Raw genomic sequence first — 112917 nt, forward strand, 5'->3', positions numbered from 1 at the left:
CCGCGACAACAGCTCGTCCGGGCCCATGGCCTGCTGCAGCCAGGCCCTGGACAGCGGCGGGCGCAGGTAGGGCGGCAGGTCCTCGCCTCCGACCACAGTGATCGGGCCCGGGTGGCCGTACTGGCGCAGCAGGGCGGCCAGGGTGCCACCGGCGTGTCCGGCGCCGATGATGACGGCATGGCCTTGGGGGTGTTGGGCGGGGTTCATGCTGCACCTTCGCAGGAGGCCCGGAGTACGGGGCGGTCGCAGATCTCGTCCCAGGCTTGCCGCATGAAGCGCGCGGCCGCCACGTTCTGCTCCAGCAGGTCATAGCCTGCGCCCAGGCCGTAGTCGGGGAGATTGATGAATTCGGTGGTGAGGTAGCGCAGCGGGCTGTGCGGCTGCGCATGGTGGCAGGCCAGCACCTTGCGGATGGCCTCTTTGGAGGGCTCCAGCAGGTAGGCATGCCAGGGCGAATGCCATTCGCCGGGTCCGGGCCGCAGCATGGGGTACTGGATGCCCCGGCCCGGGCTGCCGTCCTCGTCGCGGTGCCACAGGTTCAGGGGCTGGTTGGGGCCGGCCGCGCGCAGCTGGGCCCAGCGCACGATGCCCATGTCCAGCCATTGTTCGCACAGCGAGCCGGGCTCGAACGGGTCCAGCACCAGTTGGCCGCGCTCGAGCAGCCCGCGCACGCCCGACCGGTCCAGCTCGGCCGGGTTGCCGATCTTGAAGTTCACATGGCTGTAGTCCAGCGTGAAGTGAAAGGGCACGCCGCGTGCCTGCACGCGCCCGGCCACGCTGCGCACGCGCAGGAAGTCTTCGGTCCACGTGTTCACATGCAGCGCGAAGCTGGGCTCCACGCCCAGGCCCATGGCGTCGTCATAGACCCGCAGATAGTGTTCGGCAATTTCCACATCGGACAGCACATGGCCGTCGCGGTGGTGCTTGAAGGTCATGATGTTGTGGCAGCGCACGCCGATCTCGCGGCAGATGCGAAGGTTGCCGGCCAGCAGGACCTCGTCCTCGCCCAGGCGGTAGAACCAGCTGGCGGTGTGCACGGGCAGCTTGAATTCGGCGATGGCCGACTCGTAGTCGGCCAGCTGGTGGCGCAGCGGCAGGCGGTCGAAGCAGTCGAACACGCCGGTCTCGCTGACGAGGCGGAACTGCTCGCGTATGGGCAGCTCCTGCAGGCCGATGGGCTGGTGGCGCGAGGAGCGCTGCACGCCACGGCCGTTGCAGCCGATGGGCGGGAGGGTGGGGCGGGGGGCTTCGTGCATGACCTGCTCCTCAGCCGCCCGTGGGCGCGCCCACGATCATGCGGTCCGCCGACAGAGGGTGGCCCGCGTTGCGCGACCCGGTCAACGGGGACCAGGTATCGAGTACATCGGTTGTCATGGATCTGTCTCCTTGTTGAGTGTGGTGTTGCGCCCCGGCCGCTGCTCAGCCCCATAGGCGCTGCGGGCCAAGAAGGCGTCATCGGCCAAGCGGCTCCCGGCGCCGCTGCCCGCACGGTGGAAGGCCTCCAGCGCGAACACTGCTTTCAGCCTGCTGCCCAGCGCCTGCGTTTGCCGCAGGGGCCAGAAGCTGGCCTGCATGCCGCCTGGCGCGGGCTCGCCATGCCCTGTCTTCGAATGCAGTCTGGGCATGGGATGTCTCCTGGGCTCCGATCGCGGCTCTCGACCCATGGCTGCTGGGTTGATGCGGAAAATCAAGGTGTATGCACTCGAATTAAGTCGGATTGCCTACAAAGAAACACCAAGGCTTTCCATGGAGCAATGCCTCTTTTTCCCCGCGTACAAGGATTGTGAATTTTTCGATTTGACTTGACTATCGGGAAAATACTTTATTTGTTTTTGACTATTGAATTGGGTGTTTGAGCGTAGGCGCTTGAAATTCCCACGGTGGACGGATGTTTCCACCGGGGCCAGCGTGGCGATGCAGGACCCTGGACGGTGGCAATGCACCGCAGGCAGCTGAAATGTCAGCCCACAGCCATGCAGGCAGCGGCGGCATGCAGGGGCAGGAGGTCCATGTCGGGGGAAGGAAAAGGAGAAGGAGGAGGAGCGGAGCCGGCTGCGGATCGCGCGCAGCTTGCGGCTGCTCACCAGCGTCCGCGAGGCTGGCGTCAGGAGCACGGCGCAGATCGGCCTGCTCACGGCCATTCCCGATGCCTCCGCCGACCTGGGCGGCTTCGCGCTCGCCCGGCGCGTGCCCTGCCCAGGGCGGTGGTCAACCGCCGAAGGCAGGTGGTGCGCGCCGTTCAGCGCATGGTCACGAACTCTTCTGCCGCCGTGGGGTGGATGGCCACGGTGTCGTCGAAGTCGCGCTTGGTGGCGCCCATCTTGAGCGCCACGGCAAAGCCCTGCAGCATCTCGTCCATCCCCAGGCCGATGCCGTGTATGCCCACGATGCGTTCCTCGGGGCCCACGCAGACCAGCTTCATGCGCGCGGGCTGGCGGTGGCGCGTGACCGCCGTGTACATGGCGGTGAAGGCCGACTGGTAGATCTTGACCTGATCGTCGCCAAATCGCTCGCGCGCCTGCGGCTCGGTCAGGCCCACGGTGCCGATGGGCGGGTGGCTGAAGACCACGGTGGGCACGTTGTCGTAGTCCAGGTGCTCGCCGGTCTTGCCGTTGAACAGGCGCTCGGACAGGCGCCGGCCTGCGGCCACGGCCACGGGCGTGAGTTCGATGCGGCCCGTGATGTCGCCCACGGCGTGGATGCCGGGCACATTGGTGTCCTGGAACTTGTCCACCGCGATGTGGCCGCTGTCCTGCAGCGCCACGCCTGCGGCCTCCAGGTTCAGGCCCGAGGTGTCGGGCCTGCGGCCCACGGCCCAGACCACGCAGTCCACGGTGTGGCTGCTGCCGTCCTGCAGTTGCAGGTCCAGGCTGCCGTCGGCATTGCGGACCACGGCCTTCGGGGTGGCCTGGCGGTGCACGGCGGGGCCTTCGGCCTCCATGATCTCCATCAGGGTCTGGCTCAGCAGCGGATCGAATCCGCGCAGTGCCGAGTTCTGGCGCAGGAACAGATGGGTCTGCGAGCCCAGCGCGTGCAGCACGCCGGCAATCTCCACGGCGATATAGCCGGCACCCACCACGGCCGTGCGCGCAGGCAGGGCCTTGAGGGCGAAGAAGCCGTCGGAGTCGATGCCCAGCTCGGCGCCAGGTATGTCGGGCCGTGCCGGGCGCGTGCCCGTGGCGATGAGGATGTGGTCGGCACTGAGCCGCTGGCCGCCCACCTCCACGGTGCGCGCATCCACGAAGCGGCCAAAGCCCTGGATCAGCTCGACCTTGTTGCGCGCCAGGCCGCTTTCATACGAGGCATGGATGCGGTCGATGTAGGCGCTGCGGCTGTCCAGCAGGCGCTGCCAGTCCAGGCCCTCGACGGTGGCATCCCAGCCGTAGTCGGGGCCGTAGCGGTGCATGGCCTCGCCGATCTGGGCCGCATGCCACATGACCTTCTTGGGCACGCAGCCCACGTTGACGCAGGTGCCGCCGATCTCGCCGGCTTCGATCAGCGCGCAGTGGCGCCCGTGCATGGCGGCGCGGTTGGCCGATGCAATGCCGCCGCTGCCGCCGCCGATGACGATGTAGTCGTAGTGCTTCATGGAGATTCCGTGCTGTGTCTGAGCGGCCCGAATGCCGCAGCCGGCCATCTTGCCCTGTTCGCCGGCCAGGGGCCTGCGGCGGGGGCAATGCCGCCATCTCCGCGCCCAGACGACGGCCCGGTTGGCCGGCATATCGCCGCTTTGCAGGGCCGGGGGCAGCAGGCGTTTGGTGGCGAATGAACGGACGGTGGCGCGGCAGCCCGCGTTGCGCAGGGGGCGGGACGCACTGTCAAGAAAAGCGCAACGCGCAGTCAAGGCGCGGGCAGGTGCGGCCGCTAGGCTCCTGCATTGCCGGTACCCCCGGCACGGACCAGAAGAACAGCAAGTTGAAACGGGAGTGCATGTGAGAGAACGAGGCAGTCGCCTTCAGGCGGAATTTTCCAGGGCCATGATGCCGTGGGTGGTGGTATTCGGAGCCGGCCTGCATTGCGTCGCGGCCGTGGCCGCGCCGGCGCAGGGGCTGGTCATGACGGGCTACCAGACGCAGTACAACGCTTTGTATACGACCATGGTGACCGAATACACGTTCAGCGTGGGTGGGGTGGTGCAGCAAGGCGGCACGCCACCGGCCACAGCGGACTGGGCCACCCCTTCCAACTACTGGGATGGCGGCTGGGCTCGCAACAGCTGGAACGAGCGCTACACATACAGCTACCAGGGCCAGATCCTGCAGACGACCAACCCCCTGGACATTCCTGCGGCGGCAGCCTGGGCCACGATCAGCTCCTTCCAGGTGGAGAGCTCCTCCAACACCCGCCCCATCGGCAACACGATCTTTCACTATTCGCTCGATGGCATCCAGACCCTGCTTGCCATGGACGCATCGTCCATCCCCGCCAATGCGGTCTGGGCGGGTCTGTCATCCATGTCCGATGGGTGGAATGCAACACAAAACCATGGGTTTGCCAGCTATGTGCTGGGCCGCCCGGTCTTCAGTCTGGCTCCCGTCGTCGACCCGCAGGCGGGCGGCGTGACGGCCAAGGCCCGCGTGGCGCTGGACCGGGACGGCACGGGCTACTGGCAGGTGCTTGCTGCGGCCGCAGCGGCGCCGGACGCCGCCGCGCTGCAGGCCGGCGGCTCCCCGGTCGTCATGACGGCAGGCGTGGTCCACGATATCGATATCGGGGGGCTGGCGGTGAATACGGCCTACAGGCTGCACTTCATCGCCAGGGATGGCGCAGGCCGCGTGCAGCCGGATGTGGCCAGCGTGCCCTTCACCACGCTCAGGCGGGAGCAGACCATCGACTTTGCGCAGCCGTCGGCGCAAACCTTCGGCACGACATTCACGCCCGTTGCAACGGCTACCTCCGGCCTGGCCGTGACGTTTTCCGCATCTGCGCCAGAGGTTTGCACCGTCGATGCCGCAGGGGTGTTCAGCTTCCATTCCGCAGGCACTTGCACGATGACGGCCCGGCAGGGCGGCGACGCGACCTATGGTCCCGCCCCCGAGGTGGCTTACCCGGTGACGGTGCAGCCTGCTGCGCAGAACATCGTCTGGAGCATGCCGGCGCCCCTGGTCGTGGATGCACGGGTGGCTCTGAGCGCCGCCGGCGGTGGCTCGTCCCAGGCCGTGCAGTTCAGTTCCCTGACGCCGGCGGCGTGCTCCGTCAGCGGTGCCGAGGTGTCCGGCAGGCTGGCGGGTACGGACAACTGCCTGCTGGCCGCCGATCAGCAGGGGGATGCCAACCATCTGCCTGCGGCCCGGCAAGTCCTGTCCCTGAGCATCGGCAAGGGCCCGCAGGCCATTGCCTTCACTTCCGTGGCGCCAGCGGCCGCCAAGGTGGGCGATACCTATGCCGTGGCAGCAACGGGCGGGGCTTCCGGCAAGGCGGTGGTGTTCTCCGTGGATGCGGCGACGGCTGCCCATTGCACCATCGCGGGCGGTTCTGTCTCCTTCATTGCGCCGGGACCCTGCCGCATCCTGGCAGACCAGGCCGGCGATGCGAACTACGAGGCGGCGGCAAGGCAGCAGCAAAGCGTGCAGATCGCCCAGGCCACAACCACCCTGGCGATCACCTCGACCCCCAACCCTTCCCGGCCCGGCGACGATGTGACCATCAGCGTGTCGGCCGTGACCGGGGCGCAGGACCGACGGGGGGCGCTGCGGGCGATGGCGGCGGCGCTCCCCTCGGGCAGCATCACGGTCTCGTACAACGGGGCGCAGCTGGGGTCGGCGCCCCTGGTTGGCGGCGCCGCCAGCATCACGGTCCGGCTGCCCGTGGCGGCCGGATCCCACGGCCTTGTGGTCGACTACAGCGGGGATGCAGTCCACGCCCCGATGAGCCAGGGCTTCACACAGGCCGTGGTGGCGGCGCCGGTGCCCACGCCTGTGCCGGCCCTGCACACCGTGGCGCTGGTCATGCTGAGCCTGCTGGCGGCCGGGATGGGGGCCGGCAGGCTGCCCAGGGGCAGCATGGGCCGCATAGGCCGGTAGGCCAGGCTGCCGGGCGGCATGAACCCCGGCGCGGCGCCTCAGGCGGCAGCGATGCGCCGGGCGATGGCCTGGCCCACCTCGGTGGTGCTGGCCGTGCCGCCCAGGTCGGGCGTGCGCGGGCCGCTCCTGATGACCTCCTCGATGGCCGAGACGATGGCGTCGTGCGCCGCGCGGCCTGCGCCCTGGCCGTGGGTCAGGAAGTCCAGCATCAGCGCCGCCGACCAGACCATGGCGATGGGGTTGGCGATGTTCTTGCCGTAGATGTCGGGCGCCGAGCCGTGCACGGGCTCGAACAGGCTGGGGAAGCTGCGGTCGGGGTTGAGGTTGGCCGAGGGGGCCAGGCCGATGGTGCCCGTGGTGGCCGGGCCCAGGTCGCTGAGGATGTCGCCGAACAGGTTGGTGGCGGCCACCACGTCGAAGCGGCCCGGCTGCAGCACGAAGCGCGCGGTCAGGATGTCGATGTGCTGCTTGTCCAGCGTGACTTCCGGGTAGGCCTTGGCCACGTCCTCGGCGCGCTGGTCCCACCAGGGCATGCTGATGGCGATGCCGTTGCTCTTGGTGGCCAGGGTGACGTGCTTGCGCTCGCGGCTTTGGGCCAGGTCGAAGGCGTACTTGAGCAGGCGCTCGGCACCCTTGCGCGAGTAGACCGATTCCTGGATCACGATCTCGCGGTCCGTGCCCTCGTACATGATGCCGCCCAGCGAGGTGTACTCGCCCTCGGTGTTCTCGCGCACCACGTAGTAGTCGATGTCGCCGGGCTTGCGGCCGGCCAGCGGGCAGGGCACGCCCTCGAACAGGCGAACGGGGCGCAGGTTGATGTACTGGTCGAACTCGCGGCGGAACTTGAGCAGCGAGCCCCACAGCGAGACATGGTCGGGCACGGTGGCGGGCCAGCCCACGGCGCCGAAGAAGATGGCATCCATGCCGGACAGCTGCGCCTTCCAGTCGTCGGGCATCATTTTTCCGTGGGCCAGGTAGTAGTCGCAGTGGGCCCAGTCGAAATGGTGGAATTCGAGCTTGATCGCAAAGCGGCTGGCGGCAGCTTCCAGGGCGCGCAGGCCTTCGGGCATGACTTCCTTGCCAATGCCGTCACCGGCGATGACGGCGATCTTGAATGTGTCTTGCATGGTGTCTGTCCTTGGATCGAATGGATGGATATGAAGCGGCGCCGCTGACAGCCTGGCCGCATGCATGGCATTGTTGGCTGCGCCAGGGCTAAATACAATCGGCCAACTGTGGTTCCATTATTTACAGATCGTGAATAAACAGCCGTCTCCCGAAGACCTGCGCGTCTTCACCGTGGTGGCCCGCAAATCCGGCTTTGCCGCTGCGGCCGAGGAATTGGGGGCTTCGCCCGCCTATGTGAGCAAGCGCATCCGCCTGCTGGAGGAAGAGCTGGGCGTGAAGCTGCTGCACCGCACCACGCGCCGCGTGGCCGTGACCGAGGAGGGCGAGCGCGTCTTCCACTGGGCGCAGCGCATCCTCGACGACATGGACCAGCTGATGCAGGAGGTGGCCATCACGCGCAGCGAGCCGCGCGGCCTGCTGCGCGTGAGCAGCAGCTTCGGTTTCGGGCGGCATGTGATCGCGCCCGCGCTTTCCAGGCTGGTGGAGCGCCATCCGGGGCTGCAGGTGCGGCTGGACGTGTTCGACCGGCTGGTGGATGTGGCGGGCGAGGGCTTCGATCTGGATGTGCGCGTGGGCGACGAGATCGCGCCCCACCTGATTGCGCGGCGCCTGGCCGACAACCACCGCGTGCTGTGCGCCGCGCCTGCCTACCTGGCGCGCCGTGGCACGCCGCGCACGCCGGCCGAGCTGTCGGCCCATGACTGCCTGGCCATCAAGGAGCGCGACCAGGCCTTTGGCGTGTGGCGGCTGCGCGCGGGCGCGGCCGAGCAGGCGGTGAAGGTCACGGGGCCGCTGTCGGCCAACAACGGCGAGATGGTGGTGCAGTGGGCCGTGGACGGTCGCGGCATTGCGCTGCGCTCGCTATGGGATGTGGGCGCCCATCTGCAGGCCGGGCGCCTGGTGCAGGTGTTGCCCGAATGGCGGCAGGAGGCCAATGTCTGGGCTGTGTATCCGACGCGGCTGCAGCTGTCGGCCAAGGTGCGGGTGTGCGTGGAGTTCCTGCAGGAACACTTCAAGAAGGAGTGGATGGCAGCCGCTCCCTGAGCGGGGCGGCTGCTGCAGCGGACTGGCCGGGGATCAGCCTGCCAGGGCGGCCTTCACTGCGGCGGAGACCTGGCCCATGTCGGCCTTGCCTGCCAGTTGCGCCTTGACCGCGCCCATGACCTTGCCCATGTCGCCGGGGCCGGATGCGCCCAGTTCGGCCACGATGGCCTTGACGGCGGTGGCCACTTCCTCGGCCGACATGCGCTCGGGCAGGTAGGCGGTCAGCACGGCCATCTCGGCCTTTTCCTTGTCGGCCAGGTCCTGGCGGCCCGCGCCCTCGAAGGCGGCGATGCTGTCCTTGCGCTGCTTGATCAGCTTGTCCACGATGGCGATGACGGCGGCGTCGTCCAGCTCGATGCGCTCATCGACTTCCTTTTGCTTCATCGCTGCCTGCAGCAGGCGGATGGTGCCCAGGCGCTCGCTGTCCTTGGCGCGCATGGCGGTCTTCATGTCTTCGGTGATCTGGGCCTTGAGGCTCATGGCTTTTCTCCTGAGGTGATGGCGTCGGAAAACACGGAACAAAAAACAAAAAACCCGCGCCTGGCGTCCCGAGCGCGGGTTTTGCGGCTGACGAGAGCCGGCTGGTCAAGGGCTGATCAGTACAGCTTCTTGGGCAGCTGCATGCTGCGAACGCGCTTGTAGTGACGCTTGACGGCGGCAGCCTTCTTGCGCTTGCGTTCGGCAGTGGGCTTCTCGTAGAACTCGCGAGCGCGCAGGTCGGTCAGCAGGCCGAGCTTTTCGATGGTGCGCTTGAAGCGGCGCAGGGCAACTTCATAGGGCTCGTTTTCTTTTACGCGGATGGTGGTCATTAGCTAGATTTCCAGATATCTGTGCTGACAGCGGGTTCCCGGGAAGATCGGGCCTGAGAGCCATGTTCAGCGGTTGGTCCCCGTCCAAAGTTAACTAGTATTGGCCGACGGGGCGATTGCCAGCAAAGCGGGCGATTATACGCGAGACGAAAGCGGTCTGACAAATCAGGCAGAAGGCAAGGCCTGCGCACAGGCGTGCCCACTGGCCCAGGCCCATTGGAAGTTGTATCCCCCGAGCCAGCCGGTGATATCCACCACTTCGCCAATGCAGTACAGGCCCGGCTGGGTCTTGCATTCCATGGTCTGCTGCGAGAGCGCCCGCGTGTCCACGCCGCCCAGCGTCACTTCCGCCTTCTTGTAGCCTTCCGTGCCCGTGGGCACGATCTCCCAGCGTGACAGGCGCTCGGCCAGCTGGTTCAGGGCCTTGTCGGAGGCTTCGGCAATGGGGCGCTGCCAGGCAGCATCCTGCTGCACCCAGGCATCGGCCAGTCGCGAGGGCAGCCACTGCGCCAGTTCATTGGCGATGAGCTTGCGCGAGCGCGACTTGGCCCTGAGCAGCTCGCCCTGCAGGTCCACCTCAGGGGCGAGGTTGATGCACAGGGGCGTGCCGGGCTTCCAGTAGCTCGAGATCTGCAGCACGGCGGGGCCGGACAGGCCGCGGTGCGTGAACAGCAGGTCTTCCATGAAGGCCATGCGCTCTTTCTTGCTGCCGGTGCTGATCTCCACGGGCAGGGCCAGGCCGGCGAGCTGGGCGTAGGGGGCCCAGGCATCGCCGTCGAAGGTCAGCGGCACCAGGCCCGGCACGCGCTCGACCAGGGGCAGGTCGAACTGCTGGGCCAGGCGGTAGCCGAAGTCGGTGGCTCCGATCTTGGGAATGGACAGCCCGCCCGTGGCGATGACCAGGCTGGGCGCCTGCACGGCGCCACGGCTGGTCTGCAGGCGGTACTGGCCATCCGCATGCGCGACGGAATCGACCTTGCAGGGCTGCCAGCGCTGCACGCCGCCGGCCTGGCATTCGGCCAGCAGCATGGCGATGATGTCCTCGGCCGAGCGGTCGGCGAACAGCTGGCCCTTGTGCTTTTCATGGTGGGCAATGCCGTGCCTGTCCATCAGCGCGATGAAGTCGGCCGGCGTGTAGCGCGACAGGGCCGAGCGGCAGAACTGCGGGTTGCCGCCCACGAAGTGCTTGTGGGGCGCGCGCACGTCCAAGTCGCGGTTGGTGAAGTTGCAACGGCCGCCGCCCGAGATGCGGATCTTCTCGGCCACCTTCTCCGCGTGGTCCAGGAGCAGCACCGACAGGCCCCGCTGTCCGGCCTGGGCCGCACAGAACAGACCGGCCGCGCCGGCGCCGATGACGATGGCGTCGAAAGAGAGGGAAGAGGTCACAAAAGCGTCACTCGGGGGGCAAAAGGGGCGCCCATTCTCGCGCACTTGAGCCAGCCCTTCGCGTGCCCTGTGAAACTGGCGTGTCCTGAAGCCAGGGACACCGAGGAAGGGCCGCCCCGCACCGAGGGTGTCGTCCCCCTCTGGGGGAAGGCGCGCAGCGACTCAGGGGGGACCTAAAATCCAGCGATGAATTTCCCATCGCACCAGCTGAGCATGACCGTGCTCATGTCGCCCGACATGGCGAACTTTTCGGGCAACGTCCATGGCGGCGCCGTTCTCAAGCAGCTCGACCAGGTGGCCTATGCCTGCGCCAGCCGCTACGCGGGCCGCTATGTGGTCACGCTGAGCGTGGACCAGGTGATGTTCCTGCAGCCCATCCACGTGGGCGAGCTGGTGACCTTCCTGGCCAGCGTCAACCACACGGGCAAGTCGTCGATGGAGATCGGCATCAAGGTGGTGGCCGAGGACATCCGCACCCAGGTGGTGCGCCATGTGAACAGCTGCTTTTTCACCATGGTGGCCGTGGACGAGAACAAGCAGCCGGCCGCCGTGCCGACGCTGGTGCCGTCCAACGACGAGGAAAGGCGCCGCTGGCAGGCTGCGCTGATCCGCAAGGACCTGCGCCGCGAGCTGGCCCAGCGCTTCGAGCAAAGCCGCGTGACGGCCAGCAGCACGGTCAGGCCGGGCTGAGCGTGGAGGGCGCGGCGGGCGGCGGATGCCAGGTGCCGGGCGTGCCGCCCTGCAGCTCGTTCCGCACCTGTTCGATGACGCGCCTGAGGTCTTCCATGGCAGCCGGCTTGGACAGCACCTCGTCGGCGCCGGCCTGCAGGTAGCGCAGCGCTTCGGAGGCTTCGGGGCTGGCGGTCAGCGCGATCACGCGGCAGCGGCGCAGCTGGTTTTCGGCCTCGCGCTGGCGCAGGCGCCGGATGAACTCGAAGCCGTCCATGAGCGGCATGCGTCCATCGGTGATGATGAGATCGAAGGACTCGACCAGGCAGCGTGCCCAGGCTTCCTGTCCATCGCCGGCCAGGCAGATGCCGTGGCCCAGCGCGGCCAGCTGGCTCTTGAGCAGCTCGCGGTTGAACAGATAGTCTTCCACGGCCAGGATTCTGAGGTCGGACCCGGACCCGGGCTGTGATGCGGGCAGGGGCTCGGCACTGGCCTGGGGCTTTCCTTGCAGCGCCACCGAGGCGGGCAGGACCAGGGGCAATATTCCCTCTGACGCGGGCGTGACGTCGGCCTGCATGCGGTGGTCCGGCTCCACCAGTGGCAGGCTCAGCCTGACCGTGAAGCGCGAGCCACGGCCCGGTGCGCTGTCCACCGTGATGGTTCCCCCCATGTGCTCCAGCAGGCGCCGCGTGATGCTCAGGCCCAGGCCGCTGCCAAAGGCCTTGTCCTGGTGGGCGCCTTCCACCTGCGAGAAGGGCTGGAACAGCCGGGCCTGGTCCTGCGGCGCAATGCCGATGCCCGTGTCCTCGACCTCCATCTGCAGCAGCAGGCGGTCATGCCGGCTGGCGCCATGCGCGCGCAGGGTGACGCTGCCGCGCTCGGTGAACTTGATGGCATTGCTGAGCAGGTTGAACAGCACCTGCTTGAGATGCAGCGGGTCGGCCGTCACGCTGTGGTCCACGCCGCTGCCCACTTCGGTGCGCAGCGACAGCCGCTTGCCGTGGGCCAGGCCTTGCAGCAGCGGGGCCATGTCTTCGATCAGCGGGCGCAGTGCCACGGGCTGGAGCGTGGAGTCGATATGGCCAGACTCGATGCGGTGCAGATCCAGCACATTGCCCAGCAACAGCAGCATGCCCTGGGCGGCCTTGTGGGCGGAGGCCAGCATATCGCGGTGGGGCAGGCCGAGCTTTTCCCGGTCCTGCGCCAGTTCCAGCAGGCCGATGACGGCGCTCAGCGGCGTGCGTATCTCGTGGCTGGTGGTGGACAGAAACAGGCTCTTGGCCTGGTTGGCGGCCTCGGCGCGCCGCTCGGCCCGGCGTGTCCTGCGCATCTGGCGGCTCAGGTAAAAGCCCCAGACCAGGGAGATGACCGTGACCAGGGCCAGCGCCCCGGCCAGCAGCAGCAGGCGCTGGCGGTGCTCGCGCCAGAAGCTCGCGCCGTTGCCGTTATGGTGCGGCGCCCAGTGGTGGACGATTTCGGCCACCTCTTCGGGTGCGATGGACAGCTGGGCCTTTTCCAGGATGCCCAGCAGTTCAGGTTCGGCGGCGTGCACGGCCAGGCTGATGGGGCGGGTGTAGTCGTCCAGGATGCCGGTGAGCTGCAGCCGGCTGCCCAATTGCTGGGCGTTGGCATAGCGCGCCGCGTAGTCGTTGCCCACGAAGGCATCGCTGTCATTGGCCGCCACGCTGGCCAGGGCCTGGGTCAGGTCGGCATACAGCTGCAGCCGTATGCTCGGATGTTCCCTGCGCACCGTGCTTTCGAGAAAGAAGCCCGCCACCATGGCCACGCGCTTGCCCTCCAGTCGCTGGAGGTGGTGTATGGGCTTGTCGCGCGGGGTGCCTGCGTTGGCCTCGGGCCGGGCCATCACCACGACCGTGCTGCGCAGATAGGGCGGCAGCAGCCTGATATCGGGCGAGGCCGTGGGCGGCGAGGTGTACGCCGGGGTGAGCAGGGCCTTGCCGGAGCCCAGCATGGTTTCGAGTTCGGAATAGTTGCGCGCGGCGATGTACTCGAACTGCAGGCCGGCGCGGCGGCTGATCAGGTCCAGGTAGTCGGGGCCGATGCCCTGGGCCTGGCGGTCGGCATCGAGCTGTCCCAGCGGACCCAGCGAGCCGTTGAGGACCACGGGAATGCGCGGATGGGCATCCAGCCACTGCTTTTCCGAGGGCGTCAGCGCCACGCGGTCGCCGCCCAGCAGCGGGCGGCGGCTTCCACTCCAGCTGCGCAGGATGTCGTCGCCGTGCTGCACGGTGATGCTGGGCAGGGCCTGGTCCAGGTAGGCCTTCAGCTGTGCATCGCCATGCCTCACCAGCATGCCGAAGCCACGGCTTTCTATGGGCGCAAAGCCCTGCACGCGCAGGTTGAGCAGGTAGTTGGCCTGGATCAGGTAGTGCACCGTGACCGTGTCGCCGACGAAGCCGTCGATCTCGCCCAGGCTCAGCGCCTCCAGCGCGCGGCGGGGTGTTTCATAGGTCAGCAGCTCGCTGAGGGGATAGGCGGCAGCCACCTGGGAGCGCAGCAGCTGATCGGGCGTCATGGCCAGCCGCGCACCCCGGCGCCGGGCGTCGAAGGGAGCATTCGACGGGGAGACCAGCACGGGCTGGCTGGGCAGGTAGGGCACGCTCAGGGCCAGGTCGGCGCGCTCGGCTTCCAGCTCGGTGCCGCCGCAGGCCAGGTCGATCTCGCCGCGGCGCAGCGCATCGAGCACGGCCGCACGCGATCCATAGGACTTGAAGCGCACGGGCGTGGGAAAAAGCAGGCCCAGGTGGTCGGCCGTGATGCCCTGGAAGCGATCGCCATCGATCATGCCCAGCGGCGGATGGTCCGGCGTGGAAATGCCCAGCGTCAGCGGCCCGCGCGCCTGCAGCCATTGGCGGTGCGCAGGCGTGAGCCAGGGCTTGGCGCCTGCCGTGACGCGCGTGGCCAGCACCATGTCGGCGCCGCTGGCCAGGCCGGGCATGGGCATGGCCATGCCAAGTGCGCAGCCGGCCAGCAGTTGGGCCGCCAGGTGTCGGCATGCCGGCCACCATGCCTGCGTCGCTGTGGAAGTGAGAGTACGGCTTGATGTTTTCATTGAATCCCCCGGTGGCGCTGCCGCCGTCCGGCGCAGCTGACGGCCTGCGAAAACGGTCTAGACGCTGTTTTCGGCAACCAACAGGGGATTTTTAATGAAAACTAATGATTTTATCTATCGATAGATTTTTTCTTTTTTGCAGCTCGGCACTCAGGCGGCAGCAACCGCAGGGTTGGGCTGCCCCTGGGGTTCGGCCATTGCCCGAATGCCATGGACCACATCTCCAACGACGATGACGCTGGGGCTGCCCAGTCCGGTGTCGGCAATGCATTGCACGAGCGTGTCCAGCGTGGCCAGTGCATGGCGCTGCTGCGGCAGGCTGGCGTGCTGGATCACGGCCACGGGCGTGGCGGCGGGCAGGCCGTGCAGCAGCTCGGCGCGGATGTGTTCCACGCTGCTCACGCCCATGTAGATCACCAGGGTGAGCCGGGCATCGCGCGCGGTGGCGGCCAGCTGGCGCCAGTCCGTGCCGCTGTCGCCGGGCTTGGCGTGGCCGGTGATGAAGACCACGCCGTGCGCCCGGTCGCGGTGCGTGAGCGGCGCGCCCAGGCTGGTGAGCCCGGCCAGGCCGGCCGTGATGCCGTTGACGACCTGGACCTCGACGCCGGCCTCGCGCAGATGCTCTACCTCTTCGCCGCCGCGCCCGAAGATGAAGGGGTCGCCGCCCTTGAGGCGCACCACCGTCTCGCCATCCTGCACGGCGGACAGCATGAGCTTTTCGATGAAGGCCTGGGGCGTGCTCTTGCAGCCGCCGCGCTTGCCCACGTAGACGATGCGCGCCGTGGGCGAGGCATGGGCCACGATGGCATCGCTGACCAGGTCATCGACCAGCAGCACGGTGGCCGCCTGTATGGCCTTGAGGGCCTTGATGGTCAGCAGCTCCGGGTCGCCGGGGCCGGCGCCGACCAGGGTGCAGCTGCCGCGCCGGGCGGTGTTTGCGGGGGGGTGGGACGGGGTCGTCATGGCGGGGCTCCGTTTTTCTGGGGTGTTCAGCGAATCTGATCGGCAAGGTGGACGATGTGTTCCACCTGGCGCGTGAGCGCCGGCGGCACGGGCAGGCGGCCCGCAAGCACGTCCTCGGTGTAGCGCGCCGTGGTGTCCACGTCGATCTCGGCGGGCAGGCCCGGGATTTCGGAGGCCGTGCCGCTTTGCTGCTCGGCCAGCAGCTGGTGGGCGCCTGCGACGAATCCGTCGTAGCGCGGCAGCCGGCGCGGGTCGGCCGCGACCTCGCCTTCCAGCCCGCGCGAGAGCAGCACATTCATGCCCAGCGTCCCGAAGGTGCCGTGCAGCATGGGCAGGTACTCGGGATGGGTGTAGGCCGTCACCAGCAAGGACGGGCCGTCGCAGGGCGCCAGCAGCTTGACCACGCTGTGGCCCGGATTGCGCAGGCCGATGACCTCGCGCACGGACAGCAGCCGGGCCAGTGCCGGATGCAGGTGTTCGGTATGCAGATGGGCCACCTGGCCGCCATCGAGTGCCTGGGGTGCCTGCAGCGGCGCAATGCCCAGCGCCTGCAGCACATCGCTGGCCAGGATGCGCCGCGCCTCGGTGCGCATGCCGTGCAGCAGCACGGGCAGGCCTTCGCGCGCCAGCAGCAGGGCCAGCAGGGGCGTGAGCACGGGCAGACGGCGCGCGCCGTTGTAGCTGGGCAGCACGATCACGGGGCGGCCATGGGCCGAGGCGGGAAAGCGCGCGGCGCGCGCATGCACGGCATCCAGGAAGCCGCTCATCTCCTCGACCGTCTCGCCCTTGATGCGCATGGCGATGCAGAAGGCGCCGATCTCCAGATCGGTGACGCCCCCGTCCAGCACCTGGCCGAACAGGTCGGCGGCCTGCGCGCGCTCCAGCGCCTTGGCTCCGCGTGCGCCGCGGCCTATTTCCTTGATGTATTGGCTGATGCCCATGGCGTGGTGATCGTGGGTGGAATCCTGTGGGCGCATATTTTCCCGCAGGTTTCATTACTTTTCGCTATATATGCAAACCTGTCGTTCCATGGCCTCTTTCATGCCGCCTGCGGGCTGGGCGCAACGGGGATGTGGCGCACCAGGCGCTTGAGTTCAGGCAGGCAGGAGCCGCAGTTGGTGCCGCAGCGCAATTGGCCTTGCAAAGCGGCCAGGCGGGCATCGTCGCTGCCCTCGCAGCGCGCAAGCACGCCTTCGATGGCGGCCTCGTCCACGTCGAAGCACGCGCAGACCTGGCGCGTGCGCTGCGCCAGGGGCAGCGGTGCCGAGGCCGAGGACATGAGCAGCAGGCGCCCATAGTCCTGGGCCGGCAACTGGTCCTTCAGCAGGGTGCCCAGCCAGCTGCCGGCGCGCGTGTCTCCGGCCAGCAGCAAGGCTTCGACCGTGGTGGACAGGCTGGTGCGGTCCAGCCGCAGCGCACGGCTGTGCTGGCGGCGGCGGTCGCTGTAGCGCAGGGTGTCGGCGGCATCCAGGCCCAGCAGGGACTCGATCTGCGCGATGAGGGCGTCGTCGGGCGCCTCATGCGCGGCGGCGCGCAGCAGCACGCCGTGGCGGGCGCGGGCGGCGTCCTGCAGCGGCACGGCATTGCCGAAAGGCACGCAGCTGGCAAAGCCGAAGTGCGGCATGAGGGCGGACAACTGCTCGCGCACGGCCAGCACGCGGTCCTCGGGCAGCCAGGCCATGGCCAGCAGGGTCCAGGGCAGAGCGGCCTTTTGCAGCTTGACGGCCGTGTGCTTGAGTTCAGGCTGCTTGGATGCGGGGCAGAAGGCCGGCGTGGTCAGTGCGTTGAGGCCCCCCGTGGCCGTGCCGCCCAGGTACTCGCCGCCCCAGTGCATGGCCATGAAGAGCTGGGAGGGCGCGAGCGTGGCATCGGGCTGCACCGGCACCAGCAGGGCACCGCGGCGGCTGCTCATCTGCACCAGGTCGCCCGCGCGCAGGCCGCGCTCGGCCATGTCCTGCGGATGCATCTGCACACTGGGCTCGGCAGCCTGGCCGAACAGTCGTCCCAGCTGGCCCGTGCGGCTCATGCCGTGCCACTGGTCGCGCAGCCGGCCCGTGGTCAGGCTGAAGGGGTAGCTCGCATCGGGCGACTCGGCCAGCGGCTGCCAGGGCAGCAGGGCAAAGCGGGCGCGTCCATCGGGCGTGGGAAAGCGGCCGTCTTCGTAGAGCCGTGCGCGGCCCAGGGCTGCGCCTTCGGGCAGCGGCCATTGCTGGGGGCCTTGCGCGTCCAGCAGATCCCAGGACAGGCCGGTGATGTCCAGGTCACGCCCGCGCGTGCTTTCGCGGTGCTCGTTCCAGATGGCTTCGGCGCCTGCGGCGGCGTCCTCGGTGTCGTAGGGGAAGAGGCTGGGCCGGCCCGGGCGCAGCCGCGTTTCCATGCGCCGCGCGCAGTCCACGGCGATGTGCCAGTCATGGCGCGCGGCGCCCGGTGCGGCCACGGCGGGGCGTACGCGCGAGATGCGCCTTTCGCTGTTGGTCACCGTGCCGATCTTCTCGCCCCAGGTGGTGGCGGGCAGCAGCAGGTCGGCGTAGGCGCAGGTGGCGGTGGTGGCGAAGGCCTCCTGCACGATGACGAATTCGGCCCGCTGCAGTGCGCGCCGCACCAGGGCCTGGTCGGGCATGCTTTGCGCGGGGTTGGTGCAGGCTATCCACAGCGCGCGGATCTCGCCCTCGGCGGCGGCCTCGAACATCTCCACGGCGGTCTTGCCGGGCCGTGATGGCACGGCGTCCACGCCCCATAGGGCGGCCACTTCGGCGCGGTGGGCGGGGTTGGCCAGGTCGCGGTGGGCCGACAGCAGATTGGCCAGCCCGCCCACCTCGCGCCCGCCCATGGCATTGGGCTGGCCCGTGAGCGAGAACGGTCCCGCGCCTGCGCGCCCGATCTGGCCCGTGGCCAGGTGCAGGCCGATCAGCGCGGCGTTCTTGGCCGTGCCGTTGCTGCTCTGGTTCAGGCCCTGGCAGTACAGGCTCAGCGTTGCGCCACGGGCGGCGCCGTCCCGCGCATCTCCTCCCAGCGCGAACCACTGCGCGGCCTGGAAAAGGTCGTGGCGGGGCAGGCCGCAGACCTCGCTCACGCGCTCGGGCGTGGCCTGTCCGAGCAGGGCCTGCAGGTCGGCAAAGCCGCTGGTGTGGCGCGCGATGTAGTCCCGGTCCAGCCAGCCTTCCAGCTCCATGATGTGCAGCATGCCGTGGAACAGCAGGGTGTCGCTGCCGGGGCGCAGCGGCAGGAAGAGGTCGGCCATGCCGGCCGTGTCGGTGCGGCGCGGATCGGCCACGATGATCTTCATCTGCGGCCGCGCAGCACGCGCCTGCTCTATGCGCCGCGTGAGCACGGGATGGGCCCATGCCGCGTTGCTGCCCACGATGAACAGGCAGTCCGCATGGTCCACGTCCTCGTAGCAGGCCGGTGGCGCGTCGGCGCCCAGCGTGGCCTTGTAGCCCGCCACGGCGCTGCTCATGCACAGGCGCGAGTTGGTGTCGATGTTGTTGGTGCCGATCAGGCCCTTGGCCAGCTTGTTGAAGACGTAGTAGTCCTCGGTCAGCAACTGGCCGCTCACATAGAGGCCCACGGCATCGGGGCCGTGCTCCTGCACGATGGAGGCCAGCCTGCCGGCTGCCAGGTCCAGCGCGGCATCCCAGCTGATGTCCCGGGGCGCTGCCCCGCGCGTGGTGCGCAGGGCGGGCTGCAGCAGCCGGGTCTGCCGCGCCAGGGCGGGCGAGGCCGTCAGATGCAGCGTGCTGCCCTTGGTGCACAGGCGCCCTTGATTGGCCGGGTGCGCCGGGTCGCCGCGCACGCCCGTGATGCGGGCGCCATCGCTTTCGATGATGACGCCGCAGCCTGTGCCGCAGTAGGGGCAGGTGGATCGGGTTTCTTGCATGGTGGGCCTGGGGTGGATGAGGGAAGGGCAGGGCACGGGGGCGGGCGCCGTCACGGGCCGCTGGCCGGGTCGGCCTGGCTGGCTTGACTTTCGCCGAACATGAGGCGGTCGCGCAGTTCCTGCACTGCCACGCCATCGCGCAGCAGGCGGAAGTACCAGCCGCCGTCCTCGGTGTCGCCATACAGGCAGGCGCCGACCAGTCTGTCGCCGCGCAGCACCAGCTTGCGGTACACGCCCGCGCCGGGGTCGCTGAGCACGATTTCCTCCGTGCCGTCGTCGCCGCGAAAGTCGCCTGCGCTGAACAGATGAATGCCCGTGACCTTGAGCTTGGCCGAGGTCTGCGAGCCCGGGTAGCGGCCGATGCCGATTTCGGCCAGGTGGTTGGCCAGCACCTTGCCCTGCTCGAACAGCGGCGCCACCAGCCCGTAGGCCACGCCCCGGTGCGCCGCGCATTCGCCCACGGCATAGATGCGCGGGTCGGTCACGGTCTGCAGCGTGTCGCTGACCACGATGCCGCGCTGCACGTGCAGGTGCATCTGCTCGGCCAGCGCGGTCTCGGGCCGGATGCCCACGGCCATGACCACGAGCGAGGCCGGCGCATCGCGCCCGTCCTGCAGGTGCACGCAGGCCACGCGGCCCTGGCCGTCGCCCGTCAGCGCGCGGGTCTGGGCCTGCATCAGAAAGCGCATGCCGCGCTCGGCCAGCGAGGCCTGCAGCAAGGCGGCGGCGGTCTCGTCCAGCTGGCGGTCCAGCAGGCGCTCGCCAGCATGCACCACGGTGACCTCCATGCCGCGCTTCATGAGGCCGTTGGCGGCCTCCAGGCCCAGCAGTCCGCCGCCGATGACCACGGCATGGCGGTGGCTGGCGGCCGCCGCGATCATGGCCTGGGTGTCGGCAATGTCGCGGTAGCCGAGCACGCCTTCCAGCTCGCGCCCGGGCACGGGCAGCATGAAGGGGCGCGATCCCGTGGCCAGGATCAGGCGGTCGTACCCGGCGCTCACCGGCTGTCCGGCCGCGTCCACGGCGTGCACCACGCGGCGCGCCCGGTCCACCGCATGCACGCGGCAGCCTGCATGCAAGGTGATGCCGTGCCGGGCATACCAGGACCAGTCGTTGAGGATGATTTCGTCCAGCTGCTGCTCGCCCGCCAGCACCGGCGACAGCATGATGCGGTTGTAGTTGGGGTGCGGCTCGGCGCCGAACACGGTGATCTCGTAGAGGTCGGGCGCGATCCTGAGCAGCTCTTCCAGCGTGCGCACGCCGGCCATGCCGTTGCCCACCATCACCAGCCTGGATTTCTTCATTGCGCCCCCGCATCGGTTCGAAAAGCAAAAAGGCGTCATCCCCACTGCGCGGCTGCTGCCTGCGCGCGGGTTGACGCCTTTGTCCCTGGGGCAGCGGCACCTCGTTGCGCCTTGCCCCCATGGCCTGCAATGGCCACGCATGGGATGAAGCAAGCGGCATGCCAGGGCGCGCAGCCCTGCGCGGGCGCTGTCCTCGGGGCTGCCGCCCGGCGGCCGAGCCATGGTGGTGCGTCGCATGCCTCAAGGCGGTGCGCCCGCTATCGAGAGCGCGCAATCAGATGTCTGAATCGAATGGAGGTTTTGTGGCGATTTGTTTCAAATGCGACGAATCGGGGTACAACAAGCCACCGGGTCCTGCAGTAAGCCAGGGCCGCAATGACGTGAAGGATTTTTCTTCTTCAAGGGACCACGCCTATGAGAGTGAATCTGCCAGTCAGCACGCGTGAATACGCATTTCCCAAGGGCCAGACCCTGGTGTCCACCACGGACCTGAAGGGGCGCATCCTCTACTGCAACCCGATGTTCATCGAGGTCAGCGGCTACGAGCGCGAAGAACTGCTGGGCCAGCCCCACAACATGATCCGCCACCCCGACATGCCCGAGGAAGCCTTCCGCGACATGTGGGCCACCATCTCGGCCGGCCTGCCCTGGTCGGCGCCCGTGAAGAACCGGCGCAAGAACGGCGACTTCTACTGGGTCATGGCCAATGTCACGCCGCTGATGGAAGGCGACCGGCCCTCGGGCTACATGTCGGTGCGCACCGAGGCCACGCGCGAGCAGACGGATGCGGCCGAGCGCCTCTACGCCACCATGCGCGCCGAAAAGGACGCAGGGCGCAAGGTCCACGTGCTGCGCGCCGGCCATCTGGTGCGCAACAACCTGCGCGGACGCCTTGCCAGCGCGCTGAGCCTGGGCCTGGCAGGCAAGCTGGTGCTGATCTTCTTCCTGGTGGTGGCGGCAGCCTTTGGCGCGGCGATGGCGGGAGGGCACACGCTGGATGCATGGTCCGCGCTGGCCTGGCTGGCGGTCTGCATCTTCACGGGGCTGGCCGGGGCCTGGGCGTACCGGCTGACCGTGGCGCCGCTGGCGCAGATGGTGCTGCAGGCCAACCGCCTGGCGGCCGGCGACCTGACGCAGACCATACGCATCACGCGCAAGGACGTGGTGGGCGATCTGCAGAAGGCGCTGAGCCAGCTCAATGTGAACCTGCTGTCCATCGTGCGCGATGCGCGCGAGGAAAGCGACAAGATGCAGATCTCCACGCGGGAAATCGCGCAGGGCAACCAGGACCTGTCCGCGCGCACGGAAACCCAGGCCGGCAACCTGCAGCAGACGGCGGCGTCGATGGAGGAGATCACGGGCACGGTCAAGCACACGGCCGAGTCGGCGCGCCAGGCCACGGACCTGGCCACCCAGGCCAGCGAGGTGGCCGAGCGCAGCAGCGGCGCCGTCGACGGCGTGGCGGCCACCATGAAGCAGATCCAGGCCGCGTCGGGGCGCATCGGCGAGATCACGCAGCTCATCGACTCCATCGCCTTCCAGACCAACATCCTGGCGCTGAACGCCGCCGTGGAGGCCGCGCGCGCGGGCGACCAGGGCCGGGGCTTTGCGGTGGTGGCGGCCGAAGTGCGCAGTCTCTCGCAGCGCACGCAGGCAGCGGCCAAGGAGATCCGCGAACTCATAGACGACTCCGCCGCCAAGGTGCTGGATGGCAATCAGCGCACCGAGGTCGCGCAGAAAACCATGACCGAATCGCTGGACCTGGTGCGGCGCGTGAACCTGCTGATCGGCGAAATCCACAGCGCCTCCAACGAGCAGCTCAGCGGCATCTCGCAGGTCAACGCGGCCGTGGCGCATCTGGACAACATCACGCAGCAGAACGCGGCGCTGGTGGAGCAGAACGCGGCATCGGCCATGGCCTTGCAGGCCCAGGCGCAGACCGTGTCGGAGACCGTGCAGGTCTTCCGGCTGGACGCCACGGCCCGGGCACCGGCGGCCGTGGCCGACGCAGTGGCGCTGCGCCGGTCCATGAAGGCGCAGGCGCCGCTGCCGCCGCTGCGGCCGCCGCGCACCCAGCCGCAGCCGGCGCTGACCACGGGCTGAGCGCGATCCGGGCGCTGGAAAACATCGTTGACACTTGGGGCGCTGCGCCGTCATGCCCGCTGCACCGGCCGGCGCTACCATGTGACTTTGTGTTGACCGGGCGACCGGATGAAGGAACGACCATGAACTCCAGCTCTTCCCTGGCCGCCGAACTGATGGCACAACTGCAGGGCGCGCCCATGCAGCAGATGGCAGACCAGATCGGCGCCAGCCCCGCTCAGACCGAAAGTGCCGTGGGCGCGGCCCTTCCCGTGCTGCTGGGCTCGCTGGGCCGCAATGCGGCCGATCCGCAGGGCGCGGCCAATCTCTTCGGCGCGCTGCAGCGCGACCACGGCGCGGCCAGCGGTGGCGCCGGCGGGCTGGATCTGGGAGGCCTGCTGGGCTCGCTGCTGGGCGGCGGCGCAGGCGCAGGCGGCAATGCGGGCGGCGGGCTCGACGGCGCAGCCATCCTGGGCCATATCCTGGGCGGCAACCAGCAGCGCGCGCAGGACGGACTGGGCCAGGCCACGGGCCTGGGAAGCGGCGGCGCGGCCCAGCTGCTGCAGCTGCTGGCCCCCATCGTCATGTCCTTTCTTGCACAGCGCGTGAGCGCAGGCGGCATGGATGCCGGCGGCCTGGGCCAGGTGCTGGGCCGCGAGCATGCGCAGGCGCAGCAGCAGGGCGGCCTGGGTGGTGGTTTGCTGGGCAGCCTGCTTGATCAGGATGGCGACGGCCAGGTAGGTCTCAGCGATCTGATGAAGATTGGTGGCAGCCTGCTGGGCGGTCGTCGCTGAAGGGCCGCATTCACTGAATCGGGCAGGGCCGGTGCGTGTGCATACACGCGCTGGCCCTGTTGCTTTTTGGGCGCAGTTCGGATGACACTAGAACCGAATTGGCGAACGACTGAAAGGCACCCATGACAGCAGTTGCAGACATTCTCAAGTCCAAGGCCACCAGCGCGGTGTACAGCATCGCGCCTACCGATTCCGTGCTCGATGCGCTGCGGCTCATGGCCGACAAGGGCATTGGCGCCCTGCTCGTGATGGAGGGCAGCGAGATCGCCGGCATCGTCACCGAGCGCGACTACGCGCGCAAGATCGCGCTGCTGGGGCGCACCTCCGGCGCCACCCTGGTGCGCGACGTGATGACGCGCGACGTGCTGTTCGTCGGCCCCACCCAGACCACGCAGGAGTGCATGGCGGTGATGACCGAGAACCGGCTGCGCCACCTGCCCGTGGTGGACGAAGGCGGCAAGCTGCTGGGCCTGATCTCCATCGGAGACCTGGTCAAGGACATCATCTCCGAGCAGAAGTTCATCATCGAGCAGCTGGAGCACTACATCTCGGGCCGGCACTGAGCCGGGGCTCGGCCTGCCCGCCATGGGCAGGGTCTCGAAGGCGGCAGGACCTGCGAAGGTTCAGGCCGCCTTTTCCACATGCCCCTGGCGGGTGTAGAGGAAATCGATCACGGCCTTGCGGCACTGGCGGTAGAGGTCGTCCTCGGCCAGCGCCACGCGGTTGCGCGGGCGGGCCAGGCCGACCTGCAGCACCTCGCCGATGGTGGCGGCCGGGCCGTTGGTCATCATCACGATCTTGTCGGACAGCAGCACGGCCTCGTCCACATCGTGCGTGACCATGACCACGGTGCTTTGCGTGCGCGCCACGATCTCCAGCAGCTCGTCCTGCAGCTTGGCGCGCGTGAGCGCATCGAGCGCGCCGAAGGGCTCGTCCATCAGCAGCACCTGCGGCTCCATCGACAGCGCGCGCGCAATGCCCACGCGCTGCTTCATGCCGCCCGATATCTCGCCGGGCCGCTTGTGCGCGGCATGGGCCAGGCCCACCAGTTCCAGCGCGGCCAGGGTGCGGGCCTTGAGCTGGGCGCGGCTTTCCGTGCGGCCATAGACGCGCTCCACGGCCAGGTGGATGTTGCCCTCGCAGGTCAGCCAGGGCAGCAAAGAGTGGTTCTGGAAGACCACGGCGCGCTCGGGCCCGGGGCCCTTGATCTCCTTGTTGGCGCACAGCAGCACGCCCGTGGTGGGCGTGGTCAGGCCCGCGATCAGGTTCAGCAGGGTGGACTTGCCGCAGCCCGAGTGGCCGATCAGCGAGACGAACTCGCCCCGCGCAATGGTCAGGTCGATATTGCGCAGTGCTGGAAACAGGCCCTTGGCGGTCTTGAAGCTCTGCTCCACGCCCTGGATCTCGATGAACTTGGACGATGCATTCATGCCTTCACCTCTTCGAACGTAAATGCCGTTGCCAGCTTGACCAGGGCCATCTCCAGCAGCAGGCCCACGATGCCGATCACGAAGATCGCGATGATGATGTTCTTGACGTTGAGGTTGTTCCACTCGTCCCAGACCCAGAAGCCGATGCCCACACCGCCGGTGAGCATCTCGGCCGCGACGATGACCAGCCAGGCCGTGCCCACGGCCAGGCGCACGCCGGTCAGCATGTAGGGCAGCACGGCGGGGAACAGGATGGTGGTGGCGATCTTCCATTCGCTGAGGTTGAGCACGCGCGCCACGTTCATGTAGTCCTGGGGCACGCGCTGCACGCCCACGGCGGTGTTGATGAGCATGGGCCAGATCGAGCAGATGAAGATGGTCCAGATGGCCGCCGGGTTGGCGCCCTTGAAGACTAGCAGGCCGATGGGCAGCCAGGCCAGCGGCGACACCGGGCGCAGCAGGCTGATCAGCGGGTTGAACATGCGCGACAGGAAGTTGAAGCGCCCGATCACGAAGCCGGCCGGAATGCCGACCAGCGCCGCCAGGCCGAAGCCCACGGCCACGCGCTGCAGCGAGGCCAGCACGTTCCAGCCCACGCCCTGGTCATTGGGGCCGTTGCGGTAGAACGGGTCGCTGAAAATCTCCACCGCCTGCTGCCAGGTCGCCAGGGGCCCCGGAATGCTCTGGCCGGAGCCCGCGGCCACCAGGGACCACACGCCCACCAGCAAGCCGAGGCCGCACAGCGGCGGCAGCACGGCCAGCCAGAAGGCGCGCGACAGCGCCGCCCAGTCGCGCGCAGGGGCGGGAGTCCTGGGCGTTGCCGGTGCAGCCTGCATGGCCGGGACCGGGGATGCAGCGGTAGGGGAAACCGGCGCAGGCGGGGCGGCGGCGGTGGAGGACTCTGCCGGGAAGTGGAAGACGGCGCTGACCATGGTGTGTTCCTCTGTGGGATGGGGCTTCAAAGGGGATCTCTCAGGCCTTGATGGCGAAGCTGTCCGCGTACTTGCGCGGGTCCTTGCCGTCCCAGACCGTGCCATCCATGAGCTTGCTGCTGCGCATCTCCGCCTTGGGCAGCGGGGCCTTGGCGGCGGTGGCGGCCTGCTGGTAGATGTCCAGGCGGTTGATGGAGCGGGCCACGCCCAGGTAGTCGGGGTGGTCCTTGAGCAGGCCCCAGCGCTTGTGCTGGGTCAGGAACCACATGCCGTCGGACAGGTAGGGGTAGCCCACGCTGCCGTCGCCGTAGAACTTCATGTGGTTGGGGTCGTCCCAGGTCTTGCCCACGCCGTCCTGGTAGCGGCCCAGGATGCGCTGGTTGATGGCATCCACGCCCGTGTTCACATAGGCCTTGCCGGCAATGGTGTCGGCCATGCGGGTCTTGTTGGCCAGGCTCTCGTCGATCCAGCGGCCGGCCTCGATGATGGCGGCCGTCACGGCGCGTGCCGTATTGGGGTTCTGGCGGGCAAATTCGGCCGTGGTGCCCAGCACCTTCTCGGGATGGTCCTGCCAGATGGCCTGGGAGGTGGTGGCCGTGACGCCGATGCCGTCCATGATGGCGCGGTGGTTCCAGGGCTCGCCCACGCAAAAGCCGTCCATGTTGCCCACGCGCATGTTGGCCACCATCTGCGGCGGCGGCACGGTGATGACCTTGGCATCCTTGAGCGGGTGGATGCCGTTGGCCGCCAGCCAGTAGTACAGCCACATGGCATGCGTGCCCGTGGGAAAGGTCTGGGCAAAGGTGTATTCGCGCTTTTCGCTGGCCATCAGCTTGGCCAGGCCTGCGCCGTTGACGGCGCCCTTGTCGGCCAGCTTCTTGGACAGCGTGATGGCCTGGCCGTTGTGGTTGAGCGTCATCAGCACGGCCATGTCCTTCCTGGCGCCGCCCACGCCCAGGTGCATGCCGTAGACCAAGCCGTACAGCACATGGGCAAAGTCCAGTTCGCCATTGGCCAGCTTGTCGCGCACGCTGGCCCAGCTCGCTTCCTTGGAGGGAATGATCCTGACGCCGTACTTCTGGTCGATCCCCAGCACCGAGGCCATGACCACGCTGGCGCAATCGGTCAGCGGAATGAAGCCGATGCGCACTTCCTTTTTCTCGGGCGCATCCGAGCCTGCCGCCCAGGCGCCGTGGTGGCCCAGCTGGGTGTAGAGCGCCGCGCCGCCTGCCAGCGTGCCGGCCTGGCGCAGAAAATCGCGCCGGGGCAGTGCCGGGCCGGAGGTGAGAGGGCCTGTGGTGGGCTGGGGCGTGGACGCCATGGCGGAACTCCTTCGATCGTCGGGAATGGAACACTTGCAAACCGGCATGTCCCAAGCAAAACGGCGTCCTCTCCGGCCGCGCTGCGCGGGGAGAGTGACGCCGTTGTCCTGGGGCCCTGAATCAAGACCGGGTTCCCGGCCGCCTTTGGCCGGGATTTGCCAGAGTCAATGCAGAAACCGTGCCAGGCGGCGTTCAAGGGGGACCATGCACTCCACCGGCCTTGCCGTCCGCGCCGGGCCACCTTCTGGTGCGCGACTTGCCGCAGCACTGCACCAAGTCGGTGCTGCGCTGCAACATGGCGCGCAGCGGCACGGGTTCATGGGGCGGGCGGCAGCAGATCGGCCATGGAAAGCACGGCCTGCGCCACTTCGGCCAGGCGGCGGTTCTGGTTCATGGCGGTCTGGCGCAGCAGCTTGTGGGCCTCGCCTTCGCTGAGATGGCGCCGTGTCATCAACAGGCCCTTGGCGCGCTCCAGCAGCTTGCGTTCCGTGAGCGTGGCGCGCACGGTCTCCAGCTCGGCCTGCATGGCCTGCAGCCGCTGGGACTGGTCCTGCACCAGGTCCATCACGGATCGGTCCAGCTGCGGGCCCAGACGCGCGGCCGGGGGCTGCAGCCCGCCCAGCGCCAGCGTGGCGGAGACGGGAGTGATCTCCATTGCCTGCGGCGCCTGCAGCAGCGTCTGCAGGGCGGCGCGCGCATCGACAATGCAGCGCTGGCACTGCTGCTGCAGCTCGGCCGTCAGGCGGGCCTCGACGGTGTGCAGCGCATCCATGCGCCGCGAGCAGCTGTCGAACCAGGGCTCGGCCATCTCCGGCGCCAGGGGAGTGCCCGGCGCGGCCGTGCAGCCCACGCGGCGCAGGCGTTCGATCACGGCCAGCGTGGCATCGGCCGCGCTGCTTTCTTGCCACAGGGCCAGGGAATGGGGCGGCGCAAACTCCGCAAAGACCTGAAAGCAGCGCTCCTGCGAGGCGATCAGGTGCAGCCAGTGCTGCTGGCGCGGCGCATCGCTGACGCCCGCACCAAAGGCGGCCACGCCCGTGGCACGCTCCTGGCCCGCGAATTCCTTGCCCTGCATGAAGTTGAACAAGGCCACCAGCAGGCGCGAGATACCGGGCTCGGGTGCGCTGTCGGCCGCCTCGAACACCACGGCCAGCAGGCCTGCCACCAGCTCGATGTAGATGGCGGTGGCCGCCTCCGGCGACAGGTCGTGGCTGGCGACGCGCTCGCGCAGCGCAGGCAGGGCGTCCAGGCACTGCAGCACATGGGCGATGCGGCTGAACAGTCGCGCGCCATGGCCGGGGTGCCCCGTGGAGTCTGTTTGGCCGGGCTGCATGTCCAGCCGGTCGAAGCCGTCAAGCGCCGCCGCGGCAATCCGGTCGCACTCGGCCATCTGCGCCAGCCGTGCCTCGCCGCCATGCGCGCCCGCGCTGGCCAGAAAGACGTTGGACAGGCCGCGCTCCTTTTGCAGCGCATGGATGAGGCGGCTGAGCAGATCCACCAGTGCGCTGGTGCGCTGCAGTTGCTCCAGTTCGCCGATTTCGCACTGGCGCGCGGCCACAAGAAAGTTGAGAGCGGTTTTCATGGGGGACGGGTCCTGTCTGCCTGCATTGATGCAATTCCCATGCCGGGCCTGCCGTGGCGCAAAAGGAGAAGTAGAAGCAAGGCGCAGGGTTTGATAGAATTTTTCTAACGTTTTGAAATCGTCGATACAAATTTGGACGCGTGAATGTGTCGAATATTTGCCGGGCGCCCTGCAGGAAAAAGCCCGGCTTTCCGGCACACACGACACCCATGGCATAGCCATCCACAAGATCGGGCTGCGCAATGCGGCAGCGAGGCTGAATCAGCATGAGCTTGCAATATCACGAGAAGATCGGATGTCCCCCGTGCGCTGGCGGTTCATGACCCAGGCGGTGTTGGGGCGGACTGCTGTGCGCCGGCGTGGCCCGTCCCTGGCTGCGCTGCTGCTGGGCCTGGCGCAGTGCCGGGCACTGGCGGGGGGCGAGGTCCTGGCCGCGTCGGCGCCATCCGATGGCCAGGGAAGCTGGGCCGCGGGGTGGAGCGCTTTCGGCCTGTGGGGCGCCATTCCCGTTCTGATATTCCTGCTGGTTTCGCTGGTGGTCCATGTGCGCCTGCGCGAGAAGGCTCAGCGCCTGACGCAATCGCTGCAGCAGACCAATGAAAAGCTGCTGCGCGCCAATGTGAAGCTCAAGCGCATCGCCTTCAGGGACCCGCTGACCGGCACGGCCAACCGGGCGCTGCTCGAGTACCGGCTTGGCCGGGCGATTGCGCGCGCCGACAGCTCGGTGGAGCAGCCAGGGCCCGGCGGACCGGTGCGCGTGGGCCTGCTGTACATCGATCTGGACGGATTCAAGCCCATCAACGACGTGGAGGGCCATGCCGCAGGTGACGCGCTGCTGTGCCAGGTGGCCGTGCGCCTGAACCGTATGACGCGCAAGTCGGACACGCTGGCGCGCGTGGGGGGCGATGAGTTCGTGCTGCTGCTGGGCTGCCTGGCATCGGAGGACGATGCCGTGGCCATGGCCGGCCGGGTGCAGAAGGTTTTGGGCCAGCCCTTCGATCTGCCGGGAAAGTCCATCTCCATCGGCAGCTCCGTCGGCGTGGCCATCTATCCCGATCATGGCCAGAAGGAAAAGCTCATGGCGGCGGCCGACCTCGCCATGTACACGGCCAAGCGCGCCGGCGGGAATTCCTGCGCCATCTTCAAGGAAAGCATGCGCAAGGATGTGGCCGTGCAGTTCGACCTGCAGCAAGCCCTGCGCCGCGCCGTGGCAAGCCAGCAGCTGGTGCTGTTCTACCAGCCCAAGATCGATGCCCGCACGGGCCGCATCCGCAGCGTGGAGGCGCTGGTTCGATGGAACCATCCCCGATTCGGCCTCATCAGCCCCCGCGTGTTCATTCCGCTGGCCGAGCGCTTCGGCCTGATCAGCGAGATCGGCGACTGGGTCATCGACGAGGCCTGCCGCCAGACTGCCCAGTGGACGCGCCAGCGGCGCTTCATGCGCGTCTCCATCAATATCTCGGGCTATCAGCTCTTTCAGACGCGGCTGGCGCAGTACATCGGCGAAGCGATCGAGCGGCACCGCATTCGGCCCGAGCAGCTGGTCTTCGAGATCACCGAGTCCGTGGCCATGGAGGACGACAAGACCACCATGGCCGTGATTGCCGAGTTGACGGGCATGGGCGTGCAGATTTCCATCGACGACTTCGGCACCGGCTACTCCAGCCTGGCCCTGCTGCGCCAGCTGGGCGCCGACGAGGTCAAGATCGACCGCAGCTTCGTGCGGGACGTGGCCATCAAGAGCGACGCGCGGGCCGTGGTCGATGCCATCGTGCGCCTGGCCCATGCGCTGGAGCTGCGCGTGGTGGCCGAAGGCGTGACCGACCAGCAGCAGCGCGAAGTGCTTCAGACGCTGGGCTGCGACGAGCTGCAGGGCTTTTACTTCGCTCGCCCCATGAACGCCCAGGCGCTGATCGCCAGCGAAATCTGGACCTCCGACGGCATCGAGCCCGTGCAGTTCTCGCGCTCGTCATACCTGGACAACCTGTAGCGGCCCGCCGGCCCCGCAACTGCCCGCCGGCCAGGGGCCATTGACGCGGGCGGCCGTGCGCCGCGCCCGCAGGTTCTACACTTCAGTCCCATGAGTTTGCTGATTCTGGGGATCGAATCCTCCTGCGATGAAACCGGCGTGGCCCTGGTCGAGGCCCCCGATGGCACGGGCGTGCCCAGGCTGCTGTCCCATGCGCTGCACAGCCAGATCGACATGCACCGCGCCTATGGCGGCGTGGTGCCGGAGCTGGCCAGCCGCGACCACATCCGCCGCGTGCTGCCGCTGACCGAAAGCGTGCTGGGCGAGTCCGGCCGCACGCTGGACCAGGTCGATGTGATCGCCTTCACGCGCGGCCCCGGCCTGGCCGGCGCGCTGCTGGTGGGCGCGGGCGTGGCCTGCGCCATGGCTGCGGCGCTGGACAAGCCCGTGCTGGGCGTGCACCACCTGGAAGGCCACCTGCTGTCGCCCTTCCTGAGCGCCGATCCCCCCGAATTCCCCTTCGTGGCCCTGCTGGTCTCGGGCGGCCACACGCAGCTGATGCGCGTGGACGGCGTGGGCAGCTACGCCATCCTGGGCGAGACCATCGACGACGCGGCCGGCGAGGCCTTCGACAAATCGGCCAAGCTCATGGGCCTGCCCTATCCGGGCGGCCCCGTGCTCTCGCGCCTGGCCGAGGGCGGGGACGCGCAGGCCTTCAAGCTGCCCCGGCCGCTGCTGCATTCGGGCGACCTGGACTTCTCGTTCGCCGGCCTGAAGACGGCCGTGCTGACCCAGGCGAAGAAGCTGGGCGATGACCTTGAGGCGCGCAAGGCCGACCTGGCCGCCAGCACGCAGGCGGCCATCGTCGAGGTGCTGGTCAAGAAGACGCTGGCGGCGCTGCAGCAGACCGGCATGAAGCGCGTGGTCGTGGCCGGCGGCGTGGGCGCCAACCGTCTGCTGCGCGCCCAGCTGGATGCGGCCTGTGCCAAGCGCAAGCTGCGCGTGCACTACCCCGAGCTGCACCTGTGCACCGACAACGGCGCCATGATCGCCATGGCCGCCGCCATGCGCCTGCAGGCAGGCCGCGAAATGGCGAACAGGCACTACGCGTTCGACGTCAAGCCGCGCTGGCCGCTCGATTCGCTGGCCTGATGGTCCGGGGCCGCGTGCCCGGCCTGCACGGCGGGCGCAAAAAAAGCCCGGCGCGGGCCGGGCTCTGGAAACGGGCTGTCACCTTGCCAAGAGGATGGAAGAAAGGATGGTTGACAGCCCGGGTGCACAAACGCGCTGACCGTGACCGGACTTACTGGATGCTCAGCATGGTGGCCTTGCTCTGGGGTTCCAGGCGGGCCAGGGACAGCGTGAGCACGCCGTTTTCCAGCTTGGCGCTGCTGGCGGCCGTGTCGATTTCATGGTCCAGCTCCCAGGCACGCTGCACCTGGCGGGGCGCGCCCTCGACGCTGGACAGACGGACCACGGCGCCTTCGATGCTCAGCTGCAGCTGCTCGCGGGACAGGCCGGGCACATCCAGCTGCAAGGTCGTGGCCTTTTCATCGCGCTGAACCTGCACCGACGAGAGCGAAGGGGCCGCGTTGCCCAGGGTGCCTTGCAAGAAGCGCTGCAGGGCCAGATCGGCGGCTTGGGGAGCGAAGGCGTTGCGGCGGAGAACAGGCGTGAAGATCATGGTGGGTTGGCTCCTATAAACTGCGCGGCTTCATCGAAGTTGTCGCCGCATGGAGCCTAGTTAAGCGGTGTTGAACGCATTTCAAGAGGAAAAAGCCATGAATAAATTGCGCCGCAAGGTCTTGAAAAGCGGCGCCATGGCGCTATTTGCGGCGCCCGCGCTGCTGGCCCGGGCGTCAAGCGGACACGACCGGCCCGTGTCGCCGCCGCGCGGCGAGCCGATACGGCTGGCGCTGATCGAAAGCCTGTCCGGCCCCTTTGCCAACACGGGCGAGGCCGTGTTCCGCAACCTGCTGTGGGCCGCCGAGCGCGTGAACGCGCGCGGCGGTGTGCTGCTGCCGGCCGCGCAGGGCGGCGCCCGGCCCCTGGCCATCGAACGCCATGACAGCAAGGGCCAGAACGAGGAGGCGCTGTCTGCGCTGCGCGCAGCCATCGACGGCGGCGCGCGCGTGGTCATGCAGGGCAATTCATCGGCCGTGGCCGCCGTGCTGGTCGACGCCATTGCCAAGCACAACGAGCGCGATCCGGCCCGGCGCGTGCTGTACCTGAACTACTCGGCCGTCGATCCCGCGCTCACCAACGAGCGCTGCAGCTTCTGGCACTTTCGCTTCGACGCCCATGCCGACATGCGCATGGCCGCGCTGATGCAGGTGCTGCGCGAGGACGGGGCCGTGCGCAACGCCTACCTGATCGGGCAGGACTACAGCTTTGGCCAGGCCGTGCTGCGCGAGGCAAGGCGCCAGCTGGCCGCGCAGCGGCCCGATGTGGCCATCGTGGGCGACGAGCTGCATCCCGTGGGGCGCGTCAAGGACTTTGCGCCCTATGCGGCCAAGATCAAGGCCAGCGGCGCCCAGGCCGTGATCACGGGCAACTGGGGCAACGATCTGATGCTGCTGGTCAAGGCCGCGCGGGAGGCGGGTTTTGACGGCCGCTTCTACACCTTCTATGGCAATGCGCTGGGCGCGCCCGCTGCCCTGGGCGAGGCCGGCGTGGGCAAGGTGCTGGCCGTGGCCGACTGGCTGCCCAACGTGCCGGGCCCCGACAGCCAGGCCTTCTACAAGTCATTCCGCGAGCGCTTTCCCAGGCCTGCCGATGACTATGTGCACATGCGCATGCAGCTGATGATCGAGGCCCTGGCCCAGTCCATGGCGCGTGCGGGCAGCACCGACACGGTGGCCGTGGCGCAGGCGCTGGAAGGCGCCGAGGTGGCGCTGGCCGGGCGCAAGGGCCGCATGCGCGCGGCCGACCACCAGTTCCAGCAGGCGCTGGTGGTCGGCGTCATGGACAGGCAGGGCGCGTCCGGCGTGCCCTTCGATGTGGAAGGCTCGGGCTACGGCTTCCGCGTGGTGCGAGAGATCGAGGCCGCGCGTGCCGAGCAGCCCGCGATGTGCCGCATGCGCCGGCCCTGACCACCTCGACGGTTTGGATGGACTGGATCAGCGGCCCATGGCTGCCGCGACTTCCTGGCCCAGCTCGATCACGGACAGCGCGTAGTAGCTGGACCAGTTGTAGCGCGTGATGGCATAGAAGTTCTCCGTGCCCGCGATGTACAGCGGCTGGCCCTGCGCGCCGTTTTCCAGCTTGACCAGGGCCAGCGGCCCCGGGTGCGCGGCGCCGTCGCCAGGCAACTGCACGCCGCGTGCGGCCATCTCGTCGGCCGTGAACTGGGGAAGGATGTCGGGCGCCAGCAGGGCGGCCAGGTCGGCGCCCTGGGCCTGCATGATCACCGGGTAGTGGGTGGGCATGCCGCTTTTCCAGCCATGCGCGACAAAGTAGTTGGCCACCGAGCCGATGGCATCGGCCGCGCTGCCGAACAGGTCGATGCGGTCGTCGCCGTCAAAGTCCACGGCCCACTTCACCCAGCTGCTGGGCATGAACTGGCCCATGCCCATGGCGCCTGCGTAGCTGCCGCGCAGCGAGAACGGGTCCGTGCCCGCACGGTGGGTGAAGCGCAGGAACTGCTCCAGCTCGCCACGGAAGTACTCGGTGCGCGCCGCAGCGCGCGGGTGGGTGGCAGGGAAGTCGAAGCTCAGCGTGGCCAGGGCGTCCATCACGCGGAAGTTGCCCATCTGCTGGCCGTAGATGGTCTCCACGCCGATGATGCCGACGATGATTTCGGCCGGCACGCCGTACTGCTTTTCGGCACGCGCCAGCGCGGCGGCGTTGGCCTGCCAAAAGCGTGTCCCGGCACGTATGCGCACGGGCTCGACAAAGCGGCTGCGGTAGACGCCCCAGTTCTTGGCCGTGCCCTGGACGGCCGGCGTCATCAGGCGCGGCACCTGGGGCAGAAAGCGGGCCTGGGCGATGGTCTCGCGCACCCAGTCCACCGGCAGGTCGTGGCGCATCGCAATGTCGGCGGCCATCTGCATGGCTTCGGGCCGTTCGCCGTAGGGCGTGCTGCCCTGCACGGTCCTGGCCACGGCGGCGCCGCCAGCGGCCGTGGCGGCGGCCGTAGCGGCCGTGCGCTTTTTCGTGGAAGGTTTGGCCGTGGACTTGGTCGTGGTTTTAGCCGAGGTTTTGGCCGTGGCTTGGGCGGCAGGGCTGGCTGCCGGCTTGCCGGCCAGCGCGCCGCAGGGCACGGCCGCGGCCGCGAGCAGCAGCAGGGCGCAGGGGATCAGTCGTTGCTTGGTCATGGTGTGCTTGTCGTGGGGCCGGCAGCGGCGGCTTGTGGCCGTGGCTGCGGATTGCGTGGCCAGTCCAGCGCCCGCCATTGGCGTCGCAGGGCGGGCAGGCCGGGGGTGTCGGGTGCGGATGAGGATGGGGATGGCCGTGCGTAGCGCTGGCGCTCCATTCCCAGGAGCCAGTCGTGAAGGGCCTGGGCCGCCTTGGCATCGTCCTGGCCCCAGCGGTCCATGACCTGGGCTGCCAGCGCACGAGGGGGCAGGCTGGTGTCGGCGTCCAGGCCGATGCGCCGCAGCCGGGCGCGGGTCCTGTCCATGAGGCGCAGCCATTCGTCGCGGCTGGTGCGCTGGGCGCGGGCCATCCAGGCCAGCCACGCCAGCGCGGCCACGCCGGCCAGCGCGCCCAGCAGGCGCAGCATGTCCACCCACGAGGGCGATTGCACGCCCAGGTTCTTGAGCAGGTCCAGCTGGCGGCTTTGCGTGTAGTTCAGCACCCACTGGTTCCAGCCGTTGTTGACGGCCTCCCACACGGCGCGCATCTGCTGCAGCATGCCCACGCCCACGAAGTTGCCCATGGCTCCGGCGATGGCGCCCTGCGGCGCGCGCAGGCGCTGGAACTCGCCCACGCGCGACGGGGCCACGGCGCCAGTGGGGTCGATGCGCACCCAGCCCTCATCCTCCAGCCACACCTCGGTCCAGGCATGGGCGTCGGCATTGCGCACGGTCCAGTAGCCGTCGACCGGGTTGCGCTCGCCACCCTGGTAGCCGGTGACGATGCGGGCAGGCACGCCCATGCCGCGCATCAGCACGGCGAAGGCGGAGGCGATGTGCTCGCAGAATCCCTCTTTGCTGTCGAACCAGAAGTCATCGGCCGTGTGCACGCTGTCCACCACGCCGGGCTCCAGCGTGTAGGTGTAGCCGCCCTTGCGCAGGCGCGCCAGCGCGGCCTGCACCCAGGCACGGGGCGCGGCATCGGCCAGTTGCGGGTCGGCGCGCATCTGCCGGGCCAGCTCCAGCGTGCGCGGGTTGCTGCCTTCGGGCAGCTGGGTGTAGCGGCGCAGGCCGCGCGTGGGCTTGAGCGGGCCGTAACTGAACTGCACATGGCTTTGGGCGCTGATGCGCACCACGTCGGTGATGGGGCGCCAGGTCAGCCATTGCAGCTGGGGCGTCATGCGGGCGGTGCCCATGCCCGGGGGCAGTTCGGGGGGCTGGGGCGTGGCGTCAAGCATGGTCAGCCAGGGGCGGCGGCTGGGCTCTATGGTCATCTGGTAGCGCACGCCTTCGCCCGAGACGCGCAGCTGGGCGCTGTCCAGCCCGGCCTCCGTGTCCATCTGCCATTCCTGGCCGTCGAAGCGCGACAGCACGGGGCCTCGGAAGTACAAGGTGTTGGCCGGTGGCGGGGCGCCGTCGGGCGTGTCGAAGCGCAGGCGCAGTGCGATGTTCTCGTCCAGCACCAGCGAGGCCATGGAGCCCACGCGCATGTTCTCCGACAGGCCGCTGCGGCCGGCCAGGTCGTTGCCCGGCACGCCCCACAGCGGGGCCATGCGCGGAAAGAACAGGAACAGCGCCACCATCACCGGCGTGCCCCACAGCGCCAGCAGGGCTGCCGTGCGCAGTGCCTGGGTCAGCGGCGGCCGGCCGGCGGTCATGTGGGCATTGACCAGGGCCGTGAGCAGGCCCAGCAGGCCCAGCACCATGGCCAGGGCCAGCAGCAGGGACTGCGAGTAGAAGAAGTTGGCCAGCAGCGCGAAGAAGCCCAGGAAGAACACCACCATGGCGTCGCGCCGGGCGCGCAGCTCCAGTGTCTTGAGCGCCAGCAGCAGCACGATCAGCGTCACGCCCGCATCGCGCCCGACAAAGGTGCCGTGCGAGACCCAGGTGGCGCCGAGGGCCAGCAGCAGCAGTCCGCCCAGCAGCCAGCGGCCGGGCAGGGGCTGGCCGCGCCAGGCCAGCAGGGCGCGCCACAGCAGCAGGCCGGCCACGAAGACCATGGTCCACCAGGGCGTGTGGGCGGCCTGGGGCATCAGCACCCAGGCCACCACGGCCAGCAGGAACAGGGTGTCGCGCGCATCGCGGGGCAGGGCGGCCAGGCGCTGGCGACAAGTGGCCGCAGGCTGCGCAATGGCTTGGAAGGAGGAGGGCATGGACGTGCGATTCATGGGCAGGCCGCCAGGGCTTCCAGGCAGAGCGTGGCATGGGCCGCGCCCTGGTCGGGGGCGATCTCGCGGCCGTCGGGCAGGCGCAGGCCCCAGGTCAGGTCCTGCTGGCGCGCGGCCAGCACCCAGGCGGTCAGGCGGCTGAGGCGGGCCTCGGGGTCGGCCAAGCCGGTGGCCTTGGCATCCAGCCACAGGCGGTGCTGCTGGGACAGCGGGCGGTCGCGGCTCACCAGCTGGTTGCTGCCCGTGGCAAAGGCCTGTGCAGCCTTTTTCCAGACCACCAGCTTGAGCGGATCGCCGCGGCGGTAGGCCCGCACACCGTCGAACTCGTCGCCGTGCCGCGTGGCAGCCGCGCTGCGGCCGCCGGCATCGGCGCTGGCCGGTGGCAGGGGCGGCGGATTGTGCTCGGGCGCCGGGTAGATCCAGGCCTGCGTCTGTGCGCGCCACAGCGCCCAGACGCGGAAGGTGCCCAGCGGATAGCGGGTGGCCGCCGTGATCGTGGGCAGCGGCTGCCGTCCCCGGCGCAGCGGCGTGAAGGCCAACTGTGCCGTGGTGCTGCCCTGTGCCGGTACATCGATCCAGGTCCAGTCGGTGGCCGGGACATCGCCCTGCACGGCCAGGCCTATGCCCCAGCGCGTGCTGCGGCGGCTGTTGTGCAGCACCACGTCGAAGCGGCAGGGCTGGCCGGCAAAGCTGCCGGCCGGCGGCACCAGGTGCATTGCCAGGCCGCGCAGGTTGCCGTGGCCGACCACCATGCCCGCAGCCGCGCTTCCGGCCAGCAAAAAGGTCAGCAGGTAGCCCAGGTTGAGCTGGTAGTTGATGGCTGCCACCAGCAGCACGCACAGCGTCAGCGCCAGGGCCCAGCCTGCGCGCGAGGGCATGATGTAGACATTGCGCTGGGTCAGCCTGAGGCTGTCGGTGCGCGGCAGGCGGGCATGCCACCACTGGCGCACGCGCCGCGCAGGAGACCAGCGCTGGCGCAGCGATGCCCCCGGCTGGGCGGCGCCGGGCGAGGACGCTGGAGCGGCCGGCATCAGCGCAGCGCCACGGCGTCCAGCATGGCGCGCACCTGCTCCACGGCACCCCGGCCGCTGGAGCCTATGGGCACCAGGCGGTGGGCGGCCGTCTGCGGCAGGATGGCCTGCACATCGTCGGGCGCCACGTAGTCACGCCCCTCCATCAGGGCCACCGCCCTGGCCGCGCGCAGCAGCGCAATGCCCGCGCGAGGCGACAGGCCCTGCACGAACCACTGGCCCGAACGCGTCGCCTCCAGCAGGTCCTGCACATAGTCGAGCAAGGCATCGCTGGCATGGACCTGCAGCACGGCGGCCTGCAACTGCTGCAGCTCGTCCGTGGCCAGCAGCGGGAGCAGTGCATCGGCCTGGGCGCGCCGGCCATTGCCGGACAGCAGGGAGCGCTCGGCCGCGCGGTCGGGATAGCCCAGGCTGATGCGCATCAGAAAGCGGTCCAGCTGGCTTTCGGGCAGCGGGAAGGTGCCCAACTGTTCCTGGGGGTTCTGGGTGGCGATCACGAAGAAGGGCTCGGGCAGGCGGTGCGTGCGGCCTTCGGACGAGACCTGGCGCTCTTCCATGGCTTCGAGCAGGGCGCTCTGTGTCTTGGGGCTGGCGCGGTTGATCTCGTCGGCCAGCAGTACCTGGGCGAAAACGGGACCTGGATGGAAGACGAAGGACTCGCTGCTGCGCTCATAGATGGACACGCCGGTGAGGTCGCTGGGCATGAGGTCGGCCGTGAACTGCACGCGCGAGAACTGCAGCCCGAAGCTGTGCGCCAGCGCATGGGCCAGCGTGGTCTTGCCCACGCCGGGAACGTCTTCCAGCAGCAGGTGTCCCCCGGCCAGCAGGCAGGCCACGCTGTCGCGGACCTGAGCCGGCTTCCCTACAACCACCGTGTTAAGCTGATCCAGAAGCGCCTTGATCTTGTGTGTAGCTTGCATGGCGCGACGTTATCCTAAAAAAAACATCGCGGAGACATCACTGTGGGCAAGACGGGTTATTTCACCCATAGGGAGTGCTGGCGGCATGAGATGGGGCCGGGGCACCCAGAGTGCCCGGCCCGGCTGGACGCCATCGAGGACCGGCTGCTGGTGACCGGCGTGGCCGATGCGCTGGAGCGGCACGAGGCCCCCCAGGCCTCGCTGGCCGACATCGAACTGGCCCATGACCGCATGCATGTGGCCGCGCTGCAGGGCCTGACCCAGCGCCTCATCGAGGAGCAGCAGGCCGGCGGCCCCGAGTACTCCCAGATCGACACCGACACCTCCATCAACAGCCACACCTTCTCGGCCGCGCTGCATGCGGCCGGTGCCGCGCTGGCGGCCACCGATGCGGTGATGGCCGGCGAGCTGGAGAACGCCTTTTGCGCCGTGCGCCCTCCCGGCCACCATGCCACCCGCCACCAGGCCATGGGCTTTTGCTTCTTCAACAACGTGGCCGTGGGCGTGAAGTACGCGCTCAGCCGCCACCACCTCAAGCGCGTGGCCGTGATCGATTTCGACGTGCACCACGGCAATGGCACGGAGGACATCCTCTCCGGCGACGACCGTGTGCTCATGTGCGGCATCTTCCAGCACCCCTTCTATCCCTTCAGCGGCGACCAGCACCCGGCCGCCAACATGGTCAACGTGCCGGTGGCCGCCTATACCAAGGGCATGGACATCCGCGAGATCGTCGAGATGATGTGGATCCCGCGACTGGAGGCCTTCAAGCCCGAGCTGATCTTCATCAGCGCCGGCTTCGACGCCCACCGCGAGGACGACATGGGCCAGCTGGGCATGACCGAGCAGGACTTCACCTGGATCACCTCGCGCATCAAGGACATTGCGCGGCGCTTTTCCAAGGGGCGCATCGTCTCCTGCTTGGAAGGCGGCTACGTGATGGGGCCGCTTGCGCGCAGCGTGGAAGCGCACGTGCGCGTGCTGGCCGACCTTTGAACCCGATCTGGAGCACCATGAACGCGAGCACCCATCCTTCTGAAGCCAGCCCCCTGCTCGACGTGCAGCGCGACGCGCGCGGCGTCGTGCGGCTCACGCTCAACGATCCGCAGCGCTTCAATGCCCTGGGCGAGCAGATGCTCACGCAGCTGCAGCAGGCGCTGGACGATGTGGCGCGTGACGAGTCGGTGCGCGTGGTCGTGCTGGCTGCAGCCGGCAAGGCCTTTTGCGCCGGACACAATCTCAAGGACATGGCGGCCCATCCGCAGCTGGACTACTACCAGAAGCTGTTCGCGCAGTGCAGCCGCATGATGCTGTCCATCCACCGGCTGCCCGTGCCCGTGATCGCGCGCGTGCACGGCATTGCCACGGCGGCGGGCTGCCAGCTCGTGGCCCAGTGCGATCTGGCCGTTGCTGCGCAGGCGGCACGCTTTGCCACCAGTGGCATCCACTATGGCCTGTTCTGTGCCACGCCCAGCGTGCCCTTGGTGCGCAATGTGCCGGCCAAGCAGGCCATGGAGATGCTGCTCACGGGTGACTTCATCGACGCGCAGCAGGCGCTGGACCAGGGCCTGGTCAACCGCGTGGTGGCCGAGGAGGCGCTGGACGATGCGGTGGAGCACTTCGTGCAGTCCATCGTCAGCAAGCCCCGCGCGGCCGTGGCCATGGGCAAGGCCCTGGTCTACCGCCAGCGCGAGATGGGCATCGAGGCGGCCTACCAGCTGGCCGGCCAGACCATGGCCGCCAACATGATGGATGCCGACGCCCAGGAGGGCGCCCAGGCCTTCGCCGCCAAGCGCGAACCGGCCTGGAAGACGGGCCGCTGACCGACCTGCATGTAGGCCCCGGTCCGGTTGGCCTGTCCTGGATCTGCGCGATGATGGCGGCCTGCGCCCTTGCGGCGGAACGGCCCTGATCCATGGACATCTTCGACAAGCTCATCAACGACTTCCAAAGCTCCAGCGCCTGGCTGGAGTTCTCCGTTCTCATCGGCTGCCTGCTGCTGGCCTACGGCGCCATGCGCGGCCTGCATGCGCGCTATGGCCATCTGAACGATGGCAAGCCCTCCGTATGGATAGGCCGCCATGCGCTCGACGGCGCACTGTTCCCGCTGCTGGCGCTGGTGCTGGTCTTCACCAGCCAGGAGATCCTGGCGCGGTTTTCCACGGTGTTCTGGCTGCGCGTGGCCGTGTCGCTGCTGGTGTCCCTGTCGGTGATCCGCTTCGTGGCGCGGGTGCTCAGCCGGACCTTCCCCCACTCCACCGTGGTGCGCCTGATCGAGCGCATCTTCTCCTGGCTGGCCTGGGGCGCGGCCGTGCTGCACAGCATCGGCCTGCTGCCGCAGGTCATGGAGGAGCTGGAGGCCCTGCAGTTCAACATCGGCAAGACGCCGGTCAGCCTGCTCAACCTGATCGAGGGCACGCTGTCGGCGGGCCTGATGATGGTGGCCGTGCTCTGGCTGTCCACGCTGTTCGAGCAGAAGGTCATCAACCAGTGGGTCAGCGACCTGTCCATGCGCAAGGTGGCCATGAACATCACGCGCAGCGTGCTGATCCTGGTGGGCCTGCTGGTCTCGCTGTCCATGGTGGGCGTGGACCTGACGGCGCTGTCCGTCATGGGCGGCGCCATCGGCGTGGGCCTGGGTTTCGGCATGCAGAAGATCGCCTCCAACTACGTCAGCGGCTTTCTGGTGCTGATCGAGCGTGCGCTGCGCATCGGCGACAACGTGCGCGTGGACGGCTTCGAGGGCCGCATCACTGATATCCGCACGCGCTACACCATCATCCGCGCGCTCAACGGCCGCGAATCCATCGTGCCCAACGAGACGCTGATCACCCAGCGTGTGGAGAACCTCACCGGATTCGACGTCAAGTTCGGCCTGTCCACCAACATCGTCGTGGGCATGGACAGCGATGTGGAGCAGGTGCGCGGCATCCTGCTCGAAGCCGCAGCCGCGCAGCCGCGCGTGCTCAAGACGCCCGCGCCTTCGGTGGCTCTGGTCGACTTTGTGGAGCAGGGCCTGCAGTTCAGTCTCAGCTACTACATCAACGACCCGCAAAATGGCCAGGGAAATGTGCGCTCCGAGGTCAACCTCGCCGTGCTGCGCGGCCTGCGTGCCGCAGGCGTGAGCCTGCCGGTCCCCAGGCAGGTGGTACAGATCACCGAACGCGGGGGCGTGGCGGCCCAGGCAGCAGAGAAAAGCAGCTAGGATTATTCCTAGGTGCATACCCTGAGTTCAGGCTGTTCCCCTGCAGGAAATCTCAAGGGTCGTGCTTAAAATGGCACGATCGTTCTTTTTTGTGAGTGCGCATGCGGCCCTCGGCCGTCAGGGAAACCTGCCTCAGCTGCTGCAGCGCCGCATACAATGATTTCGGTTTACGTAAACGTCAATCTATCAATCAATCAGGAGCCGCTGCAATGAAGGTTTTGGTCCCGGTCAAGCGCGTGGTGGACTACAACGTGAAGGTCCGCGTGAAGTCGGACGGCACGGGCGTGGACATCGCCAACGTCAAGATGAGCATGAACCCCTTTGACGAAATCGCCGTCGAAGAAGCCGTTCGCCTCAAGGAAAAGGGCTTGGTCACCGAAGTCATCGCCGTCTCCTGCGGCGTGGCCCAGTGCCAGGAAACCCTGCGCACGGCCATGGCCATCGGTGCCGACCGCGGCATCCTGGTGGAGACCACCGAGGAACTGCAGCCCCTGGCCGTCGCCAAGCTGCTCAAGGCCCTGGTGGACAAGGAACAACCCGGCCTCATCATCCTGGGCAAGCAGGCCATCGACGACGACGCCAACCAGACCGGCCAGATGCTGGCGGCCCTGGCCGACCTGCCGCAAGCCACCTTCGCCTCCAAGGTCGAAGTCGCTGGCGACAAGGTGAATGTCACGCGCGAAGTGGACGGCGGCCTGGAAACCCTGGCCCTGAGCCTGCCGGCCGTCATCACCACCGACCTGCGCCTGAACGAGCCGCGCTACGTCACGCTGCCCAACATCATGAAGGCCAAGAAAAAGCAGCTGGACACCGTCAAGCCTGAAGAGCTGGGCGTCGATGTCGCCCCGCGCCTGAAGACGCTCAAGGTGGCCGAGCCCGCCAAGCGCGGCGCTGGCGTGAAGGTGCCCGATGTGGCGACCCTGGTCAGCAAGCTCAAGAACGAAGCCAAGGTCATCTAAAGGAATTCGCAGACATGACATCCCTCGTTATTGCAGAACACGACAACGCTTCCATCAAGAGCGCCACGCTCAACACCGTCACTGCGGCCCTGGCCTGCGGCGGCGACGTGCATGTGCTGGTGGCGGGCGAGAATGCCGGCGCCGCTGCGCAGGCTGCGGCCCAGATCGCCGGCGTTGCCAAGGTCATCCACGCCGACGGCGCCAGCCTGAAGGACGGCCTGGCCGAGAACATTGCGGCTCAGGTGCTGGCAATCGCTTCGAACTACAGCCACATCCTGTTCCCCGCCACCGCCAGCGGCAAGAACGCCGCGCCGCGCGTGGCCGCCAAGCTGGACGTGGCCCAGATCAGCGACATCACCAAGGTGGACAGCGCCGACACGTTCGAGCGCCCCATCTACGCAGGCAACGCCATTGCCACGGTGCAAAGCAGCGACAAGGTCAAGGTCATCACCGTGCGCGGCACGGGCTTTGACGCAGCGGCCACCACGGGCGGCAGCGCCCAGGTGGAGCAGCTGGCGGCCGCTGGCGACAGCGGCAAGAGCAGCTTCGTGGGCCGTGAAGTGACCAAGAGCGACCGCCCTGAACTGACGGCCGCCAAGATCATCGTCTCCGGCGGCCGCGCGCTGGGCAGCAGCGAGAAGTTCCAGGAAGTCATCACGCCCCTGGCTGACAAGCTGGGCGCGGCCATCGGCGCTTCGCGCGCTGCGGTGGATGCGGGCTATGCGCCCAACGACCTGCAGGTCGGCCAGACCGGCAAGATCGTCGCCCCGCAGCTGTACATCGCCCTGGGCATCTCGGGCGCCATCCAGCACTTGGCCGGCATGAAGGACTCCAAGGTGATCGTGGCGATCAACAAGGACCCCGAGGCACCGATCTTCTCGGTGGCCGACTACGGCCTGGAGGCCGACCTGTTCCAGGCCGTGCCCGAGCTGGTGCAGGCGCTGTAAGCGACCAAAGCTGAAAAATGAGGGGCACAAGGCCCCTCTTTTTCCGTCACGGATGCCGGGATGGCCCGCTGGTCATGGTTCGCGGCAACGACTACAACAACGGCTTTGGCCGCCAGCGGGTGCTGGCAATGGCATGAACCGAGAGGGAGATTGAAATGAAGATGATGCGCTTGCGCCTGGCCCGCACGGCCGTGGCCTTTGTCTGTGGCGCCATGGCGCTGGCCGCCGAGGCCAATGCCTGGGTGGTGGGGCAGGTGGCACCCATGTCGGGAGCCGGTGCGACGCAGGGCCGGGCCTATGCCCAGGGCATGCGCCTGTACTTCGACCAGATCAACAAGGCCGGCGGCGTGCAGGGCCAGCCCGTGCAACTGGTCACGGTGGACGATGTGGGCCACCCCGATGAAACCGTGGACAAGACCCGCAAGCTGCTGGACGAGTCCAAGCCCGTGGTGCTGGCCGGCTACTTCGGCAACCGCAACATGGCTTCGCTGCTGGACAGCAAGCTGCTCGACCAGTCCCAGATCTCCCTGGTGGGTTACCAGAGCACGGACACGCGTGTGCTGAGCCATCCCCAGATCTTCAGCACCCGCGCCAACCTGCCCGAGGAAATGGCCAAGATCGCCTCGCACCTGGCCACCGTGGGCATCACGCGCCTGGCCCTGCTGCATGACGAGCGCCCGGATGCCAAGGCCGTGGCGGAACTTGTGGACAAGGCAATTGCGCCTTCCAAGGCCAAGCTGGTGGTCAGCGCCTCGCTGAGCACGGGCAAGGGCGCCATGGACAAGGCCGTGTCCCAGTTGCAAAAGGCCCAGCCTTCGGCGCAGGCCGTGATGGTGGTGGCCTCCAGCCCCGTGACCTCGGCCTTCGTCGAGGCGTACCGCATGGCGGGCGGCACGGCCCAGATCTACGCGACATCGGAAGCCGATATCGAGCAACTGGCCAAGCGCCTGCCCGTGGAGTTCATGAGCGGCCTGTCCATTGCCCAGGTCGTGCCCAGTCCCTACAAGGTGACCATGCGCCTGAACAAGGAGTTCAGGGACGCGGCCACCGCTGCCGGCAAGTCGCTGACCGTGCCGGTCAGCTACGCCATGATGGAAGGCTATGTGAACGCCCGCGTCATCGTGGAGGCCATGCGCCGCACCCAGCCGCTGACGCGCGAGAAGCTGGCCGCTTCGCTGCGCGGCCTGGACGCCTTCGATCTGGGCGGCTACTGGGTTACCTATCGTCCGGGCTCGCAGGCGGGCTCGAAATTCGTGGATTTGTCCATCGTCAACGCATCGGGCCGCGTCACGCAATAACGCAGCAATGCAGTAGTGCCGTGGCGGCGCGCCCGCTGTCCCAGGTCGCCGCGCGCTGCGCGCCGGCGGTCCAGGCTCTGTTCAGGAAGGTTCAACAATGACTTACTCGGCTCCCCTCAAAGACATGCTGTTCGCCATGGAGCATCTGGCCCAGATCGACCAGGTGGCGCAGTTGCCCGGTTTCGAGGAGGCTGGCCTGGAGACCGCCCAGGCCGTGCTGGAGGAATGCGCCAAGCTGTGCGAAGGCGTGGTGGCGCCGCTGAACCTGCCGGGCGACGTGGCGCCTTCCAGCCTCAAGGACGGCGTGGTCACCACCACGGCGGGCTTCAAGCAGGCCTTTCGCCAGTACGCCGAAGGCGGCTGGCAGGGCCTGCAGCATCCGCAGGATTTTGGAGGCCAGGGCCTGCCCAAGACGATTGGCGCGGCCTGCGTGGAAATGCTCAACAGCGCCAACCTGAGCTTTGCGCTGTGCCCGCTGCTGACCGACGGCGCCATCGAGGCCCTGCTGACGGCCGGCAGCGATGAGCTCAAGGCCACCTATCTCGAGAAGCTGGTGACCGGCGAGTGGACCGGCACCATGAACCTGACCGAGCCCCAGGCCGGCTCCGACCTGGCCCTGGTGCGCACCAAGGCCGATCCGCAGCCCGATGGCAGCTACAAGGTCTTCGGCACCAAGATCTTCATCACCTATGGCGAGCACGACATGGCCGAGAACATCGTCCATCTGGTGCTGGCCCGCGTGGCCGGGGCGCCCGAGGGCGTCAAGGGCATCAGCCTGTTCGTGGTGCCCAAGTTCCTGGTCAACAAGGATGGCTCGCTGGGCGCGCGCAACGATGTGCACTGCGTGAGCATCGAGCACAAGATGGGCATCAAGGCCTCGCCCACGGCCGTGCTGCAGTACGGCGACAACGGGGGCGCCATCGGTTACCTGGTGGGCGAGGAAAACCGTGGCCTCGAATACATGTTCATCATGATGAACGCGGCCCGCTACGCCGTGGGCGTGCAGGGCATTGCCGTGGCCGAGCGCTCCTACCAGCATGCCGTGGCCTATGCCCGCGAGCGCGTGCAAAGCCGCCCCGTGGACGGCAGCGTGAAGGCCAGCGCCACCATCATCCACCACCCCGATGTGCGCCGCATGCTCATGACCATGCGCGCCTACACCGAGGGCTGCCGCGCCATGGCGGCCACGGCCGCTGCGGCCTACGACGCATCCCACCACCATGCCGACGCCCAGGTGCGCGAGGCCAATGCGGCCTTCTATGAATTCATGGTTCCCCTGGTCAAGGGCTACAGCACCGAGATGAGCCTGGAAGTCACCAGCCTGGGCGTGCAGGTGCACGGCGGCATGGGCTTCATCGAGGAGACGGGCGCCGCCCAGTACTACCGCGACGCCAAGATCCTGACCATCTACGAAGGCACGACCGCCATCCAGGCCAATGACCTGGTGGGCCGCAAGACGGCGCGCGATGGCGGCCAGACCGCGCTGGCCATTGCGGGCCAGATCGAGAAGACCGAGGCCGAGCTGGCCGCCAGCGGCACGCCCGAGGCACTGGCCGTGGCCCGCCAGCTGGCCGCTGCGCGCCAGGCCTTCGTGGAGGCGGTGCACTTCGTCTCGGGCCAGGCCAAGGCCGAGCCCAATGCCGTGTACGCCGGCAGCGTTCCCTACCTGATGCTGGCGGGCAACCTGGTGGCAGGCTGGCAGATGGGCCGCGCCCTGCTGGCGGCCGAGCAGCTGTTGCACAAGGGACAGGACGAGGCCTTCATGCGCGCGAAGATTGCGACGGCGCGCTTTTATGCCGAGCACATCCTCGTCAAGGCGGCGGGCCTGCGCGATGCCATCGTGCACGGCGCAGGCAGCGTGATGGCACTGCCCATGGACGCCTTCTGACCCGGCGCTCCCGCAAGGCACAACGCAGACAGAGATACCGAGAACCAACGGAGACAACGCATGTCCAAGCTTCCCCCGGCGCTGAAGAAACTGGCCCTGCCAGTGATCGGCTCGCCGCTGTTCATCATCAGCAACCCCAAGCTCGTGATCGCCCAGTGCCAGGCCGGCATCGTGGGTTCCATGCCCGCGCTCAACGCGCGCCCGGCCGAGCAGCTCGAAGACTGGCTGGCCGAGATCACCGAGACCCTGGCCGCCTGGGACAAGGCCCATCCGGACCGGCCCTCGGCGCCGTTCGCCATCAACCAGATCGTGCACAAGAGCAATGACCGGCTCGAGCACGACATGCAGATGTGCGCCAAGTACAAGGTGCCCATCGTCATCACCAGCCTGGGTGCGCGCGAGGACGTGAACCAGGCCGTGCACAGCTGGGGCGGCGTGGTGCTGCACGACATCATCAACAACAAGTTCGCGCACAAGGCCATCGAAAAGGGGGCCGACGGCCTGATCGCCGTGGCGGCGGGCGCGGGAGGCCATGCGGGTGTCAAGAGCCCGTTCGCGCTGATCCAGGAGATCCGCGAATGGTTCGACGGCCCCGTGGCGCTGTCGGGCTCCATCGCCTCGGGCGGTGCCATCCTGGCGGCCCAGGCCATGGGTGCGGACTTCGCCTATATCGGCTCGGCCTTCATCGCCACGCATGAGGCGCGTGCGCACGACGCCTACAAGCAGGCCATCGTGGACGGCACGTCCGACGACATCGTCTACAGCAACCTGTTCACGGGCGTGCACGGCAACTACCTGGCGCCGTCCATCCGCGCGGCTGGCCTGGACCCCGACAACCTGCCCGAGTCGGACCCCAGCAAGATGAACTTCGGCGGCGACGCCAAGAAGGCCTGGAAGGACATCTGGGGCTGCGGCCAGGGCATTGGCGCCATTCGCGAAGTCACGGGTGCGGGCGAGCTGGTCGAGCGTCTCAAGCGCGAATACAACCAGGCGCGCGACCGCCTGCTGTCCACCCCCTAAGGTCGGGGAGCCCAGGACGGGCTCTTCTCCTACCCTGCCAGACGGCGCCTTCGGGCGCCGTTTTCTTTGGGTATTACCCACGCTGTGCGGGTCCGGTCCTCGAAGTTGTTTGCGCAAAACCTCTTGCGCACGCTTGACTGCTTCACTCGGCTTCCCCCTACGAGCGACTTGCCTGGAGCAAGTTTGTTTAGAATTCTTTGCGTAATTTCAGTAAATACTGAAATTACAGAATAAATGAACAAACCTTGTACCCCGTCATTGCCTGAGTTCCACCAGCTGGCGCGTCGTCCGATGGCGGGTACGGGGCGCCTGGTGCTGGCCTCGCTGCTGTGGCTGCCCCAGGCGCTGCTGCTGGCGTTGGCCGTGCAGTCCATGGCCGATGGCGCGGGCAGAGAGCCGCTGTGGCCAATGTGGCAGCTCGCGGCCGGCGTGGCACTGCTGGGCGGGTTGCGCGCCTGGTGCGATGCCAGCGGCACGCGCCGCGCCAATCTGCAGGCGCGCAGCCTGGTGAGTGCGCTGCGCGCGCAGGTGCTGCGCACGCTGGCGGGCACCTCGCCGCTGGACCGCCAGCGTGCGGCCTCGGGCCAGGCGGCCAGCGCCATGGCCGAGCAGGCCGAGGCCATCGTGCCCTGGCTGTCGCGCTACCAGACCGCCATGTGGCGCGTGCGCACCGTGCCGCTGGTGATTGCGCTGGCCGTGGCCAGCCAGAGCTGGGTGGTGGCGCTGATCCTGGTGGTGGCCGCACCGCTGATCCCGCTGTTCATGGCCATCGTCGGCTGGCGCGCCAAGGCGGCCAGCCAGGCGCAGATGGTGGAGCTGGGCGGCATGAACGCCTTCCTGCTCGACCGCCTGCGCGGCCTGTCCACCCTGCGCGCCCTGGGCGCGGTGGATGCCACGGCGCAGCGGCTGCGCGCCAATGCCGAATCCCTGCGCGAACGCAGCATGCGCGTGCTGCGCATCGCCTTTCTGTCCTCCGCGGTGCTGGAGCTGTTCTCGGCCCTGGGCGTGGCCATGGTGGCCGTCTACGTGGGCTTTCACCTGCTGGGCCATCTGCCCTTTGGCAGCTGGGGCCAGACACTGAGCCTGGGCCAGGCGCTGTTCGTGCTGCTGCTGGCGCCCAGCTTCTTCGATCCCCTGCGTGAGCTGTCTGCCGTCTGGCACGACCGCGCCAGCGGCGAGGCTGCGCTGCAGGCCCTGGGCGAGCTGGGCCGCGATGCGCAGCCGCTGCCCGGCGCACTGGCTGCGCCCGGCAGGGCGGCCGGCCAGGCCTGCGCCCTGCACCTGGAGCAGGTGCGGCCCCAGGCGCCAGGCGGCGCGGTCACGCTGCCGGCGCTCACGCTGGACGTGCGGCCTGGCGAGCATGTGGCGCTGTGGAGCCCCAGCGGCAGCGGAAAGTCGCTGCTGCTGGCGCAGATTGCCGGCCTGCTGCCGGTGGCCGAGCCTGGGCGCATCCATATCGACGGCCAGCTGCTCGACGGCGAATCGGCCGGACGGCTGCGCGCGCGCATGGCCTGGATGGGGCAGAGCCCCCATGTGTTCGCCGGCTCGGTGGCCGAAAACCTCCGGCTGGGCCGCCCGGGATTCACCTTCGGCGAACTGCGCCAGGCCTTGCGGCTGGCCGGTCTGGGCAAGCTGGCCGAGGCCCGTGCCGGCGCCACGCTGGGCGAGGGCGGAGCCGGCCTGTCGGGCGGGGAGATCGTGCGCCTGGCCCTGGCGCGCCTGGCCCTGTCGCGCGATGCAGGCCTGCTGCTGGTCGATGAACCCACGGCCCACTTGGACCCGGCCACGGCCGCCCAGGTCACCGATGCCCTGCTGCAACTGGCACGCGGGCGCACGCTGATCGTCGCCACCCACGATGCCGAACTGGCCGCTGCCATGCACCGCGTGGTGGAGCTGGCGGGCCATGCCGCCCCGCAGGAGCTGGCCGCATGAAGCCCCGCTCCACCCTCCGGCCCGTGCTGGCCGCCCTGGCGCGCATGGCGCCCCGCCGCCTGTGGCTTGGCGGCGCGCTGCTGGCCCTGCTCACGGTGCTCATGGGCATGGCGCTGCTGGGCCTGTCGGGCTGGTTCATCACGGCCACGGCGGTGGCCGGGCTGCTGCCGGCCACGGCCATCGTTTTCGACGTCTTCATGCCCTCGGCCGGCATCCGCCTGCTGGCCCTGGGCCGCACGGGCACGCGCTATGCCGAACGGCTGGTCACCCATGACGCCACCCTGGCCGTGCTGGCCGCCCTGCGCGAGCGGCTGCTGCGCAGCTGGGCCACTCCCGCCGCCGCCCTGAGCCTGCGCCTGCGGCCCGCGCGCCTGCTGCAGCGGCTGACGGCCGACGTGGATGCGCTGGACAGCCTGTACCTGCGCCTGTTCGTGCCCTTGCTGGCCGCCACGGGTGCCACGCTGGTGGCCGCCCTGGCGCTGGGCCTGATGCGCTGGTGGCTGGGCCTGGCCTTGGCTGCGTGGCTGCTGGCCGCGGGCCTGGGCAGCGCCCTGTGGCTGGCCCGCAGTGCGCGCCGGCCCGCCGTGCGCCGCGCGCTGGCGCTGGAGTCCCTGCGCGCCCGCACGGCCGACCTGGTGGCCGGGCAGGCGGAGCTGGCCATGGCCGGCACCCTGGCCGCGCATTGCGAACGCATTGCCGCCCTGGACGCCCGCGTGGCCGAGGCCGACGCCGCACTCCACGGCCTGGAGGCCCGAACTTCCTTCGTGCAAGGCCTGTGCGGCGCCCTGGCCCTGGCCGGTGTGCTGCTGGCCGTAGGCTGGCTGGCCGAGGCCGGCCTGCTGGGCGCCCCCGTGGCTGCGCTGGCCCTGTTGCTGGCGCTGACGGCCATGGAGCCCTTTGCGGCATTGCGCCGTGGCGCGCTGGAGGCCGGCCGCAGCTGGCTGGCCGCGCGCCGGCTGGCGCCTGCCCTGCGCGATGGCGCTGCGCAAGGCGCCTGCGAACCGGCTGCGCCCGGGCAGGGCTTGGCGGTTGAGCTGGAGCAGGTCGTGGCACCCCGTGCCGCCGTGCTGGCCCAGGACATCCGTATCGCCGAAGGCGAACGTGTCGCCCTGCTGGGCGCAAGCGGCGCGGGCAAGACCACGCTGCTGTCCCTGATGGCCGGCGAGCTCCAGCCGCTGGCCGGCGCCGTGCGTGCCCGGCGCTGCACCTGGATGACGCAGCGCACCGAACTGTTCGAGGACAGCCTGCGCGACAACCTTTTGCTGGCCTGCCCCCAGGCCGCCGAGGACACGCTGTGGGCGGCGCTGGAAGTCGCCGGGCTGGCCGGCGATGTGCGCGCCATGGCGCAGGGCCTGGACACGCGGCTGGGCGAGGGCGGGCTGGGCCTGTCCGGCGGCCAGGCACGGCGCCTGGCGCTGGCGCGGCTGCTGCTGAGCCCCGCGCACTGCTGGCTGCTGGACGAAGTGACCGAGGGCCTGGATACACGCACGGCCGCCGACCTGCTGGTGCGGCTGGACAGTGCAGCCCGGGGCCGCACTCTGGTGCTGGCCACCCACAAGCTGCGGGAGGCGCAACTGGCCGACCGGCTGCTGTGGGTGGAGCAGGGCCGCGTGGTGTCCGAGGCGCTGCGCGGCACACCGCCGTTCGAGGCGGCCCTGGCGCGCCTGCGGCAGGACGGCTGATCAAGGATTTCACCAAGTACCCCCGAGAGAAAGGATCTCACCATGGACCTCGACATCGTCGATCTATCGCGGCTGCAGTTCGCGGTAACGGCGCTCTACCACTTCCTGTTCGTGCCGCTGACCATCGGTCTGGCCGTGATCATCGCCATCATGGAGACCGTCTACGTGATGACGGGCCGCACCATCTGGCGCGACATGACGAAGTTCTGGGGCACGTTGTTCGGCATCAACTTCGCCATGGGCGTGGCCACAGGCATCGTGATGGAGTTCCAGTTCGGCATGAACTGGAGCTACTACAGCCACTACGTGGGCGACATCTTCGGCGCGCCGCTGGCCATCGAGGGGCTGATGGCCTTCTTCCTCGAGGCCACCTTCGTAGGCCTGTTCTTCTTCGGCTGGGACCGCCTGAGCAAGGTCGGTCACCTGGTGACCACCTGGTGCGTGGCCCTGGGCTCGAACTTCTCGGCGCTGTGGATCCTGATCGCCAACGGCTGGATGCAGAACCCCGTGGGCGCAGCTTTCAACCCGCAGACCATGCGCATGGAGGTCACCGACTTCTTCGCGGTGCTGACCAACCCCGTGGCCCAGGCCAAGTTCGTGCACACGGTCTCGGCCGGCTACGTGACGGCGGCCATCTTCGTGCTGGGCGTCTCGGCCTGGTATCTGCTCAAGGGCCGGCACATCCAGCTGGCGCGCCGCTCCATGACGGTGGCCACCTCGTTCGGCCTGGCCGCCGCGCTGTCGGTGGTGGTGCTGGGCGATGAAAGCGGCTACCTGTCCTCGGAGCACCAGAAGATGAAGCTGGCCGCCATCGAGGCCATGTGGGACACCGAGCCCGCACCGGCCGCCTTCACGGCCTTCGGCTTCCCCGACAAGGCTGCACGCGAGACGCACTACGCCGTGCACATTCCCTGGGTCATGGGCCTGATCGGCACGCGCTCGCTGACCAGCGAGATCCCCGGCATCAACGACCTGGTCCAGCGCACCGAGCAGTACATCCGCAACGGCATCGAGGCCTATGGCGCGCTGGAGGCCATCCGCGCCGCCGGCCCCACGGGCCAGGTGCCGGCCGAGGCCAAGGCCATCTTCGAGGACAAGGGCGGGCAACTGGGCTACGCGCTGCTGCTCAAGCGCTACGTGGACGACCCGCGCCAGGCCACGGACGCGCAGATCGCCCAGGCCGCCTGGGACACCGTGCCGGCCGTGGGGCCGCTGTTCTGGGCCTTCCGCATCATGGTGGGGCTGGGCATGTTCTTCATCGCGCTCACGGCGGCCTTCTTCTGGCTGTCGGTGCGGCGCAGGCTGGACGCCCATCCGTGGATGCTCAAGCTGGCCGTGATCGCCATTCCCATGCCCTGGATCGCGGCCGAGTGCGGCTGGATCGTGGCCGAGGTGGGCCGCCAGCCCTGGATCATCGAAGGCGTGCTGCCCACGGCGCTGGCCGTCTCCAACCTGGGCGCGGGCACGCTGCTGCTGACGATTGCAGGCTTCATCGCCATCTACTCCGTGCTCTTCGTCATCGAGATGAAGCTCATGGTGAAGGCCATCCGCAAGGGACCGCAGGAGGAAAGCGCACCGCACCTGACCACCTACTTCCCTCTGATGCAAAAACTCGCCCGCGGGCAATGACCAAGGGAGATTGTCACCATGATTCTTCACGAACTGATCAGCTACGACATCCTGCGCCTGCTGTGGTGGGGCCTGCTGGGCGTGCTGCTCATCGCCTTTGCCGTCACCGATGGCTTTGACCTGGGCGCTGCCGCGCTGCTGCCGCTGGCGGCCAGGACCGACGTGGAGCGCCGCGTCGTCATCAACTCTCTGGGCCCGGTCTGGGAAGGCAACCAGGTCTGGCTCATCCTGGGCGGCGGTGCCATCTTTGCGGCCTGGCCGCAGCTGTATGCCGTGTCGTTCTCGGGCTTTTACCTGGCCATGTTCGCGGCCCTGGTGGCGCTGATCCTGCGGCCCGTGGCCTTCAAGTTCCGCAGCAAGCGCGAGGAGCCGGCCTGGCGCGCGCGCTGGGATGCCGTGCTGTGCATGGCCGGCGTGGTGCCCGCGCTGATCTTCGGCGTGGCCCTTGGCAATGTGCTGCAGGGCGTGCCCTTCCGCCTGGCGCCCGACATGCGCATCTACTACGAGGGCACGTTCTTCGGCCTGCTCAACCCGTTTGCGCTGCTGGCCGGCCTGGTCTCGCTGTGCATGCTGCTCATGCATGGTGCGTCCTGGTTGGTGTTCAAGACCGAGGGCGATGTGGCCGCGCGCGCGCGCCGCCTCGGCATGGTGGCGGCCGTCGCCACCACGGTGCTGTTCGCGGCGGCCGGCGTGTGGCTGGCCGCGCTCAACGGCTACCGCATCACCAGCGAGGTCAACACCACCGGACCGTCCAATCCGCTGTTCAAGACGGCTGCGCTGCAGGCGGGCGCCTGGTTTGCCAACTACCAGGCCCGGCCCGTGCTCTGGGCCGTGCCGGCCATCGGCCTGCTGATGCCGCTGCTGGCGGCGCTGGGCCTGTGGCTGCGCCGCGAGTGGCTGGCCCTGCTGTCCAGCGGCCTGGGCATTGCCGGCATCATCGCCAGCGTGGGGGCGTCCATGTTCCCGTTCATCCTGCCCTCGTCGCTGAACCCGCAGCACAGCCTCACGGTCTGGGACTCTTCGTCCAGCCATGTGACGCTGTTCATCATGCTGGTGTGCGCGCTGATCTTCGTGCCCCTCATCGTGGCCTACACCAGCTGGGTCTACAGCGTGCTGCGCGGCAAGGTCGACCCGATGGCCATCATCGAGGGCCGCGGCCACTCGTACTGATCCACCGAATCAAGAAACGACAGTCAACGTCAAGAAAGGACACAACACCATGTGGTACTTCGCCTGGTTGCTCGGCCTGCCGCTGGCGGCCGCCTTCGCGGTGCTCAACGCGATGTGGTACGAACTGATGGACGACGAGGCCACGCGCCGCGAACTCCTGGCCCGGGAGAAATAAAGCTCCCCCTGAGGCGCTTCGCGCCTTCCCCCTCTCTCTTCGAGAGGGGGACGACACCCTCGCTGCGGGGGCGGCCCTTGCTCGGTGTTCCTCGCTTTGGGCTACGCCAGTTTTTGCACGCGCTTACCGCCAATGAAGCATTGCTGTAAACACAATGAGCTCCCTCGGGAGCTCATTTTTGTACGCAGGCTTGCCAGGTTCAATCGTCGGTGTCATCCGCCTTGGCGCGGCCCTTGCCGCCCGTGATGCGGTCCTTCAGATCCAGCAGCCGGGTCACGGCCGTGCCCATGCCCATGAGCTGCATGGCGGTCTCGGGCGACAGGCGCTGCACGTCGTCGAACCAGTTCATGAGCCGGTCGATCAGCTCGTACATGTCGCGCATGCGCTGCTGGGCGTAGCGTTCCTCTTCGGTGGTGACTTCCTCCAGCATGGCGGCGCGCAGCATGGACTGGGTGGGCTCGATCTCGCGGCGGCGGCGTTCCTCGGCCAGGCGGCGGAAGATTTCCCAGACATCCTGCGGCGCCTCGAAATACTCGCGCCGGTCGCCGGGCTGGTGGCGCAATTGCACCAGGCGCCAGGCCTGCAATTCCTTGAGCCCCATGCTCACGTTGGAGCGCGAGAACTCCAGCGTCTCGGCGATCTGGTCGGCATTGAGCGGCTCGGGCGAAAGAAACAGCAGTGCGTAGATCTGGCCTACCGTGCGGTTGATGCCCCAGCGGCTGCCCATCTCGCCGAAGTGCGAGACGAACTGCCGGTTCAACGCCGGAAGAGGTTTGGGTTGCGTCATGGCATGCATTGTGCCTTCGCGTGCCGGCATGTCCTGTGCGGCTTGGAAAGCGGTGCGTCAGCTTTCTGCAAGACGCAGTCAAAAGGCGCACAATGGCGCCTTTGCGGGCTTGTGGCCAGGCGGCCCGGGCCCAGCGCCTCCCGCTTCCCGCTTCCCGCTTCCCGCTTCCCGACCCGTTCGCAGATTGCAGATTGCCCCATGTCCCACGCTAGCCGCAGTGCGCTGATCGACTGCACCAAGGGCCTGGCCTGTGCCGCCATCGTCTGGCACCACCTGGCCTTCTACGGCCCCATGTCCGATATCGCCCATCCGGCCGCGCCGGACCTCATCGACTGGCTCTATGAATATGCGCGCATGGCCGTGCAGATCTTCCTGGTGCTGGGCGGCTACCTGGCGGCAGCCAGCATGGCGCCGCAAGGCCACGGCCAGCACAGCGATCCGTGGTCGCGCATCGGGCGCCGCTTCGTGCGCCTGGTCGTGCCCTATGCCGTGGCCCTGGTCGTGGCCGTCGTCGTCTCGGCGACCGTGCGGCCCTGGTTCGACCATGCCTCGGTGTCGGGCGAGCCCGATCTCTGGCAGCTGGTGGCGCATGCGCTGCTGCTGCAGAACATCGTGGGCGAGGAGTCGCTGTCCGCCGGCGTCTGGTACGTGTCCATCGACTTCCAGCTGTTTGCGCTGACGGCGCTGCTGCTGGCCGGCACGCGCTGGGGCGGCGCCTTGCTGCGCCGCCGCTTCGGTGGCCAGGCGCTGTCGCGCTGCTGGCCCTGGGCGCTGAGCGTGGCGCAGGCGCTGGTGGTGATCGGCGTGGCGGCTTCGCTGCTGGGCTTCAATCTGGATGCGCAATGGGATGTGTGGGCGCCGTACTTCTTTGGCGCCTACGGCCTGGGCATGCTGGCCTACTGGGCCGCGCATGCGGACAAGTCCTCGACGGCCTGGAGCTGGTCCCTGCTGATCGTGGCCCTGGTCGTGGCGGCGCTGGCACTGGAGTGGCGCGACCGCATCGCGCTGGCCGGTGCCACGGCGCTGGCCCTGGTCGCGGCCATGCGCAGCCCCGCGTTTGCCCAGGCACAAGGCTGGGCGCCGCTGCGCCGGCTGGGCAAGATTTCGTACTCGGTGTTTCTCGTGCACTTCTCGGTCTGCCTGCTGGTCAATGCCGTGGAAAGCCATTTCTGGTCGCAGTCCATTCCCGCCGCCCTGCTGGGCATGTGCACGGCCTTTGTGCTGTCGATTGCGGCCGGCCATCTGCTGTACGAGCGCGTGGAGCGCCACGTTCCCAGCTGGCACATGGCGTTGCGCTGGCAGGCGGGCCTGGTGGGCACCGGCCTGATCGCGGCATTTGTGGCGGGCCTGCGCTGAGGTGCGGTGCGTCAGTCCACAAACAACAAAGGCAGCCGGTGGGCTGCCTTTTTCGCTTCACGCCGGTCGGCGTTCAACGGTGCAGCTCGCCTGCGCTTTCCGGCTGGAACTCGATGGCATCCACGCGCACGGTGACCTGGCCCGAGGGGCCGGGCATGCGGGACTGGTCGCCCACGCTCAGGCCCAGCAGGGCAATGCCCACGGGCGCGAACACCGACACCTTGTCGGCGCTGCCATCCATCTCCTTGGGATAGACCAGGGTCAGCGTATTGGTCTTGCCCGACTCCAGCAGCGTGAAGCGCACCGTGGAATTCATGGTCACCACGTTGGGCGGCATTTCCTTGGGCTCGAGCACGTCGGCACGGTCCAGCTCGGCCTCGAGCGCCTCGCGGCCGGGAAAGGCGGGCTGCTTGTCCAGCAGGGCCTCGATGCGTTCCAGGTCCAGGGACGAAAGAATGATGTGGGGCTTGCGCTCCATGGTGTTGGCTCCCTTGTGTGCTTGCGCCGTGGCTGCAGTGAAGGGCAGCGGCGCCCAAACGGACAAAAGCCCGGGCAACGCGGTTGTCCGGGCCAAGGCATCTTCAGAAAAGAGAAAAGCACCAAGTTGGTGCGATAAGGCCATTGTGCAGGCCCGTGCGCGTTCTGCCAAGCGAACCCGCACGGTGCGGTGCGGATTGGCGCGGGCACTTGCCAAGCCGGCAAAACCCACTTCGCAACCGCAGGCATGCGGGGAGTGCTTGTTGGTATGACTGTATTTTTATACAGTTGCTTTATGCTTTCCAGTCCTCCCACGCCTCATCACGACACGGCCCGGGTCCGTAAGGCGCGCGCTGAAGAGGCAGTGCACTGAAAGCGTTTCGGCGCCCGGCCTTAATTTGGCTGGGCGCCGGCTGCAGCACTTCACACCGGTCGCGATACGTCAGCTCCGCCTGAAAGCCGATAGTGCAAGAAATGCACCGGCTACGCATGTGAGTGACACGCCGAGCAAACAAACTCCATGCCAGCCTGCCAGGTGCCAAACAATGCCTCCTGCAAGCCCCCCCAGCGCTCCGCCAGCGAAGTTGACCACCATGTACAACGTGTTGAGTCGAGCGCGGAATTCTTGACCCAGTCCAAAAATCCGAGCCTGGTTGGCAATCTGGCCACTCTGGACGCCGAAGTCCAGCAAGTTCACGGCGAGCACGAGTGCGACCATGGAAGTCTTGCCCGGGCCCATGGCTACCATGCCGCTGAGCGCAACAGCGCAAAGTGACGCAGCGTTGACTTTGCTCGGCCCATACTTGTCCGAGAGACGCCCCGCTAGCGGAGCCATGAGAGCACCTGGTGCGCCATACAAACCGAAGAGGCCTGCTGCGGCGGGACCCATCCGGAACTCATCGCTAGCCAGGTGAAATGCCAAGGTGGCCCATACCGCGGAGAACGCTGCAAAGGCACAAAAGCCGAGCACCATCGACAGCCGCAGTTCACGGTGCCTGAGCAGAGGTACAAGCGACGACAGCAACTCGCTATACGTGGTGGATGTGGCTGAAGCCGCACGAGCGGGGAGGAACCTCGGAAGCGCCACGAGCAATGCGATGACCGCAAGGGCTTGCAGTACATAGGCAGCCCTCCAGGTGCCAGCAAACTCTGCGACCGCTCCAGAGACGGTTCGTGATAACAGAATTCCCAGGATGAGCCCAGTAACCAGCTTCCCAACTACTTTCGCTCTATGTGCTGGTTGAACGAGGCTGGTTGATACGGGTATCAAAACCTGAGGCACGACGGATGCTGCGGCAATCACCAGGCTCGCTGCAAGCAGTTGCCAAATACCCGTCGAAGAAGCCGCAATCAGCAGCCCTGCAGTAGATGCAAGTAACAGCGCCTGCACCAGCCGTTTGGTGTTTGCCACATCCGCCAGTGGAACGATGAGCAGTATTCCAAGGGCGTATCCCACCTGGCAAGCAACAGCCACGAGTGAGGCTTGTTGCTCAGGGACCCCAAAGGCGATGGCAAGCTGGGCCAGTAGCGGCTGACACAGATAGATGTTGGCGACCATCACCCCGCATCCCAACGCCATCAACGGGAGCGTCCAGGCATTCACGCCAGGAAGCAGGCCTTTGCTCTCGTTCACTTCACCACCTCATTGTGTAGCCCGCTCTCAAGGTAAGCGGACCTAGCGGCTTTCAGTGCGTTCAGTGCCGCAGGAAGACCTGCTGCCATGGAGACCTGGACGAGAACTTCTGCAATTTCCGCCCATGTGGCTCCGGCGCGGATGGCTGCCGGCACATGCATACGCAGCGCACCTTCTCCAGTGCTTCCCAGCGTTGCGCACGAGGCGATGATGCAAAGCTCTCGCGTCTTAAGGTCCAAGCCTTGCCGCGAGTAGATGTTGCCAAACTCCGTATCCAGAATCAGGGTGCCGAAACCATGGGCCAGCGCATTGATGTCCTGTTCAAAGCTGGCTGCTGGCGATGCGAAGACCTGCTCGAAGGTGGTCGCGGCGTCCGCGTTGCACGCGGAAGTTGTTTGGGTGTGAAGAGTGCTGGTCACTTTGAACTGTTGGAATGGTGTGGGCAGATGCAAAGAATCGACGTAGACCTGATGTGCCCTGCGTGCACTTCGCATACAGGGGACAATTCAGACCCTGCGCGGTCTTCCTGGAAGCGCGCGCCTCACTATGATTTTTGGTAAGTAACGATGGCATGCAGGAATTGCACTGCCTGTGCAATTTTACACTCATGAGTGCAAAAAAGACTGTGCCTGCAAAGGCGCCCCCACACGTTGCCCCTGCGACACCTTTGTTCGACCAACTGCTGGAGCTGCCGCTTCGTGTCTCAAAGCGGGACGCCATCTTGGTCGCTGCAGGGCGTGTGTTCATCGAACATGGTTTCGAAGGGACCACCATGGACAAGGTGGCAACTGAGGCTGGGGTGGCGCGCAGAACGCTCTACAACCAATTTCCGGAAGGCAAAGAAGAGCTTTTTGGTGCGGTGGCCGAGCGCATGTGGATGGCGTTCCCGGTCATGGACATCGCTACGGATGAAGAAGCTTTGTCCGACCCAGAGCAAGGCTTGCGGCGCATTGGCTACGGGATTGCGTCGTTTTGGTCACCGCCTCTTGCGATTGCTTTCCTGCGGCTAGTCATCGCAGAAAGCACGAGGTTTCCAGGGCTTATGAAGCGCTTTTTTGAGGTTGGAAAAACGCCAGCCATCAATGCTGTTCAGGGGTACATCCAAGCCCTTGGCGAAAGAGGTGCACTGCTGGTGCCAGACCCGAAGCTGGCCACGACCCAGTTCCTTGGGCTCGTGGACGAAGCTGTGCTTTGGGCGCGCGTCATGGGTGACCCCAAAGCGTTGACGCGCGCCGAGACCAAGAAAGTCGTGGAGGGAGCTGTCGCGGTCTTTTTGAACACCTATCGCGCGTAGCTTCGCGCGAACTGGGCAGGAACGTGCGGTCGTTTAGCTTCGTTCGATACCCACGAAACCTGCCTCGGGGTATCGCTGGCCAGCGACCTTGGCCGAGTCAAAGAGCTCATCCAAAGCCTTCACTTGCTCCGGTGTCAGGCGGATGTCGGCTGCGTGGACATTGCTCTCCAGATATGCCACGCGACGCGTGCCAGGGATTGGAATCACGTGTGGATGCTTGTTGAGAATCCATGCCAAGGCAATCTGCGAAGTGCTTGCGCGAAGGCCTTCCGCGAACTCTGTCAGTGCTTGAACCAAGCGGCGGTTTTGCTCGCCGGCATCGCCAGAAAACCTGGGATGAATGCGTCGGAAGTCGTTGTCCGCTAAGCCGCTTACATCGACGGGACCGGTGAGGAAGGACCGGCCCAGCGGACTGTATGCGACGAAGGCCACGCCGAGCTCTTGGCACATCTGAAGCATCCCGTGTTCAGGCTCGCGGCTCCACAAGGAATACTCGCTTTGTACGGCCGAGATGGGATGCACTGCATGGGCGCGCTGGAGCGTTTGCTCTGACACCTCAGAAAGTCCAATTGCACCCACCTTGCCCTCTCGCACCAGGTCGCCAAGCGTAGCGATGACGTCCTCGATGGGGACTAAGGGGTCCCTTCTATGGCAGTAGTACAGGTCGATTTTCTCAACACCCAAACGGCGTAACGAAGCCTCGCACGCATTACGGATGTAGGCGGGCGAGTTGTCGATACGGCGTTCGTACTGGTCCTCCGAACGGACGATGCCGAACTTAGATGCGATGACCATTTTTTCGCGTTGGCTTGGTGCTGCATCAGCGATGAACTTGCCTAACAGCTGTTCATTGCGGCCGAACCCATAGGTGTCCGCTGTGTCGAAATGAGTGACCCCAAGCTCCAAGGCGCGAGCAAGGGTTCTCAAGGAGCTTGCATCATCGCTGTGTCCGTAGAACTCGCTCATCCCCATGCAGCCGAGACCAATGGCTGAAGACACTGGTCCAACATTTCCCAACTTGAGTGATTCCATCGGTTCGTTCCTTGAAGCGTTGTGCAAGATGACGGATTCTGAGGGAGCCTGGTCCACGCTACAGGCTGCTGCGGCGCTTGCACCGAGTCGTAGTTCGATGGCACATGCTGGCTCAGTTGAGTTTGCCCATTTGCTGGACAACCTTGCGCATCACAGCCGCGTCTTGCGCCATGAATTTCTCGAACTCGGGGGTATCTTGAAACTGAAGATAGGTGCCCGCCGACTTTAGCGCCTGCTTTACCTTGGCGTCTTGCGCTGCGAACTTGGCTGCTTCGTTGAGTTTCACAAGCACTGCCTCAGGCGTAGCGGAGGGCGCAAACAAGCCAGTCCACTGGGCGTATGTCACCGGCACCTTCATCTCAGTCAATGATGGCACCCCTGGCAACGTCGGCACGGGTCCACTGCCCCAGTGGGCCAGAGGACGGAGCCGGCCTGATTGGATATGGCCAGCGACAGTCGAAGGACCTGTTGCGATGAAATCTACTTGGCCTCCGAGCAACGCGACAATCGCCGGACTTGCCCCCGTGAACGGAACATGCAGAAAGTCTGCTCCCACGACCGCACGCATCTGCTCCACGGGAACATGCATAGTGCCGTAGTTTCCGGAGGAGCCATAGCTCAGGCCGCCCGGGGAGGCTTTCGCTGCCGCCGTAAATTGTTGGAAATCTTTCCAAGGGCTGTTTGCTCGAACTACGAGAACCAACGGGTCTGCAGTGAAGCGGGCAATAGGCTTCAACTGGGACAGCGCATACATGGGCGTACGTTCAAGCACCGAATCGACCTCTGGCAGCACCACAACCGACGATAGTGCCATCAGTACGGTGTATCCATCAGCTTTGGCTCGTGCGACTTGGCCCATCCCTACCCCGCCACCTGCACCCGCTTTATTTTCAATGACTATGGGTTGCTTCAGATAACGACTCATGGCATCTGCCACAGGTCGGGCTGCCACATCTGCAGCGCCACCTGGTGGAAATGGCACCACCATCGTAATAGCTCTTGTAGGGTATGCACCATCTGCAATCGCAAACATTGAAGTGCTTAGCGCAGCAATAGCTCCGCCCACCCGGGCGAACGCTCGGACCGATTTATTCATTTTGTCTCCAGTTATAGTTTGGCCTGGTGTCCCAGGCCATTTATCTAAACGCTTCTGTGGCGATTAGTTTGTGCGAACGCGATTGTTGAGCTCGCCGAGACCGCTAACAGCAACGCGTACCTCGTCGCCGTTTTGCAGGAACTTCGGTGGGGTGAAGCCGATGCCAACGCCAACCGGAGTACCAGTTGCAATGATGTCGCCAGGCAGCAAAGTCATTGCCTTGGAGAGTGTCGCGATGAGGGTCGGGACATCAAAGATGAGGTCGGCAAGAACAGCACTTTGACGCAATTCGCCATTGACCCACGTCTGGACCTGAAGTGTTTCTGGCGCGGCCTCATCGGCTGTACCAATCCATGGGCCCATAGGGCAGAAGGTATCGAGCGACTTGCCGAGGAACCATTGCGCATGGTTCTTCTGCAGGTCGCGAGCCGTGACGTCGTTCAAGGCCACGTAGCCGAAAACCTTGCCATAGGCATCTTCAGGTCGCACGTTTCGGCACTCTTGACCAATGACGACACCGATTTCCCCTTCGTAGTCCACAGATGATGTGTGAGCAGCGGAGAAGCGTATCTCGTCGGTAGGGCCGACCAGCGACGTGGTGGCCTTTGTGAAGATTTGCGGGAACTGCGGGATGGCCGAAGCACCACTGGTTGCGTTGAAGCCGCTCTTGTCGAATTCTGCCGCGTGCTCGCGGTAGTTCTTGCCGACCGCAAAAATGTTGCGCACTGGCTGAGAAATCGGAGCGAGAAAGGTCACTTCCGAGAAGTTGGCGCTGCCTTCAACCAGAGGCTCGAGGTCAGCTGCGCTGAGGCGACGTTCGATGACCGCCTGCACAGGGTTGAGGTTGTACGCGAAGCTGCCTCCTACGAAGCGCACGCTCTTGCGAGCTTCATCAACCAACACAAGGCGTACACGAGCTTGATGGGAAACACGACCGATTTTCATAACACTCCAATTGGTTCAAAAATCCAACCAATTTGGCTGGATTGGTTTGATTCTAGAGCAACAACAAAAATCTGCAAAGTTTATTTTTTACTCTACAGATATTTATACCCGGGTTAAATTTGTTGGAAAAATTGGGTCGAATTGGTTGGTTTGGTTGCTTTTGACGAGCACTTGGTATCATTGGGTCCCTAGGAGGAACAATGGACAACACCGCTGCGCTCAAGGATGCAATCCTTGAAAAAATTCAGTCTGGTCAGTGGGCACCTGGACACCGAATAGACACTGAACGGAAGCTCAGTGAGGATTTCGCTATAGGTCGCTCTTCGGTCCGGCGAGTTCTCGCGCAGCTCAAGACCGCAGGTGTCATCACCCAAACGGTTGGAAGTGGCACTTATGTAAGTGAGAGCTACCGTCCCAGTAGTGCCGTTGTTAGAGAGTCGGGGTCGAAGCTATTTGATGCAGTGAGCCCCGCAGAGCTAATGGACTTCCGCTTGGCAATGGAGCCAAGCATCCTAGAACTGGTCGTCCGTAATGCCACACAAGGCGATTTCACCAAGATGCTCGAATGCTGCGAAAGAGCTGAAGCTGCGACCAGTATGGAAGAGTTTGAAGTTTGGGACAGCAAACTGCATGAGACCATTGCACTTGCCGCCCATAACGGAATGGTCACCAGTGTCTTGCGCCTGGTGAATCAGGCACGCCAACAAGATGATTGGGGCGCACTCAAACGTCATAGCCTGACAGATAAACGTCGATTGGCATATCAAGATGAGCATCGTGGTCTTGTTATGGCACTAATAGACCGTGACGTGCAACGCGCTATTGAATGCACCCGATTCCATCTGATGCATGTTCGACGCAACTTGCTGGGGAGCTAAATGCTAGCTTGCTCCGGAAAGAGCGACTGCATGATGCGAGAAGTCGATAATCAAATAGGGGCAAGCGCGTCCAGTAAAATCAAACGGATTCTATTGCTTGCTCCAGGGTGAACGGCCCGCGACAAAATGGCTCGCAACGTGATTGATGTAAGAGGCCATTGATGGATTTTACATGTGAGAAGTCAGGTCGTTCTCACGATTAATCTATCGTGTTCGTGTGATTTCACTGTTTCTGCACCGCGAATCCCCTCAAAAACGTATCTACTGCGCGCTCGACTGCTTCCTTACGCTGTTTGTTGCTTACCGTCTCGAGGGTTCCATAAAGGTAAGCATCCAGCCATTCCGCTTCTAATAGAGCGCGCAAGTGTAAGCTGGCGACCATAGGGTCTGCGCAACGTAGTTTCCCTGCACTCATCAACTGCTGTAGGTAAGCGGCAACGACCGCATTCGTACGTGCGGGACCCAATTCATAGCAGCGCTTTGCAATGTTGGAGTCTTGCTTGCCTGCCTCCGCTATAAGCAGCCGACGTACTCCGCTCACCTGAGGCGATTGCACAATTTCCATCGCGTTTATGCCAAACCTCTCTAGCGTCCCACGAACGTCGTCGTCTTGCGGTTGGAGAGTTGCATGCAAAGCGGCGAACTTGGCCTCGGTTGCCTCCAGCATCGCCTCGTAGAAGAGTTCTTCCTTGGAGGTGAAGTAGGAGTACAGCGTGACCTTCGAGCACCCTAGCTGCTGAGCGATGTCGCTCATCGATGCGCGCTCGTAGCCGGCTTTCCAGAATACGGAAACCGCAGACTTCAGGATGGCTTGGCGTCGTTCTTCCGTTTTTTTTCGCATGCTAAAAATGAACCTGTTGGTTCAGTTTACATGAGAACCGCGTACAATCCTTAACTGAACCCGATGGTTCATTTTTGCTGCATCCTCGGAGACAGTCACTATGACTCGCAACAGTACCCCACGCCCTCAGTTCCGCAACCTCGGCCTTTTCAGCGACTTGCCCGCGTACGTCATGCGTTTTCCGGCGAGCGCCATCGTGTCGCTGTTGCACCGTGTCAGTGGCCTGGTGCTATTTCTGCTCCTGCCGGTCATCATCTGGGTGCTCGATGTGTCGCTGTCTTCGGAGGAGTCATTTGCGAGTCTGCAAAATGTGTTCAGGAACGGAGTTGGTTGGGTGCCTGGCTGGCTTCTGAAGTGCCTGCTGTTGGCCGTTTTGTGGTCGTTCCTGCACCATCTGATTGCAGGACTGCGATACCTGTGGCTTGATGTCAGCCACTCTGCTACCGAAAAGAAGACTGCAATGCGTAGCGCAAAGGTCGTGCTCACGGTTAGTTTGACTTTGACATTTCTGCTGGGCTTGAAGCTGTTCGGGGTCTATTGAGTCCATCTGCCCCGACGTTGCTCCTACGCAATCCTTTGTAGTGCGTGGTTGACGCTCTGGCGTGGCATAAGAGCTTGGTCTAATGGCAGGATGTCCATAACTCTTTGCCTAAAGCAAGCGCCGAGGTTCTACATCTGTCCGATGCTCGTTCACACGTGAAGCGGGCAGCTGGCTAGACGCTCAAGAAGCGCATCGACGCCGTGTGGCGGGTCCTCACGCCTACGGAGATGCGCGCGGGCACTGGGACGGCTCTGGCGCGTGTGGTGGCGGTGTTTGGCGCGGCACACCCGCATACCTACCTATTTGCCAACAAGCGCGGCACGCGCTTAGATGTGTTGGTGCACGAGGGCATGGGCATCTGGCTGGCTGGCCGAGCGCCGGCTGCACTAGGGCCGCTTCCATTGGCGTTCGCTAGGCGGCACAGCGCAGCAATCTCTTCAACGCAAGCAACTCGATACGCTCGTGCTGGGCTTGCCGTGGCAGCGCCTCGGTGAGGCCGGGGTCATCACCCTCATCTGACGCGTGACGTGGCGGTGGCCATCAATCGGGAGATGTGCCAATAGCTTTGACCGGGCCTACGCACCGGCACCGATGCGCCATGCCGCGATGTGAGGTGGCCAAGCGAAGAGACACCTGTACCCGGGGGACGGACCATTGCGTACGACCGCATCTATTGATGGATGAGCAAAATTCAATGAATGGTGAAAGTGTACTTATAAATCATTAGGGGGATTGCAAATATCATAGATATTAATTCATCAATATGACAGCTAACGGTTGATGCTCAACCTCGGGCTGACACTTTCGCATCCTGTGTTCCACATCTACGTTGCTGTCGGATATTTGCTTGTACTTTGGCGCGTCGTCGCGCTATTGCGCATTTCAAAGGCATCTCGAGTAACACTTGCTGTTCTCCTGCTGCCGATTTCTCAGTACCACCTTCTTAGCCGCTTGTTGTTCGGCAATATGTTCTCGCCGGAACTTCCCTTTCCGGTGGTCGCCGTGATGGGGTGGCTATTTGGGAGCTTTGCGTTGCTGGTCGCCTTTACGGTCCTCGTGGGGTTGATTGACGGTGTATCGCTACTGCTGCGGTGGCGTGCACCTCAGCAAGCACGACACTTCGTCTGCAACGTGAGCATCGCGGCAGCGCTCGTCCTTGGAGCTGTCGGGTTGGGGCAAGCTATACGGGTTCCCGACGTTCATGAGGTCGACCTTCCCATCAAGGGGCTGTCTCCCGAACTTGATGGCTTTGAACTGGTGCAGCTGAGCGACCTGCACATCAGCAAGCTGTTTCCGCGGTCCTGGGTTGAGCAGGTAGTGCGACGGGTCAACAACCTCTCCGCTGACCTCATCGTTGTCACGGGCGACCTGATAGACGGTACTCCGGCTGCCCGAGCAGCGGACGTCGCGCCGCTGAAAGCACTCCGGGCTCAACACGGTGTCTTAGCGATTCCGGGGAACCACGAGTACTACTTTGACCACCGTGCTTGGACCGCAGAGTTTGAGCGGCTAGGCATTCCTATGCTCGAGAACAGTCATAGAGTTGTTGAAGCCCAGGGGAGGGCGCAGCTTGTAATCGCAGGCGTAACTGACCCCGTAGCCGCGAGTTATGAAGGCGCGTCTCCTGACTTGGCCGCCGCACTTAAAGGCGCCCCTTCAGGTACCCCTGTCATCCTGCTGAGCCATCGGCCAGAAGGGGCGGAGCACAACGCCGTGGCCGGCGTCGCTCTTCAGTTGTCCGGACATACCCACGGCGGCATGGTCAAAGGCATCGATGTGCTCATCGGGCCAGCCAATCAGGGCTTCGTCTCGAGGCTTTACCAGGTGGGCGGCATGTCGCTGTACGTCAGCAACGGCACCGGCCTTTGGATGGGCTTTCCCCTGCGTCTCGGCGTGCCTTCAGAAATCACCAAGTTCGTCTTGCGAAGAGCGAACTGACCCATCTTCAAAGGACTTCTTATGCATCCAGCCATCATTAAGGGCGGCGTGGCCGTTGTGACGGGAGCCGCTGTCGGAATCGGATTTGCCATCGCCCAGCGCGTCGCCAGGGAGGGCATGGCGGTAGTCATGTTCGACCGCGACGAACAGGCTCTTGAGCAAGCGGGCGCAGGTATCTCACGCGCCCTTCCTGGTGCCCTGGTGAAGACCGTGGTCGGTGACGTGACCAGCCCGGAGGCTCTGGACCGCCTGAAGAACGTCGCCGCCGCGTTAGGTCCCATCACCTTCCTGGTGAACAACGCGGCAGTCATCTCGAAGGCCGGGCCATGGGAGAGAACAGAAGTCTGGAAGCAAGTCATGGACATCAACTTCTGGGCCGTGCTGAGTCTGCAAAACCTGTTCGTCCCCATCATGCTGGCTCAGTCCAGCCCGGCGGCCATCGTGAATCTGGGCTCCAAAGAAGGCATCACGACACCTCCCGGCAATGCAGCCTACAACGTGTCGAAAGCTGCGCTGCGGGTGTTGACCGAGCAAATGGCTCATGAGCTACGTGAGCGAACGCCCCTCATCAGCGCCCACCTCCTGATTCCTGGCTACACGTTCACTCCGATGAACTTCCCAGGCATGACCGCAACCACGGCCAAGCCCGATGCGCCCTGGACCGCTGACCAGGTGGCTGAGCGTCTGATGCTGGGATTGAGCCAGGATGAGTTCTACATCTTCTGTCAGGACAACGAGGTTACCCGCGAGATGGACCAGCGCCGCATGCAGTGGTCAGCCGATGACCTCATCCTCAATCGACCAGCGCTTTCTCGTTGGCATCCGAATTACCGCAAGGCATTTGCGGAGTACCTCGAGCGCCCTTGATGACAGCCACCTCCATGGGTCTCGACCTATCCCGTGTCGCTGTCACCTGCCTTAGGTGGCTCTGGCTCAGCGATGCCACGGGAGGGGGAGCCGTGGGCACTCCGCGAGCCCGTGTCCCCAACACTCCAAGAAATCACAAACTGACATGGCAATACCCGAACCCAACACCTCTCTGCCCGGAGAACGGACGCCAGTAACAGCACCACACGGTCTTGCACTGGCACTCTTGACCCTCGGACTTGGTGGCCTCTTTGTGGGAACCGGCGAGTTCGCATCCATGAGCTTGCTTCCAGACATGGCCAAGAGCACAGAGGTCTCGGTTCCGGCCGCAGGCGCTTACATTGGCTCGTACGCGCTCGGCGTTGTCATCGGTGCGCCGCTTCTAGCCGTACTAGGCGCAAGGTTGCCACGCAAAACCTTCTTGCTGTTGCTACTCGCTTTTTTCGCCATCGGGTATGGAGCTAGCGCAGCCTCTTGGAACTACAGCTCCCTCTTGGTCAGCCGCTTCCTCGCTGGACTACCGCATGGGGCCTTCTACGGTGTAGCTTCTCTTGTGGCTGCAGCTATGGTCCCTGAGAACAAGAAGGCTCAGGCCATTGGCTACGTCATGCTGGGCTTGGCCGCCGCCAACGTGGTCGGCGTGCCGGCTGCGACCTGGTTAGGGCAGGCCATGGGGTGGCGTGCTGCATTTGTTTCGGTGGCGGTGGGGAGTGTGGTCTCCGCAGTGCTGCTGGTACTCCTTGTGCCTTCGACTCCCACGGACAGCGCTGCCAGCCCGATGTCCGAGCTCAGCGGTCTGCGCTTACCCCAGGTCTGGCTTACGTTGGCAGTGGCCTCTATTGGCTTCGGCGGTATGTTCGCGGTCTACAGCTTCATCACGCCGACACTTACGGAAGTGACTGGAATTAAAGAAGCTACCGTGCCGACGTTCTTGGCCCTCTTGGGCATCGGGATGGTCGTTGGAAATTTGCTTGGCGGGTGGCTCGCGGACAAGGCTTTGGTGCCTGCCATCTTCCTCATCATGGGCTGGAACTTCATGGTGCTCGGAGCCTTCTACTTCACTGCTTCCAGCCCTGCTTGGGCCATAGTGAACCTGTTTCTTATTGGGGTTGGCTTTGCGCTCGTGCCCGCGCTGCAGACTCGGTTGATGAACGTGGCAGGTAGTGCTCAGACACTCGCTGCAGCACTCAATCACAGCGCTTTCAACATCTCAAACGCAATTGGCGCCGCGCTGGGCGGGATGGCCATCTCTCATGGATTTGGATGGCAGTCGACCGCGTGGGTGGCCGCTGCTCTGGCGTTGGCCGGCATTTGTGTGATGACCGCTTCCGTCGCCATAGAGAAGCGTTCATCCTTGTCGGGCAGGGAGCCGCGTGGGAACTGCACTCGTGTACGCGCAGCGCAGCAGCACTAAGTGGGATGTTGGACACGAACCAATTTATGACCTAGAGACTGATGCGGAGGGCGGCTTCACCACTGGAATGCTCGACGCTTTACATGGCAGCCTAAAAGTAGATACAACATTGCTTTTTAGATTGGAGATTCACGCAAGTGCAGGCACCTCAAATCTCGTTCCAAGACGGACACTCCATTCCTCAAGTCGGACTAGGCGTCTGGCAGACGCCGCAGGAGGCGACGGCACAAGCCGTGGTTGCTGCCTTCAAGGCAGGATACCGTCACATCGACACAGCTGCCGTCTATGAAAACGAGGCCGGCGTCGGAGATGGCATCAAGGAGGCCGGCATTCCTCGCTCGGACATCTTCATCACCACCAAACTCTGGAATTCGGAGCAAGGTGCAGATTCGACGCTCAAGGCCTTCGATACGAGCATGGCCAAGTTGGGCTTGGAGTACCTCGACCTTTACCTCATCCACTGGCCTTCGCCGGCACGAAAAAAGTACGTCGAGACGTGGAAAGCCTTCAAGCGCTTGCAAAACGAAGGCCGTATCCGTTCCATCGGGGTCTCCAACTTCGAGCCTGAACATCTCACACGCATCATCGACGAGACCGGTGTGGTGCCGGTGCTGAACCAAGTTGAACTTCACCCCCAGTTTCAACAACGCGAGCTTCGCGCGTTCCATGAGCGTCACGGCATCGTGACGCAAGCCTGGAGTCCATTGGGGCAGGGCAGGCTGCTGCGGAACCCGAGCATTGAAGCCATCGCGAAGAAGCATTCAAAGACAGCAGCCCAGGTCATCGTGCGCTGGCACATTGAGCTGAGTAACGTGGTCATTCCAAAGTCCGTCAACCCGACGCGCATCGCCGAAAACTTCGACGTTTTTGACTTCGCACTGGATGAAGACGACCTCACCGTCATTGCTGGCTTGGACAAGAGCGATGGGCGCATTGGTCCCAATCCTCTGGCAGCAGAGTTCTAAGGAAAGCGCCACATGAAGTACACGAAGCTGGGGACTACGGGCCTGGACATCTCGCGACTGTGTCTGGGGTGCATGACCTATGGCGAGCCAACCGCTGGCACACCCCCATGGACACTTCCCCTTGACGCCTCCCGACCCATCATCCGACATGCAGTCGAGTGCGGTATCACGTTCTTCGACACGGCCAACAGCTATTCGGCGGGCACATCCGAGGTCATCGTCGGCCAGTTGCTCAAAGAGTTTGCACGACGTGAAGACATCGTTATCGCGACCAAGGTCTACTTCCCTTACGTAGAGCCAGATGGCACAGCTCATCGCAAGGGCCTTTCACGCAAGCAAATCATTGCCGAGGTCGAAGCCAGCCTCAAGCGCCTTCGTACCGACTATGTGGACCTTCTCCAAATCCACCGCTGGGACTACGAGACCCCCATCGAAGAGACGATGCGTGCGCTTGACGATGTGGTGAGGGAAGGCAAGGCTCGGTACATCGGGGCATCTTCCATGTACGCTTGGCAGTTCGCCAAGGCCCAGGAAGTCGCTCGTACCAACGGGTGGACGGAGTTCGTCAGCATGCAGAACCACCTAAACCTGCTGTACCGTGAGGAAGAGCGGGAGATGATTCCGTTATGCGTTGACAATGGCGTGGGTCTTCTGCCTTGGAGCCCGCTTGCGCGCGGCCGCCTTGCTCGTCCCTCCGGCGCTTAGAGTGCTCGCCTCGCGGCAGACGATGTAGGACGACGCCTTTACGACAAAACCGCAGATGCAGACCGGAAGGTCATTGACGCGGTCGAGCGTGTCGCAACAGCACGTGGGGTCAAGATGGCACAGGTTGGCCTATCCTGGGTGCTGAATCATGCGCAAGTTTCGGCGCCGATAGTGGGTGCATCAAGTATTGCTCAACTAGACGATGCGGTTGGCGCACTGCAAGTACACCTCACTCCGGAGGAGACAGCGGAGGTTTCGGCGCATTACGTCAGCCATGACATCAGCGGACACGACTGACCGTCTACGCTTGCATCACCTGCCTGAACTGTTCTGTAACGTCTCGATAAGCTCCCTCAGACCCGGGGGAGCTTGTCGATGGCCGGGGTAATACAGATAGAACGGCGGTTCTATCGGTGCCCAGTCAGGAAGCACGATTTGCAGACGACCTGCCGCCAGATGGTCGGAAACGCGGCTCTCTAAGCAGTAGAAGACGCCACATCCGGCCAAGGCCATTTCCACACCGAAGGTCGTCTCGTTTACACAAAGCTGCCCGGGGACATCGATTGCCACCTTCTCATCTCCACACTCGAACTCCCAGCGGTAGATAACTCCCTGGCCGGTGCGAATCTGGATGCAATTGTGGCTCGATAGGTCTGCAGGAACCTTGCACTCCTTGGTTCGTGCCAGGTATTTGGGAGCGGCGACGGCCACCCATCGCAGTGGTTCACCAATACGCACGGCTACAAAATCCGTGGGGATAGTTCCGCCAAAGCGGATGCCTGCGTCGAACTGCGCTGCGACAATGTCCACCATCTTGTCGTCCACCGCAATCTCGACAGACACGTCCGGATAGTTCGCGAGGAAGGTCGGCAGGCGTGACGCAAGAAGGAGCCGCGCTCCGTCGCTGAGGGCATTGATGCGTAGACGCCCTACTGGCCTATCTCGGTGCTGGTCCACCTCGATGAGGGCTCCGCTTATCTCTTCAAACCCAACCTCAAGGCGTTTGGCTAAACGGGTGCCTGCGTCCGTCGCAGAGACCGTCCGACTGGTCCGATTCAGCAGCCTAACGCCCAACCTGGTCTCAAGGTTCCTCACGGAATGGCTGATTGCCGAAGCGGTGATGCCAAGCTCGACCGCGGCCTGAGTAAAGCTCCGACAACGCTCAACTGCCAGAAAGGCGTTCAGGTCAGCCAAGTCGGCTCGAGACAATCGTGTAGTTGGACGTACGGGCATGGCAAAAGGATAGCTCCATGAGCAGAACTTCAAGAGCACTATCCTTTGGGCAGCTGGACTATAGATGATGTTGCCCCCCGTATTCCCAGCTCCGTCCTATTCGAAATAAAGTCCCCGCTCAGGATAGACCGCCCCTGCCCACTTGACGAGCGTGCAGGCCAGCTCAGACGCATGCAGCACTGCACCCAAGCCCAGGCAGCTGCAGCGCTCCAGGCAAGACAGACCGCCGCGATACCCAGCACCGTCATAGCCTCAGGGCCGCGCCCGCCTGTTGCCACCGCACGCAGCACTATCGCAGTGTCGACTTGCGGCGTAAGTGGCGGATGGCGGCTGTCAGCGGGACAGCGAGCAAAGGGTAACGTCAACCACAGTGCCTCCGTCTCACTCGCAAGCTGCGACAAAACGATTTCAACTCGCCATGAGGGGTTCACCAGGCGGGCCTCAGCGGTTGCTCAAGGAGGTGCATTGCCCTTGGGCGCCCACGCGTCCCAGGCCTTGTTCATTGCTATGTAGTCGGCCATGTCCGCCAAGTAAATGGTAGCCACCAGAACTCTCCGTGTGTCGCTTCCGCCCTCGTTCAGCAGCGGTGGAAAGTCGACAGCAGGTCTGCTGTTTGCCCCACCATTCCCTCAACGCCTTCGGAAGGCACTTGGCCAGCCAGATAGATGGAGTTGCCATGGATGACCATGTCCGAAAAGCGCGCGTCGACGTGGAACCGGTTGATGCTGTTCAAGCGAGTAGGTGCCGCTTCTCGGGCACATTCGTTGGACTTCGACGAGGTGCCTGTGAGGCCCTCAGCAAGGACGTGAAGCATGGCCGCCCGACAGTCTGCTCGCGTCCTGCAGGTGTGACGAGATTGTGTGGTTCCCCCCCCCCCGTGGGCCTGTGCTGCGCCTGTGTGAGCGTTGATGGTGATTTGCTTAGCGTGCATCCGTTCAGCGGTTAGAAGGCTCGATAATTCATGATTGAGTGCAACGAAGTGCTCACAAACATACAAGGTAGAAACATGAATTTGAAAGAGCTGCTCGCGGCCAAAGCCGCGCTTGATGCAGAGATTGCAACCGCGAAGAAGGGAGAGTCAACAGCTGCGCTGCGACGTGTGCAAGAGCTCGTCAGCGAGTTTGGGTTCACGATGCAGCAAGTCTTCCCGCTCGTTCCGCTCAAAGATAAAAAGGCAGGTGAGGCAAAGTACCAGGACCCTGACACAGGGAAAACATGGACAGGCCGCGGGAAGCCTCCAACGTGGATTGTTGGCAAAAATCGCGAGGACTTCTTGATTGTCCAGCCCGAACACGAAGCGCACCAGCGCGCGCCTTTCCTGGCTGAGATGGCTGCCGCGGCGGGTCGCAACCAACGGTAAAAAAATTGATGTTGCCTTGGCCTGCCTCCGATTTGGAGTGTGCTCTTGAAGAGAGTAGGCAAGCCTGGCGGGCGCGTCGGACAAGGCGGCTTTGCTACTGTTATGAGCAATAGATGGCGTGCATCATAAAAATGGACACAAGGCGATGCGTCTAGTTTTCGTGAAAATGCCTAGATTACTGTCTAAAAATCTCCCTCTGCCACCCCAGATTGTCTAGGCCTTTTTCCTATTCCACGCATGGCTGTCCAGAAGGAAATTAGCAGATAAGCTTCGGCTGCATCTATTGCTATGCCCGGCCCACGCACAGCTACCTGGGCTGGTCGCCGGGGCTGGACTTCGAGACCCGGCTCATCGCCAAGCAGAACCTGCCCGAGCTGCTGCGCGCCGAGCTGTCGCGCGCCAGCCATGTGGCCGCGCCCGTGATGCTGGGCTCGGTCACCGACTGCTACCAGCCCGTGGAGCGCGAGCTGGGGCTGACGCGCCGCCTGATCGAAGTGCTGGCCGAGGCGCGTCACCCGTTTTCCATCGTCACCAAGGGCAGCGGGGTGGAGCGTGACCTGGACCTGCTGGCCCCGCTGGCGCGCCAGGGCCTGGCCTCGGTGCACATCACGCTGACCACGCTGGATGCCGACCTGGCCCGCCACCTGGAGCCGCGCGCCGCCGCGCCGTACCGCCGGCTGCGCAGCATCCGCGCGCTGACCGAGGCGGGCGTGCCCGTGGGCGTGAGCCTGGCACCGCAGATTCCCTTCATCAACGAAGACCTGGAGAAGGTGCTGGAGGCGGCCGCCGACGCAGGCGCGCGCCACGCCTTCTATGCCGTGCTGCGCCTGCCCTGGGAAGTGGCGCCGCTGTTCGAACAATGGCTGCAGGTGCACTACCCCGACCGCGCCCGCCGCGTGATGGAGCGCGTGCGCGACCTGCACGGCATCCAGGGCGAGCAGCGCGAGGCCGGCCGCGTGTACAACGCCGAGTTCGGCCAGCGCATGAAGGGCACGGGCCACTGGGCCGAGCTGCTGCGCCAGCGCTTCGCCCTGGCCTGCCGTCGGTATGGATTCAACCGCGAGCCGCTGCGGCTCGATTGCAGCCTCTACCACCCGTCGCTGCTGCTGCCGCAGCGCAGTCTGTTCTGAGAGCGGACCGGCAGGCTCAAACCGCCTCCAGAAACGACCTCACCAGCAGGCTGTCGCTGCGCTCGCGCATGCAATAGACATAGGTGGTGGTGCTGGCCGGGTCGCCCGCGATGCGCAGCGGGCGAAAGCGCGGGTCGGGGATGAATTCGGCTTCGGACACGGCGCCCAGTCCCAGGCCGCGCGCCACGGCTTCGCGTATGGCTTCGCGGCTGCCGATCTCCAGTTCGGTGCGCGGCTGCACGCCGGCGGCCTGCAGCACCGATTCCAGCGCGGTGCGCGTGGTCGAGCCGTGCTCGCGCAGCAGCAGAGGCTGGCCCTGCAGTTCGGACAGCGCGATTTCGCTGCGCCGCGCGAAGGGATGGGCGACATGGGCGAACAGGATGATGGCGTGGCGCGCGTACTCGCGCGCCAGCAGCTCCGGGCGGTCGTAGAGGCCGGCGAGCACGGCCACGTCGGTGTCGTAGCGTTCCAGGTCGGCCAGCACCTGCTGCGAGTTGCCCATGCGGATGGACAGCTGCATGCCCGGGTGCCGTGCGCGGTAGGCGGCCACCATCTCGATCACATGGAAGGGCCCCACGGCGCCGATCTTGAGCTCGCCCTGGTGCAGCTGCCCCGAGTCGCGCAGGAAGAATTCGGCCTCGGCCTCCAGCGCCATGATTTTCTGCGCCATGGGCAGCAGTCTGGCGCCTGCGCCCGTGAGCGTCATGCGGTAGCCGCGGCGGTGGAACAGCTCGATCTGGCTTTGGCGCTCCAGCGTGGCGATCTGGGTGGAGATGGTGGGCTGGCTCACGCCCAGTGCGCGGGCGGCGGCGCTGAGGCTGCCGTGGTGGGCGACGGCGATGAAGGCGCGGTAGCGGGCGTTGCTCACGAAAGTCGGTATCTCAAGGTTTTGTCTATGGATGCTGTCAAAACCGATTCTGAAACTTTCACATGGCAGAAATATGTCGCTCCTAGCATTCAGCCATACCCACCCGCCTGGCGATTTGACCGGCGATTCACGGATCCACCGATCCGCCGATGTGCCTGACCTGATGCAAAGGAACGCTCCCATGAAGATGAACCGCAAGACCTGGCTGCGCCATGCCGGCGCCGTGCTGGCCCTGGCCTCCACCGCTACCACTGCCGCCTTTGCCCAGAGCGCCGAGCTGCGCGTGGGCCTGATCCCCTCGGAGGACGCGCAGGCCATGATCCGCGCCAGCCAGCAGGTCATGGACCAGCTGGCCACCCGCACCGGCATGAAGGTGCGGCCCTTCGTGGCCAATGACTACAACGGCGTGATCGAGGCGCTGCGCTCCAACAAGATCGACATCGCCTTCCTCGGCCCGTTCTCGTACGTGCTGGCCAACCAGGTGGCAGGCGCCGAGGCCTTTGCCGTGGCCGTGACCAAGAAGACGGGCAAGAGCGCTTACCACAGCATGGTGATCTCCCGCAAGGACAAGGGCCCGGCCAGCGTGGCCGATCTCAAGGGCCGCAGCTTTGCCTTTGTGGACCCGACCTCGGCGTCGGGCCACCTGTTTCCCAAGGCGGGGTTGATGGCCGAGGGCTTCGATGCGGACAAGGGCTTTTCGCGCGTGATCTTCTCGGGCTCGCACGACGCCAGCATCATGGCCGTGGCCAACGGCAAGGTGGATGCGGCGGCCGTGGCCGACCGCATCTTCGACTCCGCCGTGAACAAGGGCCTGGTCAAGCGCGAGGACTTCCAGATCGTCTGGCGCTCCCAGCCCATCCCCGAGTCGCCCATGACCTGGCGCAAGAACCTGGACGCAGGCACCAAGCAGAAGGTGGCTGCGGCCCTGGCCGAGGTCAAGGACCTGCCCTGGGGTGACCAGGGCGTGCTCGACGGCTTCGCGGCCACGGATGACAAGGCCTACGACGTGGTGCGCCAGACGGCCAAGGCCCTGAAGCTGGACCTCGGGAGCATGAAATGATCCGCATCCGCCAATTGCGCAAGAGCTATGGCAGCAACCATGTGCTGCATGGCATCGACCTGGATGTGCAGCCCGGCGAGTTCGTCGTCATGCTGGGCCTGTCGGGGGCCGGCAAGTCCACGCTGCTGCGCTGCATGAACGGCCTGGCCCGCGCCGACAGCGGCACGCTGGAGGTGGGCGGCATGGACCTGATGCTGGGCGGCGGCAGGCACAGCCGGCGCGAGCTGGCTCGCCACGTGGCCATGGTCTTCCAGCACCACAACCTGGTGCCGCGCCTGTCGGTGCGCAAGAACGTGCTGACCGGGCGCCTGGGCCAGACCGGCACCCTGGCCTCGGTGCTGCAGCTGTTCCGCGAAAGCGATATCCGCCTGGCCGACCAGTGCCTGGAGCGCGTGGGCCTGGCCCACAAGGCGCTGGAGCGCACCGAGGCGCTGTCGGGCGGGCAGATGCAGCGCGTGGGCATTGCCCGCGCGCTGGCCCAGCAGCCCCAGGTCATCCTGGCCGACGAGCCCGTGGCCAGCCTGGACCCCAAGACCGCGCGCAGCGTGCTGCAGTACCTGCGTGATGCCACGCGCGAGCTGGGCATTGCCGTGGTCTGCAACCTGCACCAGGTGGACTACGCGCGGGAGTTCGGCGACCGCGTGCTGGGCCTGGCCCAGGGCCGCATGGTCTATGACGGATCGCCGCAGGCGCTGGACGAGGCCGCGCTGCAGGCCATCTACCATGCGCAGCCCACTGCAGGGCAAGGATCAGGGCAGGGCGCAGAACCGGACACACCACCGGGCACGGCGGTCATAGGGCCTGCCGGCCTGCATGCGCAGGCACCGGTGCCTGCCTCGTGGATGCGGGCCAGCGCGCCCGCAGGAGGACTGTGATGACCAGCGCCAATTCCTGGAGCCCCGAGCCGCGCGACCGCTGGCAATGGACCGCGCCGCGCCCCCACGGCACCCTGGGCTGGACAGGCTATGCGGCTGCGGCCCTGGCCATCGCCTGGGTGCTGCACTGGAGCGCGGGCGGCGCGCAGATGAGCTGGGGCGAACTGGCGGCAGGCATGCCCCAGATCGCGGATTTCGTGGCGCGCTCCGTGCCGCCGGACTGGAGCATGCTGCCGCGCCTGATGGCGCCCGCGCTGGAGACGGTGCAGATCGCCATCTGGGGCACGCTGCTGTCCGTGGTGCTGGCGCTGCCGCTGTCCTTCATCGCGGCCAGCAACCTGCATGGCTGGCACTGGCTGCGGCGCATCACGCGTCAGTTCCTGAACGTGGTGCGCAGCATCAACGAGCTGATCCTGGCGCTGGTCTTTGTCTCGGCCGTGGGCCTGGGGCCGTTTCCCGGCGTGCTGGCCCTGGCCCTGCATGGCATGGGCATGCTGGGCAAGTTCTTCGCCGAGAGCATCGAAGAGATCGACGACGGCCCGCTGCAGGCCCTGCGCAGCGCAGGCGCCACGCAATTGCAGCTCATCGTCTTCGGCGTGATACCGCAGGCCATCACGGCCTGGATCGCGGTCGTGCTCTACCGCTTCGAGGTCAACCTGCGCTCGGCCACGGTGCTGGGCATGGTGGGCGCGGGCGGGCTGGGGTTCGAGCTGGTCGGCAGCCTCAAGCTGTTCCGCTACCAGGAGACGGCCACCTGCATCGTGGTCATCACCGTGATGGTGATCGCCGCCGATCTCGTCTCCCACTGGCTGCGCCGCCGCATCCAGCAGGGCACCCGCCATTGAGGGCTGCGCTTTTCCCGGCGCCCCCGTTTCATTCAAAGGACCGATTTGTGTGGACCTATCACAACCCCGTTGCCATCCATGCCGGCCCCGGCCGCCTGGACCGCCTGCCCGAGCTGCTGGCCGGGCGCGACTGCCTGCTGGTGACGTTTCCCGAGGCCGAATCCCTGGGCCTGGTGCAGCAGCTGCGCCAACGGCTGGGCAGCCAGCTGCGCGGCGTGGTGGACGGCATTGCGCCCAATCCCGATGTGCAGTGGCTGGCCCCGCTGTATGACCGCGTGCACCGCGAATACGCCGAGGTCCCGTGCATCGTGGCCCTGGGCGGCGGCAGCGCCATCGACTCGGCCAAGGCGCTGATGTGCGCCACGCCCACGCGGCGTTTCGGCGAACTGCTGCAGGCCCTGGAGCAGGGGCTGGCCCTGCCGGCCGCAGGCCACAAGGCGCTGATCGCCATTCCCACCACGGCCGGCACGGGCAGCGAGGTCACGCCCTGGGCCACGATCTGGGACCAGGCCGCTGGCCGCAAGCACTCGCTGCACCAGCACTGGACCTGGCCCGAGGCCGCCATCATCGACGCGCAGCTCATGCAAAGCCTGCCGGCCGGCGCCACGCTGGCCTCGGGGCTGGATGCGCTGTCGCATGCGCTGGAGTCCATCTGGAACCGGCACCGCAATCCCGTCTCCACCACCTTGGCCGTGGGCGCCGCGCGCCGCACCCTGGCCACGCTGCCCGCGCTGATGCAGGACCTGGGCAGCCTGCCGCTGCGAAGCCGCATGGCCGAGGCCGCCCTGATGGCCGGCCTGGCCTTCTCCAACACCCGCACGGCGCTGGCGCATTCGCTGTCCTACGACATCACGCTGCGCCATGGCGTGGCCCACGGCATTGCCTGCTCGTTCAGCCTGCCGCTGGTGCTGGAGATGGCCCTGGGCGCTGACGATGAGGCCGATGCGGCCCTGCTGTCCATCTTCGATGCCGCCACGGGCGAGCTGGCCGTGCAGCGCCTGCGCAACTTCCTCGAAGGCCTGGGCGTGGCCACCGATCCCGCCCACTACGGCGTGCCTGGGGATGAGTGGCAGCAGCTGCTGCAGTCGGCCGCATCCGGCCCGCGCGGGCGTAATTTCATCCGCACGCTGGAATGAACAGGCGCGTGCGGCCCTCTTCTGTTTGAACCTCTTTCCTAGTCAAAAAGCACCATGAACCACACCACCGCCTCCACCGCCGCCGCCGCCGATCTGTCGCCGCTGCAGGCCGTCATCTTCGACTGGGCCGGCACCCTGGTCGATTTCGGCTCGCTGGCACCCACGCAGATCTTTGTCGAGGCTTTTGCCAGCTTCGGTATTACCATCACCCTGGCCCAGGCGCGCGGCCCCATGGGCCTGTCCAAGTGGCAGCACATCCACGAGTTGCTGCAGGACGAAGGCATCCGCGCGCAATGGCACAAGGCCTTCGGCCAGCAGCCTGGCGACGCCGACGTGGACGCCATCTACGCCCGCTTCATGCCCATGCAGATCGCCAAGGTCGGTGAGTTCTCGGCGCCGATCGAAGGCGCCCCCGAGCTGCTGGGCTGGCTGCGCGCGCAGGGCCTGAAGGTGGGCTCGTGCTCGGGCTATCCGCGTGAAGTCTTGAATCAATTGCTGCCGCAGGCCGCCGCCAATGGCTTGGCTCCCGACCATGTGGTGGCCGGCGATGAAATGGCCGCAGGCGGCCGCCCCGGCCCCTTCATGGCGCTGGCCAATGTGCTGGCGCTGGGCATCGGCGACGTGCGTGCCTGCGTGAAGGTGGACGACACCGTGCCCGGCATCGAGGAAGGCCGCAACGCCGGCATGTGGACCGTGGGTCTGACCCTGTCCGGCAACGAAGTCGGCTACTCCCCCGCCGAACTGGCCGCCGCCCCCGCCGAAGAAGTGCGCGAGCGCGTGGCCCGCGCCGAAGCCAAGCTGCGCGCAGCCGGCGCCCACCACGTGATCGCCAGCGTCAAGGACCTGCCCCAGGTGCTGGAGCGTATTGCGCAGGACATGCGCGCTGGCCATAGGCCAGGTTGAGGCAAGCTGCCCTGCACCTGTTGGGCTCATCACCCTTTGAAACTGGCGCGGCCAAAAAAACAGGGACGCCGAGCAAGAGCCGCCTCGCGGCGATGGCGTCGTCCCCCTCCCGCGAAGCGAGAGAGGGGGAAGGCGCGAAGCGCCTCAGGGGGTACTCAACTGCTCTGCATGATGGCGCAGATGGTCATCAATGAAGCTCTGGATGAAGTAGTAGCCGTGGTCGTAGCCGCCGTGGCGGCGCAGCGTCAGCGGCTGGCCGGCCTGGGCGCAGGCGGCCTCGAAGGCTTCGGGCAGCAGCTGCTTTTCGATCAGGAACTTGTCGGCCAGGCCCTGGTCCACGAGGATGCCGGCCGGGTAGGGCGCCTGAGTCTGGGCGGCCATCAGGCAGCTGGCGTCATGCGCTTCCCAGGCCTTGCGGTCATCGCCCAGATAGCCTGAGAAGGCCTTCTGGCCCCAGGGGCAGTTGACGGGGTTGGCGATGGGCGCGAAGGCCGACAGGCTCTTGAAGCGGCCCGGATGGCGCAGCGCCAGCGTGAGCGCGCCGTGGCCGCCCATGGAGTGGCCGAAGATGCCCAGCCGCTGCGCGTCGATGGGCAGGCGTGCGGCGATCAGCGGCAGCAGCTCGCCCAGCAGATAGCTTTCCATGCGCCAGTGCAGTGCCCAGGGCCTGGTGGTGGCGTCCAGGTAGAAGCCCGCGCCCACGCCGAAGTCCCAGGCATCGGCCTCGCCGGGCAGGCCTGCGCCGCGCGGGCTGGTGTCGGGCGCGATCAGGGCGATGCCCAGCTCGGCGGCCAGGCGCTGGGCGCCGGCCTTGGTCATGAAGGTCTCTTCGGTGCAGGTCAGCCCGGCCAGGTAGAGCACGGCGGGCACCTTCTCGCCGGCCACGGCCTTGGGCGGCAGGAAGACCGAGAACTTCATGTTCAGGCCGATCTCGGCGGAGAAATGCTCGTAGAAACGCTGTGCGCCGCCGAAGCAGGCATGGGCGTTCTTGAGTTCCAGGGGCGGCAGTGCGGACATGGTGTTCCTCAAAAAGAAAAATGCTACGGGCACCTTGGCAAGCGGTGCATGCAGCATTCAAAGATGGGAGTTGATACGCTATACACGGTCAACGGCCCATGAAACTGGCGCTGCCCAGGCGAGAGGCGCCGAGCAAGAGCCGCCTCGCGGCGGGGGCGCCCAGCCGAGGGCGTCGTCCCCCTCCCTCGCGTAGCGAGTAGAGAGGCGCCGTGCAACGGGGGAGGGCGCGCAGCGCCTCAGGGGGAGCTTCAGTACACGACGACGGAGCGGATGGACTTGCCTTCGTGCATCAGGTCAAAAGCCTCGTTGATCTCCGGCAGGCCCATGGTGTGCGTGACGAAGGGGGCCAGCTGGATCTCGCCGCTCATGGCCTGCTCGACCATGCCGGGCAGCTCGCTGCGGCCCTTGACGCCGCCGAAGGCCGTGCCCAGCCACTTGCGGCCCGTCACCAGCTGGAAGGGGCGTGTGGAGATTTCCTGGCCCGCGCCGGCCACGCCGATGATGACCGACTGGCCCCAGCCGCGGTGCGCGCATTCCAGGGCGGCACGCATCACGTTGACGTTGCCGATGCATTCGAAGCTGTGGTCCACGCCCCAGCCCGTCATCTCGACGATGACCTGCTGGATGGGCTTGTCGAAATCCTTGGGATTCACGCAGTCGGTGGCGCCGAAGGTGCGGGCCAGGTCGAACTTGGAGGGGTTGGTGTCCACGGCGATGATGCGGCCGGCCTTGGCCAGCTTGGCGCCCTGGATCACGGCCAGGCCGATGCCGCCCAGGCCGAACACGGCCACGGTGTCGCCTTCCTGGACCTTGGCGGTGTTCTTGACGGCACCCAGGCCCGTGGTCACGCCGCAGCCCAGCAGGCAGACCTGCTCGGGGTTGGCATCGGGGTGGATCTTGGCCAGCGAGACTTCGGCGACCACGGTGTACTCGCTGAAGGTGGAGCAGCCCATGTAGTGGTAGATGGGCTCGCCGTTGTACGAAAAGCGCGTGGTGCCGTCTGGCATCACGCCCTTGCCCTGGGTGGCGCGCACGGAAACGCACAGGTTGGTCTTGCCGCTCTTGCAGAACAGGCATTCGCCGCATTCGGCCGTGTACAGCGGGATCACGTGGTCGCCGGGCTTGACGCTGGTCACGCCTTCGCCGACCTCGACGACGATGCCCGCGCCTTCATGGCCGAGCACGGCGGGGAAGATGCCTTCCGGGTCGTCGCCCGACAGCGTGAACGCGTCGGTGTGGCAGACGCCGGTGTGGGTGATCTTGATCAGGACCTCGCCCTTCTTCGGGGGGGCCACGTCGATCTCGACGATCTGCAGGGGTTCTCCAGCCTTGAAGGCGACGGCGGCTTTGGATTTCATGGGCGTGTCTTTCTGTCGGGGTGGCTCAGGAGCGGCAGTGCGCGCGCTCCGCGAAGCCTTGAATGTAGGCCATGGCCGCGCGGACCGGCCGCATCATGGCCGCAGCCTCAGGTGATATGTCCGAATCTGAGGGGTGTGGCCGGCGTCGGCCGGGCCTGCAGGCCGTGGGTGCTTGCGTCTTTTCGTATAGTCCGCCCCATTCTTTCCACCCTGACCGCCTCCGAGCCCGCCGTTTCCCATGGACCACCGCCACGCCAGCGCCCACCGCATCGATCTTGTCGTCTACCCCGGCTTCAAGGCGCTGGAGGCCATAGGACCCATGTCGGTGTTCGACTATGCCAACGTGCACCTGCGCGCGCGCGGCCAGAGCGACGGCTACGAGGTGCGCGTGGTCTCGCAGCGGCAAGGGCCCGTGCGCTCGGACACGCTGATGTCGCTGGAGGCCACCCACACGCTGGCCGGGCTGGAGGCTGCAGGCATGGGCTGCACCGTGGTCGTCGTGGGCTCGCGCCATATCGAGCAGGTGCTGGGCGGCTCGGCCGAGCTGGTCGCCTGGCTGGGCCGCGTGGCGCCACGCGTGCAGCGGCTGATTGCGCTGTGCTCGGGCAGCTTCTTCCTGGCCGAGGCGGGCTTGCTGGACGGCCGGCGCGCGGCCACGCACTGGAGCGTGACGGCGCAACTGGCCCAGCGCCATCCGCGCGTGCAGGTCGATGCCGATGCCATCTACCTGCGCGAGGAGATCCGCGATGGCGAAGGCAGCCGCCAGCTGTGGACCTCGGCCGGCGTGACGGCCGGCATCGACCTGGCCCTGGCCGTGGTCGAAGAGGATTTCGGCCACGCGCTGGCGCTGGAGGTGGCGCGCGACCTGGTCATGTACCTCAAGCGTCCCGGTGGCCAGTCGCAGTTCAGCGTGCCGCTGGCGGCCCAGGCCGCGCAGCACGGCGGCGTGCAGGCCGTGCAGCAGTGGGTGATGGCCCATCTGGCCGAGCCCCTGACCCTTGCGCAGATGGCCGAGCAGGCGCACATGAGCGAGCGGCACCTGCGCCGCGTGTTCCAGCAGGAAACCGGGCAAAGCCCCACGGCCTTTGTGGAGAGCGCGCGGCTGGAGGCGGCCAAGCAACTGCTGGAAAGCCAGGCCCATCTGCCGCTCAAGACCGTGGCCGCGCGCGTGGGCCTGGGCTCGGAGCAGGCGCTGCGCCACCTGTTCGTGCGCCACCTGGGCATCACGCCCGTGGCGTACCGGGATCGCTTTGGCGGGCGCGGCGGCGCGGGCTGAGCGGATCGGCCTGGAGAGCTCAGCCTCTTTTGGCTGCTGCCTCGGTAGCCTGCGCTGCGCGCAGCTTGTCCTTCTTGCTGGGGCGGCGGCCCTTGATGCCGCCGTTGCCGTCCTGGGCCACCGGGGGCGGCGGCACGGGCTCGGTGGGCTCGAAGCCCGGCAACTGCTCCAGTTCAAGGTCCAGCTGGTTGCGCTTGCAGATCAGCGCCCAGTGCGCCTGGTCGGCCGGCGTGACAAAGCTGATGGCCGTGCCATCCTCGCCCGCCCGGCCCGTGCGGCCGATGCGGTGCACATAGTCGGTGGCCGAGCGCGGCAGGTCGTAGTTGACGACCAGGGGCAGCTGGGTGATGTCGATGCCGCGCGCCGCCAGGTCGGTGGTGATCATCACCTGCCAGCGCCTGGCCTTGAAGTCGGCCAGCGCTTCCTTGCGTGCGCCCTGGCTCAGGTCGCCATGGAATGCCGTGGCGAAGATGCCGGCCTTGTAGAGCTTTTCCGCCACCAGTTCGGCCGTGTGGCGCGTGGCCACGAAGACCAAGGCGCGCTCCAGCGTGGCGGGGTCGGTGCCGGGCGCCGTCTCCCCCTGTACCAGTGTGCGCAGCAGCTGGGTGCGGCGCGCACGGTCCACGGCAATGGCGCGCTGGGCAATGCTCTGGGGGCTGGCGGCATCCTGGCCTTCGGCGGCATCGACGCGGGCCTGAACGGGATCGTGCAGCAGGCCTGTGGCCAGCGATTGCACGGCATCGGGATAGGTGGCCGAGAACAGCAGGGTCTGGCGCTGCTTCGGCAGCAGGGCCAGCACGCGCTGCAGCTCTTCCTGGAAGCCCAGGTCCAGCAGGCGGTCGGCCTCGTCCAGCACCAGATGGCGCACGGCGGACAGGCGCACGGCGTTGTGCTCCACCAGGTCCAGCAGGCGGCCGGGCGTGGCCACCAGGAAGTCGGCACTGCCGCGCAGCATCATCATCTGCGGATTGATGGACACGCCGCCATAGACCACGCCGATGCGCGGCGGCTGCCTGAGCGCGCGGCCCAGGTCGGACAGCGTCTCGCCCACCTGCTGGGCCAGCTCGCGCGTGGGCACCACGATCAGCGTGGTCAGGGTGCGCACAAAGCCGCCCTGGGCACCCTGGGCCTTGCCGCCATCCATCCAGCGCTGCAGCAGCGGCAGCAGGTAGGCGGCCGTCTTGCCCGAGCCCGTGGGCGCACAGGCCCAGAGGTCGCGGCCCGCAAGCACGGGGGCGATGGACTGGGTCTGTATGGGCGTGGGATCGACCAGGCCCAGGTCTTGGAGGCTGGAGACCAGCGCCGGGCTCAGGCCGAGGGAGGCAAAGTTCATGGTGTGCAGGAATGGCTGGGGCCGGAACCCCGGCGCAAGAAAGGCCCGGCCACGAGGGCCGGGGGGGCATTGTCGGCGAAACCGTGCCGCTGCGTGAAGCAGGGGGCTTGGCCCGGGCGCTCAGGCCAGGTGGCGCTGCCGACCAGCAGGCTGTTCACCAGGCCGCCAGCCGTTGCAGCCGGGCCGGTGGCGCATGCCTGTCCAGGGATCGGGCATCGCCGAAATGAGTGCCCAGAAGATCGAATGGAGGCGGCTCATGGAGGAAGTCGTCCCTGCCTCTTCAGCTCCTTGAGCCGTCGTTCGGTTGCGCGGTCCAGGGCGTCCTGCAGCAGGTCCATCTTGCGTTTGTTGCAGGGTTGGCAGTCGTAGAAGCTTCCGGGTACTCCAATAGGGTCCAGCTTTTTGTTGGCCTCGAAAAGATTAATACGTCCTGTGGGTTCGATTCCCATGACGATGATTTTTCCGCTCTTGAACTTGACGGACGCTCCTCCTGAACACCCTGTTCTTTCCATATATTCACCGAAGTAGTGCTTCTCTGAAATTTTGCGCATGTGCTGCAGCGCATATCGCACATCCTCTTCGGTCAATATCACATCGTTGCAATCAAGCCAGTTCTTGTCTTCCCAAGAAGAGCCGCCTGAGGGCTCGATGATGTCGATTTTCTGTACTTGCCTGACTGGGTATCTGGCATCGGCCGCATGGAGCATCGATGCCATGGCCATTGCCGAAATCACAGTCACAGTGCGAAAGAAAATGAAGCTCATGGTGCCATTTCCCAGTTTGCGCCTTCTGCCTCGGACAGGTTCTTCCGGCTTACTTCAGGGTGCTTGAAGACTTCACTGGGCGATAGTTGCATGGAATCTTGCAGTGCTTCAACCAGCCATGTCAGAGCACGGTTTTGTGCCTCAGTCGGTGTGGGGTAGACGCCAAATTCTCCCCGAATCCCTTCCGGACTCAGTTCCTTTCGTCGCTGAGGGGGCTTGAACCCTTTCGGCAGCACAGCCCTGCCAACCATCTCGATGCCTATGGCTTCCATGTTGCTCGGATAGCGATCGCCAGGGGCTTTCATCATCTCGATGCGGTGCATTCCCTTTACGTCTGCTCCTTCATAGTCCCTGGCCTTGCATTTCCCCACAAGCAGGCATCTTGCCTTCAGCGGCCCCACATGGTTGGTGCGCTGGTAGATGGCCGCAGTCTGGTAGATGGTTCCGTCCTTGTCGATGAGAAAGTGTGCCGCATTGGCCTTCGGGTTTTTGTAGCTGTTCAGCGAAGACTGGGCCGTGTTGGCATCGGTCTGGTGCACGACGATGCCGGTGATGGCGGCGGTCCGCTTTCCTCTCTCGATGGCGGGGCTGCGCGCGTTCCTGACGCGCGCATGGATGAGCATTCCGTCCTTGGTGATTTCGACAAGCATGTGAGTCCCGGGGTTGCGTTGAACGGCAGCGGGCATTGCGCTGCGCCTCCATCCCGTTTCAGGGAGGGTCAACGGTCACCTTAGGGTAGATGTGATCAATCGAGGTTCATGCCACGATAGCCAGAATGGTGTTCCTAGGAGTGGCGTGGCCTTCTGGAACGGTGGACTCGCCCATGAAAAAAGCCCCATGCAAAGGCATGGGGCTTTTGGGTGCCGGGCCGCTGAGGTCCGGACCTGCGATCAGCGCTGGCCGATCGGCTTGACGTCGCGGGACACGGAGCCCGTGAACAGCTGGCGGGGACGGCCGATCTTGTACTCGGGGTCGGCCATCTGCTCGTTGAGCTGGGCGATCCAGCCCACGGTGCGGGCCAGGGCGAAGATGCCGGTGAACAGGTTCACGGGCACGCCGATGGCGCGCTGCACGATGCCGGAGTAGAAGTCCACGTTCGGGTAGAGCTTGCGCTGCACGAAGTAGTCGTCTTCCAGGGCGATCTTCTCGACTTCCTTGGCCAGGGCGAACAGGGGGTCCTTTTCCAGGCCCAGTTCGGCCAGCACTTCATTGCAGGTTTCCTGCATGAGCTTGGCGCGGGGGTCGTAGTTCTTGTAGACACGGTGGCCGAAGCCCATCAGCTTGACGCCGCTGTTCTTGTCCTTGACCTGTTCCATGAACTCGCCGACCTTGGCAACGCCGCCGTTGGCCTGCAGGTATTCCAGCATGTTCAGGCAGGCTTCGTTGGCGCCGCCGTGGGCAGGGCCCCACAGGCAGGCCACGCCGGCCGAGATGGCGGCGAAGGGGTTGGTGCCCGACGAGCCGCACAGACGCACGGTGGAGGTGGAGGCGTTTTGCTCGTGGTCTGCGTGCAGGATGAAGATGCGGTCCAGCGCGCGCTCGACCACGGGGTTCACCTTGAACTCCTCGCAGGGGTTGCCGAACATCATGCGCATGAAGTTGCCGGCGTAGCTCAGGTCGTTCTTGGGGTACATGTACGGCGCACCGATGCCGTACTTGTAGGCCATGGAGACCAGCGTGGGCATCTTGGCGATCAGGCGGATCGCGGCGATGTCGCGGTGCTCGGCGTTGTTGATGTCCATGTTGTCGTGGTAGAAGGCCGACATGCCGCCGACCAGACCCGTCAGGACGGCCATGGGGTGGGCGTCACGGCGGAAACCACGCAGGAAGAACTGCATCTGCTCGTTGACCATGGTGTGCTTGGTCACGCGCTCGACGAAGTCGGCCTTCTGCGACTCGTTGGGCAGCTCGCCGTACAGCAGCAGGTAGCAGGTCTCGAGGTAGTCGCAGTTCTTGGCCAGCTGCTCGATGGGGTAGCCGCGGTACAGCAGCTCGCCCTTGTCGCCATCGATGTAGGTGATGGCGGACTGGCACGAGGCGGTAGAGAGGAAGCCCGGGTCATAGGTGAACATGCCGGTCTGCGCGTACAGCTTGCGGATGTCCACCACGTCGGGACCGACGTTGCCCTGGTAGACGGGCAGCTCGACGCTGGGGGCGCCGTTGCTGAAAGACAGCGTTGCTTTGTTGTCTGCGAGTTTCATTTCCAAACTTCCTTCTCTAGATTGCCTAGCCTACTAGCGGGAGAGAACCGGGCTTGCGCTTGCGCACCAGTTCCAGAACTTCCCTGATTTCTTGGGTATCGAGTTCACCTTCAGGCTCCTTGCGGCGCAAGAAGAGGTCCATCAGGTCGTTGTCTGCCAGGTCCATCAAGGCAGACAGACCGCTCGCGTGTCTCCGCGTGAGCTGGTCTCCGTAGGTGGCGAAGAACTGCGCGATGAACAGGTCGTTCTCGACCAGGCCGCGCCGGCAGCGCCAGCGCAGCAGGTCTCGCTCGCGTTCGTCGAGCAGAGTATTCGTCATGGTCATCAGATGGCCCGGCGGACCATCAGTTCCTTGATCTTGCCAATGGCCTGCGTGGGGTTCAGGTGCTTGGGGCACACGTCCACGCAGTTCATGATGGTGTGGCAACGGAAGAGGCGGTACGGATCTTCCAGATTGTCAAGGCGGTCACCCGTGGCCTCGTCGCGGCTGTCCGCGATGAAGCGGTAGGCCTGCAGCAGGCCGGCCGGGCCCACGAACTTGTCGGGGTTCCACCAGAAGCTGGGGCAGCTGGTGGAGCAGCTGGCGCACAGAATGCACTCGTACAGGCCGTTGAGCTCTTCGCGCTCTTCAGGCGACTGCAGGCGTTCCTTGGTGGGAGACGCGAAGCTGTCGTTCTGCAGGTACGGCTTGATCGAGTGGTACTGCTTGAAGAACTGCGTCATGTCCACGATCAGGTCGCGGATCACGGGCAGGCCGGGCAGGGGCTTGAGAACGATGTCGCCCTGCAGGGTCTTCATGTTCGTCAGGCAGGCCAGGCCGTTCTTGCCATTGATGTTCATCGCGTCCGAGCCGCACACGCCTTCGCGGCAGGAGCGGCGGAACGAGATGGAGGGGTCCATCTCCTTGAGCTTGACCAGGGCGTCCAGCAGCATGCGCTCGTGGCCGTCCAGCTCGACCTCGACGGTCTGCATGTAGGGCTTGGCATCCTTGTCCGGGTCGTAGCGGTAGATCTTGAAAGTGCGCTTCATTTGTCTGTTCTCTCGTGGGCTGCTGGATTAGAACGTGCGGACCTTGGGCGGCACGCTGTCCACCGTGAGGGGCTTCAGGTTCACGGGCTTGTAGTCCAGGCTGTTGGTGGCGCTGTACCACAGGGTGTGCTTGAGCCATTCCTTGTCATTGCGGCCCAGCGGGAACTCGGCGTGGTCGGCAGGATGCTCGTAGTCGTACACGGTGTGGGCGCCGCGGCATTCGTGGCGGGCAGCGGCCGAGATCATGGTGGCCTGGGCCACTTCGATCAGGTTGTCCACTTCCAGCGCTTCCATGCGGGCGGTGTTCCAGACCTTGGACTTGTCCTTGAGAGTCACGGAGCCCACGCGTTCGCGGATGGCGTTGATCTTGACTTCGCCTTCGTCCATGCTCTTTTGCGTGCGGAACACGCCGGCATGCTGCTGCATGGTGGCGCGGATGTCGCCAGCCAGGTCCTGGGCGTAGGTGCCTTCCTTGGAGTCGTCGAGCTGGTTCAGGCGCGTGAGCGTGCGCTCGGAGCCATCGGCCGGCACGGGCTTGTGGTCGCCGAAGCCGTTGACGAACTGCACGATGTGCTTGCCGGCCGACTTGCCGAAGACCAGCAGGTCCAGCAGCGAGTTCGTGCCCAGGCGGTTGGCGCCGTGCACCGACACGCACGAGCATTCGCCCACGGCATACAGGCCATTGACCACGTTGTTCTGCTGACCGTCCCACACCACGACCTGGCCGTTGATGTTGGTGGGAATGCCGCCCATCTGGTAGTGGATGGTGGGCACCACGGGAATCGGTTCCTTGGTGATGTCCACGTTGGCGAAGTTGTGGCCGATCTCTTCCACCGAAGGCAGGCGCTTGCGGATGGTGTCGGCGCCCAGGTGGTCCAGCTTCATCAGGATGTAGTCCTTGTTGGGACCACAGCCACGGCCTTCCTTGATTTCCTGGTCCATGGAGCGGGACACGAAGTCACGCGGTGCCAGATCCTTCAGCGTGGGAGCGTAGCGCTCCATGAAGCGTTCGCCTTCGCTGTTGAGCAGGATGGCGCCTTCGCCACGGCAGCCTTCGGTCAGCAGCACGCCCGCGCCGGCCACGCCGGTGGGGTGGAACTGCCAGAACTCCATGTCCTGCAGCGGGATGCCTGCGCGTGCAGCCATGCCCAGGCCGTCGCCGGTGTTGATGAAGGCATTGGTCGATGCCTGGAAGATGCGGCCAGCGCCACCCGTGGCCAGCAGCACGGCCTTGGCGTGCAGCTCGTACAGGTCGCCGGTTTCCAGTTCGATGGCGGTCACGCCGACCACGTCGCCCTGGGTGTTGCGGATCAGGTCCAGCGCCATCCACTCCACGAAGAAGTTGGTCTTGGACTTGACGTTCTGCTGGTACAGCGTGTGCAGCATGGCGTGGCCGGTACGGTCGGCCGCGGCGCAGGCGCGCTGCACGGGCTTTTCACCGTAGTTGGCCGTGTGGCCGCCGAAGGGGCGCTGGTAGATGGTGCCGTCGGGGTTGCGGTCGAACGGCATGCCGAAGTGTTCCAGCTCGATCACGACGTTGGGCGCTTCGCGACACATGAACTCGATCGCATCCTGGTCGCCGAGCCAGTCGGAGCCTTTGATGGTGTCGTAGAAGTGGTAGTGCCAGTTGTCCTCGCTCATGTTGCCCAGCGAAGCGGACACGCCGCCTTGCGCGGCCACGGTGTGCGAGCGCGTGGGGAAGACCTTGGACAGCGAGGCCACGGACAGGCCGGCGCGCGACAGTTCCAGCGCGGCACGCAGGCCGGAGCCGCCAGCGCCGACGATGACGACGTCAAACTTGCGCTTGGTGATGTTTGCTTTGGAGTAGCTCATTCTTAACCTTCAATCGTGGAGACCGAGTCTCTATCAGATACGCCACAGGATCTGGATGCCCCAGCCGGCGCAGCCGACCAGCCAGACCAGGGTGAAAACGTTCAGCACCAGGCGCAGGCCCACGGGCTTGACGTAGTCCATCCAGATGTCGCGCACGCCGACCCAGACGTGCCAGGCCAGCGAGACGATCACGGCGAAGGTCAGGAACTTCATCCACTGCGGGGCAAAGATGCCGGCCCACAGGTCATAGCCGACGGAGCCGGTGCTGAAGATCAGCTTGGCCAGCAGCACGATGGTGAACAGTGCCATCAGCACGCCGGTGACGCGCTGCACCATCCAGTCGCGGATGCCGTAGTGCGCACCGACCACGGTGCGCTTGGAGCCGTAATTCACGGACATGGTTCTTTTTCCTTATCGTGAGGGGAGATCGTCTATCAGTACAGGCCGAACAGCTTGGCGCCCAGGATCAGGGTCAGGCCCACGCTCAGCACCAGCACCACCAGGGCGGAGGTCTTGCCGAACTGCTTGTTGACCGCATGGTGGTTCACGTCCATGAACAGGTGGCGCAGGCCGGCGCAGAAGTGGTGCAGGTAGGCCCAGATCAATGCCAGGCACACGAGCTTGAGGAACCATCCGAAGGGACCCGCGAAAACCGAGGTGAAGCCGTCGAAGGAGATCTCCGAGGTCAGCGACATGTCCATCATCCACAGGATGAAAGGCAGCAGGATGAACATCAGCAGGCCGCTGATGCGGTGCAGGATGGACACGATGCCGGCCGGCGGCAACCGGTAGGTGGGGAGGTCCTTGAAGAAGTTGATGTTGCGGAACTCTGGCCGCTTTTTGGCTTGCTCAGTCATGGCAGGGTACTTTCGTGGATGTAACTGCTTCGTAATCGCTCAGGGGCGGCGATGCAAAATTCTATTGCAATGCAATAAAAACAGCTTTGCTGGGAATTGCGTATTTTCGCCCGCTTCTCTGGGGAACGGATCGTTCAGCTCAACGCGTTGCGGTAGTGATGGGTGTCGGTGCGGTACAGGCCACGGCGTAACTCCATGGGAACATCGTTGTATGTGTAAGCGGTGCGCTCCACGCTCAGCAGGGGCGTGGTGCTGGGCACGTCCAGCAGCAGGGCCTGTTCGGCCTCGGGCAGGACGGCGCGGATCTTTTCGTCGGCGCGCACCATGCGCACGCCGTAGTCCAGCTCGAACATGGCGTAGGTGGGGCCCTGGTAGGCGGACATCTGCTCGGCGGTCAGGCCCTTGAAGGCGTGGCCCGGCAGCCAGATGTCTTCCAAAATGGTCGGGATTGCGGAGAACGACAGCACGCGGCGCACGTGCATCACGGCATCGCCGCTGCGCAGCGCCAGGCCGCGCGCCACGTCGGCCGATGCGCGCAGGCGCCGGCAGTCGATGATGCGGCGCTCGGCACGGCCCTCGCCCTGCTGGTCGCCGGCGTCGGGCTGCAGCTTGAGGAAGCGGTACTGCACATGCTGGGCCGCGTGGGTGGCCACGAAGGTGCCCTTGCCCTGGCGGCGCATCACCAGGTTTTCCGCGGCCAGCTCGTCGATGGCCTTGCGCACCGTGCCCTGGCTCACGCGAAAGCGCGCCGCCAGCTCCATCTCGCTGGGGATCAGCTCGCCGGGCCGCCATTCGCCTGCTTCAAGGCTTTGCAGTATCAGTCCCTTGATCTGCTGGTACAGCGGGCTGAAGGCCGGGGTCGATGCGCCCGCGCCGATGGTGGGAGCGGCGTTGTCTGAGGCGAGGGGAGGCAGGGCTGGCATGGGAAAGTTCGGGGTGGGGAGGCTCCCGGCGACGCAGATGAAAGACTTGGAAACAGACGTCGATCATATCTTATATAAGACATAAGACAAATTGACCGGGCTCCGAAATCGGGAGTACACTTTCGCGTTGTTTGCGGAGCACGGGCTGCTGGTTTCTGACGCTGGTGCGACCTGGCGCCGATAACACCTGATTTTTTCCCCATCCCTGGAGTTTCATCATGAGCAAGAAGCCCGTTCGTGTCGCCGTCACCGGTGCCGCCGGTCAAATTGGTTACGCCCTGCTGTTTCGCATCGCCTCCGGCGAAATGCTGGGTAAGGACCAGCCCGTCATTCTGCAACTGCTGGAGATTCCCGACGAGAAAGCCCAGAACGCGCTCAAGGGCGTGATCATGGAACTCGAAGACTGCGCCTTCCCCCTGCTGGCCGGCATCGAAGCCCACTCCGACCCCCTGCAAGCCTTCAAGGACACCGACTACGCCCTGCTGGTCGGCGCGCGTCCCCGCGGCCCCGGCATGGAACGTGCCGACCTGCTGGCTGCCAACGCACAGATCTTCACGGCCCAGGGCAAGGCGCTGAACGCCGTGGCCTCGCGCAACGTGAAGGTGCTGGTCGTCGGCAACCCCGCCAACACCAACGCCTACATCGCCATGAAGTCGGCTCCGGACCTGCCGGCCAAGAACTTCACCGCCATGCTGCGCCTGGACCACAACCGCGCTGCATCGCAGCTGGCTGCCAAGGCCGGTTTCAAGGTCGGCGACATCCGCAAGCTGACCGTCTGGGGCAACCACTCGCCCACGATGTACGCCGACTACCGCTTCGCCACCGTCAACGGTGAAAGCGTCAAGGCCAAGATCAACGACCAGGCCTGGAACAAGGACGTGTTCCTGCCCACCGTCGGCAAGCGTGGCGCCGCCATCATTGCAGCGCGCGGCCTGTCCTCGGCTGCCTCGGCTGCCAACGCTGCCATCGACCACATGCGCGACTGGGCCCTGGGCTCGGGTGGCGAATGGGTCACCATGGGCGTGCCCTCCAACGGCGAATATGGCATCCCCGCCGGCATCGTCTTCGGCTTCCCGGTCACCACCGAGAACGGCGAGTACAAGATCGTCGAAGGCCTGGAAATCGACGCCTTCTCGCAAGAGTGCATCGACAAGACCCTGGCCGAGCTGCAAGGCGAACAGGACGGCGTCAAGCACCTGCTGTAAGCCGCCGGCAAGCCATGCTCGACTGGAATCCCGCGCTTTACCTGCGTTTCGCCAATGAGCGTACGCGCCCCGCAGCCGAGCTGCTGGCGCGTGTGCCCTTGGCCCAGGCCCGCCATGTGGTGGACCTGGGATGCGGGCCGGGCAATTCCACCGAGCTGCTTGCACAGCGCTATGCCGGTGCCACGATCACCGGCATAGACAACTCCCAGGCGATGCTGGCCACCGCGCGCCAGCATCTGCCTGAGGCCCGCTTCGCGCTGGCCGACATTGCTTCCTGGACGCCCGCCCCCGGCGAGAGCGCTCCCGACCTGATTTATGCCAATGCCTCCCTCCAGTGGGTGGGGGAGCATGAAACGCTGGTACCCCGCCTGTTCGCCCAACTGGCGCCAGGGGGCGTGCTGGCGATACAGATGCCCGACAACCGGCAGGAAGCCACGCACCGCGTGATGCGCGAGATCGCCAGCCTGCCCAAGTTTGCCGCCTACATCGGCGATGCCGCCAAGGTGCGGGCCGACATCCTGCCCATCCGCAGCTACTACGACCTGCTGGCCGGACCGCAGGAGCAGGCCGGCGTCGAGGCCGGCGCCGTCGATGTCTGGCACACCGTCTACCAGCATCCCATGGACTCGGCCGGCGCCATCGTCCAGTGGCTGCGCGGCACCGGCCTCAAGCCCTTCGTCGAAGGCCTGCCCGAAGCCCTGCAGGCCGACTTCCTCACCGAATACGAAAACCGCGTGGACGCCGCCTACGGCGTGCGCGCCGACGGCCGGCGCCTGCTGGCCTTCCCCCGCCTGTTCATCGTCGCCCAGCGCAAGCCATGACCGCCGCCACGTCCACACCCTCTCGCGCACACCCGGCCCAGGTGCTGCTCGATGCGCAGGGCGGTGCCCTGCACCTGCCCGTCTGCGACCACTACAGCGGCGTGGAAGTGCGCATGCGCAAGAGCCTGCAGCTGCAGGCCGAGATGATGGCCGAGTTCGGCACCTGCGTGTTCGACGTCACGCTGGACTGCGAGGACGGTGCCCCCGTGGGCCAGGAGGCCGCCCATGCGCGCCTGGTGGCCTCGCTGGCGCGCGATGCCGCGCCCGGTGCCCGCGTGGCTGCGCGCGTGCATGCCGTGGACCACGCCAGCTTCGCGCAGGACCTGGACATCATCGTCGGCGAGGCCGGCGACCGCCTGTGCCACCTCATGCTGCCCAAGGTGGAAAGCGTAGACGACGTGCTGCTGGCCGAGCGGCATCTGGGCCGACTGGGCTGCCGCGAACTGCCGCTGCATGTGCTCATCGAGTCGCCCGCCGCGGTGCACCGCGCCTTCGACATCGCGGCACACCCGCGCGTGCAGAGCATTTCCTTCGGCCTGATGGACTTCGTCTCGGCCCATGGCGGCGCGATTCCTGCCTCGGCCATGGGCTCGGCCGGCCAGTTCGACCATCCGCTGGTCGTGCGTGCCAAGCTGGAGATCGCAGCTGCCTGCCACGCGCACGGCAAGGTGCCTTCGCACTGCGTGGTCACCGAGTTCAGGAATCCACAGGCGCTGCAGGCCGCTGCCACACAGGCGTCACGGCGGCTCGGCTATACCCGCATGTGGAGCATCCACCCGGACCAGATCCGTCCCATCCTCGCCGCGTTCGCGCCCCAGGCCGACGAAGTGGCGCAGGCCGCACAAATACTTACCGCCGCCGAGGCCGCCGACTGGGCGCCCGTCAGCGTGGATGGTGTATTACATGACCGGGCGAGCTACCGCTATTTCTGGCAGTTGCTCACACGTGCCCACCAGACCGGCCAGGCGCTGCCCCCGCAGGTGCAGCCCTGGTTTGCATCAGAATCACTTGCTTAGCCCACACCGGGAATTTGCAGGAGCCCAACGTATGAAGACAGCTATCGCCTCCATCCTGATCGCAGCCCCCTTGCTGGCCATGGGCCTGGGCGCCAGCGCCGCCGAACCTGCCAAGAAGGCTCCGGCCAAGGCCGCCGCCAAGCCTGCGGTCAAGAAGGCTCCCGCCAAGAAGGCCACCGCGGCCAAGGCCGCTGCCGGCGCTGCCGCAGTCGGCGGTGCGGCGGCCGTGGCAGCTGCTGCCCAGCAGCCGCTGTCCGCCGAAGACCTGGCCATCTCGGAGCGCGTGCACACCGGCCGCATTCCCTGCGAGCTGGGCGCCTTCGTCAATGTGACGGCCGACCAGTCCAACCCCGGCTACTTCAACATCGACGGCAAGGGCTTCAAGTACCACATGGCGCCCGTCAAGACCTCGACCGGCACCGTGCGCCTGGAAGACAAGCATGCCGGCGCCGTCTGGCTGCAGATCGCTAACAAGTCCATGCTCATGAACCAGAAGGTCGGCCAGCGCCTGGCCGACGAATGCATGAGCCCTGACCAGCTTCAGGTGGCCGAGGCCATCAAGAAGAACCCGCCTCCCAGCCTGCTGGAAGCACCCAAGCCCGCCGGCCAGTAATCCAGGCCCGGACCTGAGCGTCCCGCAAGCAGCCCCACTTTAGAAAACCATGGAGAGAGAATCATGTTGAAAGCCTACCGTGACCACGTGGCCGAACGCGCCGCGCTCGGTATCCCCCCGCTGCCGCTGGATGCCAAGCAGGTTGCCGAACTGATCGAGCTGATCAAGAACCCGCCCGCTGGCGAGGACGCCTTCCTGCTCGACCTGCTCACGCACCGCGTTCCTCCGGGCGTGGACGATGCCGCCAAGGTCAAGGCCAGCTTCCTGGCGGCCGTGGCCCACGGTGACATCCAGGTGGCTCTCATCTCCAAGGCCAAGGCCACCGAGCTGCTGGGCACCATGGTGGGCGGCTACAACGTGCACCCCCTGATCGAGCTGCTGGACGATGCCGAAGTCGCCGGCGTCGCTGCCGACGCGCTGAAGAAGACGCTGCTGATGTTCGACTTCTTCAACGACGTGGCCACCAAGGCCAAGGCCGGCAACGCCAAGGCCCAGGAAGTCATGCAGAGCTGGGCCGACGCCGAGTGGTTCACCTCGCGCCCCGAAGTGGACAAGAAGATCACCGTCACCGTCTTCAAGGTGCCCGGCGAGACCAACACCGACGACCTGTCGCCTGCACCCGATGCCTGGAGCCGTCCGGACATCCCGCTGCACTACCTGGCCATGCTCAAGAACACTCGTCCCGACGCGGCCTTCAAGCCCGAGGAAGACGGCAAGCGCGGCCCGATGCAGTTCATCGACGACCTCAAGAAGAAGGGTCACCTGGTCGCCTACGTGGGCGACGTGGTCGGCACCGGCTCCTCGCGCAAGTCGGCCACCAACTCCATCGTCTGGGCCACGGGCCAGGACATCCCCTTCGTGCCCAACAAGCGCTTCGGCGGCGTGACCCTGGGCGGCAAGATCGCCCCCATCTTCTTCAACACGCAGGAAGACTCCGGCTCGCTGCCCATCGAAGTGGACGTCTCCAAGCTGGAGATGGGCGACGTCATCGACGTGCTGCCCTATGACGGCAAGCTGGTCAAGAACGGCGAGACCGTCGCCGAGTTCCAGCTCAAGAGCGACGTGCTGTTCGACGAAGTGCGCGCCGGCGGCCGCATCAACCTGATCATCGGCCGTTCGCTGACCGCCAAGGCCCGCGAATTCCTGGGCCTGTCTGCCTCCACCGTGTTCCGCCTGCCCCAGGCGCCCGCTGCTTCGAACGCCGGCTTCACGCTGGCCCAGAAGATGGTCGGCCGCGCCGTCGGCCTGCCGGAAGGCCAGGGCGTACGCCCCGGTACCTACTGCGAGCCGCGCATGACCACCGTGGGTTCGCAGGACACCACCGGCCCCATGACCCGCGACGAGCTCAAGGACCTGGCCTGCCTGGGCTTCTCGGCCGACATGGTCATGCAGTCCTTCTGCCACACGGCCGCCTACCCCAAGCCCGTGGACGTCAAGACCCACCGCGAGCTGCCTGCCTTCATCAGCAACCGCGGCGGCGTGGCCCTGCGTCCCGGTGACGGCGTGATCCACTCCTGGCTCAACCGCCTGCTGCTGCCCGACACCGTGGGCACGGGCGGCGACTCGCACACGCGCTTCCCCATCGGCATCTCCTTCCCCGCAGGTTCCGGCCTGGTGGCCTTCGGCGCCGCCACGGGCGTGATGCCCCTGGACATGCCCGAGTCCGTGCTCGTGCGCTTCAAGGGCGAAATGCAGCCCGGCGTCACCCTGCGTGACCTGGTGCATGCCATTCCCCTGTACGCCATCAAGGCAGGCGCCCTGACCGTGGCCAAGGCCGGCAAGAAGAACATCTTCTCGGGCCGCATCCTGGAAATCGAAGGCCTGCCCGACCTGAAGGTGGAACAGGCCTTCGAGCTGTCCGACGCCTCGGCCGAGCGCTCGGCTGCCGGCTGCACGATCAAGCTCAACCCCGAGCCGATCAAGGAGTACCTGACCTCGAACATCGTTCTGATGAAGAACATGATCGCCGACGGCTACGCCGACGCCAAGACGCTGCAGCGCCGCATCGAGAAGGTCGAAGCCTGGCTGGCCAAGCCCGACCTGCTCGAAGCCGACAAGGACGCCGAATACGCTGCCGTGTTCGAGATCGACCTGGCCGACATCAAGGAACCCATCGTCTGCTGCCCCAACGATCCCGATGACGCCAAGTTCCTGTCCGAAGTGGCCGGCACCAAGATCGATGAAGCCTTCATCGGTTCGTGCATGACCAACATCGGCCACTTCCGCGCAGCAGCCAAGCTGCTGGGCGGCCAGCGCGACATCCCCGTCAAGCTGTGGGTGGCTCCGCCCACCAAGATGGACCAGAACGAGCTGATCAAGGAAGGCCACTACGCCGCCTTCGGCACGGCCGGTGCCCGCACCGAAATGCCGGGCTGCTCGCTGTGCATGGGCAACCAGGCCCAGGTCCGCGAAGGCGCTACGGTGATCTCCACCTCGACCCGCAACTTCCCCAACCGCCTGGGCAAGAACACCAACGTGTTCCTGGGCTCGGCCGAGCTGGCCGCCATCGCATCGCGCCTGGGCAAGCTGCCCACCAAGGAGGAATACCTCAAGGAAATGGGCGTGATCGATGCCGACAAGTCCAGCGTCTACCGCTACATGAACTTCGACCAGATCGAAGAGTACGCGGATGTGGCCAAGGGCGTGAGCGCCTGAGTCCGGCCTGATCCGGCTCCATGAGCAAAGCCCGCTTCGGCGGGCTTTGCTGCTTTCTGGCTCTGTACTTTCCGGTTTACGCAGCCTGCCTCAACCGCCCCAGCACCTCCTGCGTCTGCGCATCCGCCGGAAAGAACGACTCCACGGCCAGCTCCTGCAGTGTCACATCCACCGGCGTGCCGAAGATGGTGATGGTGCTGATGAAGTTCAGCCGGCCATGGTCGGTGTCCAGCGCGAAGGGCACGGCAATGTGGCTGGCAGGTGCTGCGCCATGTGAGTCCGCTTCATCTTCCTTGAACGGGTAGGCGGCAATCTCGTCGTGCAGCGTCTGCAGCTGCGCATCCGACGTGGCGGCAATCTGCTGCTGCAGGCGGTGCAGCAGATGCGCGCGCCAATGGGCTGCATTGGCCAGGCGCGGGCCCAGGCCTTCGGGGTGCAGGCTCAGGCGCAGCACATTGACGGGCGGCTCCAGCAGCCAGGGCGCCACGCCGGCCAGCAGCAGCGGCACGATGGCGTTGGCGGCCACCAGGTTCCAGTGACGGTCCACGGCCAGGGCCGGATTGGGTTCGTGGCCCTTGAGCACCAGGTCCACGGCCTGGCGCGCGGCGGCCAGGTCCGGGTGGTCCAGCGGCCGGGCCTGGTACATGGGGGCGTAGCCTGCGGCCACCAGCAGGGCATTGCGCTCGCGCAGCGGCACGCCCAGGCGCTCGACCAGGCGCAGCACCATCTCGCGGCTGGGCTGGGCGCGGCCGGTTTCCACATAGCTCAGGTGGCGCGTGGAGATCTCGGCCTCCAGCGCCAGGCCCTGCTGGCTCAGGCGGCGGTGCTGGCGCCAGTGGCGCAGATGGTCGCCGAAGGGCGAGCGCGCGGACGGTGGATGGGCGGTGGAGGTCATGGTCCGCATCGTAGCGGCGGGGCTGGCGTGGCGGCCATGACCTGCGAGGTTATCGACCCTGTGCAGCCTGCGGCGGACCATGCAGTCCATGGCATGCACGGTGTGTGCCTGTTGCTCTCAAGGAGTTCGCCATGTCGATGTTCGCTTCCCCCCGTTTCCTGCCCCGCGTGATGTGGGCCGATGCTGCTTCCTGCGCCGCCTCGGGCGCCTTGCAACTGGTGGCGGGGCAGCCGCTGTCGGATGTGACGGGGTTGCCTCTGGCGCTGCTGCAGTCCACAGGCTGGTTTTTGCTGGGCTATGCGCTGCTGGCTGCGTGGATGGCGGCGCGCTCGCCTGTGCCGCGGCGGTTGATCGGGCTGGTGGTTGTGGGGAATTTGGGGTGGGCTGCGGGCTGTGTTGCGCTGTTGGCGTTTGGTGGGTTGGGGTTGTCTGCCTGGGGGGTGGCGTGGGTGTTGGCTCAGGCGGTGGTGGTTGTGGTGTTGGCTGAGTTGCAGTGGACTGGGTTGAGGCGCACGCGCGATGTGGTTGGCGGTGCGCGTGTTGCCATGTCATGACTACAGCGGGCTTGTTTTGACCCTGCCGGGCCGTTGTTTTTCGAGGCCGGGTCTCGGCCCGGCAGCCGACTGCCCTTTCTTGATTCGCCAAGAAAGGTCAGGCCAAAGAAGGCGACCCGGATGCCCGCGACCCCTTCGCTGCGCTGCGGGGCAACCTGCATCGGGCCGCCTGCGGGGTTCGCCGTGAAACTCACTTCGCGCTGCGCGCTACGTTCAAACAATCACGGCGAGTCAGTTGACGAAGCAGTCCTGTCCTTCGGCAGGACTGCAACCCCGCAGGCGGCCCGACGCAGGCGCAGGCATACGGGCAGTTGTACGGGCCTTTGCTGCGCTCGGCCGGGTTCAGGGGGCTGTGCTGCTTTTGACGTGGTGGGAGCAGCCCACGGCGACGACTTCGCCGCTGGTTTCGCTGGCCAGCATGTCGGCGCTGTTGCGGATGGTGCGCAGGGCGCTGGCGAGCACCTCCAGGCGGTTGCTGGTTTCGGGCGTTTCCAGCCACAGCAGGGCCATGCGGGAGAGTGCCGAGATTTCGGCACAGCCTTGCTGCACCAGGCGGTCCACCTCGGTCACGACCTGGGTGAAATGCTCGGCGCTGGGTGGGGGTCTGGGTGTCATGGCTCGGCTCTCCGTGCAAGGTTGAGAGAGGCCGTGGAAAGGCAAACGTTGCGCATGCTTCCGTGCTCCTAGTCGAGGCTTGAGACCACCGGGTTGCGTTTTCAAGCGCAGGCAGGTGGGCGGGATGTTGAAAACACGAGACTAGTCGTGCGGGCAGCCTTGCGGTGAGCCCCATCCCGCCCGAAATCGCACAGACGTGGGCAAGCGCCCACGAATACAGGATTCAGACGTGACAAAGCCTCGCTGACGGGGAGGCTGCACCGCTAGTCTTGGAAAAGGTGTTTTCAAGCACCGGCCCCGTGACAGGGGGCTGGTGCGGATTGTGGCATAGCGACTGCAGTTGCTCCAGCAGGGCTGGCATGACCTGGCAACTGCGGCGAGTCAGTTGACGAAGCAGTCCTGTCCTTCGGCAGGACTGCAACCCCGCAGGCGGCCCGACGCAGGCGCTGGCATACGGGGAGCTGGTGCGGGCCTTTGCTGCGCTCGGCCGGGTTCAGGGGACTGCGCTGCTTTTGACGTGGTGGGAGCAGCCCACGGCGACGACTTCGCCGCTGGTTTCGCTGGCCAGCATGTCGGCGCTGTTGCGGATGGTGCGCAGGGCGCTGGCGAGCACGTCCAGGCGGTTGCTGGTTTCGGGCGTTTCCAGCCACAGCAGGGCCATGCGGGAGAGTGCCGAGATTTCGGCACAGCCTTGCTGCACCAGGCGGTCCACCTCGGTCACGACCTGGGTGAAATGCTCGGCGCTGGGTGGGGGTCTGGGTGTCATGGCTCGGCTCTCCGTGCAAAGGTGAGGCGGGCCATCGAGGTGGATGCGATGTACATGGTTCCGTGCTCCTATTCGAGACTGAACCACCAGGCCGGGTTTTCAAGCACAGCAATGGTGGACGGGATGTTGAAAACACGAGAATAGTCGTGCGGGCAGCCTTGCGGTGAGCCCCATCCCGTCCCAAACCGTTCGGATGCAGGCAAGCGCCCACGATCCAAGCAAATCAGACGTGACAAGGCCTCGCTATCGGGGAGGCCGCTCCGCTATTCTTCAAAGGTGTTTTCAAGCACCGGCCCCGTGACAGGGGGCTGGTGCGGATTGTGGCATAGCGACTGGAGTTGCTCCAGCGGGGCTGGCATGACCTGGCAGGTCATGGACTCGGGGGCTGTGGCGGCGGAGCATCGGCAGGGCCGGCTTGCGAGGTGCATGCCCGGCAATCCACAAGGAGTGCTGATGCCGATGTTTTCCCATGCCCGTTTCCTGCCCCGCACTCTGTGGGCCGACGCCATCTGCTGCGCCGCGGCCGGTGCGGTGCAACTGGCCTTTGCGCAGCCGCTGGCCGTTGTCACGGGGTTGCCGCAGGCGCTGCTGCTGGGCACGGGGTGCTTCTTGCTGGTCTGGGCCTGCGTGGCTGGCTGGGGCGCGTGCCGCATGCCGCGCAGCCGGGGGCTGGTGGCCATTGCCGTGTTCGGCAACTTCGGCTGGGCCCTGGCCTGCGGGGTTGTGCTGTACAGCGGCGTGCTGGAGCCTGCGCCCGCAGGCTGGGCATGGGTGCTGGGCCAGGCGGCCATCGGCGTGGCGCTGGGCGATCTGCAGTGCGCGGGGTTGTGGCGCAGCAGGGCTTCGCTGGCCGGTTCGATGACAGCCCCGTGAAAGCCTGCCGCTTTTTCCGCGCGGACAGCGTTGTCCGCGTGTGACTATCGCCAATGGACCACAGCATCCGCGGGCACTTCTGGGCACAATGGAAATCAGAGTCTTGGTACATGCCCAGCAGCCCGGAAAAAGGCGGCGCGCATGTGCCTTCCCAGAGTTTCATCCAGGAGTCTCACGATGCGCCACGAATATGAAAACACCCTCAAGACCTTTGCTGCGGCGGGGGGCAAGAAGGGCAAGTTCTTCTCCCTGCCTGAGCTGGCAAGGCAATATCCACAGGTCCGGCGATTGCCCGTGTCGCTGCGCATCGTGCTGGAGTCCGTGCTGCGCAACTGCGATGGCAACAAGGTGACGCGCGAGCATGTGGAGCAACTGGCGAACTGGAAGCCCCAGGCCGAGCGCGTGGACGAGATCCCCTTCGTGGTATCGCGCGTGGTGCTGCAGGACTTCACGGGCGTGCCGCTGCTGGCCGACCTGGCCGCCATGCGCAGCACGGCCGCCAGGCTGGGCAAGAAGCCCAAGTCCATCGAGCCGCTGGTGCCCGTGGACCTGGTGGTGGACCACTCCATCATGGTGGACTACTTCGGCACCAAGAAGGCGCTGGACCTGAACATGAAGCTGGAGTTCCAGCGCAACAAGGAGCGCTACCAGTTCATGAAGTGGGGCATGCAGGCCTTCGACACCTTCGGCGTGGTGCCGCCGGGCTTCGGCATCGTCCACCAGGTGAACCTGGAGTACCTGGCGCGCGGCGTGCACAAGACCAAGGACGGCGTGCATTACCCCGACACCCTGGTGGGCACGGACAGCCACACGACCATGATCAACGGCATCGGCGTGGTGGGCTGGGGCGTGGGCGGCATCGAGGCCGAGGCCGCCATGCTGGGCCAGCCCGTGTACTTCCTCACGCCCGATGTGGTGGGCTTCGAGCTGTCGGGCCAGCTGCGCGAGGGCGTGACGGCCACCGACCTGGTGCTGTCGGTGACCGAGATCCTGCGCCGCGAGAAGGTGGTGGGCAAGTTCGTGGAGTTCTTCGGCGAAGGCACGCGCAGCCTGGCGCTGCCCGACCGCGCCACCATCGGCAACATGGCGCCCGAGTACGGCGCCACCATGGGCTTTTTCCCCGTCGATGAAAAGACCATCGACTACTTCAAGGGCACGGGCCGCAGCAAGGCCGAGATCGAGGCCTTCGAGGGCTATTTCCGCGCGCAGGAACTGTTCGGCGTGCCGGCCGCCGGCGAGATCGACTACTCGCATGTGGTGCGCCTGGACCTGGGCACGGTGGCGCCCAGCCTGGCCGGACCCAAGCGCCCGCAGGACCGCATCGAGCTGGGCAATGTGTCGTCCAAGTTCGATGAGCTGTTCAGTGCCCCTGCGGCGCACAACGGGTTCAACCAGCCGATCGAACGGCTGGGCCGGAGCTTTCCCGTAGGCGGTGGCGGCGAGGGCGAGGTGGCTCCCGAGACGCCGGCCCATCCGCCCGGCGCGCAGCGCTCGCTGGCCGAGATGGAGGCCAACAAGCCCAAGCTGGAGGCCGCCCACAGCGAGGCGCCGGTCGATGCCCCCACGCCGCCCAAGCGCCTGAGCATCGCCAACGGCGACGTGCTGATTGCCGCCATCACCAGCTGCACCAACACCTCCAACCCCAGCGTGATGCTGGCCGCCGGCCTGCTGGCCAAGAAGGCGGTGAAGGCCGGGCTCACGGTGCAGCCGCACATCAAGACCTCTCTGGCGCCGGGCTCGCGCGTGGTGACCGAGTATTTGACCGAAGCCGGCCTGCTGCCCTACCTGGAAAAGCTGGGCTTTGCGCTGGCCGGCTACGGCTGCACCACCTGCATCGGCAACGCGGGCGACCTCACGCCGGAGCTCAACGAGGCTATCACCAGCAACGACCTGGTCTGCGCGGCCGTGCTGTCGGGCAACCGCAACTTCGAGGCGCGCATCCACCCCAACATCAAGGCCAACTTCCTGGCCAGCCCGCCCCTGGTCGTGGCCTATGCCATTGCCGGCACGGTGCGCCGCGACCTGATGACCGAGCCCGTGGGCCAGGGCAAGAACGGCCGTGACATCTACCTGGGCGACATCTGGCCGACCAGCGAAGAGATCCACGCGCTGATGAAGTACGCCATGAACGGCAAGGCCTTCCGCGAGAACTACGAGAAGGTGCGCTCCGAGCCCGGCAAGCTCTGGGAAAAGATCCACGGCGTGACGGGCGCCACCTATACCTGGCCCGAGAGCACCTACATTGCCGAGCCGCCGTTCTTCGACGGCTTCCGGCTTGAGCTGGAAGCGCCCGCCGCTGGCGCCGAAGGCTCCAACCCCTACGTGGTGCACGGCGCGCGCGTGATGGCGCTGTTCGGCGACTCCATCACCACCGACCACATCTCGCCGGCCGGCTCCATCAAGGAAAGCTCGCCCGCAGGCCAGTGGCTGCTGGCCCACGGCGTGCAAAAGGCCGACTTCAACAGCTACGGCTCGCGGCGCGGCAACCATGAGGTGATGATGCGCGGCACCTTTGCCAACGTGCGCATCAAGAACCTGATGATTCCCGCGCAGCCCGATGGCTCGCGCGAGGAGGGCGGCCTGACGCTGTACCGCGACGGCACGGGCCAGGTCACCAAGATGCCCATCTACGACGCGGCCATGAAGTACCAGGCCGAGGGCCGTGCCACCGTGATCTTCGCGGGCGAGGAGTACGGCACGGGATCGAGCCGCGACTGGGCCGCCAAGGGCACGCAGCTGCTGGGCATCAAGGCCGTGGTGGCGCGCAGCTTCGAGCGCATCCACCGCTCCAACCTGGTGGGCATGGGCGTGCTGCCGCTGCAGTTCCTGGGCACGGACAGCTGGCAGACCCTGGGCCTGACGGGCGAGGAGTTCGTGGAGGTGGTTCCCGCCGCCGACCTGGCACCGCAAAGCGAGGCCCAGCTGGTGATCACGCGTGCCGATGGCAGCAAGCAGACCGTGGTGGTCAAGCTGCGCATCGACACGCCCATCGAGGTGGACTATTACAAGCACGGCGGCATCCTGCCGTACGTTCTCAGGCAGCTCCTTGAATGAAGTTGGAAACCCCCTGAGCCGCTATGCGGCCTCCCCCTGGAAGGGGGACGACACCCTGGCGGCGGGGCGGCCCTTGCTCGGTGTCCCTCGCTTTTGGGTCACGCCAGTTTTGGACAGAGTGAACTGAGCAAGGGTGTGGCGTTTAGGGCTGCTGCACCAGCCTGCCCACGCTGTCGCGCAGGTGGGCCAGCAGCGATTCGACCAGGGGCTGCACATGGCCCGGATGCCACATGGCCTGCATCTGCGACTGCGGGTGCCGGCCCTGGATGGGCACGAAGGCCAGCCCCGGAAAGCCCACGCGCTGCAGGCAGGACGGAACCAGGGACACGCCCTGGTCCAGCGACACCATGGACAGCACCGACAGCCAGTGCCGCACCTCGTGGTGCAGGTCGGGCGTGAAGCCCTCGCTCTGGCAGATCTGCCAGATCTGCTGGTGGTAGTCGGGCGAGACCTGGCGCGAGAACAGCACCATGCGCTCGCCCGCCAGCTGGCGCACCTGCAGCGTGCGCTGGCCGGCCAGCGCATGGCTGTCCGGCAGGCAGGCCATGAAGGGCTCGCTCACCAGGGTGTGTGATTGCAGGCCTGGCGCGGGGCGCGTGGCGTGCAGCAGGCCCAGGTCCAGGCGTTCCTGCTGCAGGGAGGCGATCTGCTCTGCGCTGTTGAGCTCCAGCATGTCGATGCGCACCAGCGGGTGCCGGGCGCGAAAGCTCTCCAGCGCCTCGGGCAGCCCGCGGTAGATGGCCGAACCCACAAAGCCCAGCCGGATGCGGCCCTGCACGCCGTCGGCGATGGCGCGCATGTCCTGGCGCACGCGCTGGGCCTGTTCCATGATGTCCTGGGCCTGCACGCGCAGGTGCTTGCCGGCGGCCGTGAGCCGCACCTCCTTGCTGGTGCGCTCGAACAGCTGGGCGCCCAACTCTTCCTCCAGCTGGCGGATGGCCACGCTCAGCGGCGGCTGGGAGATGGACAGGCGCTGGGCTGCACGGCTGAAGTGCAGCTCCTCGGCCAGCACCAGAAAGTACCTCAGTTGTCTCAGCTCCATGGTGTTCTATCCGGTTTGACTATTGATCAATACGTTATCGATATTTGACTCGAATAGGACTGTTTCCAAGAATGGGGGCATCCCCAAGACCCGGAGCCCATGCGCCCGGGCCAGGTTCCCGCACAGGAGACAGACCATGAACCCCGAACCGCAGGCGCTGGCCGCCATGCAGTCTTCCCCCGCCCAGGCTTTCCAGGCCGTGCCCGACCGCCACGGCAGCAACCTGTACACCACCGATTCGCAGTTGCAGCCGCTGCTGGCGCTGTACCTGCCGCCCGAGGTGAACGCGCACCTGCAGCCCCATCTGGAGCGCATGGGCGCGCTGGCCGGCCGCGAGATCGATGAATGGGCGCTGACCGCCGACCGCAATCCGCCCGAGCTGGAGCACCGCGACCGCACGGGGCGCGATGCGCAGCGCATCGTCAAGCACCCGGCCTATGTGGAGATGGAGCGCATTGCCTACGGCGAGTTCGGCCTGGCCGTCATGTCGCACCGCACGGGCGTGCTGGGCTGGGATGGCAAGCTGCCGCCGCTGGCCAAGTACGCGCTGACCTATCTGTTCGTGCAGGCCGAGTTCGGCCTGTGCTGCCCGCTGTCCATGACGGACTCGCTGGCGCGCACGCTGCGCAAGTACGGCGAGCCGGCCCTGGTCGAGAAGTACTGGCCGCGCATGACGCAGCTGCGCTTCGAGGACCAGGCCCAGGGCGCCATGTTCATGACCGAGCAGGCGGCCGGCTCGGACATCTCCAACACCCAGACGCTGGCCCGCCCGGCCGCCGACGGCAGCTGGCGCCTGTCGGGCGACAAGTGGTTCTGCTCCAACCCCGATGCCGACTTCGCCATGGTGCTGGCGCGCGTGGAGGGCGCGCCCGCGGGCATGAAGGGCATCTCGCTGTTCCTGCTGCCGCGCCGGCTCGATGACGGCTCGGCCAACCATTACCGCATCGTGCGGCTCAAGCACAAGCTGGGCACGCGCTCCATGGCCAGCGGCGAGATCGTGCTCGACGGCGCCGTCGCCTACCTGGTGGGCGAGCAGGGCCGGGGCTTCGTGCAGATGGCCGACATGGTCAACAACTCGCGCCTGTCCAACGGCGTGCGCTCGGCCGGGCTGATGCGCCGTGCCGTGGCCGAGGCCGAGTACGTGGCGCGCGAGCGCCGCGCCTTCGGCAAGGCCCTGCAGGACATGCCGCTGATGCAGCGCCAGCTCGACAAGCTGCGCATCTACTCCGAGCAGGCCCGCACCATGGTGCTGCAGACGGCCCAGGCGCTGCAGCGTTCGGACGCAGGCGAAGACGGCGCCTACGCGCTGCTGCGCATCCTCACGCCCATGATCAAGTTCCGCGCCTGCCGCGACGCGCGCAAGGTCACGGGCGACGCCATGGAGGTGCGCGGCGGATGCGGCTACATCGAGGAATGGAGCGATCCGCGCCTGGTGCGCGACTCCCACCTGGGATCGATCTGGGAAGGCACCAGCAACATCGTGGCGCTGGACGTGATCCGCGCCATCAAGCGCGAAGGCTCGCTGCCCGTGCTGCGCGACCACGCGGCCCAGTTGCTGGCCCAGACCGAGGCGGCCACGGAATTCAAGGCCGCGCTGTCGGCCAGCATGGACAAGGCTGCGGCCCTGGCCCTGCGCGCAGCGGAGGAGGGCGGTGACCGCCTGGCGCGCGCCGCCGCCTCGGGCCTGTACCACTGCTTCACGGCCACGGCCATGGCCTGGGAGGCCTCTTGCACACGCAGTGCCGAACGCATGCGCTGGGCCCAGCTGGTGCTGCTGCACCGCGTGCTGCCGCGCGACCCGCTGGCGGCAGGCGACCTGCCCGAAGGCTGGACACGCTGAGCCCATCGACCGCACTGACCCAGAACACACATCCCGTCCACAGGGATGACCGCACAAGTACCGGAGACAAACACCATGCCTTGCACTGACCCGAAGCCGTCCTTCCAGAAACGCCGATTCCTGTGCGCCTGTGCGCTCGCCGCCACCGCCGCGCTGCCGGCCGCCGCACTGGCCGAGCGCTTTCCCGAGCGGCCCATCAGCTTCGTCGTTCCCTTCCCGCCCGGCGGGCCCACGGACGCCATGGCACGCGTGCTGGCCACGGCGCTGACCGAGACGCTGGGCCAGAGCGTGATCGTGGAGAACAAGGCCGGCGCAGGCGGCAACATCGGCGCCGACTTCGTGGCCCGCGCCAGGCCCGACGGCTACACCATCATGTTCGGCACCTCGGGGCCGCTGGCCATCAACAAGCACCTGTACCGCAAGATCAACTACGACCCGCAGACCAGCTTCGCGCCCATCATCCGCGTGGGCCACCTGCCCAATGTGCTGGTGGTCAACCCGACCACCAAGGCCACCACCGTGCAGGAGCTGATCGCGCAGGACAAGGCCAAGCCGGGCAGCCTGGACTATGCGTCCTCGGGCAACGGCGCCTCCTCGCACCTGGCCGGCGTGCTGTTCAACAAGATGGCCGGCACCTCGCTGCAGCACATCCCCTACAAGGGCACGGGCCCGGCGCTCAACGACCTGCTGGCGGGGCAGGTGAACATGACCTTCACCGACATCCTCACCGCCATGCCCTACATCAAGGCCGGCAAGTTCAAGGCCATTGGCGTGGCCACGGAAAAGCGCTCCCAGGCCATGCCCGATATTCCCACCATCGCCGAGCAGGGCCTGCCCGGCTACGACGTGAGCGTGTTCTTCGGCGTGGTGGCACCGGCCGGCACGCCGGCCGACCGCATCGAGACGCTGAACGCGGCCTTCCGCAAGGCCCTGGGCAGCGAGCGCATCCGCAAGACCTTTGCCGACCAGGGGCTGGAGCCGGCATCGGATCTGTCGCCAGCGGGGCTGTCGACCTTCATCGCGCAGGAAGTGACCAAGTGGAAGGCCGTGGTCGATGCCTCCGGCGCCAAACTGGATTGAATAGATGGAGAACACCCCCTGAGCGGCTACGCCGCTTCCCCCTCTCTCGCACGCGGGAGTGGGACGGCGCCTTCGCTGCGGGGCGGCCCTTGCTGGGCGCCCCAGTGGCTTGAAACACGCCAGTCTTGCACCTTGTGCCAATGAAGAAAGAAACTTTATGAGCAGAGCCAATGGTGCCCTCCAGGGCATCCGTGTCCTCGACCTCTCCCGCATTCTTGGTGGCCCGCTGTGCGGCCAGATCCTGGGCGACCACGGCGCCGACGTGCTCAAGGTGGAGCCGCCGCAGGGCGACGATACGCGCGCCTGGGGGCCGCCGTTCCAGGACGGAGTGTCCTCCTACTACCGGGGCCTGAACCGCAACAAGCGGCTGCAGTTCCTGGACCTGTCCCTGCCCGAAGGCCAGCAGGCCGTGGTGGCGCTGATGGAGCAGGCCGACGTGGTGGTGGAGAACTTCAAGATCGGCACCATGGAGAAATGGGGCATTGGCTGGGAGCAGCTGCGCGAGCGCTTTCCGCGCCTCATCTGGTGCCGCGTCAGCGGCTTCGGCGCCGATGGCCCGCTGGGTGCCTGGCCCGGCTATGACGCGGCCATCCAGGCCATGACGGGGCTGATGAGCGTCAACGGCGAGGCCGGCGGCGATCCGCTGCGCGTGGGCCTGCCGGTGGTGGACATGGTCACGGGCATGAACGGCGTCATCGGCGTGCTGCTGGCGCTGCAGGAGCGCCAGTGCAGCGGCCTGGGCCAGCTGGTCGATGTCTCGCTGTACGACAGCGGCATCTCGCTGCTGCACCCGCATGCGGGCAACTGGTTCATGAGCGGCAGGACGCCAGGGCGCTCGGGCAACGCCCATCCCAACATCTATCCCTACGACAGCTTTGCCACGCGCACCACGCCGGTCTTCCTGGCCGTGGGCAACGACCGCCAGTTCCGCCTGCTGTGCGAGCACCTGGGATGCCCGCAACTGGTGGCCGACGAGCGCTTTGCCACGGCCGGCCAGCGCTCGCACCACCGCGATGCGCTCAAGCCGCTGCTGGAGCAGGCCCTGCAGTCCTGCGACGGCCCCGCCCTGGCCGATGCGCTGATGGCCATCGGCGTGCCCGCCGCGCCCGTGCTGGGCGTGGACGCGGCGCTCAACCACCCGCATACCCTGCACCGCGAGATGGTGGTGGAGATGGCGGGCGGCTACCGGGGCCTGGGCGCGCCCGTCAAGCTCAGCCGCACGCCGGCCAGCTACCGGCATGCGCCGCTGGCCGAGGGCGACCGCTTCGAGTGAGTTGCCTGGTGCGCTCAGGGCACGATGGGGCGCAGTTGTGCATCGGCCATGCCCACCAGCAGCGCACGCCCGTCGGGCTCCACGCGGAACTCGCCGTAGCGGGCCTGCTCCCAGCGCTGGCCATCGCCTTCGCGGAAGTACCAGGCATCGGTCACCAGCGTCCACCGGCCGCCGCGCGGGGTGAGTTCAAAGCGCTGCTCGCCGGGCGCCAGCGGCTCGCTGGCCGTGCCGGTGCGCAGCCACTGCACCACGCCCTGCTCATCGAGCTTGCCGATGGCGTAGAGGCGTCCGCTGCGCAGGTTCTCTTTCTCCACGTCCCTGTCCTCGGAAGGCAGGCGGAAGTTCAGGCGCATGTAGTCGCCCTGCATCAGGGAGCGCGGGTCCACCGGCGCCAGTTCCACGAAAACCTTGCGGCCCTGGGCGATGGTGCGCTCCTTCTGCGCAATGCCGATATTGGCCACCGCCAGCGTGCAGGCCGCCGTCAGCACCACCAGCCACGGCGCCCAGCGCTGCAGGGGCGCCGCGCCCGATGCGGCGGCGGTCTCCGCGCTGCCTGGCAGGGCTGCGGCGCGCGGCCCTGCCCAGGCCAGCAGGCCCAGCAAGGCGCCGCAGCCGGCCAGCACCATGGCCTTCGTCGCCAATGGCCAGGCCAGCTGGTAGTAGAAGCTGCCCACGATCCAGGCCGCAGCCAGGGCGGCTGCTGCGGCCTGCCGCCAGCGGCCGCTGGTGCCGGTCACCGCCAGCGCCAGCAGGCAGGCGCCCAGCCAGGGCAGGAAGGCACTCAGCACGGCCAGCACCATGGCAGCCACGGCGGCGCGCGGCTGCCGCAGCGTGGGCCATGCGCGCTGGGCGAACCAGGCGGCTGCCAGGGCCAGCACGGCCGAGCCGGCCTGCGTCAGAACGCCCATGGAGGTGTTCGGGGCGGCTTCCTGCGCCAGCTCGCCCGCCAGGCCGCCGCCCAGCACGCCGGCCACCATGAAGCTCCTGCCGGACAGAAAGGCCAGGCCAGCCAGCACCGCCAGCAGCCAGCCCGTGGCAAAGGGCTCCAGCGCCGCCGCCATGCGGGTCTGTGCCGCAGACTGCCCCAGCGCGCGCCACTGGGCTGCCAGCAGCAGCATCCAGAGCAGCAGCGCCGCATG

The 112917-nt window shown here is 66.3% G+C and carries 100 protein-coding genes and 2 pseudogenes (2 of these 102 running past the window's edge); 51 read left to right on the forward strand and 51 right to left on the reverse strand.

Annotated features, from left to right (window positions below):
• The 4 genes from ACF8ME_RS28275 to gorA form a co-directional block, all read right to left on the reverse strand.
• Positions 1-207, reverse strand: partial view of an NAD(P)/FAD-dependent oxidoreductase gene (locus ACF8ME_RS28275; protein ID WP_392419219.1) — the 5' portion only. It extends 1029 nt beyond the left edge of the window; only the first 207 of its 1236 coding nucleotides appear in the window; its start codon is at positions 205-207; the stop codon falls past the left edge of the window.
• A complete protein-coding gene (locus ACF8ME_RS28280) occupies positions 204-1256 on the reverse strand; it encodes a xylose isomerase (RefSeq protein ID WP_392419220.1) in 1053 nt (350 codons plus the stop codon). The genes ACF8ME_RS28275 and ACF8ME_RS28280 overlap by 4 nt, the downstream gene beginning before the upstream one ends.
• Positions 1257-1370: 114 nt before the next feature.
• Positions 1371-1625, reverse strand: coding sequence for a hypothetical protein (locus ACF8ME_RS28285; RefSeq protein WP_034368029.1), 255 nt, complete (start codon positions 1623-1625; stop codon positions 1371-1373).
• 614 nt (positions 1626-2239) lie between these two features.
• Positions 2240-3589: a glutathione-disulfide reductase gene (gorA, locus tag ACF8ME_RS28290; protein ID WP_016449732.1), complete on the reverse strand. Its 1350-nt coding sequence runs from the start codon at positions 3587-3589 to the stop codon at positions 2240-2242.
• 388 nt (positions 3590-3977) lie between these two features.
• Between gorA and ACF8ME_RS28295 the strand changes: the two genes are divergently transcribed.
• Positions 3978-6023, forward strand: a complete 2046-nt coding sequence (locus ACF8ME_RS28295) for an Ig-like domain-containing protein (RefSeq protein WP_392419221.1) — start codon at positions 3978-3980, stop codon at positions 6021-6023.
• 38 nt (positions 6024-6061) lie between these two features.
• Here ACF8ME_RS28295 and ACF8ME_RS28300 read toward each other — a convergent pair whose 3' ends face one another.
• A complete protein-coding gene (locus tag ACF8ME_RS28300) occupies positions 6062-7150 on the reverse strand; it encodes a tartrate dehydrogenase (protein WP_017406912.1) in 1089 nt (362 codons plus the stop codon).
• Between the two features lie 130 nt (positions 7151-7280).
• On the opposite strand from ACF8ME_RS28300, the gene ACF8ME_RS28305 reads away from it, so the two are divergent.
• On the forward strand, positions 7281-8195 hold the full coding sequence (locus ACF8ME_RS28305) for a LysR substrate-binding domain-containing protein (RefSeq protein WP_017406911.1): 915 nt from the start codon (positions 7281-7283) through the stop codon (positions 8193-8195).
• Positions 8196-8228: 33 nt separating this feature from the next.
• On the opposite strand, the gene ACF8ME_RS28310 is transcribed toward ACF8ME_RS28305, so the two are convergent.
• From ACF8ME_RS28310 to ACF8ME_RS28320, 3 genes are all read right to left on the reverse strand, one after another.
• Positions 8229-8675, reverse strand: a complete 447-nt coding sequence (locus ACF8ME_RS28310) for a GatB/YqeY domain-containing protein (protein ID WP_016449728.1) — start codon at positions 8673-8675, stop codon at positions 8229-8231.
• A 116-nt stretch (positions 8676-8791) separates the two neighbouring features.
• Complete coding sequence (rpsU, locus tag ACF8ME_RS28315) at positions 8792-9004, reverse strand: 30S ribosomal protein S21 (RefSeq protein WP_003052999.1); 213 nt, start codon at positions 9002-9004, stop codon at positions 8792-8794.
• A 165-nt stretch (positions 9005-9169) separates the two neighbouring features.
• Complete coding sequence (locus ACF8ME_RS28320; protein WP_392419222.1) at positions 9170-10390, reverse strand: NAD(P)/FAD-dependent oxidoreductase; 1221 nt, start codon at positions 10388-10390, stop codon at positions 9170-9172.
• A 186-nt stretch (positions 10391-10576) separates the two neighbouring features.
• Here ACF8ME_RS28320 and ACF8ME_RS28325 point away from each other — a divergent pair, with 186 nt between their 5' ends.
• Positions 10577-11080, forward strand: a complete 504-nt coding sequence (locus ACF8ME_RS28325; RefSeq protein ID WP_017406259.1) for an acyl-CoA thioesterase — start codon at positions 10577-10579, stop codon at positions 11078-11080.
• On the opposite strand, the gene ACF8ME_RS28330 is transcribed toward ACF8ME_RS28325, so the two are convergent.
• From ACF8ME_RS28330 to ACF8ME_RS28350, 5 genes are all read right to left on the reverse strand, one after another.
• Positions 11067-14030 (reverse strand): ATP-binding protein, encoded by a 2964-nt coding sequence (locus ACF8ME_RS28330; RefSeq protein WP_392419223.1) that lies wholly within the window; start codon positions 14028-14030, stop codon positions 11067-11069. The genes ACF8ME_RS28325 and ACF8ME_RS28330 overlap by 14 nt on opposite strands.
• A gap of 252 nt (positions 14031-14282) precedes the next feature.
• Positions 14283-15095, reverse strand: coding sequence for a uroporphyrinogen-III C-methyltransferase (gene cobA, locus ACF8ME_RS28335; protein ID WP_392419224.1), 813 nt, complete (start codon positions 15093-15095; stop codon positions 14283-14285).
• 26 nt (positions 15096-15121) lie between these two features.
• Positions 15122-16036, reverse strand: a complete 915-nt coding sequence (ybiB, locus tag ACF8ME_RS28340) for a DNA-binding protein YbiB (RefSeq protein WP_034367674.1) — start codon at positions 16034-16036, stop codon at positions 15122-15124.
• A 98-nt stretch (positions 16037-16134) separates the two neighbouring features.
• Complete coding sequence (locus ACF8ME_RS28345; RefSeq protein WP_392419225.1) at positions 16135-18972, reverse strand: molybdopterin-dependent oxidoreductase; 2838 nt, start codon at positions 18970-18972, stop codon at positions 16135-16137.
• Positions 18973-19022: 50 nt separating this feature from the next.
• Positions 19023-20276 carry an NAD(P)/FAD-dependent oxidoreductase gene (locus tag ACF8ME_RS28350; protein ID WP_392419226.1) on the reverse strand — a complete coding sequence of 418 codons (1254 nt, stop codon included), beginning with the start codon at positions 20274-20276 and terminating at the stop codon, positions 19023-19025.
• 414 nt (positions 20277-20690) lie between these two features.
• On the opposite strand from ACF8ME_RS28350, the gene ACF8ME_RS28355 reads away from it, so the two are divergent.
• The 3 genes from ACF8ME_RS28355 to ACF8ME_RS28365 all read left to right on the forward strand — a co-directional run bounded on the left by ACF8ME_RS28355 (position 20691) and on the right by ACF8ME_RS28365 (position 23715).
• Positions 20691-22379: a PAS domain-containing methyl-accepting chemotaxis protein gene (locus tag ACF8ME_RS28355; protein WP_016449720.1), complete on the forward strand. Its 1689-nt coding sequence runs from the start codon at positions 20691-20693 to the stop codon at positions 22377-22379.
• A 122-nt stretch (positions 22380-22501) separates the two neighbouring features.
• Positions 22502-23152, forward strand: coding sequence for a DUF937 domain-containing protein (locus tag ACF8ME_RS28360; protein ID WP_016449719.1), 651 nt, complete (start codon positions 22502-22504; stop codon positions 23150-23152).
• A gap of 122 nt (positions 23153-23274) precedes the next feature.
• Positions 23275-23715 carry a CBS domain-containing protein gene (locus ACF8ME_RS28365; RefSeq protein WP_016449718.1) on the forward strand — a complete coding sequence of 147 codons (441 nt, stop codon included), beginning with the start codon at positions 23275-23277 and terminating at the stop codon, positions 23713-23715.
• A 60-nt stretch (positions 23716-23775) separates the two neighbouring features.
• Here the strand turns inward: ACF8ME_RS28365 and ACF8ME_RS28370 are convergent, their stop codons facing one another.
• The 4 genes from ACF8ME_RS28370 to ACF8ME_RS28385 form a co-directional block, all read right to left on the reverse strand.
• Positions 23776-24582, reverse strand: a complete 807-nt coding sequence (locus tag ACF8ME_RS28370) for an ABC transporter ATP-binding protein (protein WP_017407363.1) — start codon at positions 24580-24582, stop codon at positions 23776-23778.
• On the reverse strand, positions 24579-25514 hold the full coding sequence (ntrB, locus tag ACF8ME_RS28375; protein ID WP_034367678.1) for a nitrate ABC transporter permease: 936 nt from the start codon (positions 25512-25514) through the stop codon (positions 24579-24581). Before ntrB ends, ACF8ME_RS28370 begins: the two co-directional genes overlap by 4 nt.
• A 40-nt stretch (positions 25515-25554) precedes the next feature.
• Positions 25555-26835 (reverse strand): CmpA/NrtA family ABC transporter substrate-binding protein, encoded by a 1281-nt coding sequence (locus ACF8ME_RS28380; protein ID WP_392419227.1) that lies wholly within the window; start codon positions 26833-26835, stop codon positions 25555-25557.
• 317 nt (positions 26836-27152) lie between these two features.
• Positions 27153-28418 carry a nitrate- and nitrite sensing domain-containing protein gene (locus tag ACF8ME_RS28385; RefSeq protein WP_392419228.1) on the reverse strand — a complete coding sequence of 422 codons (1266 nt, stop codon included), beginning with the start codon at positions 28416-28418 and terminating at the stop codon, positions 27153-27155.
• A gap of 295 nt (positions 28419-28713) precedes the next feature.
• On the opposite strand from ACF8ME_RS28385, the gene ACF8ME_RS28390 reads away from it, so the two are divergent.
• Complete coding sequence (locus ACF8ME_RS28390; protein ID WP_374005725.1) at positions 28714-30408, forward strand: putative bifunctional diguanylate cyclase/phosphodiesterase; 1695 nt, start codon at positions 28714-28716, stop codon at positions 30406-30408.
• 90 nt (positions 30409-30498) lie between these two features.
• Positions 30499-31539, forward strand: coding sequence for a tRNA (adenosine(37)-N6)-threonylcarbamoyltransferase complex transferase subunit TsaD (tsaD, locus tag ACF8ME_RS28395; RefSeq protein ID WP_016449712.1), 1041 nt, complete (start codon positions 30499-30501; stop codon positions 31537-31539).
• A 151-nt stretch (positions 31540-31690) separates the two neighbouring features.
• Here the strand turns inward: tsaD and ACF8ME_RS28400 are convergent, their stop codons facing one another.
• Positions 31691-32071, reverse strand: a complete 381-nt coding sequence (locus ACF8ME_RS28400; protein WP_016449711.1) for an Hsp20/alpha crystallin family protein — start codon at positions 32069-32071, stop codon at positions 31691-31693.
• A gap of 97 nt (positions 32072-32168) precedes the next feature.
• Between ACF8ME_RS28400 and ACF8ME_RS28405 the strand changes: the two genes are divergently transcribed.
• Positions 32169-33479 carry a branched-chain amino acid ABC transporter substrate-binding protein gene (locus tag ACF8ME_RS28405; RefSeq protein ID WP_392419229.1) on the forward strand — a complete coding sequence of 437 codons (1311 nt, stop codon included), beginning with the start codon at positions 32169-32171 and terminating at the stop codon, positions 33477-33479.
• A 27-nt stretch (positions 33480-33506) separates the two neighbouring features.
• On the opposite strand, the gene mltB is transcribed toward ACF8ME_RS28405, so the two are convergent.
• The 4 genes from mltB to ACF8ME_RS28425 are packed head-to-tail and all read right to left on the reverse strand — an operon-like array spanning position 33507 to position 38801.
• A complete protein-coding gene (mltB, locus tag ACF8ME_RS28410; RefSeq protein WP_392419230.1) occupies positions 33507-34703 on the reverse strand; it encodes a lytic murein transglycosylase B in 1197 nt (398 codons plus the stop codon).
• On the reverse strand, positions 34700-36850 hold the full coding sequence (locus tag ACF8ME_RS28415) for a transglutaminaseTgpA domain-containing protein (RefSeq protein WP_392419231.1): 2151 nt from the start codon (positions 36848-36850) through the stop codon (positions 34700-34702). Before ACF8ME_RS28415 ends, mltB begins: the two co-directional genes overlap by 4 nt.
• Positions 36847-37881, reverse strand: coding sequence for a DUF58 domain-containing protein (locus ACF8ME_RS28420; protein ID WP_392419232.1), 1035 nt, complete (start codon positions 37879-37881; stop codon positions 36847-36849). Before ACF8ME_RS28420 ends, ACF8ME_RS28415 begins: the two co-directional genes overlap by 4 nt.
• A complete protein-coding gene (locus ACF8ME_RS28425) occupies positions 37881-38801 on the reverse strand; it encodes a MoxR family ATPase (RefSeq protein ID WP_016449706.1) in 921 nt (306 codons plus the stop codon). Before ACF8ME_RS28425 ends, ACF8ME_RS28420 begins: the two co-directional genes overlap by 1 nt.
• 90 nt (positions 38802-38891) lie before the next feature.
• Here ACF8ME_RS28425 and ACF8ME_RS28430 point away from each other — a divergent pair, with 90 nt between their 5' ends.
• From ACF8ME_RS28430 to cydX, 13 genes are all read left to right on the forward strand, one after another.
• Positions 38892-39797 (forward strand): histone deacetylase family protein, encoded by a 906-nt coding sequence (locus tag ACF8ME_RS28430; RefSeq protein WP_017406772.1) that lies wholly within the window; start codon positions 38892-38894, stop codon positions 39795-39797.
• A 17-nt stretch (positions 39798-39814) separates the two neighbouring features.
• Positions 39815-40624 carry an enoyl-CoA hydratase gene (locus ACF8ME_RS28435; protein ID WP_016449704.1) on the forward strand — a complete coding sequence of 270 codons (810 nt, stop codon included), beginning with the start codon at positions 39815-39817 and terminating at the stop codon, positions 40622-40624.
• Positions 40625-40716: 92 nt separating this feature from the next.
• The gene (locus ACF8ME_RS28440) at positions 40717-42006 is read left to right on the forward strand and encodes a mechanosensitive ion channel family protein (protein WP_034367659.1); all 1290 of its coding nucleotides are present in this window, start codon (positions 40717-40719) and stop codon (positions 42004-42006) included.
• Positions 42007-42215: 209 nt separating this feature from the next.
• Positions 42216-42965: an electron transfer flavoprotein subunit beta/FixA family protein gene (locus ACF8ME_RS28445; protein WP_392419233.1), complete on the forward strand. Its 750-nt coding sequence runs from the start codon at positions 42216-42218 to the stop codon at positions 42963-42965.
• A gap of 14 nt (positions 42966-42979) precedes the next feature.
• Complete coding sequence (locus ACF8ME_RS28450) at positions 42980-43912, forward strand: electron transfer flavoprotein subunit alpha/FixB family protein (protein WP_343740615.1); 933 nt, start codon at positions 42980-42982, stop codon at positions 43910-43912.
• Positions 43913-44067: 155 nt separating this feature from the next.
• Entirely contained in the window at positions 44068-45210 is a 1143-nt protein-coding gene (locus tag ACF8ME_RS28455; protein WP_016450177.1) for an ABC transporter substrate-binding protein, read from the forward strand.
• 97 nt (positions 45211-45307) lie between these two features.
• Complete coding sequence (locus ACF8ME_RS28460) at positions 45308-47098, forward strand: acyl-CoA dehydrogenase (protein ID WP_026062604.1); 1791 nt, start codon at positions 45308-45310, stop codon at positions 47096-47098.
• A 60-nt stretch (positions 47099-47158) separates the two neighbouring features.
• Positions 47159-48118: a nitronate monooxygenase family protein gene (locus ACF8ME_RS28465; protein WP_012204314.1), complete on the forward strand. Its 960-nt coding sequence runs from the start codon at positions 47159-47161 to the stop codon at positions 48116-48118.
• 291 nt (positions 48119-48409) lie between these two features.
• Positions 48410-50050 carry a thiol reductant ABC exporter subunit CydD gene (gene cydD / locus ACF8ME_RS28470; protein ID WP_047218621.1) on the forward strand — a complete coding sequence of 547 codons (1641 nt, stop codon included), beginning with the start codon at positions 48410-48412 and terminating at the stop codon, positions 50048-50050.
• Positions 50047-51732, forward strand: coding sequence for an amino acid ABC transporter ATP-binding/permease protein (locus ACF8ME_RS28475; protein WP_392419234.1), 1686 nt, complete (start codon positions 50047-50049; stop codon positions 51730-51732). The genes cydD and ACF8ME_RS28475 overlap by 4 nt, the downstream gene beginning before the upstream one ends.
• 42 nt (positions 51733-51774) lie before the next feature.
• On the forward strand, positions 51775-53361 hold the full coding sequence (locus tag ACF8ME_RS28480; RefSeq protein WP_278537983.1) for a cytochrome ubiquinol oxidase subunit I: 1587 nt from the start codon (positions 51775-51777) through the stop codon (positions 53359-53361).
• An 18-nt stretch (positions 53362-53379) separates the two neighbouring features.
• On the forward strand, positions 53380-54531 hold the full coding sequence (cydB, locus tag ACF8ME_RS28485; RefSeq protein WP_017406272.1) for a cytochrome d ubiquinol oxidase subunit II: 1152 nt from the start codon (positions 53380-53382) through the stop codon (positions 54529-54531).
• 49 nt (positions 54532-54580) lie between these two features.
• Entirely contained in the window at positions 54581-54706 is a 126-nt protein-coding gene (cydX, locus tag ACF8ME_RS28490; protein ID WP_012204319.1) for a cytochrome bd-I oxidase subunit CydX, read from the forward strand.
• A gap of 199 nt (positions 54707-54905) precedes the next feature.
• Here cydX and ACF8ME_RS28495 read toward each other — a convergent pair whose 3' ends face one another.
• Positions 54906-55502 (reverse strand): GbsR/MarR family transcriptional regulator, encoded by a 597-nt coding sequence (locus ACF8ME_RS28495; protein WP_026062606.1) that lies wholly within the window; start codon positions 55500-55502, stop codon positions 54906-54908.
• A 189-nt stretch (positions 55503-55691) separates the two neighbouring features.
• On the opposite strand from ACF8ME_RS28495, the gene ACF8ME_RS28500 reads away from it, so the two are divergent.
• Positions 55692-56849 (forward strand): acyltransferase family protein, encoded by a 1158-nt coding sequence (locus tag ACF8ME_RS28500; RefSeq protein WP_392419235.1) that lies wholly within the window; start codon positions 55692-55694, stop codon positions 56847-56849.
• 73 nt (positions 56850-56922) lie between these two features.
• Here the strand turns inward: ACF8ME_RS28500 and rnk are convergent, their stop codons facing one another.
• From rnk to ACF8ME_RS28515, 3 genes are all read right to left on the reverse strand, one after another.
• Positions 56923-57327: a nucleoside diphosphate kinase regulator gene (rnk, locus tag ACF8ME_RS28505; protein ID WP_026062607.1), complete on the reverse strand. Its 405-nt coding sequence runs from the start codon at positions 57325-57327 to the stop codon at positions 56923-56925.
• 441 nt (positions 57328-57768) lie between these two features.
• Entirely contained in the window at positions 57769-58959 is a 1191-nt protein-coding gene (locus ACF8ME_RS28510) for an MFS transporter (RefSeq protein ID WP_392419236.1), read from the reverse strand.
• On the reverse strand, positions 58956-59378 hold the full coding sequence (locus tag ACF8ME_RS28515; RefSeq protein ID WP_392419237.1) for a carboxymuconolactone decarboxylase family protein: 423 nt from the start codon (positions 59376-59378) through the stop codon (positions 58956-58958). Before ACF8ME_RS28515 ends, ACF8ME_RS28510 begins: the two co-directional genes overlap by 4 nt.
• Before the next feature lie 152 nt (positions 59379-59530).
• Here ACF8ME_RS28515 and ACF8ME_RS28520 point away from each other — a divergent pair, with 152 nt between their 5' ends.
• Complete coding sequence (locus tag ACF8ME_RS28520; protein WP_392419238.1) at positions 59531-60253, forward strand: TetR/AcrR family transcriptional regulator; 723 nt, start codon at positions 59531-59533, stop codon at positions 60251-60253.
• Between the two features lie 33 nt (positions 60254-60286).
• Here ACF8ME_RS28520 and ACF8ME_RS28525 read toward each other — a convergent pair whose 3' ends face one another.
• The 3 genes from ACF8ME_RS28525 to ACF8ME_RS28535 all read right to left on the reverse strand — a co-directional run bounded on the left by ACF8ME_RS28525 (position 60287) and on the right by ACF8ME_RS28535 (position 63326).
• The gene (locus ACF8ME_RS28525; protein ID WP_392419239.1) at positions 60287-61285 is read right to left on the reverse strand and encodes an aldo/keto reductase; all 999 of its coding nucleotides are present in this window, start codon (positions 61283-61285) and stop codon (positions 60287-60289) included.
• Between the two features lie 112 nt (positions 61286-61397).
• Positions 61398-62381, reverse strand: a complete 984-nt coding sequence (locus tag ACF8ME_RS28530; RefSeq protein WP_392419240.1) for a tripartite tricarboxylate transporter substrate binding protein — start codon at positions 62379-62381, stop codon at positions 61398-61400.
• A 63-nt stretch (positions 62382-62444) separates the two neighbouring features.
• Positions 62445-63326 (reverse strand): fumarylacetoacetate hydrolase family protein, encoded by an 882-nt coding sequence (locus tag ACF8ME_RS28535; protein ID WP_392419241.1) that lies wholly within the window; start codon positions 63324-63326, stop codon positions 62445-62447.
• Positions 63327-63526: 200 nt separating this feature from the next.
• Between ACF8ME_RS28535 and ACF8ME_RS28540 the strand changes: the two genes are divergently transcribed.
• Positions 63527-64204 (forward strand): FadR/GntR family transcriptional regulator, encoded by a 678-nt coding sequence (locus tag ACF8ME_RS28540; protein ID WP_392419242.1) that lies wholly within the window; start codon positions 63527-63529, stop codon positions 64202-64204.
• A 223-nt stretch (positions 64205-64427) separates the two neighbouring features.
• Here ACF8ME_RS28540 and ACF8ME_RS28545 read toward each other — a convergent pair whose 3' ends face one another.
• Positions 64428-65045, reverse strand: a complete 618-nt coding sequence (locus tag ACF8ME_RS28545; RefSeq protein WP_392419243.1) for a TetR/AcrR family transcriptional regulator — start codon at positions 65043-65045, stop codon at positions 64428-64430.
• 100 nt (positions 65046-65145) lie between these two features.
• Here ACF8ME_RS28545 and sdhC (ACF8ME_RS28550) point away from each other — a divergent pair, with 100 nt between their 5' ends.
• From sdhC (ACF8ME_RS28550) to ACF8ME_RS28580, 7 genes and pseudogenes are all read left to right on the forward strand, one after another.
• Entirely contained in the window at positions 65146-65586 is a 441-nt protein-coding gene (gene sdhC / locus ACF8ME_RS28550) for a succinate dehydrogenase, cytochrome b556 subunit (protein WP_392419244.1), read from the forward strand.
• Positions 65587-65786: 200 nt separating this feature from the next.
• Positions 65787-66080, forward strand: coding sequence for an IS66 family insertion sequence element accessory protein TnpB (tnpB, locus tag ACF8ME_RS28555; RefSeq protein ID WP_392419245.1), 294 nt, complete (start codon positions 65787-65789; stop codon positions 66078-66080).
• Positions 66081-66366: 286 nt separating this feature from the next.
• Positions 66367-67524 (forward strand): metallophosphoesterase, encoded by a 1158-nt coding sequence (locus ACF8ME_RS28560; RefSeq protein WP_392419270.1) that lies wholly within the window; start codon positions 66367-66369, stop codon positions 67522-67524.
• Between the two features lie 21 nt (positions 67525-67545).
• Positions 67546-68391 (forward strand): SDR family NAD(P)-dependent oxidoreductase, encoded by an 846-nt coding sequence (locus ACF8ME_RS28565; protein ID WP_392419246.1) that lies wholly within the window; start codon positions 67546-67548, stop codon positions 68389-68391.
• A 145-nt stretch (positions 68392-68536) separates the two neighbouring features.
• Positions 68537-69805 (forward strand): MFS transporter, encoded by a 1269-nt coding sequence (locus ACF8ME_RS28570; protein WP_392419247.1) that lies wholly within the window; start codon positions 68537-68539, stop codon positions 69803-69805.
• 137 nt (positions 69806-69942) lie between these two features.
• Positions 69943-70770 carry an aldo/keto reductase gene (locus ACF8ME_RS28575; RefSeq protein WP_392419248.1) on the forward strand — a complete coding sequence of 276 codons (828 nt, stop codon included), beginning with the start codon at positions 69943-69945 and terminating at the stop codon, positions 70768-70770.
• A 12-nt stretch (positions 70771-70782) separates the two neighbouring features.
• Positions 70783-71772: pseudogene (locus ACF8ME_RS28580) on the forward strand (aldo/keto reductase).
• Between the two features lie 15 nt (positions 71773-71787).
• Here the strand turns inward: ACF8ME_RS28580 and ACF8ME_RS28585 are convergent.
• The 3 genes from ACF8ME_RS28585 to ACF8ME_RS28595 all read right to left on the reverse strand — a co-directional run bounded on the left by ACF8ME_RS28585 (position 71788) and on the right by ACF8ME_RS28595 (position 73441).
• Entirely contained in the window at positions 71788-72669 is an 882-nt protein-coding gene (locus tag ACF8ME_RS28585) for a LysR family transcriptional regulator (RefSeq protein ID WP_392419249.1), read from the reverse strand.
• Positions 72670-73160: 491 nt separating this feature from the next.
• Positions 73161-73253 (reverse strand): hypothetical protein, encoded by a 93-nt coding sequence (locus ACF8ME_RS28590; protein WP_392419250.1) that lies wholly within the window; start codon positions 73251-73253, stop codon positions 73161-73163.
• A 32-nt stretch (positions 73254-73285) separates the two neighbouring features.
• Entirely contained in the window at positions 73286-73441 is a 156-nt protein-coding gene (locus ACF8ME_RS28595) for a hypothetical protein (RefSeq protein WP_392419251.1), read from the reverse strand.
• 273 nt (positions 73442-73714) lie between these two features.
• Between ACF8ME_RS28595 and ACF8ME_RS28600 the strand changes: the two genes are divergently transcribed.
• Together ACF8ME_RS28600 and ACF8ME_RS28605 are read left to right on the forward strand one after the other, a co-directional pair.
• Complete coding sequence (locus ACF8ME_RS28600) at positions 73715-74068, forward strand: H-NS family nucleoid-associated regulatory protein (RefSeq protein WP_392419252.1); 354 nt, start codon at positions 73715-73717, stop codon at positions 74066-74068.
• Between the two features lie 272 nt (positions 74069-74340).
• Positions 74341-75198 (forward strand): annotated as a pseudogene (locus ACF8ME_RS28605) (radical SAM protein); the annotation flags it as partial.
• A gap of 16 nt (positions 75199-75214) precedes the next feature.
• On the opposite strand, the gene ACF8ME_RS28610 reads toward ACF8ME_RS28605, so the two are convergent.
• Positions 75215-76066: a LysR substrate-binding domain-containing protein gene (locus ACF8ME_RS28610; protein WP_016450187.1), complete on the reverse strand. Its 852-nt coding sequence runs from the start codon at positions 76064-76066 to the stop codon at positions 75215-75217.
• Positions 76067-76247: 181 nt separating this feature from the next.
• Here ACF8ME_RS28610 and phnD point away from each other — a divergent pair, with 181 nt between their 5' ends.
• From phnD to phnX, 5 genes are read left to right on the forward strand one after another with little or no spacing between them, the layout of a single operon-like run.
• The gene (gene phnD, locus ACF8ME_RS28615) at positions 76248-77126 is read left to right on the forward strand and encodes a phosphonate ABC transporter substrate-binding protein (RefSeq protein ID WP_043792232.1); all 879 of its coding nucleotides are present in this window, start codon (positions 76248-76250) and stop codon (positions 77124-77126) included.
• Complete coding sequence (gene phnC, locus ACF8ME_RS28620; RefSeq protein WP_392419253.1) at positions 77123-78001, forward strand: phosphonate ABC transporter ATP-binding protein; 879 nt, start codon at positions 77123-77125, stop codon at positions 77999-78001. Before phnD ends, phnC begins: the two co-directional genes overlap by 4 nt.
• Complete coding sequence (gene phnE, locus ACF8ME_RS28625) at positions 78001-78846, forward strand: phosphonate ABC transporter, permease protein PhnE (protein ID WP_016450190.1); 846 nt, start codon at positions 78001-78003, stop codon at positions 78844-78846. Before phnC ends, phnE begins: the two co-directional genes overlap by 1 nt.
• A 47-nt stretch (positions 78847-78893) precedes the next feature.
• A complete protein-coding gene (psrA, locus tag ACF8ME_RS28630; protein WP_046240397.1) occupies positions 78894-79982 on the forward strand; it encodes an iron-containing alcohol dehydrogenase PsrA in 1089 nt (362 codons plus the stop codon).
• A 54-nt stretch (positions 79983-80036) separates the two neighbouring features.
• Positions 80037-80885, forward strand: coding sequence for a phosphonoacetaldehyde hydrolase (phnX, locus tag ACF8ME_RS28635; RefSeq protein WP_392419254.1), 849 nt, complete (start codon positions 80037-80039; stop codon positions 80883-80885).
• Between the two features lie 144 nt (positions 80886-81029).
• Here the strand turns inward: phnX and fghA are convergent, their stop codons facing one another.
• Both fghA and ACF8ME_RS28645 read right to left on the reverse strand, forming a co-directional pair.
• A complete protein-coding gene (gene fghA / locus ACF8ME_RS28640) occupies positions 81030-81902 on the reverse strand; it encodes an S-formylglutathione hydrolase (protein ID WP_046240405.1) in 873 nt (290 codons plus the stop codon).
• A 248-nt stretch (positions 81903-82150) separates the two neighbouring features.
• Positions 82151-83260 (reverse strand): S-(hydroxymethyl)glutathione dehydrogenase/class III alcohol dehydrogenase, encoded by a 1110-nt coding sequence (locus tag ACF8ME_RS28645; protein WP_012204334.1) that lies wholly within the window; start codon positions 83258-83260, stop codon positions 82151-82153.
• Between the two features lie 238 nt (positions 83261-83498).
• Between ACF8ME_RS28645 and ACF8ME_RS28650 the strand changes: the two genes are divergently transcribed.
• Positions 83499-84536, forward strand: a complete 1038-nt coding sequence (locus ACF8ME_RS28650) for a GlxA family transcriptional regulator (RefSeq protein WP_016450194.1) — start codon at positions 83499-83501, stop codon at positions 84534-84536.
• 19 nt (positions 84537-84555) lie between these two features.
• On the opposite strand, the gene ACF8ME_RS28655 is transcribed toward ACF8ME_RS28650, so the two are convergent.
• The 10 genes from ACF8ME_RS28655 to ACF8ME_RS28700 all read right to left on the reverse strand — a co-directional run bounded on the left by ACF8ME_RS28655 (position 84556) and on the right by ACF8ME_RS28700 (position 93476).
• Positions 84556-85869 carry a DEAD/DEAH box helicase gene (locus ACF8ME_RS28655; protein ID WP_392419255.1) on the reverse strand — a complete coding sequence of 438 codons (1314 nt, stop codon included), beginning with the start codon at positions 85867-85869 and terminating at the stop codon, positions 84556-84558.
• Positions 85870-86123: 254 nt separating this feature from the next.
• On the reverse strand, positions 86124-86633 hold the full coding sequence (locus tag ACF8ME_RS28660; RefSeq protein ID WP_016450196.1) for a hypothetical protein: 510 nt from the start codon (positions 86631-86633) through the stop codon (positions 86124-86126).
• On the reverse strand, positions 86630-87283 hold the full coding sequence (locus ACF8ME_RS28665) for an N-acetylmuramoyl-L-alanine amidase (protein ID WP_392419256.1): 654 nt from the start codon (positions 87281-87283) through the stop codon (positions 86630-86632). Before ACF8ME_RS28665 ends, ACF8ME_RS28660 begins: the two co-directional genes overlap by 4 nt.
• Positions 87284-87523: 240 nt before the next feature.
• Positions 87524-88834, reverse strand: coding sequence for a citrate synthase (locus ACF8ME_RS28670; RefSeq protein WP_016450198.1), 1311 nt, complete (start codon positions 88832-88834; stop codon positions 87524-87526).
• A 25-nt stretch (positions 88835-88859) separates the two neighbouring features.
• The gene (locus tag ACF8ME_RS28675; RefSeq protein WP_012204343.1) at positions 88860-89159 is read right to left on the reverse strand and encodes a succinate dehydrogenase assembly factor 2; all 300 of its coding nucleotides are present in this window, start codon (positions 89157-89159) and stop codon (positions 88860-88862) included.
• A complete protein-coding gene (locus tag ACF8ME_RS28680) occupies positions 89159-89863 on the reverse strand; it encodes a succinate dehydrogenase iron-sulfur subunit (protein ID WP_012204344.1) in 705 nt (234 codons plus the stop codon). Before ACF8ME_RS28680 ends, ACF8ME_RS28675 begins: the two co-directional genes overlap by 1 nt.
• Positions 89864-89890: 27 nt before the next feature.
• Positions 89891-91696, reverse strand: a complete 1806-nt coding sequence (gene sdhA / locus ACF8ME_RS28685) for a succinate dehydrogenase flavoprotein subunit (RefSeq protein ID WP_016450199.1) — start codon at positions 91694-91696, stop codon at positions 89891-89893.
• A gap of 33 nt (positions 91697-91729) precedes the next feature.
• Positions 91730-92095, reverse strand: coding sequence for a succinate dehydrogenase, hydrophobic membrane anchor protein (gene sdhD, locus ACF8ME_RS28690; RefSeq protein WP_012204346.1), 366 nt, complete (start codon positions 92093-92095; stop codon positions 91730-91732).
• A 35-nt stretch (positions 92096-92130) separates the two neighbouring features.
• Positions 92131-92553, reverse strand: a complete 423-nt coding sequence (gene sdhC, locus ACF8ME_RS28695; protein WP_016450200.1) for a succinate dehydrogenase, cytochrome b556 subunit — start codon at positions 92551-92553, stop codon at positions 92131-92133.
• A 134-nt stretch (positions 92554-92687) separates the two neighbouring features.
• Positions 92688-93476 (reverse strand): GntR family transcriptional regulator, encoded by a 789-nt coding sequence (locus ACF8ME_RS28700; RefSeq protein ID WP_392419257.1) that lies wholly within the window; start codon positions 93474-93476, stop codon positions 92688-92690.
• A gap of 218 nt (positions 93477-93694) precedes the next feature.
• Here ACF8ME_RS28700 and ACF8ME_RS28705 point away from each other — a divergent pair, with 218 nt between their 5' ends.
• The 5 genes from ACF8ME_RS28705 to acnB all read left to right on the forward strand — a co-directional run bounded on the left by ACF8ME_RS28705 (position 93695) and on the right by acnB (position 99786).
• Complete coding sequence (locus ACF8ME_RS28705; RefSeq protein WP_012204349.1) at positions 93695-94681, forward strand: malate dehydrogenase; 987 nt, start codon at positions 93695-93697, stop codon at positions 94679-94681.
• A gap of 14 nt (positions 94682-94695) precedes the next feature.
• Positions 94696-95502 (forward strand): trans-aconitate 2-methyltransferase, encoded by an 807-nt coding sequence (gene tam, locus ACF8ME_RS28710; RefSeq protein ID WP_392419258.1) that lies wholly within the window; start codon positions 94696-94698, stop codon positions 95500-95502.
• Positions 95499-96518 carry a CoA ester lyase gene (locus ACF8ME_RS28715; protein WP_012204351.1) on the forward strand — a complete coding sequence of 340 codons (1020 nt, stop codon included), beginning with the start codon at positions 95499-95501 and terminating at the stop codon, positions 96516-96518. Before tam ends, ACF8ME_RS28715 begins: the two co-directional genes overlap by 4 nt.
• 31 nt (positions 96519-96549) lie before the next feature.
• Positions 96550-97131, forward strand: a complete 582-nt coding sequence (locus ACF8ME_RS28720; RefSeq protein ID WP_016450203.1) for a hypothetical protein — start codon at positions 96550-96552, stop codon at positions 97129-97131.
• Positions 97132-97194: 63 nt separating this feature from the next.
• On the forward strand, positions 97195-99786 hold the full coding sequence (gene acnB, locus ACF8ME_RS28725; RefSeq protein ID WP_016450204.1) for a bifunctional aconitate hydratase 2/2-methylisocitrate dehydratase: 2592 nt from the start codon (positions 97195-97197) through the stop codon (positions 99784-99786).
• Positions 99787-99862: 76 nt separating this feature from the next.
• Here the strand turns inward: acnB and ACF8ME_RS28730 are convergent, their stop codons facing one another.
• Positions 99863-100681 carry a helix-turn-helix domain-containing protein gene (locus tag ACF8ME_RS28730; RefSeq protein ID WP_203399749.1) on the reverse strand — a complete coding sequence of 273 codons (819 nt, stop codon included), beginning with the start codon at positions 100679-100681 and terminating at the stop codon, positions 99863-99865.
• A gap of 131 nt (positions 100682-100812) precedes the next feature.
• Between ACF8ME_RS28730 and ACF8ME_RS28735 the strand changes: the two genes are divergently transcribed.
• Positions 100813-101235 (forward strand): hypothetical protein, encoded by a 423-nt coding sequence (locus ACF8ME_RS28735; RefSeq protein ID WP_392419259.1) that lies wholly within the window; start codon positions 100813-100815, stop codon positions 101233-101235.
• Between the two features lie 342 nt (positions 101236-101577).
• Here ACF8ME_RS28735 and ACF8ME_RS28740 read toward each other — a convergent pair whose 3' ends face one another.
• Positions 101578-101850, reverse strand: a complete 273-nt coding sequence (locus ACF8ME_RS28740; RefSeq protein ID WP_392419260.1) for a hypothetical protein — start codon at positions 101848-101850, stop codon at positions 101578-101580.
• Between the two features lie 493 nt (positions 101851-102343).
• Positions 102344-102616 carry a hypothetical protein gene (locus ACF8ME_RS28745; RefSeq protein WP_209672641.1) on the reverse strand — a complete coding sequence of 91 codons (273 nt, stop codon included), beginning with the start codon at positions 102614-102616 and terminating at the stop codon, positions 102344-102346.
• A gap of 453 nt (positions 102617-103069) precedes the next feature.
• Between ACF8ME_RS28745 and ACF8ME_RS28750 the strand changes: the two genes are divergently transcribed.
• Together ACF8ME_RS28750 and ACF8ME_RS28755 are read left to right on the forward strand one after the other, a co-directional pair.
• A complete protein-coding gene (locus ACF8ME_RS28750; protein ID WP_392419261.1) occupies positions 103070-103489 on the forward strand; it encodes a hypothetical protein in 420 nt (139 codons plus the stop codon).
• 177 nt (positions 103490-103666) lie between these two features.
• The gene (locus tag ACF8ME_RS28755; protein WP_392419262.1) at positions 103667-106543 is read left to right on the forward strand and encodes an aconitate hydratase; all 2877 of its coding nucleotides are present in this window, start codon (positions 103667-103669) and stop codon (positions 106541-106543) included.
• A 142-nt stretch (positions 106544-106685) separates the two neighbouring features.
• On the opposite strand, the gene ACF8ME_RS28760 is transcribed toward ACF8ME_RS28755, so the two are convergent.
• Positions 106686-107585, reverse strand: coding sequence for a LysR substrate-binding domain-containing protein (locus ACF8ME_RS28760; protein WP_392419263.1), 900 nt, complete (start codon positions 107583-107585; stop codon positions 106686-106688).
• 136 nt (positions 107586-107721) lie between these two features.
• Between ACF8ME_RS28760 and ACF8ME_RS28765 the strand changes: the two genes are divergently transcribed.
• The 3 genes from ACF8ME_RS28765 to ACF8ME_RS28775 all read left to right on the forward strand — a co-directional run bounded on the left by ACF8ME_RS28765 (position 107722) and on the right by ACF8ME_RS28775 (position 111778).
• Positions 107722-109425, forward strand: a complete 1704-nt coding sequence (locus ACF8ME_RS28765) for an acyl-CoA dehydrogenase family protein (RefSeq protein WP_203399746.1) — start codon at positions 107722-107724, stop codon at positions 109423-109425.
• Positions 109426-109500: 75 nt separating this feature from the next.
• The gene (locus tag ACF8ME_RS28770) at positions 109501-110505 is read left to right on the forward strand and encodes a tripartite tricarboxylate transporter substrate binding protein (protein WP_034368152.1); all 1005 of its coding nucleotides are present in this window, start codon (positions 109501-109503) and stop codon (positions 110503-110505) included.
• A 157-nt stretch (positions 110506-110662) separates the two neighbouring features.
• Positions 110663-111778, forward strand: a complete 1116-nt coding sequence (locus ACF8ME_RS28775; protein WP_392419264.1) for a CaiB/BaiF CoA transferase family protein — start codon at positions 110663-110665, stop codon at positions 111776-111778.
• Positions 111779-111792: 14 nt separating this feature from the next.
• Here ACF8ME_RS28775 and ACF8ME_RS28780 read toward each other — a convergent pair whose 3' ends face one another.
• A protein-coding gene (locus ACF8ME_RS28780) for a GDYXXLXY domain-containing protein (protein WP_392419265.1) crosses the window boundary here: on the reverse strand, positions 111793-112917 show its 3' portion. The gene runs 531 nt beyond the window's last position; only the last 1125 of its 1656 coding nucleotides appear in the window; its start codon lies off the right edge, out of view; the stop codon is at positions 111793-111795.

Origin of the sequence: Delftia sp. WSY_7 (genome assembly GCF_043104845.1) — a bacterium.
Lineage (GTDB): Bacteria > Pseudomonadota > Gammaproteobacteria > Burkholderiales > Burkholderiaceae_C > Comamonas > Comamonas tsuruhatensis.

Bases quoted from the DNA above. Each gene is read 5' to 3' on its own strand.
- phnD (WP_043792232.1), top strand. From the start codon at position 76,248: ATGAAGATGAACCGCAAGACCTGGCTGCGCCATGCCGGCGCCGTGCTG.
- ACF8ME_RS28460 (WP_026062604.1), top strand. From the start codon at position 45,308: ATGACTTACTCGGCTCCCCTCAAAGACATGCTGTTCGCCATGGAGCAT.
- ACF8ME_RS28730 (WP_203399749.1), bottom strand. From the start codon at position 100,681: ATGACCTCCACCGCCCATCCACCGTCCGCGCGCTCGCCCTTCGGCGAC.
- cydB (WP_017406272.1), top strand. From the start codon at position 53,380: ATGATTCTTCACGAACTGATCAGCTACGACATCCTGCGCCTGCTGTGG.
- ACF8ME_RS28700 (WP_392419257.1), bottom strand. From the start codon at position 93,476: ATGCCAGCCCTGCCTCCCCTCGCCTCAGACAACGCCGCTCCCACCATC.
- ACF8ME_RS28365 (WP_016449718.1), top strand. From the start codon at position 23,275: ATGACAGCAGTTGCAGACATTCTCAAGTCCAAGGCCACCAGCGCGGTG.
- phnE (WP_016450190.1), top strand. From the start codon at position 78,001: ATGACCAGCGCCAATTCCTGGAGCCCCGAGCCGCGCGACCGCTGGCAA.
- ACF8ME_RS28520 (WP_392419238.1), top strand. From the start codon at position 59,531: ATGCAGGAATTGCACTGCCTGTGCAATTTTACACTCATGAGTGCAAAA.
- ACF8ME_RS28415 (WP_392419231.1), bottom strand. From the start codon at position 36,850: ATGAATCGCACGTCCATGCCCTCCTCCTTCCAAGCCATTGCGCAGCCT.
- ACF8ME_RS28405 (WP_392419229.1), top strand. From the start codon at position 32,169: ATGAATAAATTGCGCCGCAAGGTCTTGAAAAGCGGCGCCATGGCGCTA.
- ACF8ME_RS28670 (WP_016450198.1), bottom strand. From the start codon at position 88,834: ATGAAACTCGCAGACAACAAAGCAACGCTGTCTTTCAGCAACGGCGCC.
- ACF8ME_RS28300 (WP_017406912.1), bottom strand. From the start codon at position 7,150: ATGCAAGACACATTCAAGATCGCCGTCATCGCCGGTGACGGCATTGGC.
- ACF8ME_RS28645 (WP_012204334.1), bottom strand. From the start codon at position 83,260: ATGAAATCCAAAGCCGCCGTCGCCTTCAAGGCTGGAGAACCCCTGCAG.
- ACF8ME_RS28495 (WP_026062606.1), bottom strand. From the start codon at position 55,502: ATGCATGCCATGACGCAACCCAAACCTCTTCCGGCGTTGAACCGGCAG.
- ntrB (WP_034367678.1), bottom strand. From the start codon at position 25,514: ATGGTCAGCGCCGTCTTCCACTTCCCGGCAGAGTCCTCCACCGCCGCC.
- ACF8ME_RS28720 (WP_016450203.1), top strand. From the start codon at position 96,550: ATGAAGACAGCTATCGCCTCCATCCTGATCGCAGCCCCCTTGCTGGCC.
- sdhD (WP_012204346.1), bottom strand. From the start codon at position 92,095: ATGTCCGTGAATTACGGCTCCAAGCGCACCGTGGTCGGTGCGCACTAC.
- ACF8ME_RS28310 (WP_016449728.1), bottom strand. From the start codon at position 8,675: ATGAGCCTCAAGGCCCAGATCACCGAAGACATGAAGACCGCCATGCGC.
- ACF8ME_RS28380 (WP_392419227.1), bottom strand. From the start codon at position 26,835: ATGGCGTCCACGCCCCAGCCCACCACAGGCCCTCTCACCTCCGGCCCG.
- cydX (WP_012204319.1), top strand. From the start codon at position 54,581: ATGTGGTACTTCGCCTGGTTGCTCGGCCTGCCGCTGGCGGCCGCCTTC.
- ACF8ME_RS28390 (WP_374005725.1), top strand. From the start codon at position 28,714: ATGTCCCCCGTGCGCTGGCGGTTCATGACCCAGGCGGTGTTGGGGCGG.
- ACF8ME_RS28480 (WP_278537983.1), top strand. From the start codon at position 51,775: ATGGACCTCGACATCGTCGATCTATCGCGGCTGCAGTTCGCGGTAACG.
- ACF8ME_RS28545 (WP_392419243.1), bottom strand. From the start codon at position 65,045: ATGCGAAAAAAAACGGAAGAACGACGCCAAGCCATCCTGAAGTCTGCG.
- sdhA (WP_016450199.1), bottom strand. From the start codon at position 91,696: ATGAGCTACTCCAAAGCAAACATCACCAAGCGCAAGTTTGACGTCGTC.
- ACF8ME_RS28655 (WP_392419255.1), bottom strand. From the start codon at position 85,869: ATGAACTTTGCCTCCCTCGGCCTGAGCCCGGCGCTGGTCTCCAGCCTC.
- ACF8ME_RS28755 (WP_392419262.1), top strand. From the start codon at position 103,667: ATGCGCCACGAATATGAAAACACCCTCAAGACCTTTGCTGCGGCGGGG.
- ACF8ME_RS28425 (WP_016449706.1), bottom strand. From the start codon at position 38,801: ATGCAAGCTACACACAAGATCAAGGCGCTTCTGGATCAGCTTAACACG.
- ACF8ME_RS28330 (WP_392419223.1), bottom strand. From the start codon at position 14,030: ATGGCCATGCCCATGCCCGGCCTGGCCAGCGGCGCCGACATGGTGCTG.
- ACF8ME_RS28570 (WP_392419247.1), top strand. From the start codon at position 68,537: ATGGCAATACCCGAACCCAACACCTCTCTGCCCGGAGAACGGACGCCA.
- ACF8ME_RS28295 (WP_392419221.1), top strand. From the start codon at position 3,978: ATGATGCCGTGGGTGGTGGTATTCGGAGCCGGCCTGCATTGCGTCGCG.
- ACF8ME_RS28665 (WP_392419256.1), bottom strand. From the start codon at position 87,283: ATGCTTGTCGAAATCACCAAGGACGGAATGCTCATCCATGCGCGCGTC.
- ACF8ME_RS28350 (WP_392419226.1), bottom strand. From the start codon at position 20,276: ATGAAGAAATCCAGGCTGGTGATGGTGGGCAACGGCATGGCCGGCGTG.
- acnB (WP_016450204.1), top strand. From the start codon at position 97,195: ATGTTGAAAGCCTACCGTGACCACGTGGCCGAACGCGCCGCGCTCGGT.
- ACF8ME_RS28560 (WP_392419270.1), top strand. From the start codon at position 66,367: ATGCTCAACCTCGGGCTGACACTTTCGCATCCTGTGTTCCACATCTAC.
- ACF8ME_RS28735 (WP_392419259.1), top strand. From the start codon at position 100,813: ATGTCGATGTTCGCTTCCCCCCGTTTCCTGCCCCGCGTGATGTGGGCC.
- ybiB (WP_034367674.1), bottom strand. From the start codon at position 16,036: ATGGGCATCAGCCAATACATCAAGGAAATAGGCCGCGGCGCACGCGGA.
- ACF8ME_RS28705 (WP_012204349.1), top strand. From the start codon at position 93,695: ATGAGCAAGAAGCCCGTTCGTGTCGCCGTCACCGGTGCCGCCGGTCAA.
- sdhC (WP_016450200.1), bottom strand. From the start codon at position 92,553: ATGACTGAGCAAGCCAAAAAGCGGCCAGAGTTCCGCAACATCAACTTC.
- ACF8ME_RS28465 (WP_012204314.1), top strand. From the start codon at position 47,159: ATGTCCAAGCTTCCCCCGGCGCTGAAGAAACTGGCCCTGCCAGTGATC.
- ACF8ME_RS28445 (WP_392419233.1), top strand. From the start codon at position 42,216: ATGAAGGTTTTGGTCCCGGTCAAGCGCGTGGTGGACTACAACGTGAAG.
- gorA (WP_016449732.1), bottom strand. From the start codon at position 3,589: ATGAAGCACTACGACTACATCGTCATCGGCGGCGGCAGCGGCGGCATT.
- ACF8ME_RS28660 (WP_016450196.1), bottom strand. From the start codon at position 86,633: ATGAGCTTCATTTTCTTTCGCACTGTGACTGTGATTTCGGCAATGGCC.
- tam (WP_392419258.1), top strand. From the start codon at position 94,696: ATGCTCGACTGGAATCCCGCGCTTTACCTGCGTTTCGCCAATGAGCGT.
- ACF8ME_RS28770 (WP_034368152.1), top strand. From the start codon at position 109,501: ATGCCTTGCACTGACCCGAAGCCGTCCTTCCAGAAACGCCGATTCCTG.
- ACF8ME_RS28285 (WP_034368029.1), bottom strand. From the start codon at position 1,625: ATGCCCAGACTGCATTCGAAGACAGGGCATGGCGAGCCCGCGCCAGGC.
- ACF8ME_RS28430 (WP_017406772.1), top strand. From the start codon at position 38,892: ATGGGGCCGGGGCACCCAGAGTGCCCGGCCCGGCTGGACGCCATCGAG.
- cydD (WP_047218621.1), top strand. From the start codon at position 48,410: ATGGCGGGTACGGGGCGCCTGGTGCTGGCCTCGCTGCTGTGGCTGCCC.
- ACF8ME_RS28535 (WP_392419241.1), bottom strand. From the start codon at position 63,326: ATGAAAATCGGTCGTGTTTCCCATCAAGCTCGTGTACGCCTTGTGTTG.
- phnC (WP_392419253.1), top strand. From the start codon at position 77,123: ATGATCCGCATCCGCCAATTGCGCAAGAGCTATGGCAGCAACCATGTG.
- ACF8ME_RS28760 (WP_392419263.1), bottom strand. From the start codon at position 107,585: ATGGAGCTGAGACAACTGAGGTACTTTCTGGTGCTGGCCGAGGAGCTG.
- ACF8ME_RS28540 (WP_392419242.1), top strand. From the start codon at position 63,527: ATGGACAACACCGCTGCGCTCAAGGATGCAATCCTTGAAAAAATTCAG.
- ACF8ME_RS28280 (WP_392419220.1), bottom strand. From the start codon at position 1,256: ATGCACGAAGCCCCCCGCCCCACCCTCCCGCCCATCGGCTGCAACGGC.
- ACF8ME_RS28325 (WP_017406259.1), top strand. From the start codon at position 10,577: ATGAATTTCCCATCGCACCAGCTGAGCATGACCGTGCTCATGTCGCCC.
- ACF8ME_RS28440 (WP_034367659.1), top strand. From the start codon at position 40,717: ATGGACATCTTCGACAAGCTCATCAACGACTTCCAAAGCTCCAGCGCC.
- ACF8ME_RS28680 (WP_012204344.1), bottom strand. From the start codon at position 89,863: ATGAAGCGCACTTTCAAGATCTACCGCTACGACCCGGACAAGGATGCC.
- ACF8ME_RS28345 (WP_392419225.1), bottom strand. From the start codon at position 18,972: ATGCAAGAAACCCGATCCACCTGCCCCTACTGCGGCACAGGCTGCGGC.
- rnk (WP_026062607.1), bottom strand. From the start codon at position 57,327: ATGGAGCGCAAGCCCCACATCATTCTTTCGTCCCTGGACCTGGAACGC.
- sdhC (WP_392419244.1), top strand. From the start codon at position 65,146: ATGACTCGCAACAGTACCCCACGCCCTCAGTTCCGCAACCTCGGCCTT.
- ACF8ME_RS28455 (WP_016450177.1), top strand. From the start codon at position 44,068: ATGAAGATGATGCGCTTGCGCCTGGCCCGCACGGCCGTGGCCTTTGTC.
- tsaD (WP_016449712.1), top strand. From the start codon at position 30,499: ATGAGTTTGCTGATTCTGGGGATCGAATCCTCCTGCGATGAAACCGGC.
- ACF8ME_RS28500 (WP_392419235.1), top strand. From the start codon at position 55,692: ATGTCCCACGCTAGCCGCAGTGCGCTGATCGACTGCACCAAGGGCCTG.
- ACF8ME_RS28745 (WP_209672641.1), bottom strand. From the start codon at position 102,616: ATGACACCCAGACCCCCACCCAGCGCCGAGCATTTCACCCAGGTCGTG.
- fghA (WP_046240405.1), bottom strand. From the start codon at position 81,902: ATGTCCGCACTGCCGCCCCTGGAACTCAAGAACGCCCATGCCTGCTTC.
- cobA (WP_392419224.1), bottom strand. From the start codon at position 15,095: ATGACGACCCCGTCCCACCCCCCCGCAAACACCGCCCGGCGCGGCAGC.
- rpsU (WP_003052999.1), bottom strand. From the start codon at position 9,004: ATGACCACCATCCGCGTAAAAGAAAACGAGCCCTATGAAGTTGCCCTG.
- ACF8ME_RS28435 (WP_016449704.1), top strand. From the start codon at position 39,815: ATGAACGCGAGCACCCATCCTTCTGAAGCCAGCCCCCTGCTCGACGTG.
- ACF8ME_RS28715 (WP_012204351.1), top strand. From the start codon at position 95,499: ATGACCGCCGCCACGTCCACACCCTCTCGCGCACACCCGGCCCAGGTG.
- ACF8ME_RS28400 (WP_016449711.1), bottom strand. From the start codon at position 32,071: ATGATCTTCACGCCTGTTCTCCGCCGCAACGCCTTCGCTCCCCAAGCC.
- ACF8ME_RS28420 (WP_392419232.1), bottom strand. From the start codon at position 37,881: ATGCCGGCCGCTCCAGCGTCCTCGCCCGGCGCCGCCCAGCCGGGGGCA.
- ACF8ME_RS28750 (WP_392419261.1), top strand. From the start codon at position 103,070: ATGCCGATGTTTTCCCATGCCCGTTTCCTGCCCCGCACTCTGTGGGCC.
- ACF8ME_RS28450 (WP_343740615.1), top strand. From the start codon at position 42,980: ATGACATCCCTCGTTATTGCAGAACACGACAACGCTTCCATCAAGAGC.
- ACF8ME_RS28775 (WP_392419264.1), top strand. From the start codon at position 110,663: ATGAGCAGAGCCAATGGTGCCCTCCAGGGCATCCGTGTCCTCGACCTC.
- ACF8ME_RS28370 (WP_017407363.1), bottom strand. From the start codon at position 24,582: ATGAATGCATCGTCCAAGTTCATCGAGATCCAGGGCGTGGAGCAGAGC.
- ACF8ME_RS28530 (WP_392419240.1), bottom strand. From the start codon at position 62,381: ATGAATAAATCGGTCCGAGCGTTCGCCCGGGTGGGCGGAGCTATTGCT.
- ACF8ME_RS28565 (WP_392419246.1), top strand. From the start codon at position 67,546: ATGCATCCAGCCATCATTAAGGGCGGCGTGGCCGTTGTGACGGGAGCC.
- ACF8ME_RS28650 (WP_016450194.1), top strand. From the start codon at position 83,499: ATGGACCACCGCCACGCCAGCGCCCACCGCATCGATCTTGTCGTCTAC.
- ACF8ME_RS28740 (WP_392419260.1), bottom strand. From the start codon at position 101,850: ATGACACCCAGACCCCCACCCAGCGCCGAGCATTTCACCCAGGTCGTG.
- ACF8ME_RS28385 (WP_392419228.1), bottom strand. From the start codon at position 28,418: ATGAAAACCGCTCTCAACTTTCTTGTGGCCGCGCGCCAGTGCGAAATC.
- phnX (WP_392419254.1), top strand. From the start codon at position 80,037: ATGAACCACACCACCGCCTCCACCGCCGCCGCCGCCGATCTGTCGCCG.
- ACF8ME_RS28360 (WP_016449719.1), top strand. From the start codon at position 22,502: ATGAACTCCAGCTCTTCCCTGGCCGCCGAACTGATGGCACAACTGCAG.
- ACF8ME_RS28675 (WP_012204343.1), bottom strand. From the start codon at position 89,159: ATGACCATGACGAATACTCTGCTCGACGAACGCGAGCGAGACCTGCTG.
- ACF8ME_RS28525 (WP_392419239.1), bottom strand. From the start codon at position 61,285: ATGGAATCACTCAAGTTGGGAAATGTTGGACCAGTGTCTTCAGCCATT.
- ACF8ME_RS28475 (WP_392419234.1), top strand. From the start codon at position 50,047: ATGAAGCCCCGCTCCACCCTCCGGCCCGTGCTGGCCGCCCTGGCGCGC.
- ACF8ME_RS28765 (WP_203399746.1), top strand. From the start codon at position 107,722: ATGAACCCCGAACCGCAGGCGCTGGCCGCCATGCAGTCTTCCCCCGCC.
- mltB (WP_392419230.1), bottom strand. From the start codon at position 34,703: ATGACCAAGCAACGACTGATCCCCTGCGCCCTGCTGCTGCTCGCGGCC.
- ACF8ME_RS28600 (WP_392419252.1), top strand. From the start codon at position 73,715: ATGAATTTGAAAGAGCTGCTCGCGGCCAAAGCCGCGCTTGATGCAGAG.
- ACF8ME_RS28355 (WP_016449720.1), top strand. From the start codon at position 20,691: ATGAGAGTGAATCTGCCAGTCAGCACGCGTGAATACGCATTTCCCAAG.